Genomic DNA, 115,343 nt, shown 5'->3' with positions numbered 1-115,343 from the left:
CCGATCCGGTTGGGATCGGTGCTGTTGCGCTGCACTTCCACGTCCTCGCAAACGACGCGGCTGCCGTCGGCGAAGCTGCGGCCTTCGTCCTCCGGACCGTAGACTTCCGCCGGCGGTGCAGTTTGCGCCGGCTGCACGGTGGTCTGCGCCTGTATGGCGCCCGTGGCGGCGAACGAGACGACGCCCAGGCAGACGAGTGTTCGGATCACTTTCATGGCACTGTCCTCCACGCTGGCAAGGCATGCGAATGCTCGCACCGGGCATGCGAATGCTCGCACCGGGCATGCAAATGCGCGGTGAAACGACGCTTTCCTGGCAACCGCGCACTGCTCACCTACGGAACCACGGGTCAGGATCGCGCATCACCACCGAGGCGACGGGTAACATGCCGGCTCCAACCACGACGACGAGCTTGCGATGGCCGACTGGCGACGCCTGGTCCGCGACATCCCCGATTTCCCGCGCCCGGGCATCGTGTTCAAGGACATCACCCCGGCGCTGGCCGATGCCGGAGCGTTCGCCGCCGCGGTGGCCGAGATGGTCGCGCCATGGCGCGATGCGGGGCTGGATGCGGTGGCCGGCATCGAATCGCGGGGCTTCATCCTCGGCGCGGCGATGGCGCAGGCACTCGGGACCGGGTTCGTACCGGTACGCAAGCCGGGCAAGCTGCCGGCAGCGACGCTGGCGCAGGACTATGCGCTCGAATACGGCAGCGACCGCCTGGAGATGCACGCCGATGCGCTCGCGCCCGGAGCGCGCGTGCTGATCGTCGACGATGTCCTCGCCACCGGCGGCACGCTGCAGGCCGCGCTGTCACTGCTGCGGCGCCAGGGCGCGACGGTCGCCGGCGCGGCGGTCCTGGTCGAACTGCGCGCGCTGCAGGCGCGTACGCGCTGGCAGGAGACGACACCGCTGCTGGCGGCGGCCGGTTTTTGAGCGGGCTGCCGGCCGGCGCGGCTCACGCATCTGCCCGAACCACGACGGCCAACTCCGGCACCACGCCCGCAGGTCCTGCCTGGGGGAACCCTCTCAACTCTCTCCCCAGCGGCTCTGCCACCGGGGAGAGGAATGAATCAGGGCATCCCTAGGCGATCCAACCGCGCGCCACCGCCTTGCGCGAGTACCACACCAGGAATCCGGCGATCGCCAGCAGCAGCACCGGCATCGCCAGCACCGCAGGACCGTGGACGCGCCAGGCCGGCGTCAACGCCAGGCTGCCGCAGATCTGCACCAGCAGTGCGAGCATCGACACCACGAACAACACCCTCGCCCATCGCTTGCGCAGCAGCAGGCCGAGCGCGCCGAGCACGCCGCCGAACACGGCGACGGCGAAGGCGGCATCGATCCAGGCAGGCGTGCCCTCGATCAGCTGCCGCTGCTCGGGCGGCAGCGCGGCGAGCATCTCCGGTGTCATGTTCGCCTGCACCACGAACATCACCACGCCCAGCAGGTTCCACAGCAGGGCGATGACGGCGATCGCCCAATAGCCTTTCGTCGGCGCCGTCGCAACGGTCGTCCCCATGTTTGCCTCCCACGGCAGAGCGGTCGAACGACAAGCCTACGCCGATGCGCGCACGCCGGCGATGCTGGCCCTGGGGAGCGGTCGCATCTTCACAACCGGCAATCCGGGCCGGCGGGTAGCGGCGCCGTACCGCGCCGTCAGCGCGGCCAAATCCATGCCCCGGATACCGTATCGCCGCCACGGCACGGCTCCGGGGCTTCGATTATCCTGCCCGGATGAAGCCTGCACAGACCCTTCTTCTGGTCGAGGACACCAGGGGCGACGCGCTGCTGTATGCCGCATTGCTCGAGCGGGCGACGAATACACCCCGGCGGGTCGACCTCGCCTCCACCCTGGCGGGTGCCTCGCACATGCTCGCCGGCAGCCACTACGATGCGGTGCTGCTCGATCTCGGACTGCCGGACTGCCACGGCCTGCAGGGCGTGGAGAATATCGTGGCGCGTCACCCGGACCTGCCGGTGATCGTACTGACCGGACGCGACGACCTGGCGATCGGCGAGCGTGCCATCGCCGCCGGCGCCCAGGACTACCTGCACAAGAGCGAGGTGAAGGCGGACACGCTCGAGCGCGCGCTGCGCTACGCCTGCGCCCGGCAGCGCCTCGATAACGACGCGCGCCAGGCCCGGCAGGAACTGCAGGCGCTGTTCGACCGCAACCCGTTGCCGGTCCTCGTCTACGACGAGGAGAGCCTTGCCTTCGTCGCCGTGAACGATGCCGCACTGGTGTTCTACGGCTACGACCGGCCCGCATTCCTGGCGCGGACCGCGCTCGATATCCGCCCTGCACAGGAGCGCGCCGATTTCATCGCGATACTGGAGTCACAGCGGCACGACGGCTTCAATGGCCGCGACTGGCGGCATGTGCTCGCCGACGGCCGTACCGTGCCGGTGCGCGTGCATTCCGAGCCCATCCTCTTTCATGGCCGTCGATGCCGGATCGCGATCGTGCACGACGTGACCGAGCAGCGCCAGGCGCAGCAGCGGCTGGAGGAAAGCGAGCGCCGCTATCGCGACGTGTTCGAGCAGAGCCTCGGCTGCATCTGCACGCACGACCTGGACGGCGTGCTGCTGGCGCTCAATCCCGCCGCCGCCGAAGCGCTGGGCCGCGATGCGAGCCGCATGATCGGGCACCCGTTGTCGGACTTCCTGCCGCCGGCCGCGCATGACGATTTCCGCGGGTATCTGGCCCGCATCCGCGAACGAGGCGAGGACCGTGGCCTGATCACGCCCCTGCACCACAGCGGCCAGGTACGCACCTGGATGTATCACAACCGGCTGTATCGGCGCGCGGGCCAGGCGACGATCGTGCTGGGCTATGCCCAGGACGTGACCGACCAGCGGCGGACCGAGAAGCAGCTGCGCACCAAGAGCGCGGAACTGGAGGCGGTGAACGATTCGGCGCCGATGGGCTTGTTCCGCACCGACGCGGCCGGTCGCTGCACCTACGTCAACCGCACCTACGAGCAGATCTCCAGCCTGCCGCAGGCGCAGGCGCTCGGCGACGGCTGGACGCAGGCGCTCCACCCCGGCGACCGCGAACGCACGATGGCCGAGTGGGCGCACGCCGTTGCCCGCAGGGAGGAACGGTTCATCGGCGAACAGCGCTTCCTGCACGCGGACGGCCGCGTCGTCTTGTGCAGGATGCACGCCGCGCCGATGATGGTCGACGGCGAGCTCACCGGCTTCGTCGGCACCGTCCAGGACGTCACCAGCGAGCGCAACGCACAGGCGGCGCGCAGGCGCGGCGACCGGCGCCTGGCGACGCTGGCCGACGCGCTGCCGCTGCTGCTGATGTTCCTCGACCGCCAGGGCCGGGTGGAGTTCGTCAACCGCGGCTGGTCGCAGGAACTCGGGCGCCCGCAGGAACAGATGATCGGCAAGCCGATCGTCGATCTCGTCCAGCAGCCGGCGACGCCGTACTTCGTCGAGGGCGTCGCCCGCGCCATGGCCGGCAAGGAGCACAACATCGAGTTCGAGGATCCGCACGGTGCGATCCTGCGCACCTGGCACGCGATCTTCATTCCCCAGCACGACCACGGCGGCCGGGTCGACGGCATCCACGTAATGCTGCGCGACGTGACCCTGGACCGCACGCGGCAGCGCGAACTCGCCGACCGCGCCGAGCGCGACGCCCTGACCGGGCTGCTCAACCGCTCGGGTTTCGAGGCTCACGGCCAATACCACTGGCAGCTGGCGGCGGACCTGCACCACGCGATCGGCGTGTTCTTCATCGACCTCGACGGCTTCAAGACGATCAACGACGAACTCGGCCACGCCGCCGGCGACGACCTGCTGCGCGACATTTCCGTCGGACTCTCCGAGACGTTGCGCGCCGACGACGTCGTCGGACGCATGGGCGGCGACGAATTCGCGGTGATCGCGCTTCATGTCACCGACGACGATGGTGCACGAAGCGTGGCCAACAAGATCATAGAAGCGATCGAGGCGGCCTCTGCACGGCATTTTCCCGGCGCGCGGGAACCGGTGTCCTGCAGCGTCGGCTATCACGTCGTCGACACCGCTGCGGTCTCGCTCGGGGAAGCGTTGAAGCGGGCCGACGAGGCGCTCTACGTCGCCAAGCGCGGCGGCAAGCGCCGTGCCACCGGCTGGCCGGGCGGGCGTCACCTCGCCTGATCCGCACCGAGCCGGGGCGCTCACCTCCCGCAACGCTCGGCACGCGACCTTCCCGGCGCATCGCTGCGCATCGCGGGCTGATACCGCCGTCACGCCGCCGATGCTGCAATGTCGCCGTATCCGCACAGGCAGGAGGTCGCGATGCAGCGCGCACGGTTCTCCACCGTCCTCGCCGGTCTGCTGCTCGCGGGCTGCGGCAGCGGCGGTCCACCACCGGGCGACTCCACCCAGGCTGCGCAGCAGCCGCCGACGCCGGGCACCTACGCGCCCGGCACCGGTCCGGCTCCGGCCTTGCCGGAACCGCGGACGTCGCTCATTCCCACTATCAACATCGCACCCGCGGTCGGCTGGGCGGACGATGCACGGCCGACGGCCGCCGAGGGCTTCGTGGTGACCGCGTTCGCGCGCAACCTGGACCATCCGCGCACCGTATACGTGCTGCCAAACGGCGACACGTTGGTCGCGGAAAGCAACGCGCCCGAGGACCAGACGAAGCAGGGCCTGAAGGGCAAGGCGATGAACGCAGTGATGAAGCGCGCTGGCGCCGGCGTACCCAGCGCCGACCGCATCACCCTGCTGCGCGATGAGGACGGCGACGGTGTCGCCGAGATGCGTACCGCGTTCCTGGAGAACCAGAAGTCGCCGTTCGGCATGGCGCTGGTTGGCGATACGCTGTACGTCGCCAACGCAGATGCGCTGGTGAAGTTCCCCTACGTCGAGGGCGCGACCGAAATCACCACCGCGCCGGTCGAGGTCGCGGCACTGCCAGGCGGCCCGATCAACCATCACTGGACCAAGGCGCTGCTCGCCAGCCGCGACGGCGGCACGCTGTACGTCGGCGTCGGCTCCAACAGCAATATCGGCGAGAACGGCATGGAGGCCGAGGTCGATCGCGCCGCGATCCTCGAGGTCGACGCCGCCAGCGGCGAGACCCGGGTGTTCGCCTCCGGCCTGCGCAATCCAACAGCGCTGGACTGGGACCCTGGGACCGGCGAACTGTGGGCGGTGGTCAACGAGCGCGACGGACTCGGCAACGACCTGGTGCCGGACTATCTCACCTCGATCCGTGAAGGCGGCTTCTACGGCTGGCCGTACAGCTATTTCGGCCAGCACCCGGATCCGAATTTCGACGCGGACGAACAGCGGCCGGACCTGGTGGCGAAGGCGATCGTGCCGGACTACGCGCTGGGATCGCACGTCGCGCCGCTCGGCCTGGCGTTCTACACGGCCGACGCGGATGCGCGGGACGCGCTACCGGGACGCTACCGCAACGGCGCCTTCATCGGCCTGCACGGCTCCTGGAACCGCGATCCCAAGAGCGGGTACACGGTGGTGTTCGTGCCCTTCGCGAACGGGCGGCCGGCGGGGCCGATGGAGGACATCCTCGGCGGTTTCGTCAACGCCGACGGCGAGGCGCAGGGGCGCCCGGTCGGGGTCGCCGTCGATGCGCATGGCGCGGTGCTGGTGGCCGACGACGTCGGCAACGCGGTCTGGCGGATAAGGCCAGAAACGAGAAACGAGGAGTGAGAGACACCGGCGACGATGCGGCCATGGGGTCCGCGATGAGGGCATTGCCGATGCACCGGCTGCTGCCGATGCTGCTCGCCGCCGCCGTCCTGGCGGGGTGCCGCTCCGAGGAGGCGCCCGAGCGCGGCGGCGTCGAAACGCCCGCCGGCGCGCCCGCGCCGCCGTGGGCGGAGCCACTGGATGCCGCCGCCGCCCGCATCGACGACGACATGCCGGGCGATTTCGGCCTGTACGTGCGCCGGCTCGGCGACGGTGCCGGCACGCTCGACCGCGGCGGCGACCGCCGCTGGTACCTGTCATCGACCATCAAGGTGCCGGTGGCGATCGCCGTGCTCGAGCAGGTCGATGCCGGCGAGCTCGCGCTCGACCAGGAACTGGTGCTGGCCGAGACCGACTACGTCGACGGCGACGGCGACCTGCTCATGCAGGATCCCGGTACGCGCTACAGCATCGCGACGCTGCTGCTCCGCGTTGCCGACGGCCCGTCCACCCTGGGGGCGGAAGGCCTGCCGTTCGCGCTCGACCGTTTCCGGCTGCTCGGCCGCTATGCCGACATCGCCGAGCTCGGCGCAGCCCGCTGGCATCCGCTCTCCGCGGGAGCGGCGGCGCTGCGTCGCGACGAGCTGCCGCCATCGAATCACGTGCTCACCTTCGGCCCCGGCGAGAACTGACGCCCCGCGGCTGCCGGAGTCACCCGGGCAGCGGCCGGGCGAAGCCGGCGGCCCGCCCAAGCCCTTGGGCGGGCCTGCGCGTGGGATGGCCATCCAGACGGGTCGCCAGGGGAATGGGGCCCGCCTGTCCACGCGCGTGACCGGCCCGGAAAGCTTGCCTGCCGGTGCCGGCGGCGTCGTTGGGAAGATTCCGAAAATGGCGTCGCCGCGGCCGCCCGGCTGCGCGGCATTCCATGTACGCACACATCGGCATGCACGCGTGGCCGACCCCGTGCTTGCTAAGGTGGTGTCATCGATCACCGCCGTGCCTACATGCCGAACGCTTCCGCCCCCAGGCCGCGCGCGCCGCAGGAACCCGAGCCGGATCCGCAGCCGGTCGCACCGGAAAAACCGCTGCCTTCCGACTGCTGCGAAAGCGGCTGCGAGACCTGCATCTACGATCTCTACGCCGACGAACTGGCGCAATACCGCGCCGCGCTGGCTGCCTGGCGGGCACGGCATCCGGAGATCGACGTGGAGGGCTGAAGCGTCCCCGGCGCGTGAGCCGGGCCACCGCGATCCAGACGCGACCGACACGGACCGGCGGATAGCATGATCCATCCACCGTTGCGATCGGACATGAGCGATTCGAACGAGCGTCCAACCCCCGCGACCACCGTCGCCGGCCTGGAAGGCGTGCTCGAACGCCTTGCCGAGGCGGCGCGGCGTGAGGGACAGGTCTCGGTCGCGGAGATGCTGGCGGCCGCCGGGCAGCGTTCGTTCGGCCCGTTGCTGCTGGTGCCCGGACTGATCGTGCTCTCGCCGCTGAGCGGCGTACCCGGCCTGCCGAGCGCGGTGGCGGTGCTGGTCCTGCTGGTGGCGGCGCAGCTGCTGTGCCGGCGCCACCATGTCTGGCTGCCGAAATGGGCGCTGCGGCGCTCGGTGTCCGCCGGGCTGCTGCAGCGCGCGGTGCGCGTCCTGCGGCCGGTGGCGCGCGTGGCCGACCGCCTGACGCGCCCGCGGCTGCGTGTGCTGGCGGATGCCGAGGGCCTGGCGCTGTATCCGATCGCGCTGCTCTGCATCCTGATCGCGCTGACGATGCCGCCGCTTGAACTCGTCCCGTTCGCCAACTCCATCGCCGGCGCCGCGCTCACCGCATTCGGGCTGGCGCTGATCACCCACGACGGGCTGCTCGCGCTGGTCGCCGGCGTCATCTGCGCCACCGGTTTCTGGCTGGCCGCGTCGAGGATGCTGTCCCTCGCCTGAGCGACCGCCCGCCCCTGCGTCGCGGCGCAGCGGCATCACGGCGCGGCCACGGTTGCCGCGGTTCAATGCGCCTTCCGCATTGCAACCGGAGTTCCCCCCATGAGCCGCTATCGGATCGCCGTGGTGGTCGGCAGCCTGCGCCGCAATTCCTTCAACCGCAGGTTCGCGCATGCCCTGGCGCGACTGGCACCACCGGAGTTCTCGTTCGAGCAGATTAAGATCGGCGACCTGCCGCTGTACAACCAGGACGACGACGACGACCCCGCGGACCAGGTGAAGCGCCTGAAGGCGGACATCACGGCCGCGGACGGACTGCTGTTCGTCACCCCCGAATACAATCGCTCGGTCCCGGGCGTGCTCAAGAACGCGCTCGACCACGCCTCGCGTCCGTACGGCGAAAGCGTGTGGAAGGACAAGCCGGCGGGCGTGGTCGGCGTGTCGGTCGGCGCCATCGGCACCGCGGTGGCGCAACAGCACCTGCGCAACAGCCTGGCGTACCTGGATGTGCCGACGCTCGGCCAACCCGAGGTCTTCCTGAAGGCCGACGGGCTGTTCGACGACGACGGCAACATCGGCGAGGGCCGCCGCGCGTTCCTGCAGGACTGGATGGACCGTTTCGTCGCCTGGGTCGAGCGGCACGCGGGCGGTGCGAAGCGGGAATCGCGATAGGCCACAGCTTGATCCGATAGGAGCGACCCAGCGGACGCCCGCTCCCGTCCTCCACCTTGAGATGGCGCACGTCGTCGCGCGCCGCCAGCGCCGGCTCGAGCAGCCGCTGCGCGGCGATGCAGTACCCGCACCAGGGCGCGCCGAACTCCAGCACGGTGCGGCCGGGCAGCGCGTCGACCGCGTCGCGGGTCGGCTCCTGGTCGGCGTAGGCGGATTCGAACGGCATGTCCCTCCTCAATGGATGCGACGTGACGTCGCTCAACCGCCGCCGTTGCCGTCGTCGCCGGCGTCCGGCGGCACCCTGCGGGTCCGGGTCGGGCCGTGCACCAGGCTGGGATCGTTGCTCTCCCCCGGCAGGTTGCCGCCGCGCGCGAACTCGCTGCCCTTGGACGCCTTGGGGTCGTTCACCGCGGTATGCGCGGGCCCCTTCCGATCCCGGTGGCGCGGGGTCTCCTCCGGCGCAGGCCGCGTCCGGTCGCCGTCGTCGCGCTTCTTGTCGCTGCTCATGGCAATCACCCGTTGCGAAGGCCTTCACCTTGGCAGAACGGCGGTGAAGCGGCCGGCAAAGCGGTCGTCCGCCGGCAGACTGTCTCGGCGCTCGCCGGGTTAGACGATCTCGCCGTGCCGATGCAGCGCATCGAGAATGATCTGGACGATTTGCGAGCAGCGATCGCGATCGCCGTGCCTCAACCACGCGAACTCGGCGATCTCGGCATCGGCCTGCAGCTCGCCGTCGTAGCCGGCCGCGTAGCAGGCCATGCGCACCTGCGTGCCCTCGGGCTTGCCGTGCGCCTGCGCCTCGAAGGTGCCGACCGCGCGCAAAGTGGCCGGACGCAGTGATACGCCGAGCTCCTCCCGGATCTCCCGCCGCACGCAGGCTTCGTCTGATTCGCCCGGCTCGCGCTTGCCGCCGGGCAGGTAGAACGCGTCCTTGCCGTGCGAACGCACGCACAGCACGCGACCGGCGTCGATGTGGATCCAGGCGACCTTGTCGATGGCTGGCATGCGTCATCCAATGCAGTGGACAGGAGCGATGACGACCGCAACCGCGCGGTCGATCGCGCGCCCATTATGGCGCGCACCGCCGGTTGCCCACGGTGCGCATCCGCGTTCTCCGGATCGTGGCGAACGTCTATCCTGTACTGCCTGCGCAGCCGAGAAGACGCCCATGAACCGACCGCGACACCTGCCGATTCGACCATCCACCGGCACCCAGGTCGCGCGACCGCGGATCCGCCGGTGACCGGCGTCGTCCGCTGCGCCTGGGCCGAGGGCGACCCGTTGATGCAGGACTACCACGACCGGGAATGGGGCGTGCCGGTACACGACAGCCGGATGCTGTGGGAGATGCTGATGCTCGAAGGCTTCCAGGCCGGGCTGTCGTGGCGCACCATCCTGCACAAGCGCGAGGCGTTCCGGCGCGCCTTCGCGGGGTTCGAGCCCGAGCGCGTCGCCCGCTTCACCGCGGCCGACGTCGACCGGTTGATGCAGGACGCCGGCATCGTCCGCGCCCGCGCCAAGATCGAGGCCACCATCGGCGGCGCGCGCGCGTACCTGGCGATGCGCGAGGACGGCGAGGACTTCGCCGGGTGGGCCTGGTCGATGGCCGGCGACCATGCCCGCCGCACGCGCGGACCGGTACCGGCCAGCACCCCGGAATCGGAGCGACTGTCGAAAGCGCTGAAGCGGAGGGGCTTCAAGTTCGTCGGCCCGACCATCACCTACGCCTGGATGCAGGCGGTGGGGATGGTGGACGACCACCAGGACGACTGCTTCCGGCGCGGTGGGTGAATCCATCGCACCGGAGGACTCTTGGGGCCCCGTGCCGCCCGATCGGTACGCCAGGGAACGGCGCCACCGGCGCTACCCGTTCCCCAGCTGAAGGATGGGTAAATTCCCGCTTCGGCGGCAATCCATTTTCACATCGGCCGCGATCTTCGCGAGCGTAGCGTGCGCGTGCAGACAGGTGTCTGCGCCGCAACAGCACTCGGAGAAGTGGCAATGAACCGCAACGACAACAAGCGTCCGCAGAAAACGACGCAGGGCAATCCCGGAACGCCGGCCGGAAAGAAAACCGCGCCGAAGACCGGGCAGCAGAGCGGACAGCAGCCGGACCGTAAGCAGCAGAAGACCGCACGCTGATCCGGATCCGGCGTCGAGCCGAATGCGCGCCCGGCGCGACCGGGCGCGCTCGCGACGTGCCCACTGAACCACGCATCGTGAATACGCCGCGCCGCGTCGGGCGCGGCGCCGTTTCACGTGCCTGACGCATCGCCGCATGCACGGTAGGGCCGAGACAAGCGCCACGCGTCCGCCACGGAGAACGCCATGATGCAGAATCCGAATCCGCGACCACCGGTTCCCGGAGAGGTCCCCAACCCGGGACGCGACCCGACGCCCGACCGGCCGATCGATCCGATCCCGGACCGACCCACCGACCCCACCATTCCGCCGATCCGCGATCCCGACAGCGAACCGGACCAGCCGGGCCGGGGTCTCGAGGATTCGACGCCGGACCCGCCGATATCGGAAAGATGAAGCGTAAGCGGGCCGTGCCCCCGACCGGGACCGCCGGGCAGGACCGCGTCGCCCTTGGGGGCGGCTTCCCGGTGCGTCCTGGAGGATGAAGGCTTCGGCTGCGCGTCTCTACTGGTCCGTGGCCGCCTGCCTGCCGCGCAGTCGCTGAAACAGCGTCACGGCGCCGAGCACCAGCGCGCCGGCGACGACGCCTACCGCCGCGTTGGCCAGGGCCGCGATCAGCGTGCCGGCGAAGCCGTGCGGCAGCAGGCCCTCGATGGCGTGGTGCACCACCGGGATGTTGTGCACCAGGATGCCGCCGCCGACCAGGAACATCGCCGCGGTTCCCGCGATCGACAGTCCGCGCATCAGCCAGGGCGCGCCCGCCACGATGCCCTGGCCGAGCTTCGCCCGCACGCCGCCGCGGCCGGCCAGGTACAGGCCCAGGTCGTCGAGCTTCACGATCGCCGCCACCAGCCCGTACACCCCTACGGTCATCGCCGCGGCGATCGCCGTCAGCACCAGCAGCCGTTGCATGAAGGGCTCGCCGGCGACCACCCCCAGCGACAGCACGATGATCTCGGCGGAAAGAATGAGGTCGGTGCGCACCGCTCCTCGGATCTTGTCCTTCTCGCGCGCCACCAGGTCCACCTCGTCGTCGGCGAGCGCCTGCAGGTGTTCGGCGTGGCGCTTCGCGTCCTCGTGTTCCGAGTGCAGGAAACGGTGTGCCAGCTTCTCCACGCCCTCGAAGCACAGGTACGCACCGCCCAGCATCATCAACGGCATGACCGCCCAGGGCAGCCAGGCGCTGATCGCAAGCGCCGCGGGGACCAGGATCACCTTGTTGCGCGCCGATCCCTTGGCGACCGCCCATACCACGGGCAGTTCACGATCGGGCTTGACCCCCGAGACCTGCTGCGCATTGAGCGCCAGGTCGTCGCCGAGCACGCCGGCGGTCTTCTTGGCCGCGACCTTGGTGAGGAGCGAGACGTCGTCGAGGATGCTGGCGATGTCGTCGAGCAGGGTAAGCAGGCTGGCGCCGGCCATGCGGTGCCTCCAGAATCAAAGAGCACCGATTCTCGTCGATTCCGCCTGGGCGTGACACAGGCAGCACCCGCCGGCATGCCGGCCGACGGCAGGCGATGGCCGGCGCCGGCCCTCCGCCGGGCCAGCCGCCATACTCGTGCTACTCGGCAGTGACCGGATCGATCATCGACGCCACTTCGGAAACCCGCTCCGCGGGAAACCCGCCCTGGGCGGCATGTTCGCGGATGGCCTCTGCATCCGGCGCGATATAGACGCAGTAGACCTTGTCCGCGGTCACGTAGCTATGCAGCCATTGGATCTGTGGCCCCATGGCGGAAAGGACGCCGCAGGATTTCTGCGAAATGGCTTTCAGCGCCTCAGGCGACAGCTTGCCTGCGTCGGGAATGTCCCGTTCGATTACATACTTCGGCACGATGTTCTCTCCTCGGCAAAACGCGGCGCACAGGCGACCCGCGCGACGGCCATGACTGCTGTAACGTCGGTCCGCGGCCGGGGCGGACATGGACGACGCGACCTGCCGCAGCGGGCGCCCGGTCCTGATGCAACCGCGCAGGCCGTCCCGTGAATCGTGACCTCCGCCACTGGGCGGGCGGATACCGCTGATCGCATATTGTCGGTCCCGGCCACGGTGCCGGAACCGCACGACCTCGATCCACCGTCTCGAGGCTGTCGACCCGGGATGCGTTCCGGCCGACATCGAAGGAGGATCGCGGGTATAGGAAGAATAAACGCCCTTTTGTAGAAATCATCGAGTCATTGCCCGTCCGCTTACCCCACGCTTGACGCCGATTGCAGCTCGAATTCCCACCTGGGTTGCCCCTTTGCAACCCCTTTGGCCACCTTGCGGCCGGTTCCGGCCCTGTGGCCGAGCCTCAGCCCGCGCGGCAGCGCTCTTGGCCGAACGCGACGCGCCGCGGTCCAAACCAGGGCGGCGATGTCTTGAGGGCCGCGGGCGGCAGGTGTCAGTCAAACAGCCGCGCTGGCGGCGGTGCCCGGGGCTCGGGGAACAGGGCCCTGGCCGCTGCGGGAGCCTGGTTGCTCAGGTGAGTGAGGATCTTGGCGATCACCGCAGGGGCTTCGATGCAGGCGATCAGCTTGACGGCCCCGCCACAGGTCGGGCAGGTGTTCAGGTCGATCTTGAACACGCGCTTGAGGCGTTGCGCCCAGCGCATGGCGGCGTGCTGCTCTGCCGGAGTGCGGTCGTGGGCTTCCTCGGGCACAGCCGCCAGCTGGCCGCTCCGGCCCCGCCGGGCGGGGTGACGAGCGCACGGTCCCGGCTGTCGGCCCCCTCCGCGAACGCGGTGACGGTCGGGAAGCGGTCGAAACCGGCGCCGCGCAGCAGCGCATTGGCGCGGTCGTAGCTGGCCAGGGCGATGCGCAGGTCGTGGTTGGCGTCGAGCGCGGCGGCGACCAGCGCGTCGAGCTGCGGATCGGCGAACGCCTCCCAGAATGCCTCATCCGGCGCCGGCAGTGCCGACGGATCCGACACCTGGGCCTGCACGAAAGCATCGGCGAGCGGCAGCTCGGGACGGACGTGGTCCGGGCCGACCGCGCAGGCGGCCAGGGCGACGGCGAGCAGCGACGGCAGCACCGCGCGCGCGCTCATGGGGAATCGCTCGAGAAGTCGGTCATGCATGGGAAGGCTCCAGGTTGTCCGGCTGCGCGTCCACGGGCTTGCCGCGCTCCACCAGCTTGCGCAGCGCCACGTAGAAGACCGGCGTCAGGAACAGGCCGAACCCGGTCACGCCGATCATGCCGGCGAACACCGCGGTGCCCAGCGCCTGGCGCACTTCGGCGCCGGCGCCGGTGGCCAGCACCAGCGGCACCACCGCCGTGGTGAAGGTGATCGAGGTCATGATGATCGGGCGCAGGCGCAGCCGGCAGGCCTCCAGCGCGGCCTCCACGATGCCCATGCCCTGTATCTCCAGCTCGCGCGCGAACTCCACGATCAGGATCGCGTTCTTGCACGCCAGCGCGATCAGCACCACCAGCCCGACCTGGACGAAGATGTTGTTGTCGCCGCCGGTCATCCACACGCCGAGCATCGCCAACAGCATGCACATCGGCAATAAGCTGGAAACCGGTGACCACCTCGCATCCGGATCTGGGCCGGGCGGGACCGCTGAATGTGGAGAAATACCAGGTGTTCGCCGAATTGCAAGACGGGTCCGACTCGAAGTTCAGCCTGGATCTGCCGCCGAGCCAGACGCACTTCAGGATACCTTGGGAGATTCTTCGCCATGGCCAGGTGGTCAAGTACGAGATTCAGGTGCGTGACGAAAACGGCAACCAGACGGCAATCGAGTCCTGCTTCACACGCCGCTGACAACACTTGGGGCGAGGTTCGCGGATAATGCGTAACGCATGCGCCTGCCTCTGGCTCACCTATGCGCTCTCGCCTTCGCCTGGCCCGGCATAGCCAATGCTGCGACGATCACGGTGGACGGTCGTCTCGACGAACCGGAGTGGGCGACAGCGCAGCGCTTCACCGACTTCCGCGTCACCCAGCCTTACACACGAGGCACGCCGCGCCTGCGCACCGAGGCGCGGCTGCTGTCCACGCCTGAGGGCATCGCGGTCGCTTTTATCAACCAACAGCCGCCGGGGGTGCCGCGCGTCAAACCGCGCATCGAGCGCGATCAGCGCCGTGCCTCGGACCGGGTCAACTTCATCATCGATTTCGATGCCGATGGCAAGATCGCCTACGACTTCGCGGTGCTGCTGTCGGGCTCGATCCAGGACGACATCGTGACCGATGAGACCGAATTCAATCCGGACTGGAATCCGGACTGGAGCTGGGCCGTGGATGAAGACGAGCACGGCTGGTGCGTCGAGCTGTTGATTCCCTGGACGGTCACGGCGATGCGCGACAGCCAGGCCCCGACGCGCACCGTGGCGGTGTATTTCGATCGCGTGCTGGGGTCAAACGCGGAACGCCAGGCCTTTCCGGTGGCTTCTTCCGAACGTGCCCGCTTCGTGTCGAAGTTCCATCACATCGAGATCCCGCAATATCGCCGCTCGTTGTTCCACGTCTTTCCCTACATTACCGCGCAGCACGATTTCATCCGCGACAGGCGCGACTACAAGGCCGGCGCCGATCTGTTCTGGAAGCCTTCCGCCGGCTTCCAGCTTAGCGCCACGTTCAATCCAGACTTCGGTCAGGTCGAAGCCGATGAGTTGGTGGTCAACTTTGATGCGATTGAGGAGTTCCAGTCGGACAAACGGCCGTTCTTCACCGAGAATCAGGGCTTCTTCGACCTGCGCACACCCGAAGACGGTTTTCTGATTTACACCCGCCGAATCGGCGGCGAGTCGGACGACGATTCCGGCCTGGCTGCGGACATCGACGCCGCACTCAAGCTCAACGGATCGATCGGTTCCCTGGGCTATGGTCTGCTAGTTGCGGAGGAGGCCGGCGACGCCGGCCGCAGCTTCTACGCAACGCGATTGTTTCGCCCTTTAAGTGAAACGCTGTCGCTGGGCTGGTTGGGGACGCGGGTCGAGCGACCCGCACTTGATCGTCAAGCCGACGTGCAGGCGATCGATCTTTTCTGGCAGCTGCATGAAGACCTATCGATCAACGCGCAAATATTGGCCAGCTTCATCAAGGAACATGTCATCGAAGAACAGGGAGGCCGCAGCAACGGGGATGGCGCCTGGCTGACCGCGTCATGGTCGCCCTCCGACCGCTGGGAGTACGAGCTGGAAGCCCTCCATTTCGGACGCAACTTCGACTTCAACGATTTCGGCTTTCAGGAACGCAACAGCCTCAATCACCTGCAGTTGTCGGGCGAGTACGAGCATGAGGTCAACAACGAGGATTCGATGTTGCGCAGCACCAGTTGGGGGGCCGAGGTGGAGGTGCGCACGAACGATTCCGGCCGCCGCCTGCCCGGCGCGCTGGCCTTGACCCAGAGCAATTCGTTTCGCAGCGGCGCCGAGCTTGAATTCGAGATCGAATGGGAATCCGCGGGGGTGGACGACCTGATCTCGCGCGGTAATGGCGACTGGAATCAACCGGCGCGGCGCAATCTGTTTGTGTCCTACCGCAGGCCTGTACGCGGCGCCTGGCAGATCGGCGGCGAGGTGGAGATATTTCAGGAAGGCCTGAGCGGTTACACCTTCGAAGGCGAATTGGTCGTCAACTGGTTCCCCCGTGACGACTTCAACCTGGAACTCAGCGCCGGCCCGGTCTACGGCCGTGACTGGCTGGTGTGGGGCGGAGAGATCGACGAGGACGGCGACGAGCTTGGTTTCAGGCGCTATCGGCAGCGCACGTATTCGGTCGATCTCGACGCCAACTGGTTCCCCGGCCGCCGTCACGAGTTGCGGCTGAAAGCACAGTGGTTGGCGATCGCCACGCGCGATGGCCAGGCGTATGTACTCGACGATGGCGAACTGCAGGCGACGGGCGAGCCGGTCCCCGACTTCAGCGCGAACGGTTTCGGGGTGCAGCTGCGCTACCGCTATCAGCTTGGCGTGCAGTCGGACTTCTACCTGGTGTATTCGCGTGGTGGCGAGTTGGAACTGGAACGCGCGTCGCTGCGCAGTTCCGATTTGCTTGAAGAGGCCCTCGAATTACGCGATGCCGATCAGCTGTTGGCGAAGATTCGCTATCGCTTTTGATGCGGAAATTTAACGCATCTTTCGCTTGTCCCTGAGCGACACCAGCGCAACGCCCACGAGGATCAGCAACGTGCCGGTCGTGCGTGTAGCGGTCGCAGACTCCATGAGAAGCGCCCAATGCGTCGCGCCCGCGTATACCAGCACGTAGCTCAAGCCCAGTAGCGGGTACGCGTAGTGCAACGGATAGCGAACGAGCACGGCGAGCCACGCGAGCAGCGACAGGCCGTATGCCGCGAGCCCACCTGCGGTCCACAGCAGTGCCGGCCAGAACGCGGTCAGTGCTGCGTTCGTCAGTGCGAACTCGTGGATGGCCGTGAGCCGATGCAGCTCTTGCATGCCGGCCTTCATGCCCAGCTGCCCCGCGGCCGACAGCACGATCGCACAAAGCAGGCAGGCGACACTCACCCAGCGAGTCGACCGCGCGCTCATGTGCGTGCCACCAGCGCGATGCCGAGCGCGATGAGAGCGACGCCCGCCCAGCGGTGTACCGCAATGTGCTCCTTCAGAATGACCCGGGACGCGACGACGACAAGCACCGAGCTCAAGCTCAGGAAAGGGAAGGCCCGGCTCACGTCCATGCGATACAGGATCCACAGCCACACGGCGGTGCCCGCGAGGACGCAGATGCCGGCCGCGAGCAGCTCGGGCGACAGCAACGCGGCGGCCCATTCGGCGGGTCGGCGCGTGGACGCGAGCCGGCGCGTAGCGCCGATCTTCTGCAGCACTTGACTCAAGCTGAGCAGAAAAACGGCCAGAAGCAGCAGCAAGTCGTTCATTGGATGCGCCAGAAAACGACCAGGCCATGCTGCGAACGTCGGGCCGTTGGTGGCAGCCACGTTTTTTCGACGTGACTTGCGCACTTGTGTTTGCACACGATCAGGATGCCACCGCGGCCGTGGTGCGTTTCGATCAGGTGCTCGAGCCCCGCGCGATCGAGCCAGCGATGCCGGCTCTCGGGCCAGGACAGGCCGTATTTGATCTCGCCCGGATCCAGCACATGGATGTCGTCGCGTTTCAGCTGCCAGGCCAGCGTACCGAACAAGGATCCGTCGGACACCAGAGCCGTGTGCGGACCGATGGCCGCATCTGGTCCAGCCGCATGGCGCGCCACCGCCGTAGCAAGAGTGCTGTGTTCCAGAAGCCGTTGGGGCAGGGCGACGTGCAGCGGCAACAGTAACGTGGCACCTGTGCCGGCGATGGCGGCGAGCTTTGCAACCGGGGCTCGCGCAAAACCAGCGGAGATCGCACACGCGGCGCCGGCCGCCATGCAGGCTGCAAATGCCGCGAGCTTGCCCGTTTCATCCGGCGCGTAGGGCGCGTCGCCAAAAGCCCCGGCCTGCGCTGCAGCGACAGCGGCCACAATGGCGATGAACACCCCCGCAACCGCGCTGGCTCCGAGGCGGAAGGCCCGCCCTCCTCCTGCGCAGGTGTGAGAAATGTGGCCCAGATATGTCTGGAGACCGGTTGCGAGCAGGATGGCCAGCGGCGCGAAGCAGGGCAGGAGATAGGGCGGCAGCTTGCCTCTGGACAGCGACAGAAAGACCAACGGCGCGATGGCCCATGTCGCCAGGTACCACAAGAAGTCGCGGTCGTGGCGACCGGGCAGCCGCAAGCCCGATAACGCGGCCGGCAGCAGCAGCAACCATGGCCATGCACCGAGCGGCAGCCAGGCGAAGTAGAACCAGAATGGCTGCGCGTGCTGCGCATCTTCGCCCATGAAACGCTGGATATGCTCGACCCAGAAGAAGTAACGCCAGAAGTCAGACTCGCGCAGGTGAATCATCACGGCCCAGGGCAGCACCAGCACAACAGCCACGGCCAAGGGCACCCACGGGGAGCCGAACAACGTGCACCAGCGCCGCCGGGCCACGAGGAATGTTGCTGCGACGATGACTGCAATTGCGAACGCAAGAAAACCCTTGACCAAAAAGGCTGCGGCGCAGGCCGCGCCGCACAGGGCCAGGTAGCCGTAGCGTCGGCGCGAGTGCGGCTCTCGCAGCGCACAGTAATAGCTCGCCAGGGTGCCGGTCAGGAACAGCGCAAAGAACGCATCGAGCGAGGCGTAGGTGCCGGCGCCCGCGACGCTGAACGTCGTCAGGTAGATTGCGGTTGCTAACCCCGCAATCGAAGGTGACGCGAAGCGATGCGCAAAAGCGAAGACAATCAGGGCGGTCAGGGCTGTCGCCAACGCGGCCGGTAGCCGCAGCGCGAAAGCGTTCTCGCCGAATACAGCCAGAGACGCCGAATAGAGCCAGTAGCCGAGCACGGGTTTCTCGAAGTAGCGCACACCGTTGAACCGTGGCGAAACCCAGTCGCCAGATTCGATCATCTCGTGCGAGATTGCCCCGTACCTGACTTCATCGGGGCTGTGCAGTGGTCGCATGCCCAGCGGCAGCACATACAGCAGCGCAAAGAGCAGCAGCAACGCCGCGATCGCGCACCGCGTGCGCTGCGTATCGTACATGCTTCCGCGTGTACTTCCGCGTGCGGGGCCGAGCTTGTCCACGACCGCGTTCATGGCCTGCGGATCAGTGCGCGAGCGCCGAGCGCTGCCAGCAGACGTCGCCGTCACGGCCTGCGACGGGCGCCTGCACGATCGCGTCGTCGCTTTGACGCGCAGTCTGGTCCAGGAGCCGCGCGAGAGGCGCGGGTTGGAAGCAGTAGTTCTTGCACGTCGTGAGAAACTTGTCGAAGCGCGCGGCGCAAACAATGCCTTCGACCTCGGCATGCCCCGTCAGCACATTGAGCTCGCCAGGCCGCATCAGGTCGAGGAGCCGGTCATAGTAGCTCTCGTTGGTGACGCCGTTGCGGCCCACAAGTTCATCGTAGGTCGGCAGTGTCGTTGGGACCTGTGGCGCGAAGCGGCGGCGGTTCAGCCTCGGCGCGAAGACGCTGCGGCCGCGGCAGTCGCTGTTGTAACGAAAGCCGAAGGCCTCCTTGGCTTCGAGCACGCGCTCATTGCAGATCCACCCGGCCGCGGCCGAGCAGTCGGGCCGTTTGCCGAGTGCATCGCTGAAAGCGTCGACGCCGCGGCCGATCTCGCGCTGCAGTGCTTCGACCGTCATGTGACCCGCGGCGGCCTGCCAGCGGTGATGGTCGAAGGCGTGCAGCCCGACTTCGTGACCCGCGCTGGCCGCGGCGCGCAAGGTAGGGCCGAGCCTGGCGCCGATGTGCCGGCCGGGCCATAGCGTGCCCGCCAGCAGGATGTCCCAGCCGTACAGACTTGCGGCCCGCGAGCGGATCATCTTCGCGGCAAAACGCGGCTTGATGAGCCGCCACAGGTGCCGGCCCATATTGTCGGGACCCAGCGTGAAGAAAAATGTGGCCTTCACGTCGTGTGCGGCCAGGACGTCGAGCAGCCGCGGCACGCCCTCGCGTGTGCCGCGGAAGGTGTCGACGTCGATGCGCAGCCCGAGCGGCGTCACTACGCGACCCTCACTGACGTTGGCGTGCTTGTCGTAGGCGTGCTGGTTGTAAACGTCTGCAGGCCCGGCGAGCCGAGCGTCGCGGGGTGATCAGCCAGGAAAAAGTCGAGCGTCGACTCGATCGCTTGCTCCAGCGGTATCGCCGGCTGCCAGTCCAGGACGCGTTTCGCGTTGCGGATGCTGGGTCGACGATGGGTCACGTCTTGATACCCCTCACCGTAGTAGGCGCCGCTTTCGATTTCCTTGATGCCCGCAAACGGGGGAAAGTAGTGGCGTAACGGGTGGCGCTCGAACTTTGCGACGAGCAACTCGGCCAGTTCGCGGATGCTCGCTTCGTTTTTCGGATTGCCGATGTTGAAGATCTTGCCGTCGCAGCGCCCGTCCTTGTTCTCGATGATCTGGAACAGGCATTCGACGCCCTCGGCAACGTCGGTAAAGCAGCGCTTCTGGCGGCCGCCATCGATGAGCAGCAGCGGCGTGCCTTCGACAAGATTGAGAATCAATTGGGTAATGGCCCGCGAGCTGCCGATGCGCGCCGCCTCAAGCGAGTCGAGCCGCGGGCCGATCCAGTTGAACGGCCGGAACAGCGTGAACTTGAGCCCCTGCCGGCCATAGGCCCAGATCACGCGGTCGAGCAGCTGCTTCGACGCGGAGTAGATCCAGCGCTGCTTGTTGATCGGCCCGAGAATCAGCCGCGAGCGGTCTTCGTTGAATTCCGTGTCGTCGCACATGCCGTACACCTCGGAGGTCGACGGAAACACGACCCGCTTGTTGTGCTTGGCGCAGTGCCTGACGACTCTCAAGTTCTCCTCGAAGTCGAGTTCGAAGACCCGCAAGGGGTTGCGCGTGTACTCGATGGGCGTTGCGATCGCCACCAGCGGCAGGACGACGTCGCACTTCTTGATGTGGTACTCGATCCACTCCCGATGGATCGAGATGTCGCCTTCGCGAAAGTGGAAGTCCTGGTGCGACTTGAAACGCCCGATGGCATCATCGTTCAAGTCCATGCCGTAAACCTCGTAGCGGCCATCGTTCAGCAACCGCTCGCTCAGGCAGTTGCCGATAAAGCCGTTGACCCCGAGGATCAGTACGCGCGTCTTGTGCGTGCGCGTCCTGTGTTGTTGCTGCATGGGGTCGGAGCGCGCTGCGTCGAAGCGCAGCCCACCGACCAGGTTGAGATCGACCGCAAGTTGCGCGCCGCCGCAGTAGACGCCGCCGGGCTGCTGTGCGTAGTGAATGCGCAACACGCCTTGGCCGCATGCGACATCGAGCGGATCTGTCGACACGATCGTGCCGGCAGGCTTGTGGCTCCCAGTCTCGTTTCTAGCCTCGGCTTTCCAGACCAGGACCTTGGCTCCATGCGCGTGCGTGAACGCGCCGGGATAAGGCCTCGTCACAGCGCGCACGAGATTCGCGGTCTCGGTCGCGCTCTTGCTCCAGTCGATCTCGCCATCTGCGGGCTTGCGCCGGCCGAAGTAGCTGGCCGCCGATTCGTCCTGCCGAATGCGTGGCGCTTTTCCTGCCAGGATCAACGGCAGGCATACGTCGAGCAGGGGGCGGGCCGCGCGCGCAAGTTTGCGGTTCAGCGAACGCGCATCGTCCGTAGGTGCTATCTCGACGCGATGCTGGCCGACGATGTCGCCCGCGTCGGGCCGTACCGTCATCCGATGCAGGGTGACGCCGATCTCCGTCTCGCCGTTCAGGATCGCCCAGTTGGCGGGCGCGCAGCCCCGGTACTTGGGCAGCATGGAGCCGTGCAGATTGAAGCCGCCGGCCGACGGGATGGCCAGCAAGTCCCGGCAGACGAGGTTCCGATAATAGAACGAAAACAGGACATCCGGCTCGAGCGCGCGAATTTTGGCGAGCCAAAGCGGGTGACTCACGTCGTCTGGCGCGAATACCGGCAAATTGCAATGCGCTGCGAGTTCGGCAACGTTGCGCGACCAGATGTTTTCACTGTCCGCATCCGCATGCGTGATGACGGCCGCGATGTCGAAGCCGTGGGCCAACAAGGCCTCGATACCGACACACCCCATATCGTTATTGGCAAGAACAATTGCACGCATTGGTCTGTCACCGTCGTTGGGAAACGTCTGTTGGCCGACGCCGCCACAGGGCCATGTAGCGTCCCGGCCCGAAATGTCGGTCTTCGAGCAGCGCGTAGGCAGCGCCCGGTTGCGGCGCTGTGCGGCCGCCTTTCTTGTCCTGCACGAGGACGTAGCGAGGCCGGATCTTGTCGATGTCGGACGCCGTCATGGAAACAACAACACGCCCGGTCACGAACGGCACGATGCCATCGAGCGTCTCGTCGATATCGCCCGTCGCGTAGACCGGCGACCCGTGCGGAAGTTGCTCGCCAACCCGGGCCACGAACGGCGTCATGTCCTTGACCGGTGCCAGCAGACGCGTATCGACGACCAACAGGCCCACGACAGCCGCGACCACGCAGGCGCCGAGCGCGCCCAATGCCTTCGTGCCCCGGCCGCGCCAGGCAAGCACCACAACTGCGGCCGTAAGCGCGGCGACGAGTGTCAGGAAGACGGCAGCAGTCCTGTCGACCGGCTGCAGGGAAGTGCGCTGCAGGTGAGCGAGCACGAGGATCGTCGGCACAGTTGCGAACAACACCACGCAGGTCACCTGAAACCACCAGGCAGCGCCCCGGAGCTCGCCTTGCGGACGCCGTGCCCACCACGCTTCGGCCTGGGCTGCAAGCAGCACAGACAGTGGCGGCAGCATGGGCAGCAGATACAGCTCGCGCTTCGTGGCTGAGGCGCCGAGCAGCAGCAGCATGCCCAGACAGATAGCGCCGAGAACGACTTTCGCGTCCAGGTGTGGGCTGGGCTCGCCGCGCCAGGTGCTCGGCCTGAACAGGGCCACGAACGGCGCCCACCACGGAAAGACCGCAATGGGCAGCGCCGCGAGGTAGTAGTAGAAGGGCTGATCGTGAGCCGTACGACCCGGGTCGATAAAGCGTTGCACGTGATTGACCCAGAGCCATTCACGCACCTGGGCCGCGTCCGAATCCACGTAGATCAATACGGCGATGCTGGCGGCCACGAGCACCATGACGGCCGTTCCCGTGAACGGACGAAGCGACCACAACGGTGTCAGGCTGCGCCGCAGGGCCGCGTAGGTCGCAAGCCCGCAGGCCACGAGCAGGGGGCCGATCAGACCCTTGGTCCACATTGCCAGCGCGAGCGCCCCATAGAACGTGACGAACCGTGGGATCGAGCTACGTCCGCGGACGAGTTCCGAGCCCACCCACAAGGCCACCGTCGTGAACAACATGAGCAGCGGGTCGATGACGATCCAGTGCGAGGAGACCGCGAACTGCAGGCTTGTCGCGAGCCCGAACGCGGCGATGAGGCCCACGCGGGTCGAGAACTCGCGTTGGCCCCAGAGGAAGACCAGCACCAGCGTCAGGAAGCTCGCGCCCGCGCTGACGCCGCGCGCTGCGGCTGCGGACGGCTTGAGCACGGCGAACACGCCTGCGACGGTCCAGTAGTAGAGCGGCGGCTTCTCGATGAAGTCGCGGCCATTCAGCGAGGGCACGACGCTGGGTGCGAGCAGCATTTCGCGGCTGATCTCGGCCTCGCGTGGTTCGTCGGGCGTCCACAGGTCGCGTCCGAGGCCGAGGAAGCAGAGCACGAAGAGCATGCTCCAGAAGAGCATGCTCACGTAAGACAGGCCTACGAAGGGCAGGCCCTGCGCGACGCCGCTGCCGCGCGCGTTCACCGGCCGGCTCCTATCGCGTCCGCTCCCATCGCGTCCGCTTCCGTGGCGTCCGCCCGGTCCGCGATCGGCGTCTCTGGGCGATGCGCCTCGCTGACCCTTGCGACGGGCCTGGCCTGCGCGCCGACCACCTTTCTCACGATGAATCGCGGCCGGCCTTGCACGTCTCTGGAGATGCGGCCGATGTATTCGCCGAGCAGCCCCATGCCGATGAGTTGCACGCCGAGGAACCAGAACACCAGCGCGAAGATCGTGAACATGCCCTGCGCGGCCCACTCGGGTCCGTAGACCAGGCGCAACACGATCAGCAGCACGCCAAGTCCCACCCCGGCGAGGGCCGATAGCGTGCCCAACATGCTCAACATGCGCAGCGGCGCCGTCGTAGTGCTGACGAGCAGGTCGAAGTACAGGTTCAACAGCGACCAAAGTCTGTACTTCGACTTGCCCGCGCGTCTTTCGGCATGCTCGACCGTGACCTCGCCGATATTGCCTGCGAAGCTGTTCCCGAGCGCGGGGATATAGACGCTGCGTTCGTTGCAGGCGAGAATCGCGTCGACGATATCGCGCCGGTAGGCGCGCTGCATACAGCCATAATCGCCGACGCCGACGCCCGTCATGCGACGCATGAGCCTGTTCATGATCCGCGATGCAACGACGCGCACGCGAGAGTCCTGACGTCGCTGGCGCACACCTGCAACGACATCGCAGCCGCGCTCGATGCCTGCGAGCAGCTTCGGGATCTCCTCGGGCGGGTTTTGCAGATCCGCGTCCAGGGTGACGATGATGTCACCGCGTGCCTGTGCGAGGCCGGCCGTCACGGCCGCGTGCTGTCCGTAGTTCCGGTTCAGCAATACGCCGACGACGTGCCCAGGCTTGCGCTCAGCCGCCGCCGCGATGATGCGCGCGGAGTCGTCGGTGCTACCGTCGTCGACGAGCACGAGCTCGAAGTCGCCCGGCAGTGCATGGCCGACCTTGAGGCAGCGCTGAATCAGCTCGGGCAGGTTCGCCTGCTCGTTGAAGACCGGGACGACGAAGGACGCGCATTCAAGAGGCACGCATGGAGGCTTCATCGTTTCGCCTCATCAAGAACGATGCCCATCGTGTCGACGATCCTGTCGACATCGGCGAGCGCCATGTCCGGGAACAGCGGCAGCGAGCACACGCGTTCGGAGTTCCACACCGTGTTCGGCAGCATTTGCCGTGGCGTGTACCGCGTTCGGTAGTATTCGTGCAGGTGTGCCGCCCGGAAATGCAGCCCCGTGCCGATGCCACGCGCCTTCAGGCGCGCCATGAACGCATCGCGGCCAATGCCCGCGCGCCGCTCGTCGATGCGCACGATGAACAGATGCCAGGCGTGGCGCATGGGGTAGGCCGGCACGGCCAGCGGCAGGATGCCTTCGACATTCTCGAGCCGCTCGAGGTAGCGTGCGGCCAGGGCCGCGCGCCTGGCGTTGAGCGCCTCCAGCCGGGCCAGTTGGCTCAGGCCAAGCGCGGCGTTCATGTCGGGCAGGTTGTACTTGAAGCCCGGCTCGAGCACTTCGGCCTGCGGCGCCCGGCCCCGCGACTCGCGCTCGAACGCGTCCGCGCCGAGCCCATGAAAGCGCAGTCTGCGGATGCGCGCGGCCAGATCCTCGTTGTCGGTGCAGACGATACCGCCCTCGCCTGTCGTGAGGTTCTTGATCGGGTGAAACGAGAACACGGCGGTGCCTTCAGTGCCGACCGGATGGCCCTCGTATTCCGTTCCCGCGGCGTGGGCAGCGTCTTCCACCAGCGTGAGATTCCGGTTGGACGCCAGTGCGCGCAACGGGCCAAGATCGAGCGCGGCGCCCGCAAAGTGCACGGGCACGATAAGCTTCGTTCGCTGGGTGAGCGCTTGTTTGACGTGCTCGGCCGTCGTCATGAGCGTGTCGGGGTCGACGTCGACGAACACCGGCGTCGCGCCATGCAACACGATGAGGTTGATGGTCGAGACCCAGGTCATCGACGGTGTCACCACTTCGTCGCCGGGGCCGATGCCGAGTGCGCGCAGCAGCAAATGCATGCCGGCCGTTGCCGAAGTCAGCGCGACCGCACACAGGGCGCCCGTCGCCTGCGCAAAGCGCTGCTCGAATTCGGCGCACTTGCTGCCTGTCGTGATCCAGCCAGACTCGAGTACCTGCGTCACCGCGGCGATGTCCGCGGCAGTGATCGACGGACGCGAGAACGGCAGGAACGTACCAGGCAGGAACGGACCCGGCAGGAGCGGATGCTGCGCAGCGTGCGGGGCGCGGGGCGACTGAGCCAACGTGAGCTCCTTCCGGCGAGAAGTGCCACCGGAAACTAGCTCAAGAACGTCGCCGAGACGTCGTCCGAACAACGTAGGTAAATGATGATTCCTGTGTTGAGGGCGCCACCTTGGTTGGTGGAATTACCTAGGTATTGCCGACTATGGACAAGCCATCTCTTGGCGGCGTAACCCAGGGGCTCCAGCGGTTATGTGTGTCGCGCCTTTGTATCGCGCTTTGTCGCGCTGTTGCCACTCAACCGTTGGCCTCGCCCACGCTAACAGGACAATAACGATGGCTATACGAAACGCACACAAATCACTCCGAGCCACCAAGGTACTCGCGGTCGCGATTGCGATCGCCCTTGTGCCCAGCACCATGATTGCCGCAGGCGTGTCGAACGGCGATGTAGCCGCAAGTAAGGCGGCTGCAATAAACCACGCCAAACACGGCAAATATTGCAGCGCCACGGCGCTCAACCAGTATGCGGCCTGTTTGAGCGAGGTCGGCGACGACCATTTCACGGCGAATGCGGTGTGTACCAACGTCTCGGACCCGCAAGCGCGAAGCGAATGTTTTGCCGATGCGCGACAGGAAAGCGGCGAAGCCTTGCAGCTTTGCGGCGAGCAGCGCAGCGCCCGCGGCAATCTTTGCTCAGTGCTCGGAGAGGATCGCTATGACCCGGATATCAATCCGGCAGACTTCGACGACGACTTCACAAACCTCACCAACCCGAATCCCTGGTACCCCCTGGACATCGGCAATCAGTGGGTATACGAGAGCGGGGACGGCAAAGAAATCGTTGCGGTCGAAGTGCTTGACAAGACCAAGCAGATCCAGGGCGTGACCTGCATCGTGGTCAACGATCGCAGCTTCGACGATGGCAGGCTCGTCGAGAACACCGATGATTGGTTTGGCCATCGGCGCGACGGCACCGTTGACTATTGCGGCGAGATCTCTCAGGACTTCGGCTACTTCGACGGTGATGATCCGCAGGAGAGCGAACTCGTTGAGATCGAAGGTTCCTGGAAGGCCGGACGTGACGGTGCCAAGTCCGGCACGCTGTTCCCAAGCATGCCGGTGGTCGGCCGGATCTATCGCACGGAGTACGCAGCCGGCGACGCCGAAGACATAGTCGAAGTTGTCTCGACCAACTACGGTTATGGCGTCGATCCGGATCTCGATCGGTTTGTGCCGCAGGCGCTTGCCGAGTTGATGTGTCCCAACCACGATTGCGTGGTCATGCGTGACACTACGCCGCTGGAACCGGGGGAATTCGAGCACAAGTACTACGCAGTCGGAATCGGGCAGTTCCTCGAGGTCAAACCGGAGGAGGGCGAGTTCGCGCAGTTGGTCGATTGCAATTTCGATGCCAAGTGCGAGCAACTGCCGTAGTCGCAAGACTGATCGGAGCGTACTCTGTGTGTGAGGTGCGCTCCGGTCATCCAACCATGGACCCCGCATGAGTGAATTTATCGATACACGCACGCGAGTCTGGGCAATCGTGGCCATCATCGTGGGCGTCGCGCTGTTGCTCGGCCTCGAACTGATCGAAGAACCGGACACTACGCCACTCGAACTGCTGCTCGAGTTGGTTGATATCTTGCCAATCGTGTTGGCAAGTGTGGGCGTCGTGCTGCTGTTTCGCGTGACCCGGCGCCAACGCGACGATCATCTGCAGGTGATCCGCGATCTCGAAGTCGCCCGACTTCAGGGCCAGCGATGGCGTGCCGATTCACGCGCCCTGCTCGACGGTCTGGGCCAGGCGATAGAAACGCAGTTCTCGCGCTGGAACTTCACCGAGGCCGAACGCGAGGTCGCCCTGCTCCTGCTCAAGGGGTTGAGCAGCAAGGAGATCGCTGCCGTACGTGCAGTAAGTGTGCGCACGATCCACGAACAGGCGCGTTCGATCTATTCCAAGGCCGGGTTGACCGGACGCGCCGCGCTGTCTGCGTTCTTCCTTGAGGATCTGCTTGCACCGATCGAAGGGTTGGGGGGCAGTGCTGATTGACGTCCGCCAGTGGAGTTGTCTTCTACACCGCAACCACCTTGCCCCGCAACGATGCCACGCGCATTGCACCGGCACTGTAGGCGATCACGCGTCCGGGTTCGGCGCGGCCGATCAGAAAGCCGCTGGCGAGTCCGGCAGCCACGATACGCATCGGCGCCCATGTCGATTGCCAGTCAAGTGCGAACCGTTGCAAACGGGTGTCGACACGGCGCTCATGGCGTTGCAGCGCGCGTTCGGCGCGGGTCACGCGGGCAAGGCTCTTGCTGAAGCTCATGATGGCGATCCCTTTGGCCACCTTGCGGCCGGTTCCGGCCCTGTGGCCGAGCCTCAGCCCGCGCGGCAGCGCTCTTGGCCGAACGCGACCGCGCCGCGGTCCAAACCAGGGCGGCGATGTCTTGAGGGCCGCGGGCGGCAGGTGTCAGTCAAACAGCCGCGCTGGCGGCGGTGCCCGGGGCTCGGGGAACAAGGCCCTGGCCGCTGCGGGAGCCTGGTTGCTCAGGTGAGTGAGGATCTTGGCGATCACCGCAGGGGCTTCGATGCAGGCGATCAGCTTGACGGCCCCGCCACAAGTGGGGCAGGTGTCCAGGTCGATCTTGAACACGCGCTTGAGGCGTTGCGCCCAACGCATGGCGGCGTGCTGCTCTGCCGGAGTGCGGTCGTGGGCTTCATCGGGCACAGCCGCCAGCTGGCCGCCCCGGCCCCGCCGGGCGGGAGTGATGAGCGCACGGTCCCGGCTGTTGGGGGCAAACACGCCGTGGAAACGGGTGAGGTGGACGCGGGGCGGGGGCACCAGCGCGGCCAGCTTGGCGATGAAATCCAGCGGCTCGAAGATCACGTGGGTGGTGCCATCGCGGTAGGGGGTTTTCAGGCGATAGCGCAAGTGGCCGTTGGGCAGCAGACTGAGGCGTTTTTCCGAGACGGCCGGGCGGCTGATGTAGCCAGGGTTTGCAGGGTCAAGACCTTGCGGCCCTGGTGGGGGCCGATGGCAATGCGGTAGGTGATGGCATGGCCGAGCAAGGGGGGCATCGGATCGTCATCGCAGGCCTGGTCCGCCAGATGGGCGTGCTCGGCCTCGGGTTCGAGCAGCCCCTGGCGGTGCAGGCACCGGGCCACGCGCCGGACCGGCCGCCCGGGCGTAGGCCGGCGGCCAGCCCGCATCGATCATCACCACGTGCGCGAAGTTCTTCTTGCGGATGGTCCAGCGCGTTCCCGTCCACGCCGGCTCCTCACGGACCTCGGGCAATCCAAGGCAGATCGATCCGAGCCTGGCGACGATTTCGGGCGGAACGCCCGCGTGGCCGGTCATCTGCGACTCCGGCTGGAGAAGTTCGCGCAGTCTACGAAAAGCGTGCTGTGGCGGCACGCGAGCGGCAGGCGAGCCTCATCTTCCCTCTCCGGCGACGGTCACGCGAACGCCGCGACCACCTCGAACTCGCCGTCGTCGTTCTGCGCTTCGACCGCCGTGGGCAGGCCGTGGTAGAGGTTCCGGGCATCGGCCATGATCGTGGCGATCTCCAGCCCCTTGTCGCGCTCTGGGAACCACAGGACCGGCTTGCCGCCGTCGAGCAGTTGCCAACCGCCGCAGGACTTCACCAGTTGCAACGAGGACGTGGCCATCTGTGCGAGCTCCAACCGAAAAAAGCGCCCCGGCCCAGCGGAAGACTTGCTCAAGGTCGCGGCCTGGATTCCGTTGCGGAGCGGCATCCTTTGCCTGTGCATGGGCCGTGCTGCCGGGGCCCACACAGAATGGCCAACCGGCGGCGGCGGCACAGTCGGCGTGTGCCGCGAAGCGGTGTAGGAAAAATCCTACGCCGCATGGAACGGACCTGCGTGGGCTGCCGAGCGGCTTTCCCGATGCAATCGCGAACGAGCCAGACGCGTACAAGCAACCCGACATGACGTGCGCAATCAATCGGCAACAGCGCAACAGGCAGACGCCAGCAATCTACAACTCGATCGCTTCCGCCCTTGTCCGATTGCATCCGACGGTTTGAAGCACATGTATTTGCAGGAGTACGCTGACGTCACGAAACATACCGGGAGGGGGCAGCGATGGCATCCGGCGATGCGACCCGGCTCGGCGCCCTCGGTCGCGGCGCGTTGGGCGCCTTGGTCGCGGCGCTCGCGATCGGCGCGGCAACCGCGATCGGCACCCTGGCGGAAGCGCGCTTCGGCATCGGCGGCATGGCCTGGCACGCGTTGCGTGCGCTGGCGTGCAGCGCGGTGGCCGTACCGCTGATCGTTCTGCTGCGGCGCCGCCTCGACCGCCGAACCATGGCGGGTCTGGGCCTGCCGGACCTGCGCACCGGCATGCGCGACTTCGGGCTCGGAGCGCTCGTCACCTTCGGAGCCGCCGCTGCGATGCTCGGTCTCGGGCACGCGCTGGGCTGGCTCCGGTTCGGCGCGGTTTCCTGGCCGGTGCTGCTGGCCTTCGTCGCCGGCAACGCCGCGGTCGCCCTGTTCTACGAGGCGCTGCCGGAGGAGCTCACGTTGCGCGGCTACGCCTACCGGAATCTGAGCGCAGGGCTGCGCCGCTGGACCGCCGCGCTGTGCACGACCCTGCTGTTCCTGGCCGTGCCGGGGCTGGCCAGCGTGTTCGCGGCAGGATTGGCGACGCTGGTCGGGGCGCCGGCGCCGGCGATCTCGGCGACGCCGGCCGGCCAGGATCCGGTGGCCTACCTGATACTGCTTACGGTGTTCGGCTTCGCCCTGATCGTCGCCCGGGTCGCGACCGGTTCGCTATGGACCTGCATCGCCCTGCACCTGAGCTTCCTGACGATCAACCGCATCTCATTCTTCGGCGACCCGGACCGCACCGGATGGTCCGCGCAGATGACCACGCCCGATGCACTGCTGCTGGTTCCCGGCTACCTGCTGCTGACGGCGGCGATCTTCCTGTTGCTGCCGCGCCTGCAACGCCGCAGAGTCGGAGTCGGATGGCGGTCCCGCGATCCGGAACCCGCGCAGACCTGATCGCGGACGCCGCAACCCCGCACCATGCGGCTCCAGGCCGCTGTCTGCCGAGCGATCCGGCAGGCATGCGGCAGGACAGCCCCCGGACCGCTACCGCACGTCCGCACCCCGCCGCAGCAATCGGCCGGCCTTGCCCACGCGCTCGCGGTTCTCGAACGCCGGCCTGCCGTTCGCCACCACCAGGTCGAAACCCTCCGCCCGCGCGAACGGATCGACGTAGTCCGAACGCGCGCGCACCCGCGCCGGATCGAACAGCACCAGATCCGCACTGGCGCCCGGGCGGATCACGCCGCGATCGGCGAAACCCATCACCGACGCCGGCAGGCCGGTCGCCTTGCGCACCGCCTCCTCCAGCGGCAATTTCCCGGCGACGGCGTACTCGCCGATCCACCTGGCGTAGGTGCCGGTGGCGCGCGGATGGCGCATGCCGGGCGAGCCGTCGGTACAGATGCCGACGATCGGATCGAGCAGCAGCCGTGACTGCAGCGCCTCGTCCATGGTGAAGTGCGCACCGGAGCCGCCGCCCGGGCCCAGTGCGATCAGGAAGTCGACGAAACCGCCGTCCGCCTCCGCGGCCGCCTGCGCCAGGGTCTTGCCGGCATGCGGCGCGCTGCCGAACAGCAACGCTTCGGGACCGCCGCGCCGCGCCACCCGCGCCTCCAGGTAGGCGGCCAGTTCGTCGCGTCGCGCGGCACGCACCGCGGCGTAGTCGGCGGGCGGCAGCGTCCATTCGGGGAACAGGATCGCGATGCCGGTGTAGCCGGCGATATAGGGATAGGCGTCGGCGGTGAGCGGAACGCCGGCGCGGCGCTTGTCGTGCAGGAAGGCGAGCAGCGACTCCGCCGGCGCCTCGCCCTTGGCGTACATCATCTTCAGGTGAGAGATGTGGGTGCGCGCGGGCCGGCTGGCGGCGATGTGTTCCTCGATCGACTGCCGCACCTTGTCGTCGTCCTCCGAGCGCATGTGGCTCATCGCCACGCCGCCGTGGCGGGCGACGGTGGGACCCAGCGCCGCCAGTTCGCGCAATTCGGCGTAGATGCCGGGGACGTATTCCAGTCCGGTGGACAGCCCATGCGATCCGGCGCGCAGGTCGGCCTCCAGCAGCGCGCGCATCCGCTCCAGTCCGGCGTCGGACGGCCGCCGGGTCTCGTCGTCGATGCGCGCCTGCCGGCGCAGCGCGCCGTGGCCGGACAGCGTGGCCACGTTGACGTCGATCGCGGCGGCGTCGACTGCATCCAGCCACGCCGGCAGTCCGGTGGCTTCGCCGTCGGGCAGCGCGGGGCTGCCGCCGTCCTGGCCGAGCACGATCGTGGTCACGCCCATCGCCAGGAAGCCTGCGTAGTCGTCGCGCAGCGGATCGCCGTGGGTGTGGATGTCGATGAAGCCCGGCGCCAGCACCCGGCCGCCGCCTTCGACGATCCGCGCGCCGCGTGCCGACCCGGCGGAGATGCGTCCGATGCGCTCGACCCTGTCGCCTTGCACCAGCACGTCGGTCCGGCGTCCGGGCGCGCCGGTGCCGTCCACCAGCAGCACGTCCCGCAGCAGCAGGCCGGCGGATCCGGAGCGGCCGATGGCCGGCGCCAGCCCGCAGACGGCGCCGGCCGCCATCGCGGTGAGGACCTCGCGTCTGGACCACGTCGAATGCGTCATGGCGGCGAATCCCGTCGGAAGGCGCTCCAGTATGCGAGCGTGGGCGGCCTTGCTCCAAGGACGGTCGCGGCGGGCGGCGTGGGCCGGGCGCCCTGCGTTCCTCACGGCGGTGGGATGCGACCTCTCGGCGCGTGCATTCGGGACCTCATGCAGGCATCGGGTTCCAGCCGCCGGCGCTGTTCCGGTAGCGGGTGATCCAGGCATAGGGAATGGCGTTGAGGAACGCGATTTCCGAACACGTGGGACTGTAGCTGGAAAGGGCGAGGATGCTGGCGAGATTGACCGACTCGCGCGCATCCCACGCCCGTGGATTGTTGACGGCGTTGACCGCGGTGTTGGTGAGCAGGCAGCGGTTGACCTGGCTCGTGGACAGGTCCTGGTCGCCATTGACCACCGTGGGCACCGGCGCATTCCCGAACCCTTGCGAGCTCCACTGGTAGAGCGGCGTGGGGCAGTCGATCCGGTACACATTGCCACCGCCACCCTGCCCGCCGCCGCCCTCGCCACGTTCGGTCGACACCTGGAAGGCGTCGATATCCTTTCCGAAGGACTGCACTTTCACGTACAGGTCGTTGATGCTGATGAGGTTGGGCCCCAGCGAGCCCAGCCAGTTCCGGATCGACTGGCCGCGGCCGACCGGCAGGTGGACCGCGGCGTTGGCGTCGAGCGTCGCGCGGACGACCAGCTCCCGCGCGACGGCCAGGTCCAGGTACAGGCCCTTCGGCTGGAATCCCCCCGCGTCCCTGATCTCCTCGGGACTGCGCCCATCCACGCGATACACGGTGATCGTCACGATGCTCTCCTCATGCTGGCCGGAATCGAGGGCGCGCGGACGACGCGTGCCCGTCCTTCCTTGAACGCTCTCCGGCGCATCGCGTGAATCGCGGTGCAGTACCCCCGCACCGGACGTGCCGCCAACGCGGGACCGCGGGCTCTGCCATGGAATTCCGCGTGCGTGCTTCACGTTTTGTCCTCGCCGGCGTTCGAACAGGTGCAGGCGCGAACGCGCCCACTGCGGGCGCGGATGGTCAGCTCGAAGAGCCTGCACAGTCCGGCGCCACCGGCGGCGCGTCGTGGTCGACGCATTGCCGCAACCCGCGTGGCAGCTGCTCCAGGTGCTGGCGCTCGCCGGCGGACAGGGTGAATGCGTGCACCACCCGCGCGCCGCAGCCGTCGTCCGGATTGCCGGCCGCGTCGGCGGCGCAATCGTCGACGAACAGCACATAGTGGCAACTGCCGCTGACGCTGCGCAGGCATTCGAACTCGCCCTCGCCGCCCATCACCGTCGAACGCGTGGCGTTCACCGCCCGGCCTTCGATCGAGAGCTGGTTGACCGTGGTGAGGCCGGCCTCGAACTTGCAGCCGGCCAGCAGCAGGCAGGCAATCGGAACGATGGGACGCAGCATGGTGGTTCCTCCCGGTACGTAACGCATGTCACATGTTGCGGAACAGCGGCATGAACGGCTGGCTGACCGGCAGCGTCTCGTCGCGGCCGCGCAGGCGCAGCAGGCCGCGGCCGCCGTCCTCGCGCACCACCGCCGCGATCGCCTTGATGTTGACGATGGTGGCCCGGTGCACCTGCTTGAACACCGCCGGATCGAGCACCGCCAGCAGTTCGCGCACCGGAGTGCGCAACAGCGCCTCGCCTTCGGCGGTGACTGCGACGGTGTACTTGTTGTCGGCGCGGAAATACAGCACGTCCTCGACCAGGATCAGGCGCGTCTCGCGGCCATGGCTGGCGGTGATCCACGACAGCGGCTCGGGTGCGTCCGGACGCGGCTGCGCCTGCAGCTGTCGCAGCAGCACTTCCAGCGTCGCGGCGTCGGGATGGGCGTCGGCGCTGCGCGCCTGCAGCCGGCGGATGCTGGCGTCCAGGCGTTCGCGCGTCACCGGCTTGAGCAGGTAGTCGACCGCGCCGCGCTCGAACGCGTCCAGCGCGTATTGGTCGTAGGCGGTCACGAACACCACGCGCGTGGCCGGGTTGGACTCGGCCGCCGCGGCCGCGACCTCCAGTCCGGTCAGTCCCGGCATGCGGATGTCGAGGAAGGCGTAGTCCGGCGCGTGCGTGCCGATGGCCTCGAGCGCGCTGCCGCCGTCCTCGCACTGGGCGACGATCTCGAGCCCGGGCCAGGCATCGGCCAGCAGCGATGCGAGCGCGGCGCGCAGCAGGTCCTCGTCTTCGGCGATCACGCAGCTAGGCATGGGCCGGCTCCCGATGGCCGTGCTCCGGCTGTGCCGGCACGGTGACCGTCGCGGCGACGCCGGACGGGAAGTTGGCGGCGATGCGCAGGCCGGCCGCGTCGCCGTAGGTCAGGCGCAGGCGCTCGCGCACGTTGCGCAGGCCGATGCCGGTGCCGGCGCTTTCGCTGGAGAAGCCGCGGCCGTCGTCGGCCACCGTCACCGCCACCCGGCCGTCGCTGTCACGGGCACGGATCCATACCGTGCCGCCGCCCGGCTTGGGCTCGAGCCCGTGCTTGATCGCGTTCTCCACCAGGGTCTGCAGCATCATCGCCGGGAACGGCACCGCCAGCAGCGCCTCGGGCACGTCGATCTGCGTGGCCAGGCGCCCGCCCATGCGGAACTTCATGATCTCCAGCCAGGCATTGGCGCGCTCGAGCTCCTCGCCCAGCGTGGACTGCCCCTGCAGCGTGCGCGGCAGCGAACGACGCAGGTACTCGATGAGGTGGCCGAGCATCTGGTCGGCGCGCACCGGATCGCTGCGGGTGAGCAGCTGCGCGCTGGCGAGCGTGTTGTAGAGGAAATGCGGTTCGACCTGCGCATGCAGCAGGCTCAGCCTGGCCTCGCTCAGCTCCTTGGCGCTGGCGGTACGGTGCGCGGCGGCCTGCTCGCCGCGGCGCTGGGCGCCGACCCGTCGGGTGATCGCACGGGTGATCGCTTCGGCGGTCTCCAGGTTGCTGCCGTGGTCGACGCGCAGCCAGTCGGTCCAGGCCGCGCTCTCCGGCTCGCAGGCCAGGGTGATGGTGGAGGTGTCGCCGTTCGGGTGCACCGTCGCGGTGACCACGTCGCGCCGGCCGCCGAGCCGGCGATCGATCCAGCCCATCGGATCGAAGCGGCCCTGCTCGCCGTACGGGCCGGTGCGCTGCACGCCGGCGTGCACGCGCAGGCTGTCGCGCGCCGCTTCGATGTCTCCGACGTTGGGCAGCTCGCGCAGCGCGGCGTCGATCAGGTCGAAGGCCTCGCCCGCGGCGAACGGCACCTCCACCTGCCGCCGCTGGCGGTTGCGCAGATGCTCCGGCGCGGGCTGGCCGATGATCATCCGCACGCGGTACACGTGCGAGATCGCATCCGGGATCACGAATGCCAGGGTCACGACCGCCAGCAGCAGCACGATGAACTCCGGCAGGCCCAGGTTCGCCCAGACGATCAGCACCGCCAGGTAGAACACGCACCAACCCAGAACATGGCGGAACACGAAGGAGAAAGTGGACATCGCGGCGGCGGACGGTATGTGGATGGGACGAGCATAGCGAGGCGCGCCCGCGCCGTGGCGCCTGTTGCGACGAAACCGGTCGCCGCGCCGATGGAAGCCCGGAATCGTGGCCCGGAAGCCGCGCGATCATCCTCATCGGCATCGGCTACGCTGCCGGAGACGGCGTTGACCCTGAGGTTTCCACATTTTTGGCGCTTGGCTTCCCCCTTTGAAAAAGGGGGATTGAGGGGGGCGAAAGCCGCCGCTTGCAAGCCGCAGGCTTGCGGCGGCTTGAGCCCCCCCCCCGCGCGCTGCACGGGGGCCGGGAGTCGCGCAGCGATTTGCTTTGACCCCGTTCGCGCCGCTGCCCCGTCTATCCCTGTACCACCCGCCGCCCGGCGCCGCCGCCGGGCCTCGAACAAGGAGCATGTCATGGGGTTGCGACCACTATTGCCGTTGATGCTTTGCCTGGGCGCCGCGTCCGGCGTCGCCGCGGCCGCGCCGGAGGCGGCGCGTCACGACGGCGCGGACACCGCGTCCGCGGCCGGCGGCACGCTGCAGGCCTTCCAGAGCGAACGCGAACTCGAGCGGCTGCTGGCGCGCTGGATGCAGCGGGCGAAAGCCGAGCGCAGACAGCAGAAGAGAATGCTCGCCAAGGCGCCGGCACCCCCCGCCCCGGCATCCGTTGCCCAGGAGGCGGCCGCACCTGCGCTCGATTCGGCCGTCGTGGCCGGAGCATCCATCGCCGAGGCCGATGAGTCGATCACCAACGTGCAGACCGCGGGCGTCGACGAAGGCGGCATCGTCAAGCGCCACGGCGAGCACCTGGTGGTGCTGCGCCGCGGCCGGCTGTTCACGGTCAGGATCGGCGGCGACCGGCTGCAACCGGTGTCCAGCGTGGACGCCTTCGGTCCCGGCACCGATCCCGGCGGCGCCTGGTACGACGAGATGCTGGTCGGCGGCGACACCGTCGTCGTGGTCGGCTACAGCTACGCGCGCGGCGGCACCGAACTGGTGCTGTTCGACATCGCCGGCAGCGGCGCGCTGCGCTATCGCGATACCTATCACCTGCGCAGCAACGACTACTACTCCGCGCGCAACTACGCCAGCCGGCTGATCGGCCAGACGCTGGTGTTCTACACGCCGATGCCGCTGAACGCCTGGAGCCTGACGCAGCAGGATTTCGGGCCGGCGCTGCGGCGCTGGCGCCCGGATGCGCCTCCCGCCGAGTTCCGGCGCATCCTGCCGGCCACGCGCATCTACCGGGCCGACGACGAGCTCGATCCGTTCGACACCAGCCTCGCGCTGCACACCGTGACCCGCTGCGACCTGTCCACGCCGACGCTCGACTGCAGCTCCAGCGCGGTCCTGGGGCCGAGCGGACGCGTGTTCTACGTCTCCGCCGACTCCGTGTTCGTCTGGACCACGGCGCACGGCGCCGGGAAGACCAACACTTCGTCGGTGTTCCGCATCCCGCTGGACGATGCCGCCCCCACCGCGCTCAAGACCCGCGGCGCGCCGATCGACCAGCTGTCGTTCCTGCACGATGCCGACGACCACCTCAACGTGCTGCTGTCCGCCGCGGGCGCCGGCGAAGGCATGTGGGGCGACGAATCGAGCGCCGGCGGCCTGGCGCTGCTGCGGGTGCCGCTGGCGAGTTTCGGCGACGGCCGCAGCGCCGCGCCCGCCAGCGCCTACCGCAGCCTGCCGGGCACCGCCGCCGGCGCCATGCAGAACCGTTTCGTCGGCGACTGGCTGCTGTACGGCGCCGCGCCGTACCGCTGGCGCTCGGCATCGGATACCGACGCCGATCCCGGCACCACCGCCTACGCCCTGCGCTATGGTGCCAACGACGCCATACAGTCGCTCCGGATCGGGCATGGCACCGAGCGCATCGAGGCGCTCGGCGGCAATGCGCTCCTGGTCGGCAGCGCAGGCGGCGACCTGCATTTCACCAGCGTGCGGCTGGATCGGCGGGCGGCAACCGGCACGGTCTACGTGCAGCCCGACGCGGCCCAGGGCGAAAGCCGCACGCACGGCTTCTTCTATCGCGCGCAGTCCGCGGATCAAGGCATTGCGGGGCTACCGATCATCGCGCAGCGCCGCGGCAACTCGATGCAGCGCTACCTCGACGAGTCGGCCTCGGTGCTCTACCTGCGCAACCGCGACCTGCGGCTCGCGCCGATGGGACAGCTCGTCGCCGACGCCGACCGCGCCGTCGACGACGGCTGCCGCGCCAGCTGCGTCGACTGGTACGGCAACGCGCGTCCGGTCTTCATCGGCGAGCGCGTATTCGCCCTGCTCGGCTACGAACTGGTCGAGGGGCGGGTCGTGCGCGAGCGCATCGTCGAACGCCGCCGCACCAGCTTCGCGCCGGCCGCTGCCGTGAGCGAATGACGTCGCGCCAGAGTTCAACGTCCGCAGGCGGCCCGCCTCCGTAGGAGCGCGCCATGCGCTATCCGGCCGGTCCCACCCGGGACGTCACGATCGCGCCTTCGGTCACCACCAGCAACACATGACTGTCCGCGTCCAGGCGGTGTCGGTCGCGGAGCACGGGATGCGGGGCGACATCCAGCAGCCCGGCGAGTCCCGCGGCCCCCGACGGCGTCGTCTCCACGCCACCCGTATCGCGCAGGACGTCCACGGCGTCGCGCAACCGTTCCTCGCCGACCAGCACGGACTCGGCCGCGTGCCGGAGCAGCACCTCCAGCGCCGGCGCGGACGCCAGCCCGCAGGACAGCATGTCGGCGCACGTGTGCAGGTCGCCGGCGATCCGCACCGGAGCGCCGGCCGAGAGCGCTCGCGAAACGCAGTCGGCCGACTCGGGCTCGACGACGAGCAACCTGTTCGGCGCCCGCATCACGCCGTGAAGCCCCTCGGCCATCGCGGCGGCCAGTCCGCCCACCCCGGCCTGGACGAACAGGTGGGTCGGCCGGGCGCCCGCATGCTCGCGCAACTGCGCGGCGATCTCGCCGGTCATCACCGCATAGCCCGCCATCACGTCGCCGACCACCTGGTCGTGCACATCGGCGGAGGTGTCTGGAACCAGCAGCCCGTCTCCACTGAAGGCCGCCGCCACGGCGGCGGACACCGCGTCGTCATAGGTACCCGACACGCGAATCACCTCACCGCCCAGCACCTCGATCCGGTCGGCACGGGTCCCGGCGACGGACTCGGGCAGATAGATGCGCGAACCCGCACCGGCGCGCGCCGCGGCGGCCGCGACCGCAAGGCCGTGATTGCCGTCGCTGGCGCAGACCAGCCGCGGTAGCCTTGCGCCGGAAGCGCCGGCGGCGAGCAGCGCCCGGATCGAGCGCGCGCCCGCGGCCCGCGCGAGCGCCCGCAGCCCGGCGAGCATCCCGCCGAGCGACTTGAAGTTGCCGAGGTTCCGTTCCCACTCCGCCTTCACGAATACGCGGCCAACGCCGGCCAGGCGCGCGAGGCCGGGAAGTTCGACCAGCCGGGTCCGCCGGTACTCGGTCCAGTCGGCGGGATCGGCGGAGGGCGGGGAATGCAGTGATCGGTGCATGCCGCCAGCTTGTCATGCGGCACCTGCCGTCTCGCCGCGAAAAAAAGCGTATGGCGCGGGAAATCGGCGCCTCGCGCGCTGCATCGGTCGAAAAGACGCATCAGCGCAACGCTGGCGTTAACAGGCCCTAGGTCTCCTGCCCGCCGGAATCCGGCGGCACGGGAATGGTCAGTCCGCGCTTGACCACGCTCATGGCGACGTTGGTGGTGAAGCGCTTGACGTTGGGATGCTCGCCGACGATGCGCGACATCAGCGCCTCGTAGGTTTCGGTGTCCGGCGCGCTGATGACGAGGACGAAGTCGGCCTCTCCGGTCACGTAGAAGACCTGCTGGATGTGCGCCTGCGCCGCCAGCCAGCTGCGCAGTTGCGCCAACAGCTCGGGCCGCTCGCGCTCGACCTGCAGCGAGACGATGAAAATCGTGGTCCGCCCCACCTTTCCGGGATCGACGACCGCGATGTCGCGTGCGATCACGCCTTGCTCGCGCAGGCGCCGCAGCCGGCGCTGGATGGCGGAAGGCGACAGCGCGACCTGTTCGGCCAGCTGTTCCGAGGTCCGGCCCGCGTCTTCCTGGACCAGATTGAGCAGCTGACGGTCGAAACGATCCAGTTCCATCGGTGAACGCTTCCGTCAGTGGGGAAACAACGCGGCGAAACGGCACGGAGACATCGATCTGCGCGGCCAAACGGATGACGACCGCCCCTAGGATTCTAGGCCCCTGCACGAAGCCGAGTCCATGGACACCGACAAGCTGCTCGACACGATCGCCCGCACCTGGGATGCCGGCGTCACGCCGGCCCTGCTCGACTACATCGCCATTCCCTGCGAATCGCCCGCCTTCGATCCGCAGTGGCAGGCCAACGGCCACATGGACCGCGCGGTCGAGCTGATGATGGACTGGGCGCGGGACAAGCTCGGCGGTCTGCCGGATGCATCGGTGGAGGCGATCCGGCTGCCCGGACGCACGCCGGTGATCTTCATCGACATCCCCGGCGACGATGCGTCGGCGCCCGTGCTCGTCTACGGTCATCTCGACAAGCAGCCGCCCATGGAGGGCTGGGCGCCCGGCCGCGGCGCGTGGACGCCGACGCTGGAGGGCGAACGGCTGTACGGCCGCGGCGGCGCCGACGACGGCTACGCGATCTTCAGCGCGATCACCGCCGTGCTGGCGCTGCGCGAGCAGGGCGTGGCGCATGCACGCTGCACGATCCTGATCGAGGCCTGCGAGGAATCCGGCAGCGCCGACCTGCCCCACTACATCGACCATCTCGCGCCGCGGCTCGGCGCGCCGGCGGTCGTCGTGGTGCTGGACGCGAACTGCGGCAACTACGACCAGCTGTGGATGACCACCTCCCTGCGCGGCCAGGTCGCCGGCACCCTGACCGTGCGGGTGCTCGACGAGGGCATGCATTCCGGCGATGCGTCCGGCGTAGTGCCCTCGAGCTTCCGGATCGCGCGGCTGTTGCTGTCGCGGATCGAGGATCCGGCCAGCGGCGAGATCGTGCCGTCGTTCCACGTCTCCATTCCCGAAGCGCGCACGGCGCAGGCCGCGCGGGCCGGCGCCGCCCTCGGCGCCGACGTCCACCGGCAGCTGCCGCTGCATGGCGCGACGAAGCCGGTGGCCGACGACGCCGAGACGCTGCTCCTCAACCGCGCCTGGCGTCCGCAGCTGGCCGTGATCGGCATCGACGGACTGCCCGGCGTGGCGAGCGCGGCCGCGGTCATGCAGCCGGCGACCTCGCTGAAACTCAGCCTGCGGCTGCCTCCCACGCTGGATCCACGGGCCGCCGCGCGACAGCTCAAGGCGCTGTTGGAGTCCGACCCGCCCTACGGCTGCGAAGCGAGCTTCCGCGTCGACATGGTGTCGGAAGGCTGGCATGCGCCGCCGGTCGCCCCCTGGCTCCAGGCGACCCTGGACCGGGCCTCGACCATCGCGTTCGGCCGGCCCAGCGCGCTCATCGGCGGCGGCGGCGGCATTCCGTTCCTGGCGATGCTGGGCGAACGCTTTCCCGAAGCGCAATTCGTGGTCACCGGCGTATTGGGACCGCAGTCCAACGCCCACGGGCCGAACGAGTTTCTGCACATCCCCGCCGCCAAGCGCGTCACCGCGGCGGTGGCGCAGGTCCTGCACGACGCAAGCACCTCCGTCGCCAGGCCGCACGCATCGATCCAGCGTCACCAGCCGGCGCCGCACCTGGCTTCCCGCACGTCCATCTGAATCACGTCCATGTGAACCCGGAAACCACCATGAAGCTTCTCTACCAGACCCATTCCCCCTACGCGCGCAAGGCCCTGGTGTTCGCCCACGAGGCCGGGCTCGCGGACCGGATCGAGGTAGTGCACCACGAGACCAGCCCGACGCAGCGCAACGCGCAGGTGTTCGCCGAGAATCCGCTCGGCAAGGTGCCGGTGCTGATCCGTCCCGGGCGTTCGCCGCTCTTCGACTCCGACATCATCTGCGCCTACCTCGACACCCTGCACGACGGCCGCAGGCTGGTGCCCGCGGACGGCGAAGCCCGCTGGCAGGCGCTGCGGGTGCAGGCGATCGCGCAGGGGCTTTGCGATGCCGGCATCGCCGTGCGCTGGGAGACCGTGCGCCGTCCCGAGGCGCTGCGCTACCCGCCCCTGCGCGACGGCTACATCGGAAAGCTGATCGCCAGCTACGACTGGCTCGAGCGCGAGCTCGACGTCGACTCGCCCATGCACGTGGGCCACGTCGCCCTGGCGACGGCGCTGGGCTGGCTCGAATTTCGCGAGCTGCCCGACTTCCGCGGCAATCGGCCGCGACTGGCGGCGTGGTTCGACGCCTTCCAGACCCGTCCTTCGATGCTGGCCACGCCCCTGTCCGGCGATACCCACGACTAGCGACTCCGCTGATATCGCAGTCGGCGCCGGATCATGCGGCTTCGACCGCGGTGGACCGTCCGTGCGACGCATGTGCCGGTGCAGTTCCAGCGACGCCGGTGTCGCGCGCATGGCGCGCTTCTACGGGGGGACATCGTCGCGACGTGATGCGCGTCCGTCACCTCGCATTGACGGTGCGTTACCGCCTCGCGGCGCATGATCCGCGGCGCATCGCCGCCGGAGCGCGCCGCGCGGCCACTCGAGCGGCGGTGTGCCGTCGCTTCCCGGCATCCGCGTTTTCCAGCCCGAACGGAGAATCCGCATGAAACCCAGCATCACCGTCCTCACGCTCGGCGTCTCCAGCCTGGAGCGTTCCCTTGCCTTCTACCGCGATGGCCTCGGGTTCGAGACCGAAGGCATCATCGGCCAGGAGTTCGAGTACGGTGCGGTCGTGTTCTTCAATCTGCAGGAGGGCCTGAGACTGGCGCTGTGGCCGCACGCGAGCATCGCCCGTGACACCGGACTGCCGCTGCACCAGCACCGGCCCGGCAACTTCACCATCGGCCACAACGTGGCATCGGACGCGGAAGTGGACGCGGCGATGGCGCAGGCGGCGCGCGCGGGCGCCGTGATCGTCAAACCGGCCGGCAAAACGTTCTACGGCGGCTACGCCGGCTACTTCCAGGATCCGGACGGCCATCTGTGGGAGGTCGTCCACCTGCCGGAAGCAGGCTGACAGGTCGCGCCCGGCCGCAAGGGTGCAATGACGGCCGTCATCGACCGGTCCACGCCAACGCCCGGCGGGTTGCTCCGGCCTGCCCGCGACGTTGCGGCGGAAACGAAGATCAAGCGCCGTAGGGATGGATGGTCACGATCCTGCCTTCGTCGTCGTAGTGCAGTTCCGTGACCTTGACCGAGCGCAGGTGGGTCACCCCGCCGGAGAGCAGGGCGTCGTGGTAGAAAAGGTACGACCTGCCCTCGAACTCGCAGATGGAGTGGTGGGTGGTCCAGCCGACCACCGGGGTCATGACCTTCCCGCGGTAGGTGAAGGGGCCATAGGGGTTGTCGCCCATGGCATAGCACAGGAAATGGGTGTCGCCCGTCGAGTACGACAGGTAATACCTGCCCTTGTGCTTGTGCACCCACGGCCCCTCGAAGTAGCGGCGCTCATGGTCGCCCGCCAGCAGCGGCCGGCCGGCTTCGTCGAGGATCAGGATTTCGCGCGACGCCTCGCCGAATCGCTTCATGCCGTCGTCCAGGCGTGCCACCCGCGGTCCCAGGGCGGGTTCGTCGTCGGCCGGCTCGTCGAAGGCCGCGTCGTAGACGTTGTCGCGGTAGTTCTGCAGCTGCCCGCCCCAGATGCCGCCAAAATACATGTAGCGGGCGCCGTCGTCGTCGGCGAACACGGCCGGGTCGATGGAGTAGCCGCCTTCGATGGGTTCGGGCTCGGCCGTGAACGGGCCGTCGGGGCGCTCGCCCACGGCCACGCCGATGCGGAAGACGCCGTCGGCGTCCTTGGCGGGAAAGTAGAGGTAGTACCGGCCGTCCCTGCATGCCGCATCCGGCGCCCACATCTGCCGCTCGGCCCAGGGGACGTCCTTCACGTGCAGCGCGACGCCGCAGTCCACGGCTGCGCCCTCGGGCGAATCCATGCGCAGCACGTGGTAATCCTCCATGTCGAAGTGACTGCCGTCGTCGTTGAAGGCGTTACCCGCGTCGACGTCGTGGGAGGCATACACGTAGAGCCTGCCCTCGAACACGTGCGCCGACGGATCGGCGACGTAGATATGGCTCACCAGGGGTTGTGAAATGGCCTTGTCGGCCAGCGCCTGCAGATCGACGGACGCCGATTCATCGGACATGGGGATCCTTGTTCAACGTGGGTTTCGATGGATCAGGTGGCCGCCCCGCCCTGCGGCCTGCGCGCGCCCAGTTCGCGCTCGATGCGCGACTCCATGGACTTGTCGATCTCGTACAGGAACAGCAGCGCGACGCACAGCAGGAAGGGGATCGAGCAGTAGACGCTGACCGCGAGCCGGATGCCGCGGACGACCTCCGCCGGCTGCGCCGGCAAGGCGGCGTCGTAGCCGTAGACGGCGAGGATCCCCGCCACCAGCGCGCCGCCGACGCTCAGGCCGATCTTCAGCCCGCACAGCATCGCCGAGAAGACGATCGCGGTGGCCCGGCGATGGTTCTTCCACTCCGAGTAGTCCGCCACGTCGGCGATCATGGCCCAAAGCAGGGGAATGGTGATCCCGTAGAAGAAGCCGTGCAGGATCTGGGAGACGAACACCAGGGCAATCGCCCGCGGCGAATAGAGCCAGAACGCCAGCAGGAACAGGGTGGAGAGGAACAGCGCGCCGCCGAAGACATCGCGCTTGCCGAACCGGTCGGCCAGCGGCCTGGAAAACCCGATGCCCACGATCATGCAGATGATGCCGCCGGCGTTGAACAGGCTGAACGCCGAGGTGGGCGCATCGTCCGGCCAGCGGAATTCGGTCAGTCCCGCACCGGTCAGCATCGCGTTGAGCCCGCCGATGAAGGCGTCGAAGCCGATGCCCTGCAGGAACTGCGCCAGGTGCGGCTCGCTGAGGTAGTACTGGAAGTAGTAGACGTAGGTGCCGCCCTTGAGCGCCAGCGTGGTGAACACCAGGATGGTCAGCGCCAGCACGACCAGCCAGGGCCTGTTCTTCGCCAGGTCCGCGAGATCCTGGGCGATGCTGGATTTCTGTTCCGGCGACGGCACGATGCGCTCGCGGGTGGTGAAGAAGGTGATCAGGAAGAACACCGTGCCGACCGCGGCGAACAGCGCCATGGCGCTCTGGAAGCCCTGCACCTTGTCGCCGCCGCCCAGGATCAGCACCAGCGGCAGCAGCAGCACCTGGATGATGAACTGCGCCACCATCACCGCGACGAAACGGTAGGCCGACAGGCTGTTGCGCTGGGTCATGTTGCCGGTCAGCACGCCGCTCAGGGCCGAGTAAGGCAGGTTGTTGGCCGAGTACACCAGCACCAGCAGCGTATAGGTCGCCAGCGCGTAGACGACCTTGCCCGTCTCCCCCAGTTCCGGCGTGCTGAACGCCAGCAGTGAAAGCACCCCGAACGGGATCGAGGTCCACAGGATCCACGGGCGGAACTTGCCCCAGCGCGTGTCGGTGCGGTCGGCGATGATCCCCATGGCCGGCGTGAACACGAATGCGCTCAGCAGGCCGACGGCAAAGATGATCGTCGCGGCGGTGCCGGCCGGGATCCGGTACACGTCCGTATAGAAGAACGCCAGGAAGGTGACCAGCGTCTGGAAGATCAGGTTCGCCGCCAGGTCGCCCAGGCTGTAGCCGACCTTTTCGACGACCGAGAGTTTTTCCGCGCTGCTGCTCATGGATTCTGGATGCCTGTTGTACGAACGTTCCCGGCTGCGCGCCGCCGGCCCGGGTGCGGCGAGACCCGCCCCCTGCGCCGGCCGGCATGGCCGGCCACGGGCGGAATGCGAGAGCCTATGTTCCCCGATCGGCTGCAGTGCCGCCGATCTCCCCGAAAAAGACGGCCCGCCCGGAAGTCAAGCGGATGCAGGAGCGGGCCGCGGGGAGTCGATCACGGGCGATGGCGTCAGAACGTGCCCCGGATACCGAGCAGGATCGTACGGCCCGGCTCGTAGGTATCGTACGGCACGTTGTCGAATTCCAGCACGCTGCGCTGCTCCTTGTTGGTAAGGTTGATGACGTTCAACGTGATCTGCGGGCTGGTCGGCAGCGACGAGAACGTGTAGCCGGCGGACAGGTCCAGCTGGCCGCGTTCCAGGACCCGATGCTGCGCATAGTTGAGGCCGCCCTCGTTGTTGCCGCGGGCGCGCACGGCGAAGCCGTCGCTCCAGCTGTAGGACAGGCGCACCATGGCGGCGGCGTTCTCCCAGTAGGCGGTCGCGTTCCACATCGTGGGGGCGATGCCGAACAGGTTGCCGGACAGCTCTTCGGCTTCCTGGCCGGTGGCCTCGAGATCGATGTCGGTGTAGTTGGCCATGAAGCCCAGGCCCTCGAACACGAAGTCGAGCGGCTGTACCCAGATCGCTTCCCATCCCCGGATGTCGAGCGTGGCGTCGGCATTGACCTGCTGGCGCACGTTGATCGGCGCGTCGAGGCCGCCGTTCGCGTCCAGCGCCGCCCGCTGTTGATCGCCCAGGGAATCGATCGGAATGCCCAGCTCCCGGAACGGGATGAGGTTGATGCCCTGGTAGGTGTAGCCGGTGACGCGCTTGTTGAACAGGCTCAGGGCGACCAGCCCCTCGCCGCCGGTGTACCACTCGGCGCCGAGGTCGAAGTTCGTGGACAGGTAGGGCGACAGGTTCGGATTGCCCTGGTCCGCGATCTCCGCCGACGGATCGGAGAAGGTGGTGGCCGGCAGCATCGACCTGGGGTTCGGACGGGTCATCGTGCGCGAACTGGACAGGCGCAGCACCACGCTGTCGGCCACGTCCCACGCGGCGCTGAACGACGGCAGCCATTCGTCGTAGTCGCCCGTCAGCGACTGCCACTCGCGCACGTCGCCGATGGTGACCGGACTGCTGATCTCCTGGTCGGTGGAGGCCCAGCGCACGCCGGCGTTGAAGCGCAGGTTGCGGTTCCAGATCTCGCTCTCGCCGTTGACCTCGATGTAGGCCGCCAGGTTCTTCTCGTCGACCGCGCCGGAAGCCGCACCGACGGACTGGGACGTGTTCACTTCCGGCGCGTTGTCGAAGAACTCGCGGTAGTTCGTCGCCGCGAAGAACGAATCGAAGTCCACCGTGATGAACCCGTGCGGGCCGGGCCGCAGGAAGCTGGCCAGATCGGAATCGGAGATCGTGTCGAAGACATGCTCCCCCCACGCACCGCTGTTGTCGAAAGCGGTGATGGTGCGGCTGAACCGGTCGTAGGCGACGCCGACCTTGACGTTGCGCCGCTCCTCGCCGAACTGCAGGTCGGCGCGCAGGCGGCCGGCCTCGGTCACGCGCTTCTCGTTGTTGAGGTTGACGCGGCCGCCCTCCCAGGTCCATCCGGCGTTGGGGTCGTTGAGGTCGAGGCCGCCGGTCGTGAAGGTCGGCTCCCCGCCGCCGTCGTTGCGGTACTCGACCGTCGTGACCGGTGAGACCGGCAGGATCGTCGGCGACTCGCGGAAGAACCAGCTGCGGCTCCAGTTGCCCGACACGTCCAGCTTGATCAGGTCGTCCTCGCCGAGCCAGAAGGTGGCGCCCGGGTTGACGTTCCAATATTGCACCTCGTCCCGGTACGGCCGCGCCTCGAGGAAGAACCGCGCGTTGGCCAGGGTGGCGCTGGTGACCACGTTGTTCTCGTCGAGCTGCATGTCGGTCGGAAGGAAGCCGACCGGGCCGAAGGTGCGGCCCACCAGGTTCATGTCGATGCGGTCGTTCTCGTACTGCGCCTTGGAGTACAGCGCATCCAGGTAGAAGTGCATGTCCTCGTTGGGCCGCCATTCCAGCGAACTCATGACCGCGTCGCGCTCGCGGTCGCCGGACATGTCCACCGGACGCGCGAGGCGCGGAAGCAGCGCCTCGGTGATCTGGTCGATGCTCAGCCCGGGATTGTTGGCCCGCAGCCAGGCCGCGTCGACGGTCTCGCCGGGCGTCAGGCCGGCGCCGATCGTGGACGCGTTGTCGGGCACGATGTTCGGCATCTGCAGGCTGCCGCCGCCGCCGGGGTTGCATTCTTCGGGGCGGGTGCTGAAATTCGCATTGTTCGGGTCCTCCGGGTCGCCCGCATCAGCTGGATCGACCAAGCCGCACTGCACAGGGTTCAGCGAAGGATTCATCCAGGCGACCGACTCCCAGCCGCGCACGGCGATCCTGCTGCGTACCGAGGCCACGCCGACCAGGGCGCCGAAGGTGCCTTCGTCGTTGGTCCAGCTGTAGATCGCCGAACCGCGCGGACTGATCTTGTCGCCGATGCTGTTGTGATCGAGCTGGAACGAGTAGTTGAGGCGCCGGCCGGGGTTGTCGAACGGGCGCGAGCTGCGCATGTCGACCACGCCGGAGATGCCGCCTTCCGGCAGGCTGGCCTGCGGCGACTTGTAGACCGTCAGCTGGTTGAAGAACTCGGTCGGGAACAGGTTCAGGTCGACTTCGCGGTTCTGGTTGCCGCGGTTGAGGCCGATCGAGGCGGTGGCGGCCTCGCCGCCGTTGATGAGGGTCTTGGTGAAGCTCTGCGGCAGGCCGCGGATGCCGATGTTCAGGCCTTCGCCGTTGACGTCGCGGTCCATCTGGATGCCGGGAATGCGGTTCAACGACTCGGCGATGTTGAGGTCGGGGAACTTGCCGATGTCCTCGGCGAAGATCGAGTCGGTGAAGCCGGTGGCCTCGCGCTTCGCATCGGTCGAGAACTGCAGGCTGCGGCGGAAGCCGGTCACCACCACCGAATCGAATTCGGTGACCTGGTCGGCGTCGGCGCTCGTCGCCGGCGGCTGCGCCTGTGCCGGCTCCTGGTCTGCGGTCTGCGCCTCCTGTGGCTGCGCCTGCGCGTCCTGCGGTGCTTGCGCCTGCGCGAGAAGCGGACCGCTGACCATGCCCAGCAGCGCCAGACTCAACGCACGCGACAACTTCGTTTTCTTGGTTTTGGTTTGCACCGTACTCCCCTCCCGTTTCTGGTGGCTTGGCGACCCCGCGATCTACGTCGCGGCGCTCGCCGATTGGCTGGTTCCCGACGGCCCCGACGCGAGTGGCGTACACGGCTCGTGGACGAACGCGGCCGATGGTAGCGCTACCATTTATGCCCCGCACGCTGCGCAGCAACATGACGGTCTCCGCTCTTCACGAGCCGCTCGCGCTGCACCGCAGCATCGTTTTTCAGCGTATTCCGCGACGTTTCAACTTCGCGATGCGGCGGTAGCCTGCCCGGTTTCGCCTGTGCTACTGATAGCGCTACCATCACGGCGAAACACACACCGCCCTGTGCGAGGGAAACAACGGCGATGAAGCGAACCGGTCGACACCCGCGCGGCGCGTTGCACCGCAACAATCCGCATCGCGTCCGGCACGCTGCCGCGGCCATGCCCACGCGTGCAGGCCGGACATGAGCAGCGCACAGGCCACGGGAGCGTCGGCCCCGGACGCCAAGATCGGCATGTACCGCTGGCGCATCTGCGCGCTGCTGCTGGCGGCGACGACGATCAACTACATCGACCGCCAGGTGCTGGGCGTGCTTGCGCCGTTCCTGCAGGACGAGATCGGCTGGAACGAGATCCAGTACGGCTACATCGTCACCGCGTTCCAGGCGGCCTATGCGATCGGCCTGCTCTGTGCCGGCGCGATCATCGACAGGCTCGGCACCAAGGTCGGCTACGCCATCGCGATCTGCGTGTGGAGCCTGGCGGCGATCAGCCACTCGTTCGCCGCCAGCGTCGCCGGCTTCATGCTGGCGCGCTTCGTGCTGGGACTGGGCGAGGCCGGCAACTTCCCCGCGGCGATCAAGACCGTCGCCGAATGGTTCCCGCGGCGCGAACGCGCCTTCGCCACCGGCATCTTCAACTCCGGCTCCAACATCGGCGCGATCGTCGCGCCGCTGATGGTGCCGCTGATCGCGGTCGCCTGGGGCTGGCGGGCGGCGTTCCTGTTCACCGGCGCGCTCAGCGCGGCCTGGCTGGTGACCTGGCTGCTGACCTACCGCACGCCCGAGCAGCACCCGAAGCTGACGGCGGCGGAGCTGGCGCACATCCGCAGCGATCCGCCGGAACCGTCGGTCAAGGTGCCGTGGGCGCGGATCCTGCGCCACCGCCAGGCCTGGGCGTTCGTGGCGGCCAAGTTCATGACCGATCCGGTCTGGTGGTTCTTCCTGTTCTGGCTGCCGAAGTTCCTGCACGCCGAGTACGGGCTGACCCTGCTCGGCCTGGGCCTGCCGCTGGTGGCGATCTTCGTGATGGCCGACGTCGGCAGCATCCTCGGCGGCTGGTTGGCGGGGCGCTTCATCCGGCTCGGCTGGAGCGTCAACCGCGCGCGCAAGGGCGCGATGCTGGCCTGCGCGCTGTGCGTGGTGCCGATCGTGTTCGCGGCGCAGGCGGACAACCTGTGGCTGGCGGTGGCGCTGATCGGGCTGGCGACGGCCGGCCACCAGGGCTGGTCAGCCAACGTGTTCACGCTCACCTCCGACATGTTCCCGCGCCATGCGGTGGCCTCGGTGGTCGGGATCGGCGGATTCGCCGGCGCCGTGGGCGGGATGATGATCGCCACCTTCACCGGCTGGCTGCTGCACACCTCCGGCAGCTACCTGCCGCTGTTCCTGATGGCCGGCTCGGCCTACCTGCTGGCGCTGCTGGTGGTGCACCTGCTGGTGCCGCGGCTGGAGCCGGCGCGCCTGGAGGCGCCGACGACAGGCACGTGATCGCAATTCCGCGCCAGGCAACCTTCTCCGTGGCGACGAGACAAGCCCCGTCGCCACGGGCGGTGCCAATCAATAGCCAAGCCCATCACGATGGACCAACATCTTTTGGCTTGAGGTGCCGGCTATTCACTGATACCGCCCGTGGCGACGGGGCTGGCTTCGTCGCAGCGGAAAGGACTGCCTGGCGCGGCATCGCGCGCATGGCGCGCTCCTACGAACGACAGAGGTCCACAGCCCCAGGTTCCCGAGGTATGCAACGATGAAGAAGAAGCCGGCCCGCCTGCTCGCGGCGATGCTCGTACTGCCGCTCGCGCTGGCCGCCTGCGGCCCACACGAGGCGCCCGACGCGAACACCGTTGCCGCCCCCGACGACGCTTCCGCTCCGTCAGTGCAGGCATCCGGGCGCGGCGGCAGCGGCCTCGCCGCGGGCCAGCCGAAGTTCCTCGGCAGCGCGCACAGCCCGCCACAGGCCGAGGATTTCGTCCGCTACTGGAACAAGGTGACGCCGGAGAACGGCGGCAAGTGGGGCGAGGTCGAGGCAGAGCGCGACGTGATGGCCTGGGCCGAGCTCGACGCCGCCTATCGCATCGCCAGGGACAACGGATTGCCTTTCCAGATGCATGTGCTGGTCTGGGGCAACCAGCAACCGGAGTGGATCGAGGCACTGCCGCCCGACGAGCAGCGCGCCGAGATCGAGGCATGGTTCGCCGCGGTGGCGGCACGCTATCCGGACATCGATTTCGTCGAGGTGGTCAACGAACCCCTGAACGATCCTCCTTCGAAGGACGACGAGGGTGGCGGCAACTACGTCGAAGCGCTCGGCGGCGCCGGCGAGAGCGGCTGGGGCTGGATCCTCGAGGCGTTCCGCATGGCGCGCGCGCATTTCCCCGACGCCCGCCTGATGATCAACGAATACAGCGTGACCAACGATCCCGAGGCCACCCGGCGCTACCTGGAGATCATCGAGCTGCTGCGGCGCGAGCAGCTGATCGACGCCATCGGCGTGCAGGGCCACGCCTTCGCCACCACCACCGAGACGCCGATGTCGGTGCACCGCGAGAACCTCGACGCCCTGGGCGCGACCGGCCTGCCGGTCTACGTCACCGAGCTCGACATCGACGGCCCCGATGACGACACCCAGCTGCGCGATTACCAGCGCGTGTTCCCGGTGTTCTGGGAGCACCCGGCGGTGCAGGGCATCACTTTGTGGGGCTTCCGGCCGGGGCTGTGGCGCGACGAGGAGGGCGCCTACCTGGTGCGCGAGGACGGCAGCGAGCGGCCGGCGCAGGAATGGCTGCGCCGCTACGTGCGCGGCGAGGCCGCGGCACCGACAGCATCCGGAGGCGAGCTTCAGGCCGACGCGGAACCGGAGGCCAGCGCGGAATGAGCGCGTCGGCGCCCGGGCCCAGCCGTGCAGTCGCGTTGCGTCCACCGCACGATGCCGCCGTGCCGGTCCTGCGCGCCGCCGCGGCCGTCGCGCTCGCCTTGGTGTTGGTCGCGGGCGCGTCGCGGGCCCAGGCCACGGACTGCACCCGGCCGGCCGCCGTCTGCGAACGCGCCGTGGATGGCGCCCTGCCCCTGATCGCCGATGGTGTGCCGGCGACGGTGCTCGCGGGCGCGGACGATTTCCCCGGCGTACTGCGCGCCGCCCGCGACCTGCGCGCCGACCTGTCCGCCGTGGCGGGCGCCGAGGCGGACTTCTCGACCGGCGCAGGCGCTGCCGGGCGCACCGCGATCATCGTCGGCACGCTGGGCCACAGCGCGCGCGTGGACCGCATCGTGCGCGAGCGCGGCATCGACACGCACCACGTCGCCGGCCGCTGGGAAGCGCATCTGATCGAGGTCGTCGATGCGCCCGAGCCCGGCATCGACCGCGCCCTGCTGATCGCCGGCGCCGACAAGCGCGGCACCGTCTTCGGCATCTACGAGCTGTCGCGGCGCCTCGGCGTTTCGCCGTGGACGTGGTGGGCGGACGTGCCGGTGCCGCGGCGCGAGGCGCTCCACGTCGCCCCTGGGCGCTTCGTCGACGCGCCGGCCGTGCACTACCGCGGCATCTTCATCAACGACGAGGATCCCGCGCTCGGCGGCTGGATGAAGGCCACCTACGGCGGCCCCAACCACCGCTTCTACGAACGCGTGTTCCAGCTGATCCTGCGCCACAAGGGCAACTACCTGTGGCCGGCGATGTGGGGCCGCGCCTTCCACGACGACGATCCGCGCAACGCGGAGTTGGCCGACGAGATGGGCGTCGTCATCGGCACCTCCCACCACGAGCCGATGATGCGCGCGCACGTGGAATGGGAGCGCCATGGCGACGGCCCCTGGGACTACACGCGCAACCGCGACCGGCTGCAGGCCTTCTGGCGCGAGGGCATCGGCCGCATGGGCGAGCACGAGAGCGTGGTCACCCTGGGCATGCGCGGCGACGGCGACGAGCCGATGAGCGAGGACACCGCCATCGACCTGCTCGAGCGCATCGTCGCCGACCAGCGGCGGATCATCGCAGAGGTCACCGGCAGGCCGGCCGAGGAAACGCCGCAGGTCTGGGCGCTGTACAAGGAGGTGCAGGATTACTTCGACACCGGCATGGACGTGCCCGACGACGTCACCCTGCTGTTCGCCGACGACAACTGGGGCAACATCCGCCGCCTGCCGCAGCCGGACGAACGCCGCGGCGGCGGCTACGGCGTCTACTACCACTTCGACTACGTCGGCGGCCCACGCAACTACAAGTGGATCAACACCGTCCAGATCGAGCGCACCTGGGAGCAGATGCGGCTGGCGTACGCCCACGGCGTGGACCGGCTGTGGATCGTCAACGTCGGCGACATCAAGCCGATGGAATTCCCGATCAGCTTCTTCCTCGACTACGCCTGGAATCCCGACGGTTTGCCGGTGGAGGCGGTGACCGCCTATCCCGCCGCCTGGGCGGCCGAGCAGTTCGGGCCGGAGCATGCGGATGAGATCGGCGGGATCCTGACCCGCTATACGCAGTACAACGCGCGGCGCAAGCCGGAGCTGCTGTCGCCGGACACGTACAGCCTGGTGAATTTCGGCGAAGCCGATCGGGTGCTGGCCGACTGGGACGCGCTGGCCGAACGCACCCGGCACATCGGCGCCGCGCTGCCGGCCGAGTACCGCGATGCCTACTACCAGCTGGTCGAGTACCCGGTGCTGGCCAGCGCCAACCTCAACCATCTCTACATCGCCGTGGCGCGCAACCGTTTGCATGCGCAGCAGGGCCGCGCCTCGGCCAATGCATGGGCCGACGAGGCCGAACGCCTGTTCGCCCGCGACGCGGAACTGGCGCGCGTCTACGAAGAGGACATCGCCGGCGGCAAGTGGACCCACATGATGTCGCAGCCGCGCATCGGCTACACCCACTGGCAGCAGCCCGACCGCAACGCGCTGCCGGCGCTGGCCGCCGTGACCGCGCGCGAGCGCGGCACCATGGGCGTGGCGGTGGAGGGCGACGCGCGCGGCTGGCCGGTTCCGGCGGAGACCGCAAAGCTACCGCCGCTGGACCCGTTCGGCGCGCGCACCCGTGCGGTCGAGGTGTTCAACCGCGGCGTTGCGCCGTTCACCTTCACCGCACGCAGCAATCAGCCCTGGCTGCGGGTGGTGCCGGCGGAGGCCGAGGTCGACGATGCGCTGCCGCTGCGCATCGAGGTGGACTGGGACGCGGTGCCCGAGGGCAAGCATGTCGCCCGCCTGCACCTGCGCGGCAGCGATCGCACCGAAGTGCATATCGCCGTGCCGGTGTCGGTGCCGCCGCGGGGCGGACGCATCGACGGTTTCGTCGAGAGCGACGGCGTCGTGGCGATCGAGGCGCAGCACCACGCCCGCGCCGCGGCGCCCGACGGGCTGGCCTGGGAGGTGATCCCGAATCTCGGCCGCACCCTGTCGGGCGTGACCAGCGTGCCGACGACAGCGACGGCCACCGCGCCCGGTGCCGGCGGCGCCTGGCTGGAGTATCCGGTGCACCTGCATGCGGGCGGCGAGGTGGAGGTGCGCATGGTGCTCTCGCCCACGCTCGACTACCAGCATCGCGGCGGGCTGCGCTATGCGGTGTCGATCGGCGACGAGGCGCCGCAGACCGTCACCATGCAACTCGATCCGACGCCCGGGCACCCCGCCTTCCAGGCCTGGCAGCGCGCGGTCGCCGACAGCGTGTACACCGGCACGTCACGGCACCGCGTCGAGGCCGGCGCGCAGACGATCAGGCTATGGCGCGTCGATCCGGGCGTAGTCTTCCAGCGGGTGGAACTGGTGCGCGGCGAGCCGCGTCCGTCCTACCTCGGCCCGCCCGAGAGCGTGCGGCGGTGAGTGGAGCGATGCGGATGATGATCGCGGCCAAGAGCCGCCCTCACCCCAACCCCTCTCCCGCAAGCGGGAGAGGAGCTTTGAAGACGCAGCGCTCGAAATCCCTTCTCCCGCTTGCGGGAGAAGGTGCCCCGAAGGGGCGGATGAGGGCGCTTTTGACAACAAACGCCTGGGTTCTCCAATCCCATGGCGCAACCATGAATCCCGGCTACACCGCAGCCCACACCAGACCACCACGGCCATGAATACCGACACCCGTCCCCTGACCCTCAACGAAGACCGGCTGTTCCCGCCCGAGCCGACCCAGCGCGCGATCGCGCGGCGCCTGTACGCGCAGGTCGCGCATCTGCCGATCATCAGCCCGCACGGCCACACCGACCCGTCGTGGTTCGCCGGTAACGCGCCGTTCCCGAACGCCACCGAGCTGCTGCTGGTCCCCGACCATTACGTGTTCCGCATGCTCTACAGCCAGGGCATCGATCTCGACGCGCTGGGCATCCCGCGCGCGGACGGCTCACGCACCGACGTCGATCCGCGCGAGGCCTGGCGGCTGTTCGCGTCCAACTTCCACCTGTTCCGCGGTACACCGTCGTCGCTGTGGCTGAACCACGTCTTCCATGACGTGTTCGGCCTGCGCGTGCGGCTGGATGCGGCCACCGCCGACCAGTACTACGACACGATCACCATCGCGCTGCAGACGCCCGAGTTCCGCCCGCGTGCGCTGTTCGAGCGCTTCAACATCGAGGTGATCGCCACCACCGAATCACCGCTCGACCCACTGCAGCACCACGCCGCGATCCGCGACAGCGGCTGGAGCGGCCGCGTCATCACCGCCTACCGGCCCGATTCGGTGATCGATCCCGAGCACGAGCAGTTCGCCGACGCGCTGCACCACTTCGGCGAACTCACCGGCGAGGATGTGCACGACTGGGACGGCTACCTGCGCGCGCACCGCCAGCGCCGCGCCTTCTTCGCCTCGATGGGCGCGACCTCGAGCGACCATGGCCATCCCAGCTGCGCCACCGCCGACCTGCCACCGGCCGAGGCGCGAGCGCTGTTCGAACGTATCGTGCGCGGCCGCTTCAGCGCCGCCGACGCCGAGGCCTTCCGCGGCCAGATGCTGACCGAGATGGCGGCGATGAGCCTGGACGACGGCCTGGTGATGCAGATCCATCCCGGCTGCTTCCGCAACCACAACCACGGCCTGTTCGAGCGCTTCGGCCGCGACAAGGGCGCCGACATCCCGCTGCATACCGACTACGTGCATGCGCTCAAGCCGCTGCTGGACCGCTTCGGCAACGCGCCGGGCTTCAGGCTGATCCTGTTCACCCTGGACGAAAGCACCTACGCACGCGAGCTCGCGCCGCTGGCCGGCCACTATCCGTGCCTGTTCCTGGGCCCGGCGTGGTGGTTCCACGACGCACCGGAAGGCATGTGGCGCTTCCGCGAACAGACGCTCAGCAGCGCCGGCTTCTACAACACCGTCGGCTTCAACGACGACACCCGCGCCTTCCTGTCGATCCCGGCGCGCCACGATGTCGCGCGCCGCGTCGACTGCGCTTTCCTGGCGAAGCTGGTCGCCGAGCACCGGCTCGACGAGGACGCCGCCGTCGAAGTGGCGGTGGACCTCGCCTATCGCCTGCCGAAGGAGGCCTACAACCTGTGAGCAGCGACACCGCCCCCCGTAGGAGCGGCCCATGGCCGCGAAGCCCGCGCACCTGCGGGAACGACGCATGGCCGCGATGGCATGACCCGGGATCGGCCACGGCGCGCCTTCAGGGACGCGTGTTTCGCGGCCATGGGCCGCTCCTACGGGGGGTGGCGCGCTTCGTGTTGGCGGCGTGCGTTATCGTCGCGGGGCCGGCGTTCGCGAGCGACGCAGGCGTGTCCCCGCGCGAGCGCATCCTGCTCGACACCGGCTGGCGCTTCCACGCCGGTGATCCCGAGGGCGTCGACGCTGCGCTCGACTACGACGTGCGGCCCGAGATCGACCGCAGCACCGACGGCCAGGACGCCGACACGCGGCCCGAAGCGGCTGCGACGATCGACGCGGACGCGCGCCGGGTACTCAAGCCGTGGATCCTGCCCACCGGCAACGCCTTCATCCGCGACCCGGCGCAACGCCACACGCGCCCGCCCGGACATCCAGGCGGCGACCATCCGTTCGTGCAGGCCGGCTTCGACGACAGCGGCTGGCAGGCGGTCACGGTGCCGCACGACTGGGCCGTCGCCGGACCGTTCATCGAAGAGGGCCCCTACGGCGGCATGGGCCGGCTGCCGAGCTGGGGCGTCGGCTGGTACCGCCGCACCCTCGACATCCCGGCCGCCGACGCCGGCCGCTCGATCTTCCTCGACCTCGACGGCGCGATGTCCTACGCCACGGTCTGGCTCAACGGCAAGCTGGTCGGCGGCTGGCCCTACGGCTACAACGCCTGGCGCGTCGACCTGACGCCGCATGTCGAATTCGGCGGCAGCAACCAGCTCGCCATCCGCCTCGACAACCCGCCCGATTCCGCGCGCTGGTATCCCGGCGGCGGGCTGTACCGCAACGTCTGGCTGACCACCACCGTCCCGGTGCACGTCGCGCACTGGGGCAGCTTCGTGACCACGCCGGAGGTGTCGGAGGACGCCGCGACGATCCGCCTGCAGGTCGTCGTCGACAACGACGGCGACCGCGATGCGCGGGTCACGGTGGCGTCCGCGATCCACGCGCTCGAAGCGGACGGAAAACCCGCCGGCCAGGCGGTCGCGCAGATCGCCCCGGCCGAACTGCAGGTGGCGGCCGGCGCCAGCGCCACCGCCGACGGCAGCGTCGTGCTCGCCGAACCGCGGCTGTGGGGACCGCCGCCCACGCAGGCCCCGCACCGCTACGCCGCGGTCACCACCGTCCGCCGCGACGGCCGCATCGTCGACCGCTACGAGACCCGCTTCGGCATCCGCGCATTGCGCTTCGACCCGGACGAAGGCGTGATCGTCAACGGCGAGCGCATCCCGCTCAAGGGCGTCAACAACCACCACGACCTCGGCGCCCTGGGCGCCGCGTTCAACCGCCGCGCGGCCGAGCGCCAGCTGGAGATCCTGCGCGAGATGGGCGCCAACGCCATCCGCATGGCCCACAACCCGCCGGACCCGCAGCTGCTGGAGCTCACCGACCGCATGGGCTTCCTGGTCGTCGACGAGATCTTCGACGTCTGGGAGCGGAAGAAGACGCCGCTCGACTTCCACCTGGTCTTCCCCGACTGGCACGAGCCCGACCTGCGCGCGATGCTGCGGCGCGATCGCAATCATCCTTCCGTGATCCTGTGGAGCGTCGGCAACGAGGTCGGCGAGCAGTACACCAACGAGGAAGGCGCGGCCATCGGCCGGCGCCTGCACCGGATCGTGCGCGAGGAGGATCCGACCCGGCCCACCACCGCCTCGATGAACTGGGCCAAGCCGGACATGCCCTTCCCCGCCGCCTTCGACGTGATCAACCTCAACTACCAGGGCGAGGGCATCCGCCAGGATCCGGAGTTCGAAGGCACCGACCGCATCCGCACGCCGCCGCAGTACGACGCCTTCCACGCCGCGTTCCCCGACAAGGCAACCATGGGCAGCGAGACCGCCTCCGCGCTCAGCAGCCGCGGGGTCTACCTGTTCCCGGTCTCGAAGCAGGTCAGCGCGCCGGTGCGCGACGGCCGCGGCGGCGACTCGCGCATCCGTCAGGTCAGCGCCTACGAACTGCACGCCGTCGATTTCGGATCGACCGCGGACAAGGTGTTCGCCTCGCTCGACCGGCACCCGTACGTGGCCGGCGAGTTCGTCTGGACCGGCTTCGACTACCTCGGCGAACCGACGCCCTACTACGACTCGCGCAGTTCCTACTCCGGCATCATCGACCTGGCCGGCTTCCCCAAGGACCGGTTCTACCTGTACCAGTCGCGCTGGCGCCCGGACCTGCCGATGGCGCACGTCCTGCCGCACTGGACCTGGCCGGGCCGCGAAGGCGAGGTGACGCCGGTACACGTGTTCACCTCCGGCGACGAGGCCGAGCTGTTCGTCAACGGCGTCTCGCAGGGACGCAAGAAGAAAGCGCCGTTCGAGTACCGGCTGCGCTGGGACGACGTGGTCTACCAGCCCGGCGAGCTGCGCGTGCAGGTCTACCGGGACGGCCGACCCTGGGCCGAGGCGACGGTGCATACCGCGGGCGATGCCGAAGCCCTGGAGGCAATGCCGGACCGCGCCGCCATTCGCAACGACGGCCGCGACCTGTCCTTCGTCACCGTGCGCGTGCTGGACGCCGAAGGCCGCCCCGCTCCCACCGCGGACGACCGCATCCGCTTCCGCGTCGAAGGTCCGGGCGAACTGGTCGCCACCGACAACGGCGATCCGACCGACATGACGCCATTCCCGTCGCACGAACGCGCGGCATTCAGCGGCAAGGCGCTGGCTATCGTGCGCGCCGTGCCGGGGCGCACCGGCACGGTCGTGGTCCACGCCGAGGCGGACGGCCTGCAAAGCGCGAGCGCGCGGATCGGACTGGACGCGGAAGGAGACGAGCGATGACGGCACCCCTGGCAACGGCACACGCGACGGCCGCCAACCCGGAAGCGGCGGGTCCGACGATGACGCGATCGACCGCAACAGGCCCGGTGATCGCATACCCGACCAAGGCCGGTGCGCTGCATCACGCCTGCGCGACGGCGCTGCTCGTCCTTTCTGCGGCGCTGCCACTGCGCGCCGGTGCCGCCGACGCCCTGAAGGACGCCTACCGCGATGCCTTTCTCGTCGGCACCGCGGTCAACGACGACATCGTCGCCGGCCGCGACGCCAGGTCGCAGGCGCTGGTGCCGCGACATTTCAACGCGATCACCGCCGAGAACGTGATGAAAGCGGAAGTGCTGCATCCGAAACCGGAGGTCTGGGACTTCGACGCCGCCGATGCCTTCGTCGCCTTCGGCGAGCAGCACGACATGTTCGTCGTCGGACATACCCTGGTCTGGCACAACCAGACCCCGGAATGGTTCTTCCGGGACGACGCCGGCCGTCCCAACACCCCGGAGGCGCAGCTCGCGCGCATGCGCGCCTATATCGAAACCGTCGCTGGGCGCTATGCCGGCCGCGTGGACGCCTGGGACGTGGTGAACGAGATCATCGGCGAGGACGGCGAATACCGCGACACGATCTGGACGCGCGCCGTCGGCGACGGCGACGCCGTGGTGCGCGCCGCGTTCGAAGCCGCCGCGCGCCATGCCCCGGACGCCGAGCTCTACTACAACGACTTCAATGCCTGGCGCCCGGCCAAGCGCGACGGCATCGTGCGCATGGTGCGCATGCTGCAGGACGCCGGCATCCGCATCGACGGCATCGGCATCCAGGGCCACTGGGGCCTCGACTACCCGAGCGCCGAACACATCGAGGCCGCCGTCGACGCCTACGCCGCGCTCGGCCTGAAGGTGATGATCACCGAGCTCGACGTCGACGTGCTGCCGCTGACCAAGGAAGGCCAGATCATCGGCACCGGCCTGCTGCACCCGCAGTTCCAGCTGCCCGAGTTCAAGCGCTTCCTCGACCCCTACGCCGACGGCCTGCCGGCCGACGTGCAGCAGCGGCTGGCCGACCGCTACGCCGAACTGTTCCGCATCTTCCACGACAGGCGCGACGCGATCCACCGCGTCACCCTGTGGGGCGTGCACGACGGCATGAGCTGGAAGAACGACTACCCGATCGAGCACCGCACCAACCATCCGCTCCTCTTCGACCGCGAGCGCCAACCTAAGCGCGCGCTCGATGCCGTCCTCGCCGTGCCCGCCGAGCGCTAGCTCGCGAGACACACAAGGCGGAAGTCGAGGGAGGCGAGAAGGAAGAAGGAGTCGAGGGAAATGCTCTTGATTTTCCCTTCCTCCGCCTGCGGGGGAAGGTGCCGAAGGCGGATGGGGGACGCGCCGCAGGCGCGTGCTCTACTCCCACACACTACGTCCACCCGCACCCCAAGGAAGTCCGAGATGCGTCCCTTTTTCAAACCTCGCCTCATCCTCCCCTTGACCGCCCTGCTCGCCTCCTGCACGGTCCCCACCGATCCGGCGCCGGCCTACTCCTCCATCGGCCGCCTCACCGCATTCGATCCGTCATTCCACGACATCGTCGCCCCCGACGCCCGCATCGAACGCCTGGCAGAAGGCTTCACCTGGGCCGAAGGCCCCGCCTGGATTCCCGATGGCGATCGCGACAGCGGCTACCTGCTCTTCACCGACGTCCCCGAGAACAAGCTGTACCGCTGGTCGGAAGCCGACGGCCTCTCGGTCTTCCTCGACCCCTCCGGCTACGGCGGCCCGCCCGACGACACGTTGCGCGAGGCTGGCGCCAACGGCCTTCACCCCGAACCCGCCGGCACCGTGCTGCTGGCGGACTCAGGCAGCCGTCTCGTCGCCCGCCTCGACCCGGCGACAAAGCAGAAGACCCCGCTCGCCACGCACTTCGAAGACAAACGCTTCAACAGCCCCAACGACCTCGTCCGCCGCAGCGACGGCACCGTCTTCTTCACCGACCCGCCCTACGGCCTGAAGGACCTGGACGACTCCCCGGCCAAGGAACTGGACTTCAACGGCGTCTACCGCCTCGACCCCGACGGCACCGTCCACCTGCTGGACGACGGCCTCACCTTCCCCAACGGCATCGCCCTCTCGCCCGACGAGCGCACCCTGTACGTGTCCAACTCGGACCCGGACCGCCCGCTCTGGATGGCCTACACCCTCGACGCCGAGGGCACGGTGCAGGACGGGCGCGTGTTCGCCGACGCCTCGGACCTCGTCGGCGACGACAGCCCGGGCCTGCCGGACGGCATGGCCGTGGCCGCCGACGGCACATTGTTCGCCACCGGCCCCGGCGGCGTGCTCGTCCTCGCGCCCGATGGCAGGCGCCTGGGCCGCATCGAGACCGGGACGGCCGTGGCCAACTGCGCGTTCGGGGACGATGGCCGGACGCTCTATATGACGTCGAACGACTTCATTGCGCGGGTGCGCGTACAGGCGGGCGGCTTGAACTTCCCGCGATAGCCAGCCCCCCCGTAGGAAGAGGCGTCCGCGCGAACGGGCCCGGAGGAATTCAACGTTCCGGCTGCGCGCCAGGCGCCGCATCCGTGAGGCGGAAGATCGGCGTCATCGGCGTCCACTTCCGCCCGGCGGGCGTCCATGGCGTCGGCTTCTGGAAGCGCCACATCAGCGCCTCCCATTCCCGCAGGCGCGGGTGCCCGCGCTCGGCATCGGCCATCGCTTCGGCGTCGAACACGGCATCGTCGGTGTCCATCACCATCACCAGGCGGGTGCCGAGACGGAAGATCTCCAGCTCGCGCACGCCGTGCGCGCGCAGGTGCGCCAGCACTTCCGGCCAGACGTCGCGGTGATGGGCCTCGTACTGCGCGATGAGATCGGGATCGTCGTGCAGGTCGAGCACAAGGCAATGGCGCATGTCGTGCCTGCGAAGTGGTCCAGCGATTGGGCCGATGCTAGCGTAGAGCTCGCACCAGGGAAACCCGGACCGCCCATGGCCCACTGCCGTCCCGCCTCATGACTCGTCATCCCGAGCGCAGCGAGGGATCTGCTGCGCGTACTCCGCCTGAAAGCGGATCCTCGCTGCGCTCGGGCGACACCACCGAACCGACACACGATCGCCTTGTCGAGGATCTCGCCCTTGGGACCGACCCTTGGCCAGTCTGCGCGCTTCGCGCTTGTCCACCCCCGCGGGAATGACGAGCAAAAGCGGTATCGTGGGATGACTTGAGCAAGCCCATCGTTCGCGATTGCAGGTGCACCCGCCAGTTTGCATGTCCACGGAGATCCGCATGACCACGCGCCGTCGTTTTCTGCATTCGACCCTGCTCGCCGGCGGCGCCCTGGTACTGCCGCATGGTGCCGGCGCCGCGACCGCGTCGCCGCGCATGCGCGTGGTCTCGACCTGGGACTTCGGCGTCGGCGCCAACCAGGCGGCGTGGCCGGTGCTGGCGCGCGGCGGCGGCGCGCTGGATGCGGTGGAAGCCGGCGCGCGCTGGGCCGAGGGAACGCTGTGCAACAGCACCGTCGGCCGCTGCGGCTATCCCGACCGCGACGGCGTGCTGACGCTCGACGCCAGCATCATGGACGGCGACGGCCGCTGCGGCGCGGTGGCAGCGCTGGAGGACATCGCGCATCCGGTTTCGGTCGCGCGGGCGGTGATGGAGAAGACGCCGCACGTGCTGCTGGTCGGCGAGGGCGCGCAGCAGTTCGCGGTGGAGCAGGGGTTCGAGAAAGAAACCCTGCTGACGCCCGAAGCGGAACAGGCCTGGCGCGAATGGCTGAAGACCGCGGAATATCAGCCGCAGATCAACGCCGAGCGCGCGAAGCCGCCCGGCAACCGCGACAACCACGACACGCTGGGCATTCTGGCGCTCGACGGCGACGGCCGTCTCGCCGGCGCCTGCACCACCAGCGGCATGGCCTGGAAGCTGCACGGCCGGGTCGGCGACAGCCCGATCGTCGGCGCCGGGCTGTACGTCGACAACGATGTCGGCGCCGCGACCGCCTCCGGCGTGGGCGAGGAAATGATCCGCAATGCGGCCAGCTTCCTGGTGGTCGAGCTGATGCGCCAGGGTCGCTCGCCGATGGATGCGTGCCGCGAGGCGATCGAGCGCATGGTGCGCAGGCGCCCGGAAGCGAGCAAGACCCTGCAGGTGTGCTTCCTGGCGATGAACAAGGCGGGCGAGGTCGGCGCGTTCGCGCTGCACCCGGGCTTCGTCTACGCAGTGTGCGATGCCGGGAAACAAGACGCGCTGCTGGATGCGCGGTCGGTCTATGCCTCCAAGCAGGCGTGATCCCGTATACCGTTCCGCACCTGCTTCGCATCCGTCGTTGTTCCCCCGGCTCGTCCGGGAGGGACGAGCTTGTCAACGGCAGATCCGTCATTCCGTTCGGAATGACGAGCGTCGAGATCTGCAGGATCTTCTGGAAATCGACGCCGGCTTTCTTCGCATCGTTATATCCCGGCGACAGCCGGAGCCGTCGTCCCGGCGGAAGCTGGAATCCATTGGCGTTTCGGCATCGTTGAAGAAAAAGATCAAGATGGACCCTCGGCATTCGCCGGATGAGGGCCTTGAAACTCCCCGCGCGGCGAAGCGGTGCGGCCGATCGACGGTCCGCACGACGCCATGATCGGTACAGCGGCCGATACCTGGCGCAACCGGGCCGCGCCGAATGCGACGCGGGACTGGAAACGATTACAGCGACTCTCGAAGGCTTGCCCCTTGCATTTACATTTGGATCGTTCTAAAAGAGTGATGTACATCACATGGTTGGGCCAATTTTGTCGCGTATGGTCGCGTTGAGGCAACGATGTCATTACGGCGTCACATCCTCGGCAAACCAAGCGAGCGCGATGGTTTCGGGATCGGAGCCTGTCCATCGCGGTTGGACTATCAGGCAATTCAACGTCCGGAGGGGGCTCCCGATGCAGTATTCAACCTTCCACCGCAACGCCCTGGCGAGTGCGCTCGCACTGGCGCTGTTCCCGCCGTTCGCGGCACTCGCCCAGGCGCAGGATCAGGATGCGCAACAGCCACCACCCACGGAACAGGCGGGCGCGCCCGCCGAAACCGGGCCCGACGAAAACGCGAGGACGCTGGATACGGTCACCGTCACCGGCTCGCGCATCAAGCGCGCGGAGATCGAGGGCCCGGCGCCGGTGACGATCATCACCGGCGAACAGATCAGGAAGGAAGGCTTCACCACGATCTACGAGGCGCTCAGCTCGCTGACCGAGGTCACCGGCAACGTGCAGAACGACTACGACTGGGGCCAGAGCTCGGTCAACGCCAGTCCGCTCAACCTGCGCAACCTCGGCCCCGGCCGCAGCCTGCTGCTGATCAACGGCCACCGCGTGTCCGACTACCCGCTGCCCTATACCGGCAAGAGCAACTTCGCCAACTACAACAACATCCCCACCGGCATCGTCGAGCGCATCGAGGTGCTCTCCAGCGGCGCCTCGGCGATCTACGGCTCCGACGCGGTGGCCGGCGTGGTCAACGTCATCCTGAAGAAGGACATCGAGGGCGACACCCTGCGTGCGCGCTACGGCACCACCACCGAGGGCGGGCGCTCGGTGCGCGACGTCTCCTGGTCCGGCGGCAGGCACGGCGAGGACTGGAGCGTGGCCTACACCCTGCAGTACTTCGACCGCAAGCCGCTGTGGGCGCACGACCGGCCGTGGATGGATTCGGAATTCGATTCGCCGCGCCGCAACTGGGGCTATGGCGGCGTGCAGCAAGGCGTCGCGACGAACCTGCCCAGCACCGGCATTCGTCTGTACGACGTCCAGAGCAATCTCCGCATCCGGCCGCCGGACGGCGCCTGCGAGCAGTTCGACGGCGCCTTCTTTACCCAACATCGCATCGAGTACAACGATTTCAACGGCGCGCAGACCGATACCGGCTGGCAGTGCGGCCAGAATGCCGTGTTCGAGCACTGGACCCTGCGCAACGGCAGCGAGGACCTCTCGGCCTACCTGTACGGCACCAAGCAGTTCGGCAACGTCGAAGCCTGGGCGACCGTCGGCTATTGGGACTCGACCGGCGAGAGCAACACCTTCATGCCGGCCTGGGGCAGCCCCAATTACATCGATGCCGACAGCGGCCGGGAGATGAGCCTGTTGCGCTACTTCGTGCCGAGCGAGATCGGCGGCGTCGAGCGCGCGCTGACCGTGTCCAAGGAAACGAACTGGGATTTCAACGCCGGCCTGCGCGGCACCGTCTTCAACGACCGCTTCGACTGGGATGTCGCCGTCGGCCGCGCCGAGTACGAGTTGCAGGAGCGTTTCCCGACCATCCACGAGGCGCGTGCGGTCGATTTCTTCCTCGGGCCGTCGCTGGGCATCGATCCGGCGACCGGCCTGGACATCCATGCCCCCGACCTCAACCGGCTCTGGAATCCGGTCTCCCGGGGCGACTACGACAGCGTCCGCGCGGTCGGCGACAAGAAGGCGCGCACCTGGCTCACCCAGGCCAGCTTCGTGCTCAGCGGCGACCTGTTCGAGGGCTGGGCCGGCCCGATCGGCTTCGCCGGCGTCCTGGAGGCCGCGCGGCAAGGCTACGAGCTGACGCCCGATCCGAACACCCTCGGCACCGATCCCGTATACGAAACGCCATTCGGCAACATCGAGACCGGCGGCGGCGATCGCAACCGCTACGCGGTGGGCGTGGAGTTCAAGGTCCCGCTGCTCGAGAGCCTGACCCTGTCGGCCGCCGGCCGCTACGACCGCTACGACGCGGTCGCCGACGATGCCAAGAACACCTACAACCTCGGCCTGGAGTGGCGGCCGTTCTCGAACCTGCTGCTGCGCAGCAGCTACGCCACCAGCTTCCGCGCGCCGGACATGCACTTCGTCTACGCCGGCGCCAGCGAAAGCGTGGCCGACCAGGTCGATTACCTGGCCTGCCTGCAGGATCCCGACCGGCAGACCAGCAATTGTCCCGGCGGCGTCGGCGACCCCTACCACATCGACAATCCCCTGATCGCCCGCCAGGGCACCCAGGACCTGCTGTACGAAACCGGCGACTCGCTCACCTACGGCTTCGTCTGGGATGCGTTCGAGCGCTTCTCGCTCAGCGCCGACTACTGGCGCATCAACATCGAGAATGCGATCGACGACGTCGGCCCCGACCAGGTACTGCTGGACGAGGCCTACTGCCTGACCGGACAGGCGCCCGCCGACAAGCCGCGCCGGACCCCGCCCAGCCAGGCCCTGTGCGACCTGCAGATCAGCCGCGTCACCCGTGACGCCAACGGCGTCGTCACCCGCGTCGAGATCGGTCCGATCAACCGCGCCCAGCAGAGCGTGAGCGGCGTCGACGTGGCCTCGCGCTACCAGCTGCCGACCGCGAACTGGGGGACCTTCGACTTCGCGCTGAACTGGACCAAGCAGCTGACCTACAAGATCGCCCAGTTCCCGGGCGACCTGTTCGAAAACACCCGCGACCAGGAACGCCAGATGCGCTACCGCGGCCGCGCCAGCGCCAGCTGGACCATGGATCCCTGGACCGCGGTGCTGTACGTGGACTGGATCGCCGGCACCCGCAGCGACCGCTTCGGCGCCTGCGCCGCGCTGCCGAGCGGCTTCCGCCCGGACGTGGCCACCGACTGCACGGACCTGCGCGAGAACCCGGACACCGGCGAGCGCAGCATCACCTACGGCCAGCAGAGCGAACTGGTGGACTTCTACAACCAGGACAAGATCTACTGGAACGGCAGCGTCGGCTACCAGGCCACCGACGCGCTGCGCCTGAACTTCTACGTCAACAACATCTTCGACAAGCACTACCAGGACAAGTGGTGCGGCGGCTTCGCCTACTGCGTGTCCAATCCGATCGGCCGCGAAGTGGCCGCGGAGGTCGTGTACAGGTTCGACTGATGCAGATGTACGCGAGGTCGTCGCGAGACCGGAGCCCGGTGCGAACCGGGCTCTCTTGCGGCGGGCTTCGGTCATTCCTTTCAGCCAGGCCAACAGCCGGCACCGGGTGAGCCGACGGCCGCCGCCCGAGCGGGCCTACCGCTTCCATACCGATGCGAGCGCCGCCCGGATCGGCGGCTTCAGCGGCAGGGCCAGTTTCCGGTAGAAGAACGACAGCACGCGCCTGGCACGCGGGACACGCCAGGCCAGCCCTTCCTCGATGGCGTATGCGCACGGCGCGCAGGTGCCGCATGGCTTGCCCTGCAGCGGACGGTGGCAGAACCAGGTCATGTCCATGATCCGGCTCCAGCCCTCGCTTTCGGCCTCCCGGGCCATCGCCCGCTTGTCGATCCGGAACAACGGAAAACTGAAATAGCGAAATAGCGCGTACTCGGCCGTGCCCGCATGGCGCGGGTCCACCCGGAAGCTGCGGTACTTGCCGGCCTGATCGAATTCGCAGACGAATGAGGCCAGCAGCGCCTGCACCTTGTCGTCCACGTGCACGCTCAGCTCCATCCCGGCCATGCCGTGGCGCTTGCAGAACAGCGGCAGCCATTCGTACTGGCTGCCGATGAAAATGCGCGTGCGGATCGTTCGCAAGGCGTCCGCGATGTCCGGATCGGGCTCCAGTTCTCCGACCGGAAAGGTGCGCAGCGGCTGCAGCAGGTCGCGCGTTTCGGGAAAGGTGTCGCGCAGCGCGTCGCCGATGCGCCGCATGGTGCGCAGCTCCGTGGTGGTGGAAGCGCGCGTCGGGTCCTCAAGGTAATAGGGCACGACCGGCAGGCGGTGCTTCAACAGCAGCCGCAGCAACTGGAACGTCGAATCCCAGCCGCTGGTCCACAGCAGGTTCACGCCCGCGCCGGCGAATGCTGGCGCGGGCGTCCCGGAACGGTCCTGCCTCTGGGCTGCATCGCACATGCGGTGACCTCTACGTCGGTATCGCCGGCAAACGATCTGGGCGCAGCCGCACCGGCGTCCGGGGACGGCGCGGCACGATGCTAACCCGTGTTCGCAGGCACGGCGTGCCGCGATGAAGATTAATACGAACGCGCCGGTCCGGAAACGGCACCAGACCAACCCGCTGTGCAGCGCGGGCAACACCTCTTCAGCGTTTGGTCACGTTCGTCACGCCCATGCGAAGGACATGCGCAGCACCTGCGGATTGCCTGCAATCCACGCAAATTCGTGCCGTCGGGTGAGGAGCGCATTTGCGCGGCGCGCCGGAAAACGTCCGCCTGCGCCGCGCCTTGCCTGAATGAATGTGACGCCATTCCGCGATCGATACGAAGGCGATCCCTAAGATGCGAAACGTCTTCGCGTTCGCGGCCTGCCTGCACGTCCCACTCGCGTCCGACAACCATCATCTGCGCACGAAAGCATGTGTGCAGATATCCGCGGGCTTGCACCTCCCGCCCATCAGGAGTGATGTGAATGCAAGATCAAGCGATGACCCGGGAACAGTTCTGGCGTTTCGCCGACGAGGCCAAGGAGGCGACTGAGGCCCTGGCGATGCAGAGGATGCAGGTGCTCGAAGAGCTCGACGCCGAGGCCATGCGCCAGGTCTGCATCCAATACCGGTTCTTCACCATCGACTACATCGGCGATCTCGCCCTACTTGTGGCACGCCTGCCTTTCGGCGGGCTGCGCAGCCTGCTGGGTCAGATTCTCGCCGAGGAGTTGGGCGAAAGCGATCCACGCAAGGCCCACCCGGCGGTGTACGACCGCTTCCTGGCCAGCATCGGCGTGACCGGCGAGGCGCTGCAGGCGCCGCTGCCCGCGAACGAACGGATCCTGAAGGGATTGACGCGCGACATGGCCGGCAATCCGGTCGCCTACGGCGTGGGCCTGCGCGGAATGGGCGGCGAATGCCTGTGCCAGACCTACCTGACGGTCCTGTACGAGCACATGCGCAAGAACCCGTCCATCCGCGCGAACGCCGAGCGCATCGACTGGGAATTCTGGACGATCCACACCGGTGAGGAGGACATCGTGCACGGCGAACTCACCCGCCGGGCCATCGATGAATACCTTCGCCACGATCCCAGCGTGCTGCCGGAACTGGCCAAGGGCTACGAACGCAGCATCACCGCGTGGAACCTGTTCTGGCAGAACATCCTCGATGCCTGCGTGCCGCGGCTGGAGGCGGCCTCGTGAGCGGGGTCATGGGCACGATCACGCAGTTCCACCTGGCGTTCCCGGTGCGCGACCTGGACGAGGCACGACACTTCTACGGCGAGGTGATCGGCTGTCCGCAGGGACGCAGCGACACGTCCTACCAGGACTTCGATTTCTTCGGCCATCACCTGGTCGCGCACATCTCCGGAGAAGGCCGGCCGCTGCAGAGCGGCCGCTTCGACGGCGAAGCCGTTCCGATCCCGCATTTCGGCATGAACCTGGACCGCGCGTCGTGGGAAGCGCTGGCGACGCGGCTGAAGGCGGCCATGGTGGCGTTCCACGAGGAGCCGCACCTGCGCCTGAAGGGCAAGCCGGGGCAGCACGTGACCATGTTCCTGTTCGACCCTTCCGGCAATGCCCTGGAATTCAAGTCGTTCGACGATCCCGAGCAGACCTTCATCCCCTGAGCGTGCGGCGATGACGACGCGCGACGAGATGGCCATCGCTGCCGACACGGCCGGGCGCGACCCGGCGGGCGGCATCGATCCCGTCGCAGCCCGTTCGGCCGCCCGGCGGCACGATCGCGCGCACGTCCTGCACCCGTGGACGGCCCACGCGGCCTTCGATCCGGTGGTCGTCGCCGGCGCGCAGGGTGCGCATTTCTGGAGCGAGGACGGCAGGCGCTGGCTGGATTTCTCCAGCCAGCTGGTGAACGTCAACGTGGGGCACCAACACCCCAGGCTGATCGCAGCGATCAGGGCCCAGGCCGAGACGCTGTGCACGGTGGCGCCCTACCACGCCAACGCGGCCACCAGCGAGGCGGCCCGGCTGATCGCCGAGGTGGCGCCGGGCGATCTGGACAAGGTGTTCTTCACCAATGGCGGCGCCGAGGCGATCGAGAACGCCATCCGCATGGCCCGCCTGCATACCGGCCGCCACAAGGTGCTCAGCACCTACCGCAGCTACCACGGCGCGACCGCCGCGGCGATCGCCGCGACCGGTGATCCGCGGCGCTGGCCGTCCGAACCCCATGCCGCGCCGGGCTTCGTCCATTTCTGGGGGCCGTATCCGTACCGCTCCGCGTTCCACTCGGACAGTGAGGGACAGGAATGCGAACGCGCGCTGGCGCATCTGGCCGACACGATCGCATTCGAGGGCCCGCACACCATCGCCGCGGTGCTGCTGGAGACCGTGGTCGGCGCCAACGGCATCCTGGCGCCGCCGGACGGTTACCTGCGCGGCGTGCGCAGGCTGTGCGACGACCATGGCATCGCGATGATCGCCGACGAGGTGATGACCGGTTTCGGGCGCTGCGGCGAATGGTTCGCCATCGACCGCTGGCGCGTCGCGCCTGATCTGATCGCCTTCGCCAAGGGCGTCAACTCGGGTTACGTGCCGCTGGGCGGCGTGATCGTCAGCGAGCGCATCGCCGAAGGCTTCGCGGCGCGGCCGTATCCGGGCGGACTGACCTATTCGGGTCACCCACTGGCCTGCGCGGCGGCGGTCGCCTGCATCGGCATCTACCGCGAGGAAGGCATCCTCGAACGTGTCCGCCATCTGGGCGAAGCGGTCATCGGACCGGCGCTGCGCGAGATCCAGGCGCGCCACCGGTCGGTCGGCGACGTGCGCGGGCTTGGCATGTTCTGGGCGATCGAACTGGTCCGCGACCGCGCCAGCCGCGAACCGCTGGTGCCATTCAACGCCGCCGGCGCCGCCAACCTGCCGATGGCCGAGTTGGCGGCCGAGTGCAAGCGCCGCGGCCTATGGCCGTTCACGTTTTCCAATCGCCTGCATGTCGTGCCGCCGCTGACCATCGGGGAGCAGGACCTGCGCGAGGGTCTGGCGATCATCGACGAGGCGCTGGCGGTCGCCGATCGACACGCCGGCGGATAGGCGAAGGAACCCATGCAGATCGCCTGCTAGGCTTTGCCGCGGACCGAACACCGCGGAGAAGACGCATGCGCGCACTTCCGTTCCTGCTCGCCGGGCTGGCGGGCCTGTCGTCGATGTCACACGCCGCGGAACCTCCGCGTCCCACCAGCAGCGCCGATGGCAGCATGGCGCTTCCGCCCTTCACCGTGCCGTACTCGACGTTCGCGTCGCCGGAATCGCTGCAGCGGTTCCGCCAGGTGCTGGTCGAGAGCAGGCAATCGCCGGGCCTCGACGGCGGCATCGAGGCGGCGCGCAGCTTCTACGCCAGGATCAACACCGATCGCGTCGAGCGGATGAAGAAGCTCTACCCGGTCGAGCTGTCCACGCAGACGATCGCGGGCGTGGGGGCGGACGTCGCCGAACCCGCCGGCGGCATCGCGCCGGAGAACCGCAACCGGGTGCTGATCAACCTGCACGGCGGCGCGTTCCTCTGGGGCGCGCGCAGCGGTGCGCTGGTCGAGGCGATCCCGGTGGCCGCGGTCGGCAGGATCAAGGTGATCGGCGTCGACTACCGGCAGGGTCCGGAGCACGTCTTCCCGGCGGCCAGCGACGACGTCGCGACCGTGTACAGGGAACTGCTCAAGACCTACCCCGCCGCGAACATCGGCATCTACGGATGTTCCGCCGGCGGCCTCCTGACCGGCGAAGTCGTGGCGCGCCTGATCGAGGACGACGTCGAGCTGCCCGGTGCCATCGGCACCTTCTGCGGTTCCATCGCGCCGCTCGGCGGTGATTCCTCGTACGTCTCGCCGGCGCTCAGCGGCGATCCGGTCGGCAGCGGCCCGATATCGATCACCGAGCACCTGCCCTATTTCAAGGGCGCCGACGCCGGCGATCCGCTGGTGCTCCCGGCCAATTCGCCCGACATGCTGAAACAATTCCCCCCGACCCTGCTGATCAGCGGCACGCGCGATTTCGCCATGAGCTCCGTGCTGCAGAGCCAGCGGCTGCTCACCAACGCCGGCGTCGAAACCGACCTGCACGTCTGGGACGGCATGTGGCACTCGTTCTTCTCCGACCCGGAACTCCCCGAGTCGAAGGAGGCCTACGCGGTCATCGCGGCGTTCTTCGACAGGCATCTGGGCAAGTAAGCGGCACGCTGTCGCCCCGCACAACGGCCTTCGCCATCGTGATCGCCGCAAGCGCGGCAAACTGATTGCGCTCAGATTGCACTGTCGATTTCGATGCGGCTCGTTCGTCATAGACAGAAGGCAATCTGCAGGTGACGGCGGCGCATCATGAGCACTCGAAGCCCAGAAGTCCCAAAAGCGAGCAGTCGTGAGTGGCTCGGGCTTGCCGTGCTGGCGCTGCCCTGCCTGCTCTACTCGATGGACCTGACCGTACTGAATCTTGCAGTACCGAAGCTCAGCGCGGCCCTGCAACCGACCGGTTCCGAGCTGTTGTGGATCGTCGACATCTACGGATTCGTGCTAGCCGGCGCGCTGATACCGATGGGTGTCCTCGGTGATCGCGTCGGTCGACGTCGGCTCCTGATGATCGGCGCAGCGGCGTTCGGTTGTGCGTCGGTCCTGGCCGCGTTCGCCCCGAGCGTCGAAACACTCATCGCGGCACGCGCGCTTCTCGGCCTGGCGGCGGCGACTCTCGCTCCTTCGACCTTGTCCCTGCTTCGCAGCATGTTCCTCGATCCGAAGCAACGCACGTTTGCGATCGGCGTCTGGATTGCCAGTTTTTCCGCGGGAGGCACGATTGGACCGTTGGTCGGCGGCGTGCTGCTCCAGTTCTTCTGGTGGGGCTCGGTGTTCCTGATCAATGTCCCGGTCATGATGTTGCTGCTCGTCGTTGGCCCCAGGCTGCTCCCGGAATTCCGGAATCCGCAGGCCGGTCGGCCGGATATCTCCAGCGCCGCATTCTGCATCGTCGCGATTCTGACCGTCGTCTACGGGATCAAGCGCATCGCCGAGCACGGTGCAGACTGGGCGGCGGCGGCATCGATCGTCGCGGGCCTCCTGATCGGGGTCGTTTTCCTGCGTCGACAGCGCCATCTGGCCGAGCCTTTCGTCGATCTCGACCTGTTCCGAAGGCCGGCGTTCAGCGCAGCCCTGATGATCAACATCGTCGGCTTCTTCGTCGCGTTTGGCAGCTTCCTGCTGATCGCCCAGTATTTTCAGCTCGTGATCGGACTCTCGCCGCTCGCAGCGGGGTTATGGTCGGCTCCGTCTGGCGTGGCGTTCGTCACCGGCGCGATGCTCACGCCACGCATCGTGAATCACGTGAGGCCGTCTCGTTTGATCGCAATCTGCTTCGTGATCGCGGCGGTCGGTTTCGGCCTGCTGACGCAAACCGGGACGGAACACGATCTGGCGGTGGTGGCGACGGCGTATGTCATATTCTCAATCGGGCTGGCCCCGGTATTTACGCTCGCATCCGACCTGATCGTGAGCACCGCTCCGCCTGAACGGGCGGGTGCGGCGGCCGGCATCTCGGAGATGAGCAGCGAACTCGGGGGCGCCCTCGGCATTGCGTTGCTCGGCAGCGTCGTCACCTTGATGTATCGCGGAACGATGGCCGGCGCTGTTGTCGGCAATCTGTCAGGGGGTGCCGCTGAAGCCGCACGCGGCACGTTGGCAGGCGCGCTCTCGGTGGCAGAGGTTCTGCACGAACCGCTCGGAGCGGTCTTGATCCACGTCTCGCGCAGCGCATTCGTCGAAGCCTTTCAGGCAGCCGCCCTGGCTTCCACAGCGATTGCCCTGATCGCAGCGGCTGCGACCGCGCTGTTCCTGGACCGCAGGCCGCAGCGTAGCCCTGATATCCCGGCCATATCGAAGGAGACGGAGTCATGAACGACCATCAGATCCGCGCACTGATCGAAGGATGGGCAAAATCCGTCCGGGCAAAGGACATGGATGGCGTGCTTGCGAACCACGCCGACGACATCGTGATGTTCGATGTGCCCATGCCTCTGCAATCCAGGGGAATGGAGGAATACAGGAAGACCTGGGAACTGTTTTTCGATCACAGCCCGGGAGGTGCGGGGTCATTCGACGTGACGGAGCTGCGAATCGTCGCCGACCAATCTGTGGCGTACTGCCATGCCATCGTGAAGATCTTCGATTCCCAGGTCCGTATCACCCTTGGACTGCGGAAGGAAAAGGAGCAATGGCTGATCGCGCACGAGCATCATTCCTACCCGATTGAACTCGAGTCTGGGGAGTAGCGAAAGAGCCCCGCGATGATTCCTTCCAGGACCGTTCCCACTTTGGCACGTCCTCGCTTCATTCGAGCCAGAAGCTGAAGTACCAATAGATGCCCAGCACGAGCGCGAGGATGAGACCGGCCATGATCTTGTTGCCCAAATCCCAGCTCTTGCCGATTTCTTCGCCGGCGATCGCCTTGATCGACCCATAGGTGAGCCCGGCGATCTTCTCCGCAGCGGGTGCCGGGCTGGTAAGCGAGCCGACGACCAGCAGCGCGACGCTTGCCACGAACAGGATGCCGGTGGCGTACAGGAAATTGAAGTCGCCGATCGCTGCCAGGAAGGCAGGGTTCTCGATCTTGCCGGAACCGAAGAACGCCTGGCAGGTGAGCTTGAACATGCCCAGGATGAAGCCGCCCGCAAGCGCCCAAACGGCGCCTTGCGAGTTGATGCGCTTCCAGAACAGGCCCAACAGGAAGACCGCGGTAATCGGCGGTGCGAGATACCCCTGAACGCTCTGCAGGTACTGGTAGATCCCGCCACCGGAGATCACTTTCATGACCGGGATCCACAGCAGCCCCAACACGACGACGACACCTGTCGCGATGCGGCCTACCGTCAACAGGTGCCGCTCGGATTTTCCGGGGCGGAGCTTCTCGTAGATATCGACCGTGAACAACGAGGCGCTCGAGTTGAAGAGCGAGGCGAGCGAGCTCATCAACGCGGCGAGCAGGCACGCCACGATCAAGCCGCGGATTCCCGATGGCAGCAGCGCGGTTACCAGCGTCGGAAATACCGTATCGCCATCGATGACAGACTCGCCGCCCACCATCTTCATCGGCATCTGGATGAGGCCCTTCTGGTGGAGGGCCCAGCCGATCATGCCGGGGACGAGGAAGATCATCACCGGCCAGACTTTCAGCAGGCCGCCGAACAGCGCGCCACGACGCGCGGTCGCGAGATCCTTTGCGGACAGCACGCGCTGCACGATGTACTGGTCGGTGCACCAGTACCAGATGCCGATGATGGGCGAGGCAATCAGGACGCCGAGCCAGGGAAAGTCCGGATCGCTGAGCGGTCGCCAAAGCGCGAAATCGAGCGCGTTACCCTTCGATGCGGAGACCAGTTCACCCCAACCGGCCACGACACCCGCGCCTTCGCCGAGCCTTGTCAGGCCGATGAAGGTGATGACGAAGGAGCCGAACAGAATGATGACCGCCTGCGGTGTCGCCGTCGCCATGATGGCCCGCATGCCGCCGAACACCGTGTAGATGCCCGTCAGGATCACCGTGGTAAATGCGCCGACCCAGAACGCGTTGTCGGGCGAACCGAAGGTATCGGGAAGCAGCGCCTGGAACACGATCGCGCCCGCGTATACGGTAACGCTCACCTTGGTGAAGATGTAGGCCACCAGCGACACGACGGACAGGATGGTGCGTGCGCGCGCATTGAACCGGCGTTCCAGGAACTCCGGAATCGTCTTGACGCCCGACTTGTAGTAGAACGGGACGAAGAACCCTGCCAACAGGATCAGGACCCAGGCGTGCAGTTCCCAGTGCGCCATGGCCATGCCTGTGGATGCGCCCTGCCCGGCCAGGCCGACGATGTGCTCGGAGCCGATGTTGGAGGTGAAGATCGATGCGCCGACCGCGATGAAACCCGCGTTGCGTCCTGCAAGGAAATAATCGACGCTGTCTTTCTGCTTCCTTCCGTACCACCAGGCGACGACGCCGATCAGGGTGAAGTACAGAAGGATCACGATCCAATCGAGGCTGGACATGGTCGGGTTGATAGGCATGTGCGTGTCTACCTGTTGAGGGCCCAAGCGTCGGCGCCGAACGCGAAGACGGGTCCGGCGGTCATCCCGGCTCCAAAGGCGCTACACATCCGCCGTCCCGCCCGCTGCCGCAAGTGCGCGCGACACCGCACCAGGCGTCGCGTCACCAAGCGCCATGTAGGCGTCGCGTAACGCCGCGACGAATCGTTCATCGCCGGACATCGGGGCGAACATGGCGTCGAGCGCCAGGAAGGCGGCGACGGCGGCGCTCGCATCGCCGGCAGTGGTACGGTCGAGCGCGGACAGGGTATCGGCGAGCGGGTCGACCAGCGCCACGCCGTTACGCGCCTGCCGGCGCACGAAACGCATCCACGCCGCGACCGGCAGGCACAGGCGATCGATCGGGCGGCCGGCGACGAGTGCGTCGGCGATGGTGCCGAGGATGCGCACGGGCAGTTTCTGCGAGCCGTCCCAGGCGATCTGCGAGAGCAGGTGGCGGATGTCGGGGTTACGGAAGCGGGCGAGGATGGCGTCGGTGTAGGCATCTGGATCGAAGCCGCGCGGGGCGTCGAGGGTGGGTGCGATGTCCGCGCGCATCAGGCGTTCGACGAACCCGGCCAGAGCCGGCTGGCGCATGGCGTCGGCGACGGTCTCGATGCCCATCAGCGAACCGAGATAGGCCAGCGCCGAGTGCGGAGCGTTGAGCAGGCGCAGCTTGGCGTGGTCGTAGCCGGCGATGTCGTCGCTGATGGTGGCGCCGGCGCGCTCGAAGGCCGGGCGGGCGTTGCAGAAATGGTCCTCGATCACCCACTGGGTGTAGGGCTCGCGCTGCACCGGCCAGGCGTCGGCGCAGCCGAGTTGCGCGGCGACGCGCTCGCGCAGGGCGTCGTCGGTGGCGGGGGTGATGCTGTCGACCATCGAGCGCGGGAAGGCGACTTCGGTTTCGATCCAGCGTGCGAGGTCCGGGTCGAACGCCTGCGCGTACTGCAGCGCGGCGCGGCGCAGGCGGCCGCCGTTGTCGGCGAGGTTGTCGCAGCTGAGCACGGTGTACGGGGCGATGTCGGCGGCGCGGCGCAGGGCAAGGCCGGCGACGACGTAGCCGATCGCGCTTGCCGGCGCCTGCGGGGAAGCGACGTCGTGGGCGATGTCGGGATGGGCGAGGTCGAGGGCGTCGCCGGACAGGCAGTAGCCCTTCTCTGTGATCGTCAGGGTGACCAGACGTACGGCGGGGTCGGCCAGGCGTGCGAGCACGGCTTGGGGTTCTTCGCGTGCGCACAGCAGTTCGCGGATCGCGCCGATCACGCGCAGGCTCAGGTTACCGCCGAGCAGGGCGAGTGTGTACAGGCCGTCCTGCGGGCCCAGTGCGTCGCGGACGTCGGCGCTGCGGAGGGAGACGCCGCAGATGGCCCAGTCCGGGTCGTCGGCGAGCAGGTCGTCGATGTGGACGGCCTGGTGCGCGCGGTGGAAGGCACCGGCGCCGATGTGGACGATGCCGATGCGGGTTTTGGTTCGGTCGTAGGCTGGCCGGACGATGGCCGGCGGTAGCGCGGCCAGTGTGGCTTCGTTCAAACGTGACATGACAGGGGCGAGATCGGTCATCGGTACTGCGTCTCCAAGATCGTATTTCAGTTACTGCCTGTCGAAGTCGTCCCAGCGGAGGGCCGCTCTTCCTTCTCCCTCCGGGAGAAGAGCCTGCCCCCGAAGTGCTGTTGGTCGGGGGTGGCGTGAAGCGCCGGATGAGGATACGGCGAAGCGGCAGGCGTCCGGATCAATCGCGACTTCTCCCTACCCTCGCCCCAACCCCTCTCCCAGAGGGAGAGGGGTTGGGGCGCTATTCCGCGCCAACCGTAAAGCGCTTGTTCAAACGGATGTCCGCGCTCGATGCGCCGATCTGCACTTCGTAATCGCCCGCATCGACTGTGTAGCCCTCCGCTTCATCGTCGTAGTGCTTCAGATCGGTTTCGGGAGTGAACGTGAACTCCACGGTGCGCGCCTCACCGGGTTGCAGGTGGATGCGCTGCACGCCGCGCAGCTCCTTCAACGCGCGCTCGCGCTGCGGCCCCAGCGGACGCAGGTACAACTGCACGACCTCATCGCCGGCGCGCTCGCCGGCGTTGCGCACGTCGACCTGCACGGTCAGCGCGTCGTCGGAAGCGACAGGATCGCCATCGCGGTCGACACGCAGGTTGGCGTAGTCGAAGCGGGTGTACGACAGCCCGTGCCCGAACGGATACAGCGGTTCACCGTCGAAGTAGCGGTAGGTGCGGCCGGCCATGGCGTAGTCGTCGAAGGCGGGCAGTTGCTCGTCCGCCTTGTAGAAGGTCACCGGCAGCCGACCGGCGGGGTTGACGTCGCCGAACAGCACGTCGGCGACGGCGCTACCGCCGCGCTGGCCGGGGTACCAGGCCACCAGGATCGCGGGCAGGTTGTCCTGCGCCCAGTCGATCGCCAACGCCGAGCCGGTGGTGAGCACCAGCACGACGGGCTTGCCGCTGGCGTGCAGCGCCTCCAGCAGCTTGCGCTGGGGGGCGGGCAGGCGCAGGTCGGTGCGGTCGCCGCCGGCGAAGCCGGGATAGCTGACGTCCATCTCCTCGCCCTCGACGTCGCCGGTGAGGCCGCCGACGAAGACCACCGCGTCGGCGTTGCGCGCAGCCTCCAGCGCCTCCTCGAACGGCGGCTTTGCGCCGGGCATGCGCCAGGCGAGGCGCACGCCGGCGTCGCGCTCGGTCTCGTAGTACTCCAGCCGCAGGTCGTAGGCGCGGTCCGCCTCCAGGTCGAGCGCGACGCTGTCGCCGGCCAGGCGCTCGGTGTCGGTCCAGCGCTCCAGCACCGCTTCGCCGTCGAGGAACAGGCGGAAGCCGTCGTTGGCGGCCACGTCCAGCTCATAGCGGCCGCTCACCGGCGGCAGCAGCTGCCCGGTCCAGCGCACGCTGAAGTCGTCGCCGGCCAGCGCCTGCACGGGGGTGATCTCGCCGCGCGCGGCCAGGTCGTCGGTGGGCGCGCCGCGGTCCCAGCGAAAACCGACCTGCGGGTCGACGCGGGTGAGCACGGGTTCGCCGGCCAGCTCGCGGCCGCGGAAGTACTCGCCGTGCAAACCGCGCTCGGTCGAATCCGGCGCCGGGCGCAGGTAGCGCGGCTCGATCAGGGGCGCGGCGGCCGGGTCTTCGCGGCCCTCCACCAGGTCGGCGCCGCGCGCGTGGATCACCTCCGCGTCCGGCAACGCCTCGCGGATACCCTGCAGCACGGTGACCGGCGCCGCCGGCGTGCCGTAGTAGTTGCCCAGCAGCGCCATGGTGTCGTCGGCGGTCGGGCCGATCACGGCCACCCGGCGCAGGTCCTTCGACAGGGGCAGCAGGCCCTCGTTCTTCAGCAGCACGATGGACTGCTGCGCGGCACGGCGCGCCAGGGCGTCGTGTTCGGGCGACTGGTTCACCGCATACGGGATCTGCGCCCAAGGCACCTGCTCGGGCGGATCGAACATGCCGAGGCGGAAGCGCGATGCCATCAGCCTTGTCAGTGCATCGTCGAGCTCGGCTTCGGTGATCAGGCCCTTGCGCACCGCGACCGGCAGCGCCTTGGCATAGCTGTGGCCGCAGTTGAGTTCGGTGCCGTTCTTCACCGCGAGCGCGGAGGCCTCCTCGACGGTGGCGACGATCTTGTGGTTCTTCCAGATGTCCTCGACCGCCCAGCAGTCGGACATCACGTAGCCCTCGAAGCCCCAGTCGCGGCGCAGGATGTCCTGCAGCAGGAACCGGCTGGCGCTGGCCGACTCGCCGTAGACGCGGTTGTAGGCGCCCATCACCGCGGCCACCTGCCCTTCCTGCACCAGCGCCTGGAAGGCGGGCAGGTAGGTTTCGTACAGGTCGCGCTTCGACGGGTGCACGTCGAAGTGGTGGCGGTCGGCCTCCGGACCGCTGTGCACGGCGAGGTGCTTGGCGGTGGCGTCGAGCTTGCGGTAGGGAGTGTCCTGGTCTGCATCGCCGGGGCCGTCGCCCTGCAGGCCGCGCACGAAGGTCACGCCCATGCGCGCGGTGAGGAAGGGATCCTCGCCGTAGGTTTCCTGGCCGCGGCCCCAGCGCGGGTCGCGGAAGATGTTGATGTTCGGCGACCAGAAGGTCAGGCCCTGGTAGCGGCCGCGCTGGCCGCGGGCGGCGAACTCGTGGTGCTTGGCGCGAGCCTCGTCGCTGATGGCATGGGCGACGTCTGCCATCAGCGCGGTGTCGAAGGTCGCGGCCAGGCCGATGGCCTGCGGGAACACCGTGGCGCCGCCGGCGCGGGCGACGCCGTGCAGGGCCTCGTTCCACCAGTCGTAGGCGGGCACGCCCAGGCGCTCGATGGCCGGGGTGTCGTGCTGCATCTGCGCGGCCTTCTCCTCGAGCGTCATCTGCGACACGAGTTCGGCAGCGCGTTCCTCGAAGCTGCGATCGGGATCGAGCCAGGCGGGGGCGTTCTGCGTGTCCTTTGCACGTTCCGGCTCGCCGGCCCAGGCCGCGGCGCAGCCGAGCGCAAACAGCAGCGTCAGCGCGGGCAGAATGCGCCCTTTCAGAAGGCGCGTGACGGGCCTTGCTCCGAACGAAGGGGGCATGATGTCGATCGACATTGGGCGCATGGGTTGTTCCCTCATTTGTCGGGCACGAAGCGTGCGTGCGGGCCCAGGGTGGCGCCGATGAAACCACCGGCCACGTCGGTGCTGAGCAGGGTGCCGTCCTGCCCTTGGGCGAACCATTGCCAGCCCTGGCCGGCATCGAAGCCGAAGGCGTAGTCGCCGCCGTCGCCCTCGATTTTCAGCTGCAACGCGTCCACCGCGGGCAAAGTACGGGTGGCGACGACCTGCCTGCCTTCATGGCTGCTCTTTTCCAGGAACAGCTCGATGTGTCCGCCCTCGCCCTCGGCATTGCTTTCGCCACCGGTCTCGCCAATAGGCGCGGCCACACGGCGCACGCCGAGGAAGTACCAGTGCGTCTCGTTCTGGAATGCGGCGATGCCGGCGTCCGTGCCCGCTTCTACCGGCACCTGCAGCGCGGTGCTGGCCTCGAAGGCGATGTGCTGCTGCCGGCGCGCGAGGAATGCCGGGTTGCGCAACGTATCCAGGCCTTCGGCCAATGGTTCGATCGCCAGCCGGCCGGGGTGGCTGGCCGGGTCCGCCCATGCCTGCTTCGGCACGCGCACGAACATCCAGGCGCGGCCCAGCTCGGGCGCATCGAACTCGTCGCGCCAGGTGAAGTTTCCCGTCGACGGCGCCTGCGAGGCGGTGCGCGACAGGAACGTCGGGCCAGGGGCGACGTAGGGAATCTCGAGGCCGTGTTCGAGGATCGTCGGCCAGCCGTCCTTCCACGCCACCGGCAGCAGGAAGGTCTCGCGGCCGGTGTTGTAGTGCACCCCGCCGTAGTTGCGGCTGGCGAGGAACGTCGCCCACCAGCTGCCGTCGGGCGCCTCCACCAGGTCCGCATGCCCGGCGTTGGTGATCGGGTGCGCGCGGTCGGCGGGCAGGTCGCGCTGGGTGAGGATGGGATTGCCGTCGTAGGGCGTGTACGGGCCCCATGCCTCGCGGCTGCGCAGGATCACCTGCGAATGCTGCGGCCCGGTGCCGCCCTCGGCGCAGTTGAGGTAGTACCAGCCGTCGCGCTTGTAGATGTGCGGCCCTTCGATCCAGATCGGATTCGTGGACGGGTCGACGCCGCCGTCGACCAGCACCCTGCGCGGCCCGACCGGCTGCAGCTTCGCGATGTCGAAGGCCTGCATCCAGATCGCGCGATGTCCTTCGTAGCGCGGCTCGCCCTCGGGCGGACCGTTGTTGAGCAGGTAGACCTTGCCGTCGTCGTCGAAGAACAGCGACGGGTCGATGCCGTCGACGGTCGGCAGCCAGGCAGGATCCGACCACGGCCCGGCCGGATCGGTGGCGGTGACGATGAAGTTGCCGCCGCTGTCCACCGCGGTGTTGACCACGTAGAACGTGCCGTCGTGGTACTCGATGGCCGGTGCGAACACCCCGCGCGACATGCCCAGCCCGTCGAAGTCGAGTTGCGACGGGCGGTCGATGACGTTGCCGATCTGCCGCCAGTGCACCAGGTCCGTGCTCTCGAACACCGGGATGCCGGGGAAGAACGCGAAGCTGGAATTCACCAGGTAGAAGCGGTCGCCCGCGCGCGTGATGCTGGGGTCCGGGTGGAAGCCGGCCAGCACCGGATTGCGGTAGTGGCCTTCGGGCACCGGCTGCTCGAAGACGGCGTCCTTGCCCCGGTACTCGAACCAGTCGAACAGCACCGGCTCCCGCGCCAGCACGGGCGTGGCGAACAGGACGAGGAGCCATGCAAGGCAGCCGCGAAGGATCGCCCGCCGTCGCTCCCTTTGAAGGGGGCCGCCATCGGCTTCGCCGATGGCGGGGGGATTTGCTCTTGGCCGGGGGAAGAGCAAATCCCCCCGCGCGATCCTTCGGATCGCACGGCCCCCTTTTTCAAAGGGGGTAAACACTTGGCGGAATGGAGTCATGGCGCTCACCAGTCCCACATCGTGCCGTCTTCCAGCCGCGCGACCGGCAGCTGCTTCGGTGCATAGGGGAATTTCGCCGCGAGCGCCTCGTCGATGTCGACGCCGTGGCCGGGGGATTCGCCGCAGTACAGGCGGCCGTCGCGGAGGACGTAGTCGTGCGGGAACACCGCGTCGGTCTCGTCCGAGTGGAACATGTACTCCTGGATGCCGAAGTTCGGCACCCAGGTGTCGAAGTGCAGCGCCGCGCCCATGCACACCGGCGACAGGTCGGTTGCGCCGTGGAAGCCGGTGCGCACCTGGTGCAGCGCGGCGAAGTCCGCCAGGCGGCGCACGTGGGTGATGCCGCCGCCGTGGACGATTGTGGTACGGATGTAGTCGATCAGCTGCTGCTCGATCAGGTGCTTGCAGTCCCAGATCGAGTTGAACACCTCGCCCACCGCCAGCGGGGTGACCGAGTGCTTGCGGATCAGCTCGAAGGACTTCTGGTTCTCCGCCGGCGTGGCGTCCTCCAGCCAGAACAGGCGGTGGGGTTCGAGGTCGCGCGCCAGCCGCGCCGCCTCGATCGGCGTCAGGCGGTGATGCACGTCGTGCAGCAGCTCGACGTCGTTGCCGTGGTCGGCGCGCAGGCGTTCGAACAGCTTCGGCGCGGTCTCCAGGTACTTCGGCGTGGACCAGACCGTCTCGACCGGCAGTTCGCTCTCGGCCGGCTCGTAGGCCCTGCCGCTGGAAATGCCGTAGGCCTTCTTGACGCCGGGCACGCCGCACTGCGCGCGCACCGCGCGGAAGCCCTGTTCGATGAAGCGGCCCACCGCCTCGCTGGCCTCGCCGATGTCGCTGCCGTTGGCATGGCCGTAGACCAGCGCGCCCTCGCGCGAGCGCCCGCCGAGCAGCCGGTACAGCGGCAACCCGGCCATCTTGCCCAGGATGTCCCACAGCGCGACGTCCACCGCGGCGATCGCGGTCATCGTCACCGGGCCGCGGCGCCAGTACGCGCCGCGGTACAGGAATTGCCAGGTGTCCTCGATGCGGCCGGCGTCGCGACCGATCAGGTTCGGCACCACGTGCTCCTGCAGGTAGGCGGCGACCGCGAGCTCGCGCCCGTTGAGCGTGGCGTCTCCGAGGCCGTACACGCCCGAGCGCGTCTCGATCTTCAGCGTGACGAAATTGCGGCCCGGACAGGTCACGATGACCCTGGCATCGACGATCTCGCGGTCGCGCGAAGCGCCCTGCTCCGGGTGTCCGGATTCCGGCTTCTGGTTCATGGGGTATCGCTCATGGTCGGTATCTCCTTCTTTGCTCCCGCGGGGGCGGACGCCCGGAATGCACGCCTGAAAGCCATTCGCCACGGATCAACGCGGATGAACGCGCATGAACGCGGATGAGCGGTTGCGTGCAACCCGAAGGCAGTTCCTCGCATGGCTTTATCCGCGTCGATTCGCGGCCAACATGATCTCGTGGATGGGAGTGGCGATTTCATGGAGCGGCGGAAACCTCCATCTCGAACGGGCCGGCGGGCAGGCCCGTGCCGTCGTAAAGGGTGCAGATCGGGCTGTCCGCCCAGCAGTAGCGCACGCGCGTCGCGGCAGGCGTCGGGGATGCGCGCAGCGTCACCCGGTCGCCCTCGATCCGCGCGCTCGCGTAGCGGCACGTCTCCGCCCCGGCGGCGCACAGCTCGAAGCCGATGGGACCGTCCGCACCGTAGGCCACCAGGCCATCGTCTATATCACCGAAGCGCACCACGACCGCCTCGCCCTCGCGCGTCGCTGATCGCGGCACCGGGCCGGACGGCGGCAACTGCTCACCGTAGACCACGTGACGCGCCACGCGCGCGAGGCGACGGCCGAGTTCCTGCTTGTTCGGCGGGTGTACGTCGTAGCGGTCGCCGATATCGATCGTGACCGCCAGTCCGGTCAGGGGGTCCTCGGCGGCGGTCAGCCGCTGCGCCTCGCGCAGCCCGGCCCAACCGCTCTCGGTGGGCTGCGTCGCAGGCATGCCGTAGCCGGGCAGCTGCACGACCAGCAGCGGCAGGTCGGCGCCGAAGCGTGCGCGCCAGTCGCTCCTGAGCGCCTGCAGCAGTCCGCGGTAGCGGTCGGCCTCGAAGGTGTTGGCTTCGCCCTGGTACCAGACGATGCCGCGCAGGTCGTAGCGGCCGATCGGCGCGATCATGCCGTTGTACAGCGTCGACAGGCCGGCGGCCGACTGCCAGGGCGCCCGCGGCGGCCAGTCGACGCCCGCCACGACGCGGTACGTCCACGCATCGTCGAGCGGCGCGCTGGAACCGTCGTCGAACCGCAGCGCATGGCGGGACGCGGGCCCGGCGAGCCCGCCGTCGCGATAGGTGTCGAGCACGTTGACGACGACGACGTTGTCGCCCTCGCGCAGCAGGCCACGCGGCAGCCGGTATTCGCGTGCGTCGCCTGCACCGTAGGTGCTGCCGACGGCACGGCCGTTGACCCAGGTCATGTCCATCTCGTCGGCCGGGCCCAGCGCCAGCACCGCGTCCTGCGCCGCCTGCCGCGCGGTCAGCTTCACCGTCGTGCGGTACCACACCATGCCGTCGAACTCGGCCAGCTCCGGCACGCCCCAGCGTTCCCACGCGCCGAGTTCGCGCGGCGCTTCGCGCCAGCCGGCACTCGGGGCGGCATCGGGATTCCACGGCTCGTCGCCCGCGGCCACGTCGGAACGTCCGCGCCACCATTCGGTCCAGATCCCGCCCCAGTCCGCGACGGCGGCCACGGGATCGTCGGCATACAGCGCCAGCACGTCGAGTTCGTCGTCGTACCCGCCGGTCGTGCGCAATGCGTCATCGCGGATCCACGCCTGGATCCGCGATCCGCCCCAAGCCGCGCTGATCAGGCCCATCGGCACGTCGACCCGCTTCTGCAGTTCGCGCGCGAAGTAGTAACAGGTGGCGGAAAAGTCGCGCACGGTCTCCGGATTCGTCGTTAGCCAGCGCACCGGCTCGGCGAAGGTCTCCAGCGGCACCACGCTGCCGGTCTCGCCGACCGTCAGCATGCGGATCGTGTCGTTGTCGGCGCCCGCGATCTCCGCACGCGAGTCCAGCGTGCGGTGCACCTGCAGCACGATGTTGGACTGGCCCGAGCACAGCCACACGTCGCCGACCAGCACGTCGTCCACGGTCTGCGTTGCACCGCCCGACGCGGTGGCGACCAGGGTGTAGGGACCGCCGACCGCCAGCGCCGGCAACCGGACTTCCCAGCGCCCGGCTTGGTCGGCGCGATCGCGTGCGCGTTTTCCGGCGATGGCGATACGCACCTCCTCGCCGGGCTGCGCGCGACCCCAGATCCGGATCGGCCGGTCGCGCTGCAGCACCGCGTGCTCCTGGAACATGGGGTGCAGCAGCGGCGCAACACCGTCGTCGGCCGCGCGCGCGGCAGTCGCAAATGAGAACGCCAGCAGCGCGAGGACAGCGGCGCGCGACAGCGAAGCCATCGGCATGCGGGCAGTAACGTTCATCGTCCGCTTCCCGGCGCATACGGGAATTCCAGCGACTCGTAGTACTCCAGCGAATGTGGCGGCGGTGCGTAACCCTCCGGCAGCGGAAGGCCGGAAATGCCCTGGAAATAGGCGATGCTGGCGTCGCGCCACCGCTGCGCCTCCTTCTCCTGGATGGCCAGGAACGCCGCCACCTGTGCATGGCGCTCGGGATCGACGTCGCCGGCGAGCCCGCGCCAGGTCTCGCGCATGCCGCGCACGTAGTCGACGCCGCGCGTGTACCGGTGCACCAGTTCGTCCCACAACGGGCGGCCCGACTGCGTGCGGTAGTCCCAGGGCACATGGTGGAACCAGAGCAGGAACTCCTCGGGCACGGTTTCGAGATCGCCGAACTCGCGGGCGACCGGCGGCGCGTACTGCGCGACCGCGTTGCTGCCGCTGGCGGTACGGTCGAAGCCGATACCCGCGCGCGTGGCGCGGTGGTAGTACACCGATGTCCAGTCCGTACGCGGCCCACCGCCCAGCCATGGACCGGGGCCGTAATGGTGGTTGCTCCCCATCAGGTGGTGCAGGCCGAGCGGCGTCATGTAGTCCACCGCCGCCTCGCGCGACCCCATCATCATGTCCACGACGGTGGCGACGAACGAATCGTCGCCGGAGAACGTCATCCGCACCCATTGCTCCGCAATCGAGCGCGACGACAGCTCCGGATCCCACGCCAGGCGGCCATAGGCATACCAGTTGGCCTGGTCGAAATGCGAGCCGCTCCAGTTGCGGTCGCTGCCGATGTTGGCGACGCCGGCCATGCCGGTCAACCGGTGATCGTGCAGCGAACCGTCGATCACCTTCGCCACTGTCGAGCCTTCGCCGCGCGCGTGCGTGTCGGCGCGCAGCACCTCCTCCCACATCGGCCCCAGGTAGACCAGGTGCGTGGCGAAGCCCAGGTACTCCTTGGTGATCTGGAACTCCATCATCAGCGGAGTATCCGGCATCGCCCCGAACAGCGGATGGAACGGCTCGCGCGGCTGGAAGTCGATCGCGCCGTTCTTGACCTGCACCATGACGTTGTCGCGGAATTCACCGTCCAGCGGCACGAACTCGCTGTAGGCCTGCTTGGCGCGGTCGTCCGGTTCCTCGTCCGAGTAAACGAACGCGCGCCACATGACCGTGCCGCCGTGCGGCGCGAGCGCGTCGGCCAGCAGGTTGGCGCCGTCGGCATGCGAGCGGCCGTAGTCCTGCGGGCCTGGCTGCCCTTCCGAGTTGGCCTTGACCAGGAAGCCGCCGAAGTCGGGAATGGTGCGGTAGATCTCCTCGGCCTTGTCCCGCCACCAGCGCTGCACCTGCGGATCCAGCGGATCGGCCGTCTCCAGCCCGCCGATCTCGATGGGCGCGCTGAAGCGTGCGCTGAGATACACGCGGATGCCGTAGGGCCGGAACACGTCCGCGAGCGCCGCCGCCTTCTCCAGGTACATCGGCGTCAGCACCAGGGCGTCGGCGTTGACGTTGTTGAGCACGGTGCCGTTGATGCCGATCGAGGCGTTGGCGCGCGCATAGTCGGCATAGCGCGGAGCGCGCCAGTCGGGCAGCTTGTGCCAGTCCCAGATCGAGGCGCCGGCGTAGCCGCGCTCGACGTGGCCGTCCAGGTTGTCCCAGTGATTCAACACGCGAAGCTTCACCCGCGGCGCTTCACGCACGTCCAGCCGCTCGATCGATTGCCCGGTCTGCAGCAGGCGCAGGAAATGGAACGCGCCGTACAGGGCGCCGATGTCCTCGTTGGCTGCGATCACGGTGGCCGCATGGCCGTCCAGCGTCACGCTGCGGATCAGATAACCGTCACGTCCGAGGTCGCCGAGCTCCAGCCCCAGCCGCGCGATCGACGGCGACGACATCGGCGTGCCGACGACGACGGCGCCATCGGCGGCGGCCTCGGACAGCGGCGGCGCGGCACCGAGCAACCCGCCCAGGCCGCGCAACAGTTCCGCACGGGTGACGGCCTGTGTCGGCATGGCATCGCCCGCCACCAGCCGTGAAACCCGCATCCGGTACGCATCCGCGCGCACGCCCTCGACGGGCCGATAGCGCAGCCACAGGTCGTAGCCATCCTCGGCGCTTGCAGCGGGCGTATACAGCGCACCGGCCAACCAGGCAATGGCAAGCGCCATGACGCCCAGCATGGTCGATGTACGTCGGCGGAAAGCCGGATGTTCCGCGATATGCTCTTCCGATGCAGTGTTTCCGGCCGGCCCATCGCCCACCCGGCCCGTTAGCGGTAACATCTGCGGCGTTTTCATGCCCAGTCCTGGATCGGGTTTCATGATGGTCTCGATGGCAAGCGCGGCGTGGTATTCCTGTCGCGACGCCCGGGGCCGGCCGACTGAAGGAACGAACGTTGGAGAAGACTAGGAAATCCGCCCGCCGCAGGGGCCGCGCCGTCACCATCGACGAAGTGGCGGCGCTCGCCGGCGTTTCGCCGATGACGGTCTCGCGCGTGGTCAACGGCCACGGCAAGGTGCGCGACTCCACCCGCGAACGGGTGATGCGCGCCGTACGCGAACTGGACTACACGCCCAACCTGGCGGCCAGCTCCCTCGCCGCGGCCCAGCACACGCGCATCGCGCTGATCTACACCAATCCGAGCGGCGCCTATCTGCGCGAGCTGCTGGTCGGCCTGCTGCGCGCCGCCTCGCGCACCGCGATACAGCTGGTCATCGACTACTGGGACGACCTCGACGTCGAAGCCGAACGCAAGGCCGCGCGCACGCTGGCCAGGAAAGTGGCCGGGGTGATCCTGCCGCCGCCGCTGTGCGATTCGAAGACCGCGGTGATGGAGCTGGTGCGCGCCAACGTCCCCGTCGTCGCGATCGCGTCGGGGCGCTTCAGCGAGGAGATCTCCTGCGTGCGCATCGACGATTTCCGCGCCAGCAAGGAGATCACCGAACACCTGATCGCGAAGGGCCATACCCGCATCGGCTACATCAACGGCCGTCCGGACCTGAGCGCCAGCGTGCGTCGTTTCGAAGGGTTCCAGGCCGCCCTGGACGAAGCCGGCATCGCGCTGGAGCGCGGCCTGGTGCAACAGGGCGACTACACCTACCGCTCCGGCCTGAAGGCCGCCGAGAGGCTGCTGTCGCAACGCCGGCCGCAGACCGCGATCTTCGCCGGCAACGACGACATGGCCGCGGCCGCGATCTCGGTGGCGCATCGCCGCGGGCTGGACGTGCCGCGCGACCTGTCGGTGGTGGGCTTCGACGACACCTCGGCGGCGACCACGGTGTGGCCCGAACTGACCACGATCCACCAACCCATCGCCTCGATGGCAGACGCGGCCATCGACATCCTGTTGCGCAGCATCCGCCGCAAGGACCGCAGCACGCGCGTGCTGGTCGATCACGTGGTCCCGTACCGGCTCGTCTCCCGCGGTTCCGTGGCGCCGCCCCTGCCCGCGGGGCGCCAGCCGAAAGGCGGCTGACGCCGGAGCACGCACCGGGATCCGCCGCCGGCGGCAAGCCCTGGACCCGTGCGGCGGACGGCGCCCATCCTCCACGATGCCGTGCCGCCGCCAGCGCGGCGACACGGCGCTCCAGGCGACCGGCTCGACGCTTCGGGTGCCATCACCGGAACCGACGGGCAGGCTCATGCGCCGCTTCCCGCCAGGAAAAAGTTAGCGCTACCACTCGATCGGCACAAACATGCCTCGGCGGAAGGAATGACCAGCCGTTTCATCGTCGCGATCTGTCCCGGGAACCTCTCCTCACTCTAACAGCGGCTCCGGAAATGCCTTGCTGCAACGCAAAATGCGCACGTCCTCGGCAGGCACACGTGAAGCGGCGACCGCGGGCAGCCTCGTGTTCGCCAGTGCACGCGGCGGCGGCGGAAGAACCGTTTCGAGGCCCACGGCTGCGATCCCTGGGATCCGGCACACCGTGGTCACGAGGCGATACACCCCGGCCGGATAAGCCGGTGCCGGAAACGTTGCGGGCATCGCGCGCGTGGCGCGCTCCTACGAAGCTCCCGGCTCAGGCCGGGCGCCAACCTTCGAACGCGGTGTACAGCGCGGTGAGCAGCAGCAACGCGCCGACGGTCCGCGCAAGCCAGGCGTTCGCCGCGGGACGCGAGGCGAGCCATGCGCGCGCGCGATCGCCGGCAAGCGCCATGCCGCCGTAGATCGCGGCCTGGGTGAAGGCGATGATCGCCCACAGCACCACCGCCTGCACCGCGACATCGCCGTACTCCGGCCGGAGGAACTGCGGGAAGATCGCCAGCATGAACAGATACGCCTTGGGATTGAGCAGGCTGGTGACCAGCCCGCGGCGGAAGGTCTCGGCCTGCGTGCGCAGGCGCGCCTGCGGCAGGTGCCCCAGCGCCGCGCGGCTGCGCAGGAGGGTGATGCCGATCCAGGCGATGTAGGCCGCGCCCGCCAGCAGCACCGCGTTGAACGCCGCCGGCACCAGCTGCAGCACCGCGACGATGCCCAGCGCGCCCATCGTCACGTGGCAGACACCGCCGGCGACGATCCCGGCCGTGGCGGCGAGCCCGGCGCGGCGGCCGCCGACCAGCGCGCTGGCGAGTACGAAGGCCATGTCGAGCCCGGGCAGCAGCACGATGCCGGCCACCATCGCGAAGAACAGCCACAGGTGCGCGGTCTGGGTCATGTCGGGGATCGTCATTGGCAAGGTCAGAGAGGCGAACGCGAGCGCGCGGTCGGGGCCAGGCGCAGCAGGTCGGGGCCGCGTGGCGCGACGCGCAGCAGCACACCTTCGGCACGGCGCCACGCCGGCCAGGCCGCGAGCGCGGCCAGCCAGCGCGCGTGGCTGCCGCGATCGCGGAACGTGGTGAAGCGGACGAGCACATGCTCGCCCTCGCGCACCGGCAGGCGGGGGAAGGTGTTCTCCGTCGGCTCGGTCACCAGGGTGGCCAGCATCGCGGCGCCCACTCCGCCGTCCGGCAGCGCACCCGGCCCGATCGCCGCGGCCGCGGCCGCGGCCAGCATCCACTTGTCGAAGGTCATGCTCGTCTCCCGGCGGCGGCGCCGCCCGGGAGCAACCATAGCGCTTAATTAGGGCGTTTTCCGTCCTGTATCGGCGCTAGACTGGCGTCGCCATGGAGCGCCCCACCACCCGCGTGCTGGCCGTACTGGAACTGTTGCAGGCGCATTCCCGCCTGAGCGGGGCGGCGCTTGCGCGACGGATCGGGGTCGACGGCCGCACGCTCCGCCGCTACATCGCGATGCTGGAGGAAATCGGCATTCCCATCGTCGCCGAGCGTGGCCGCTACGGCGGCTATGCGCTGGTGGCCGGCTACAAGCTGCCGCCGATGGTCTTCACCAACGACGAGGCCCTGGCGCTGTCGCTGGGGCTGCTGGCCGCGCGCAACCTGGGCCTCGCCGACGCCGCGCCCGCGGTCGCCAGTGCCCAGGCCAAGCTGGAACGGGTGATGCCGACGCAGCTGAAGCAGCGCGTGCGCGCGGTCGACGAGACTGTGGCGCTCGACCTGCGCCACGGCGCCCCCGGCGACGGCGACCCGGCCGTGCTGGCGGTGCTGGCCGCCGCCGCGCAGGCACGCCAGCGTGTCCACCTGCGCTACTGCGCCGCGCAGCGCCAGGCGAGCGAGCGCGACTTCGACACCTACGGGCTTGCCTGGCGCGGCGGGCGCTGGTATGCGGTCGGCCACTGCCACCTGCGCGACGCGGTGCGCTCGTTCCGTCTCGACCGGATCGAACACGTGCAACCGCTGCCGGCGAGCTTCGGCCGTCCGGACGGTTTCGACGCCTTGGCCTATCTGACGTTCTCGGTGGCCACGCTGCCGCGCGTGCACGCGATCGAAGTCCGGCTGGATGCGGACCTGGCCACTGCTCGGCGGGAGCTGTTCGACGCGATCGGCGTGCTCGAGCCCGACGGCGCCGGCACGCGTCTGTTCGCGCAGGCCGACGACCTGGACTGGTTCGCGCGCGAACTGGCGCGGCTGCCGTTCGACTTCACCGTGCGGCACCCCGCCGTGCTGCGCGATGCGCTGCACCGGCTGGCCGAGCGCCTGCTGGACAGGGCGCACGCCCTGCCGTAGCCGGTCCCGCCGGCGATTCAAGGGCGATCACCCACCCCTGGCGCATCGTCATGCGCACGGTTGCGCTCCGGCGCGATCCACTCGCGCTTCGCCGCCGGGCCGGAGCACCGGTGGAACAGGCTGCGGTAGACGGGCGTGCACCGGTTGCCACGGATGCGTGTGGTCTAATCGCCGGCGAGCCCCCACTGCGGAGATTCCGATGCTTCGTCCGCCCCGCCGCAAGGCCAGCGATTTCGACCCGGAAGTGCTGCGCCTGTTCGACCAGTACGTGCATGGCCAGATCGACCGCCGCGGATTTCTCGCCGGCGCGGCGCGGTTCGCGGTCGGCGCCGCCGGCGCGGCCGGCCTGCTCGCCGCCCTGAGCCCGCAATTCGCCGCCGCGCAGCAGATCGAGCCCGACGATGCGCGGCTGTCGACGGACTATCTAGAGTTCCCTTCGCCGCAGGGCTACGGCACCGCCCGCGGCTACCTGGCCAAGCCGGCAAAGGCCGACGGTCCCCTGCCGACCGTGCTCGTCGTGCACGAGAACCGCGGCCTCAATCCGCACATCGAGGACGTCACGCGCCGGCTGGCGCTGGAAGGCTTCATCGCCTTCGCGCCGGACGCGCTGTTCCCGCTGGGCGGCTACCCGGGCGACGAGGACGCCGCACGCACCCTGTTCGGCAAACTGGACCAGGCGAAGACGCGCGAGGACTTCCTGGCCGCGGCGCGCATGCTGCGCGGGATCGACGGCGGCAACGGCCGGCTCGGCGTGGTCGGCTTCTGCTACGGCGGCGGCATGGCGAACTTCCTCGCCACCCGCCTGCCCGACCTCGAGGCCGCCGCGCCGTTCTACGGCAACGCCGCCCCGCTGGAGGACGTACCGGACATCGAGGCCGAACTGCTGGTGGTACTCGCCGAGCACGACGAGCGCATCAATGCCGCCTGGCCCGAATACGAAGCCGCGCTGAAGGAAGCGGGTGTGCGCTACACGCTGTTCCAGCCGCCCGGCACGCAGCACGGCTTCAACAACGACACCACCCCGCGCTACGACGAGGACGCAGCGGGCGAGGCCTGGCGCCGCGTGCTCGCGCTGTTCGAGCGCACGTTGCGCGATGGCACCCGCGCCGCGGAGCCTGCCGCCTAGCGAGCGGCATGACGCCCTGCCGATGCCGTGCCCGCGGCCCCGCATCGCGATCCCGGGGCCGATTGATCAGGCCGGAATGCGGCGATCGTACTCCTCGCGGAGTCGGCTCCAGTCGTCCCAGAACGGCTCCGGCTCTTCGCCTTTCGCACGCGCGGCCCGTCGGCAAGATCGCGCAGCATCGCCCTCCGGGTCGGGTCGGCAGGGGCGCGGAAGACGGCATCGAGGCGTTCTTGTTTATCAACCCGTGCTTGCGTGCGGCTGCCGCCCGCTGGTCAGCCTAACCCGGCATCGCCCCGCACTTGCTCCGGTTGAACCAGGCGGCACGGGCAATCGGCAGATAGGCATCCCAGTCGCCGGGCGGCAAGGCCATGCCCTGCTCCCGCAGCGCCGCCACCAGGGACGCCTCGTCGTAGCTGCCTGCCGCAAGCGTGGAGTCCAGTACCGCAATGCATTCGTCAAGCCGTCCGAGATGCCACAACGTGACGGCGCGGTCGTTCGCGAAACGATCGCGCTGCAGCCAGTCGAAGAAGTCGCCGCACTCCGCACCCAGGACATTCAGGCGACCCAGCGCTGCGGCGTAGCGCCCGCTGCGATACTGGCTGAGGAAATCGGCCTGCGCACGCTCCCGAGCCGCGGGCGTGCAGCCCGCCGGCAGCCGGACGTATTCGCCCTCGAAACCCGCCCGCATGCCGCAGTACCGCCTGCATGCTTCGGTTTCCGCCTTCACTGCGATACCAGGTCCGTCGACGGTAAACGTCATCCGGCAGGCTTCGCCGAGCTCGTCGGCAGTGACGGCGGACGAGCCATCTACGGCGCCCTCCAGATCGCACATGTGGCCGTTGGCGCCCACCGTGGACATTTCGAAGCGGCGGCGACCATCCGGGGCGTCGCGGATGACGAGACTGCCCCAGCCGCGCCTGGTTCCGTATTCGCCTGGTCCAGGCCCGGCGGCATGGGCGGAAATCGCCATGAGCAGAAAAACCGGTATGGCCAGCATGATCCGTTTCAACAGCGGAACTCCCGGTTCGACGCTTCTTTCCGCGAGAACGGCTTCGCCCTTCCCGTTGCGTCGACCATCGTAGCGCTTCGTCGATCCGGCATGCACGCACAGTTCCGACAGCGCCATCCACGATGGTCACGCCGGTCCGGCTGTTCCTGCTGCTGTTTTCCATCGGTATCGTGCTGGCCGCGTTCTCGACACTCCTGCTGTTGTTCGGCGCGCTGGATTGAAGCCCGGGAACCGGAGGCCGATGCGGATGCGCGGCGAAGACCGCGCGGAGAGCTAAAGGACACCTAAAGGAACCCCTGAGCTTGTTCAGAGGTTTCCCAAGCGTCCCTGACGGACCCGAGGCACGAGTGGCCTCGGTTACCATGGCCGCCCCCCTCGATGCCAGCCGCCGTGCCCGGTTACTCGTCCGAACTGGTGTTCTTCGGCCTTGGCCTGCTGCTGGTGCTCACCGTGCTGGCGGGCAGCCTCTCCAGCCGCTTCGGGCTGCCGGCGCTGATCGGCTTCATGCTGCTGGGCATGCTCGCCGGTTCCGAGGGGCTCGGCGGGATCTCGTTCGAGAACGTCGGCCTGGCGCAGGGTATCGGCGTGCTGAGCCTGGTGTTCATCCTGTTCTCCGGCGGCATGGACACCATCTGGCGCCAGGTGCGTCGCTCCGCCGCACCGGCGCTGATGCTGGCCACCGCCGGGGTGATGATCAGCGCCGCGGTGGTGGCGGTGGCGGCGATGTGGCTGCTCGGCTTCACTCCGCTACAGGGCTTCCTGCTCGGCTCGGTCATCGCCTCCACCGATGCCGCCGCGGTGTTCGCGGCGCTGCGTTCGCGCGGAATGCCGCTGCGCGAAGAGCTCAAGGGCCTGATCGAGCTGGAGTCCGGCTCCAACGACCCGATGGCGATCTTCCTGGTGGGCGCGGCGCTGCTGTTGATCACCGCACCGCAGACCTCCCCGCTCGCGCTGATCCCGGCGTTCGGCCTGCAGATGGTGGTGGGGGCGCTGGTCGGCTATGCGATCGGCACCGGCTTTCCGGCACTGCTGCGGCGGGCGCGGCTGCGCGTGGGCGGACTGGCGCTGGTGGTGTCGATCGCCGCGGCGCTGCTGGCCTATGGCCTGGCGGGGCTGCTGCAGGGGAACGGATTCCTGGCCGCGTACATGGCGGGCATCGTGGCCGGCGCCCGCGAGTTCCCGTCCAGGCGCACCATTTCGATGTTCCAGGACGGCCTGGCCTGGCTGGCGCAGGTGATGATGTTCCTGACCCTGGGGTTGCTGGTGTTTCCCAGCGAGCTGGTGGAGGTACTCGGCCCGGGCCTCGCGGTGACCGCGGTGCTGATGTTCGTGGCGCGGCCGCTGAGCGTCTTCCTGTGCCTGGCGCCGTTCCGCAGCTATGGCTGGCGCGCCAAGCTGTTCGTGTCCTGGGCCGGGTTGCGTGGCGCAGTACCGATCGTCCTGGCCACGTTCCCGGTCGTCGCCGGCGTGGCGGGTGCGCAGGACATCTTCAACATCGTGTTCTTCGTGGTGCTGCTCTCCAGCGTGATCCAGGGCCCCACCCTCGGCTGGCTGGCGCGCAGGCTGGAGCTGGATACCCCTCGGCACAAGGCACCCGCCGGCCGCTGATCCAGCAAGACATCGGCGGCACGAAGCAGAGATACCACCGGATTCCGATTCCGGGCGGTGCGCCGAGCGCCATTCCGGCGCAGGCGGCGCTTCTAGAATCGCATGCTCAGCCCGAGGTTGAAGGACCGGCCGTAGCGATAGTATCCCTGCGACAGCAATGGATTGCCGTTGATGCTGTATGTCTGCTCGTCGTCCAGCAGGTTCCTTCCTTCGAGCGAGACGCTGAACATGTCGCTGATGCGGTAGGAGAGATGGGCGGTGAGCCAGGTGATCGCGTCGGCCTGCTCGTTGTAGCCCTCCCCCAGCACGTTGATCGCGGTGACGAAGCCATCGGTATGGTCGGCGGTGGCGCCGAGCGACCACGGCCCCTTCTCGTACATCAGGCCCAGCGAGTACGTCGCGGGCGCGATGCCCTCCAGCGGGCGCTCCTCGTCGCCCACCCAGCTACGCGACCAGTTGCGGGTGTACTGGGCGCGGACGCCGAAGCCGTTGTCCCAGAAATGCTGCAGGCCGGCTTCGATGCCGCGCACCTTGGCGTAGTCGCCGTTGATCGGGCGGGTGACGTTGAACAGGTAGCCCGGCACGCCGATGTCCTGCCCGGGCTCCCAGCTGGTGGTGATCTGGTTCTCGATGCGCTTGTAGAACACGGCGACGTTGAGGATCGAGTCCTCGTCGAAGTACCACTCCAGCGAGGCGTCGCCCTGCCGCGCGCTGTAGGGCTGCAGGTCGACGTTGCCGCCGTAGATCTGGGTGAACTCGCCCCACGACACGCTGGCCGTGGTGTTGGTCGGCGCCAGTTTGTCCACCGGCGGCCGCGCCATGGTCTTGGCCGCGCCCAGGCGCAGCTGCAGTTCGTCGGTGAAATGCCAGATGAAGTTCGCCGACGGCAGCACGAAGGTGTAGTCGCCCTCCTGCTGGATCGGCGTCGGCTCGGCGTACCGGGCGGTGTAGTTGAACGGCCCGTTCTCGGTGATGCTGATGATCCTCGCGTCCCAGGCTTCTGCGGTGGTGCGCGTCTTCACCAGGCGCACGCCGATGTCGCCGTTCCAGCGCTCGCCGGACAGGTTCGCCTGCAGGTAGGCGGCCGTCGTCTTCTCGCTGACGCGGTAGCTTTCCAGCGGGTTCCAGGCCGGCGCCGCCTGGGAGAAGTCGTAGACGCCGCCGCCCGGGCGCGGGTTCTGGTCGTACGCGCGCAACTGCGCAAGATAGTTGGGGACGTCGAACGCCAGGAAGGTCCGCGGGAAGTTCGCGCCCACGCCGCTCATGAAATTGGGCAGCGCGAGGGTATGGGAGAGCACGTCGCCGCCGAGCGCTCCCACGTTGATGGCGTAGTCGCCGGAATAGTAGTCCGCGCCGCCGTTGAGCGTGTTGTTGACCAGGTCGCGCGACTTCTTCCGGTCGGTACCGGCCAGGCCGAAGCGCAGATGGTCGATGGCGAATTTCCCGACGAACAAGTCGCCGTCCAGCGATCCGCCGGTGATCTCGTCCTCGATGTCGTCGCCGAGCAGTTCCATGTAGTGCGTGTTGAAATCGGACGCGGTGAACTGCCCGTTCGCCAATCCTTCCGACAGGTCGCGGCCGTCGCCGAACTCCGCCGAGACGTTCGGGACCGCGGCGTCGCCGAGGTCGATGCGCGCGACGTTGGGCTGGTTCATGCGCAGGACCACGTAGGTGTCCTGGCCGCCCGAGTACCGCCTCGAGGTGGACCGGTAGAGATCGCCCACGAGGGTGAGGTCGGGGGTCACCTTCCACTCGCCGTTGACGCCGTACAGGTCGGTGTCCACCACGCGGTGCGTGGTCGTGTTGAGCAGTTCCGGGTTGAGCCGCAGTTCCGGATCCGGGTTGTCCATCGTGAAACCGGTGACGATGCCGTCCTGGACGGCGATGTCCGACCAGCGTCCCGGCGCGAACAGCGGATAGAAGGACTGCTGATAGCCCACCTGTGGTGAGTCCAGGCGCGTCTTCAGCCCGTCGACCACGATGCGCACGTTGTCGCTGGGCCGCCACTCGATCTTTCCGGACAGCGCCCGGCGCTTCTTTTCCTCCAGGATCGAGCCGACGCGGAACTGGCCCGGCGCGATCAGGCCGTACTCGTCGGGATCGAGCTCGCCGTTGCCGTTGGGATCGATGTTCCCGCCCCAGGCGTTTCCCCACAGCCAGCTGGGATCGTTCGGGTCCGGGTTGCGTGTCCAGCCGCCGTCGTTGCCGGCGATGTCGGTCCTGTCCTCGCGCTTGCCGTACACCGCGCCGAGCAGCACGCCGAGCGTATCGCCGGCGAAGGTGTTGCTGTAGGCGGCCGAGAACTTCTTGCCGTCGAGCTCGGACATCGTGTTGCGGTCGCCCTCCAGCCGCACGATGCCGTGCTGGCCGGGCTGGTCGAAGGGACTGGCCGAACGCAGGTTGATCAGGCCGCCGACCGCGCCCTCGGTCAGGGCAGCCTGTGCGCCCTTGATGACGTCGGCGCCGCTGATGACGTCGGCCGGCAGCACGTCGTAGGCGAAATCGCGACCGGCGCCGTCGGTGGCCAGGATGCGGCCGTTGAAGGTGGTCAGCGTGTACTCCGGCCCCAGGCCGCGCACGCTGACCTTCTGGCCTTCGCCGCCCGCCGTGCGCGAGATGGCCACGCCGGTGATGTGGCTCAGGGAATCGGCCACGTTGTCGTCGGGAAACTTGCCCAGCTCCAGCGCGCTGATCGAATCCTGCACCGTGCCGGCATCGCGCTTGAGGTCGACCGAGCGCGCCAGGCTGCCGCGCACGCCGGTCACCACCACCGCGTCCAGCGTCTCGAGCGCGTCCTGGTCCTCCGCCTGCCTGCCCTGGCCCTGCTCGCCCGCCTCGCTTCCCGCCGACTGTCCCTGGGCGTGACCCGTGTGCGGCCCCAGCAGCGCCAGGGCGATACCAAAAAAGAGCGTGTTCCTATGCAGGCAAGCTGTCTTCACGGGCCTCTCCCTCCAGAGCGATCGTCGACAAGTTTCGGATGCAGCGAAACCGAGCCTATCCGATGTTTCGTTTTGTATCAATAGCGAAATTTAACGAAATATCGCATACTTCGCCGGGTACAAGGAGTTCCCATGGCCGCCAGCCGCGACACCAGCCAACGACGCCTGCAGATCAGCGAACTGGTGCGCCAGCACGGCAGCGTGCAGGTGGCTGCCCTGGCGCGGCGCTTCGGGGTCAGCATGCAGACGGTACGCAAGGACCTGCGCTATCTCGCCGAGCGCGGCGTCATGGCCCGCGCCTACGGCGGCGCCATCGACAGCAGCGTGGTCGGCAGCTCCGCGGCGGAACCGCCCTACGAGGCCAAGCGGACCGTCCACCTGGCCGAAAAGCGCCGCATCGGCCAGCGCGCCGCGGCCATGGTGAAGGCCGGCGACACCATCGCCATCGACTCGGGCACCACCGCCATCCAGCTGGCCGAAGCGCTGCCCAACATCGAAGTCACCGTGGTCACCAACGACTACGGCGTGCTGACCGCGCTCACGCCGAAGAGCAACATCCGCATCGTCATGCTGGGCGGCGAGCTGCGCCGCAAGAACATGGCCTTCTACGGCGGGCTGACCGTGGAGGCGCTGGGTGCGCTGCACGTGGACATGCTGTTCCTCGGCGTCGACGGCTTCGACCTGGAGCGCGGCATCACCACCCACCACGAGCCGGAGGCCATGTTGAACCGCAAGATGGTCGAGGCCGCGCGCGGCGTCGTCGCCATCACCGACAGCTCCAAGTTCGGCAAGGTCTGCCTGCACCGGATCATCCCCATCGGCCAGCTGGACGCGCTGATCACCGACACCGGTGCGCCCGAGGAAATCCGCCACGCAAGCCAGCAGCTCGACTTCGACCTGGTGCTGGCCTAGGGGGCGAATACGCGCACCGCGTTGCGGTAGTAGACCTTGTCGATGACATCGCGTGGTAGCGCCAGGCCGGGCACGTCGGCCTCGATCGTCTTCACGTATTGCGACCCGTCCGTGGCCAGGTAGCGCCAGTCGGACGTCCACACCGCATGGGCGGCCTGCTTGAATTCCTGCGGATCGGAGGCGGGATCCATCGCCAGGTCGGTGCCGTAGAGCAGTCGGTCCTGGTAGCGGATGAAGAAGTCCCGGACCTTCCCGCGATCCCGCACCGACTGGTACTGGACCTGGCTCATGCGCGCCGCCAGGTCGACGGTCGCGTTCGGGAAACGGTCCAGGAAGGCGGCCAGGCGATCCACGTCGTATTCCAGGCTGGCCATGTGCGCGCCCACGAAGCGCAGGCCGGGATGCGCCGCCACGAAACGGTCGCGCGCCGCCATCTGGTCCTCGTAGCCCGGCTGCTCCGGATGCAGGTACATGTGGTACTGCGGGTGGTTGCGGAAGTACTCGCGGTCGTTCTCCGTGGTCATCTGCTCGAGGGGCAGCCAGCAGTTGTGCGGCTCGCCCTGGTGTCCGATCAGGGCGACATCCAGGCCGCGGATCGTTTCGGCGACCGGCGACAGCGCGGGATCGTCCAGCATGATCAGGCGCCCGTCGGCATCCTTCTCGACCATGCCCACGTTCTTCCAGATCTTGACCGCCCGCGCGCCCTGCGCCGCGGCGGCGGCCAGGTCGGCCTCGACCCGGTCGCCCCAGCCGGGCTCGCCGAAACCGCGCATCGAGAACGTCGCCGCCCAATGGAACCGGGACGGCTCGGCGCGCGCCAGCGCCAGGGCGACGCGATGCTGCGTAACGATCGTCGGGAAGTCCGGATAGTCGACGTTGATCGACATCAACTCGAAGCCGTCGGCCCGCGCCTGCTCGAGGAAGGCGGGGTGGTCGGCATTGGCATGCACGTGGGCGTCGAACTTGCGTACGCGCTGGAAGTCCGCCGCCGTGTACGGGATCGACGACGCACCCGCTTCGGAGGCCGCCGGGACCGGGGGAGCCGAGCAGGCCGTCATGCACATGGCGCCGACCGCCAGCAACTGCAAAACCACTTTCATGGCCCACCTCCGGTAACGTAACGCAACTTGCAGACAACATATCGCAACAAATCGGTTGCATCAACCGGAACGCTGACTCAGAATGCGCCCTACCTCAACCGGACTGTCGCCCATGCCTCCGATTGGACGCCGCACCGTCTTGAAGCTCGCGCTCGGCAGCGCCGCATGGGCAGCATTGCCCCGCGCGCAGGCGGCATCGCCCCGCAGCGCAAAGGGAGCCCGCGCCGTGGCCGGGGACCAGGCGCTGTCGATCGCCTTCGACCGGTCGCTGCACACGCGCATCTCGGCCCGGGACAAGGTTCTGACGCCCTACCAGGCCAGCGAATGCCTGCTGCTGGAGGACGGAACCATCGACGCCTTCGCCTTCACCGGGCAACGGAGCGAGGCGGTGAACGATCCCCGGCACGGGAACGGCCGGCGGCATACCGTGACCGGGCTGTCCGCCGAGGGCGTGGAGAAACAGGTCGCCGTGACCTTTTTCGAACAGCTACCCGGCATGGCGCTGCTACAGACGCGCTACCGCAACCAGGGCGCGGGCCCGCTGCAAGTCGTCGGCTGGCGAAACGCGGCGCACGAGCTGGCCGATGCGCCCGGCGGCTTCTGGAGCTTCTCGGGCGCCACGCACGAGGACCGCCGAGATTGGGTGCTGCCCCTCGGCGCCGGATTCGAACAGCGCAACACCCTGTCCATGGCGGCCTCCGACTACGGCGGCGGCACGCCGGTCGCCAACATCTGGCGCAGGGACGTCGGACTGGCCGTGGGCCACGTCGAACCCGTGCCGCGACTGCTGGACCTGCCGGTGCGCAGGACGGCCAAGGGCGCGAGCATCGCGGTCGAGTGCCTGCAGCCGGTCACGCTGGCGCCCGGCCAGTCCCTGGCGACCGACCGCACCTTCCTGTGCGTGCACGCCGGCGACCACTTCGCGCCGCTGGCGCATTACCGGCGCTTCATGCAAGACGAAGGCATCGTGGCGCCGCAGGCGCCCGAATCCGCCTTCGCCCCGATCTGGTGCGCCTGGGGCTACGAGCGCGACTTCACCGTCGCGCAGATCCTGGCCACCCTGCCCAAGGTGCGCGAGCTGGGCTTCGAATGGGCCGTCCTGGACGATGGCTGGCAGACCAACGAAGGCGACTGGCGGATCGACGCGAAGAAGTTCCCGCGCGGCGACGACGACATGCGCGCGTTCGTGCAGGCCGTGCGGGTGGAGGGCCTGCGCCCGCGCCTGTGGCTGGCGCCGTTGGCGGCCGATCCGGGCAGCGACGTGCTCCACCGGCATGCCGACATGCTGCTCCTGGACGAGGACGGCGCCTTCCAGAAGGTCAGCTGGTGGAACGCCCTCACCCAGTGTCCGGCCTACCAGCCGACGGTCGACTACTACGTCGCGCTGGTGAAGAAGGCGATCGGCGATTGGGGCTTCGAGGGCATCAAGCTCGATGGCCAGCACCTCAACGCCGTGGCGCCCTGCCACAACCCGGCGCATGGGCATGCACATCCCAACGAGTCGTGCGAGAAGCTCGCCGATTTCTGGAACGCGATCCACGCAGCCGCGCGCGAGGCCAACCCCGAGGCGGTGGTCGAGCTGTGCCCGTGCGGCACCGCCTTCGCGTTCCACAACCTCCCGGCCACCGATCAGTACCCTTCGTCCGATCCGCTCTCCTCCTGGCAGGTGCGCAGCAAGGGCAAGACCATGAAGGCGCTGATCGGCGGCGGCAGCAGCTACGCCGGCGACCACGTGGAACTGTCCGACGGCGGCGACGACTTCGCCTCCAGCGTCGGCATCGGCGCGGTGATCTCCTCGAAGTTCACCTGGCCGAAAGACACCGATCGCCCTACAGCGCCGCTGCCGCCCGGCGGCTACGTACTCACGCCGGAGAAGGAAGCGTTGTGGCGCAAGTGGGTCGATCTCTACAGGCAGCACATGCTGCCCAAGGGCGACTACCTGGGCACGCTGTACGACATCGGCTTCGACAAGCCCGAGGCGCACGCGATCGCCAGGGACGGCGCGCTGTACTACGCGTTCTATGCCGACGAGTGGACCGGCCCGGTGCAGCTGCGCGGCCTGGGCGAAGGCCGCTACCGCGTGCGCGATCTGTTCAATGAAACCGACCTGGGCACGGTGGATGCGCAGGCCAACACCCTGGACGCCACGTTCAGCCGCTTCCTGCTGCTGCAGGCCACGCCGGCCGGGGAGCGCGCATGAGCGCGCCGGCCACGTCGCCGCGCCGCGCCTGGCTGGCCTACGCGCTGGCCACCGTCGCACTCTGGGGCACGTGGGGCGCGCTCGCAGGACTTTCGGCGGAGCACGGGTTTCCCGACACGCTGGTGTACTGCGTGTGGGCGCTGACCATGATCCCCCCCGCGCTCTTCATCCTGTGGCGCAGCGGCTGGGCGCTGGACAGGTCGCCGCGCGCGATCGGGTACGGGATGACGATCGGCCTGCTGGGCGCCGGCGGGCAGATGGTGCTGTTCCACGCACTGACCGTCGGACCGGCGTACTTCGTGTTCCCGGTCATCTCGCTGTCGCCGGTGATCACCATCGCGCTCTCGTTCCTGCTCCTGCACGAGCGCACGGGATGGCAGGGCGCCCTGGGCATCGTGCTGGCGCTGGTGGCGCTGCCCCTGCTCGACCTGTCCTTCGGCCGTGCACCGTCGCAGGGCATGGGCTGGTTCGCGCTTTCCCTGCTGATCATGGCGGCATGGGGCGTGCAGGCCTTCTTCATGAAGCTGGCGAACCACACGGTGCGCGCGGAGAGCATCTTCTTCTACATGGCGCTCGGCGCCCTGCTGCTGATGCCGGTGGCCTGGGCGATGACCGACTGGAACCAGCCCATCAACCTGGGGCTGGACGGGCCCTGGATGACGGCCGCCATCCAGATCCTCAACGCCGTCGGCGCCCTGACGCTGGTGTACGCCTTCCGCTACGGGAAGGCCATCGTCGTCTCGCCGCTGACCAATGCCGGCGCGCCGCTCGTCACCGCCGTGCTGGCGCTGGTGTTCGCCAGCGTCGTACCCGGCCCGCTGAAGATGATCGGCCTGGCGCTGGCGCTGGTGGCCGCGCTGCTGCTGGTGCTCGAGCCGGAACGCGAAGACGCCTCCGCTCCCGTGACGGGGTCCGCCTGATGCACGCACTGATCGACCTCGTCGCGCGCCACCGGCAGGAGCACGCCGGCGGCGTGACCTCGATCTGCTCGGCGCACCCCATCGTCATCGAGGCGGCGCTGCGGCATGCGCAGCGCGCGGGCGATGCGATGGTGCTGTTCGAGGCGACCTGCAACCAGGTCAACCAGGACGGCGGCTACACCGGCATGACCCCTGCCGGCTTCGTGGATTTCGTCCAGGGCATCGCCACGCGGATCGGCGTCGACCGCGCGCGCATCGTGCTGGGCGGCGACCATCTCGGCCCGAACCCCTGGACGGCGCTGGACGCCGCCGCCGCCATGGCGAAGGCCGAGGCGATGGTGGCCGATTACGTTGCAGCCGGCTTCCGCAAGATCCATCTCGACTGCTCGATGGCCTGCGCCGACGATCCCTCGCCCTTGCCGGAAAGCGAGATCGTCAGGCGCGCCGTGCACCTGTGCCGGGCGGCGGAAGCCGCGCACGCGCAGGCCGGCGGCGAACCGCCGGTGTACGTGATCGGCACCGAGGTGCCGGTGCCGGGCGGCGCGACCGAGGCCATCGAAGGCCTGGCCGTGACCACCCCGCAGGCCGCCCTGGACACCATCCAGGCGCACCGCGAGGCCTTCGCCGCCGCCGGCCTGGAAGACGCCTGGGGGCGCGTGATCGCGTCGGTGGTGCAGCCGGGCGTCGAGTTCGATCATCACGATGTCGTCGACTACCGACGCGACCAGGCCCGCGACCTGAGCCGGGCGATCGCCACCGTGCCCGGGATGGTCTTCGAGGCCCACTCCACGGACTACCAGACGCGCGATGCCTTGCGCGCGCTGGTCGAAGACCATTTCGCCATCCTCAAGGTGGGACCGGGCCTGACCTTCGCGCTGCGCGAGGCGCTGTGGGCCCTGGATGCCATCGAACGGGAATGGGTCGATGCCGACGCGCAGGCGCGCATGCGCGAGGTGGTCGTCGCCCGCATGCGCGAACAGCCCGGGCACTGGCAGCGCTACTACCATGCCGAGGGCCGGTCCCTCGCCGTCGACCTGCAGTACAGCCTCAGCGACCGCATGCGCTACTACTGGCCCGATCCGGCCATCGAAGCGGCGCGCCGGCGCCTGTTCGAGAACCTGCGTGCAGACCCGCCGCCGCTTTCACTGATCAGCCAACACCTCCCCCATGCACTGTATGCCGTGCGCAACGGAAGCGCGACCCGCGACCCGCTTTCGCTCGCCATGGCGCATGTCAGTGCCGTCCTGGACGACTATCATCATGCCTGCCGTCACCATGAAAGCCAGTGAACACCTCGGCGTTCCCGAAGCCGAGCTCGTCGCCTCCGGCGCGGTCTGGACCGCGCGGGAGATCGAGCAGCAACCGCGCACGCTGCAGCGCACGCACGAACTGGTGTCGGCGCTGCACGACCGGATCCAGGCGTTCGTCGCCCCGATCGCGGGCGACGCCCGCGCGCGCGTCCTCCTGACCGGCGCCGGCACCTCCGCCTACATCGGCCTGTGCCTCGCCCCGTTGCTCGATCGCCGGCTGGCGGCGCGCATCGATGCCGTTCCCACGACCGATATCGTGAGCGCGCCGCAGCTGTACCTGGAGCCCGGCCAACCGCTGCTGCTGGTGTCGTTCGGGCGCTCTGGCAACAGCCCCGAGAGCCTGGCCGCCGTGGAGCTGGCGGAATCGATGGTCAGGGACGTGCGGCACCTCGTGGTGACCTGCAACGCTGAGGGCGCGCTCTGCCGGATCCCCGTCGGCAGCGCCATGACGCTGTTGCTGCCGGAAGAGACCCACGACGCCAGCTTCGCCATGACGTCGAGTTTCAGCTGCATGATGTACGCCACGCTGGTTGCACTCATGCCAAGGGGCGCCATGGACACCCGGATAGGCGCCATCGCGCGGGCGACCGAACGCGTGATCCACGAGGCGCTCCCCGCGGTCCAGGAACTGGCACTGCACGGGTACGACCGGGTGGCCTACCTGGGCAGCGGACTGCTGCAGGGACTGGCGCGCGAAGCGGCGTTGAAGCTCGGCGAGCTCACCAACGGCGCGGTGGCCACGTGCTTCGACTCGCCGCTGGGATTCCGCCATGGGCCCAAGACCTTCGTCACCGACAGGACACTGGTGGTCGTCTTCGTCTCGAACGATCCCCTCACCCGCCGCTACGATCACGACCTGCTGGACGAGCTGCGGCGCGACCGCTGCGCGGCTCGCATCGTCGAGGTGACGGCGCAGCCCCGCCAGGAAACCGCCCGGGACGCCATTGCGGTGCCCGACATGGCCGAAGCCGACGACGTCGACCTGCTTTGGCCCTATGTCGCGGTCGCCCAGACCTATGCCTTCCACGCTTCGCGCGCCATGGGGCTCTCACCGGACAACCCGAACAGCCAGGGCACGGTGAACCGCGTGGTGCAGGGCGTCCGGCTCTACCCGCCGACGCCATGACGGGCGATCTGTTCCTGGGCGCGGACGGGGGCGGCACGAAGACGCGCTTCGCCCTGATCGATGGCGAGGGCCGGCTCCTTGCCCAGGCGCGGCTGGGGACCACCTATCACCCGCATGTCGGGCTCGACGGCGTGCGCGAGATCCTGGCAGGCGGCGTCGAACAGGTGCTGCGGGAGGCCGATGTGCAGGCGGCGAACCTCGGCTTTGCTTTCTTCGGCCTGCCTGCCCATGGCGAAGACAGCCGCGTCACGCCGCTGCTGGACGCGATCCCGGCCGCGATCCTGGGCCACGACCGGTATGCCTGCGACAACGACATGGTGTGCGGCTGGGCCGGATCGCTGGGATGCGCGGACGGCATCAACATCGTGGCCGGGACCGGATCGATCGGCTACGGGCAGCGCCAGGGCCTGGCCGCGCGCGCCGGAGGCTGGGGCGAGGCGTTCTCCGACGAGGGGTCCGCCTACTGGATCGCCATGCAGGGCTTGAACGCGTACTCGCGGATGAGCGACGGCCGCCGTCCGAAAGGACCGCTGCATGACATCCTCAAGCGCGCGCTCGGGATCGAGCACGACCTCGACCTTTGCGCACGCGTCTATGGATCACAGGCGTTTACGCGCGCGGGCATCGCCGAGCTGTCGCTGACGGTCGCCGAGGCTGCGCGATCCGGAGATACCACGGCAACGGCCATCTTCCAGATGGCCGGACAGGAGCTGGCCCGGATCGCCGAGGCGTTGAGGACGGCCCTGCATTTCGATGCCGAAGAAACCGTGCCGCTCTCCTGGTCCGGCGGCGCCTTCAGTGCCGGCGACCTGCTGCTGGGTCCATTCCGGGACGCGCTTCGCATGGCGAGCCCCACGTTCGACCTGCGATCGCCCTTGTACGACCCGCATCACGGCGCGGCCCTCTACGCCGCCCGGCTGGCGCGTCTTCCCATCGCTCGTCACAGGTAGCGCTGACTAGCCCGGCATCGGCCATGGCCGGGCCGTGACTTCCGGAGGATGACGCACGTCGGCAGCGACGGGATGATCGGGATTCCATCGACGAACGGGAGACTGCAATGCCGTAAGCGGCACGCCGAAGGCCGATAGTCGGCGGCCTCCGGTCACCGCTCCTGGAAAGCCAGGCGTGCACCCAGCGCGCAGTACACGCCGCCGACGAACTTGCCCTGCCACTTCAGAACGGTCGGGTTCCGACGCAGGAAGTTGCCGAGGCTGCCGGCGCCAAGCGCGAATACGACGGTGCTGAGCAGGCCGAGCAGGACGAACACGACGCCCAGCACGGCCAGTTGGCCTGCGACCGAACCATTGCCGGGCCGCACGAACTGCGGCAGGAACGCGAGGAAGAACAGCGCGGTCTTCGGGTTGAGCACTTCGGCCAGCACGGCCTGGCGGAACGCCTTGGCCGCCGTGACCGGGAGCGCACCGGAGGTCGGGTCCAACGGCGCTTTCTCGAGGATCGCACGCACTCCGAGATACACCAGGTAGGCCGCTCCCAGATACTTGACGATGCTGAAGAGCACCGCCGAAGCGGCGATGATCGCCGAGATGCCGATGATCGCCAGGATCGTATGAATCAGGTCGCCCGCGGCGATCCCCGCGCCTGTGGCGATTCCCACGCGGGTTCCGGAACTGCTGGCACGCGCGACCGTCAGCAGGGTGGCAGGGCCCGGAATGAACACGAAGCCGAGAACGATCGCAACGTAGGTGATCAGGGTCATCGGATCGATCATGCGTGCGTCTCCCGAGCGGTGTGTCGCCTCGCTAGCCGCGTTATATACCAGACGCAGGCATGCCGTGCCCCGTCCTTCCCGATGGGCAGCGCTTGCCGGCGCCGCGAGTGCCGGGTGTGCGCGACGCCATGCAGCTCAGTCCACGCAGAGAGTGACGGCTGCCCCGTCGGTCATCCGCTGCTGGCACCCGAACCGATTGGTGTCGGCGCTGCAGGTGCCGCTCACCGTGGCGCCGTCCTCGCTGCCCTCCGACGCCAGGCACAGGCCTTCGCACTGGGCGCCGTCGGTGCAGGCCTTGCCGGCGTCGGTGGTCCGCAACAGGCACTGCTTGACCGGCGCGCGACCCAGCTGCGTCCACTGGCCGCCGCGCTGCAGGCACTCGGCCTCGCTGGCGACGGGTTGCATGGACAGCGTGGAAGACTGCTCCGCCGGCGTGCTGCAGGCGGCGAGCAGGACGAGCAGCAGGGCGGTTGCGAGCGACTTGAGCATGGATGGGATCCGTGAGTGGGGAAAGGGAGTTCAACCGATGGATTGCGCGCCTCCGGCGTGATTCTTCGAAGCAAGCCTCAGGCTCTTGCCGGGGGATATTTTCTTTCCAGCCGGAAAAGCCGGCTCTGGCTCGAATGCAACTTGCTTAAGCATCGTCATTCCCGCGAAGGCGGAAATCCATGGACGTCAAGTGATTGAAAATCAACGTTCTTGGACGACCAGCCCTTCGGGCTGTTGTAAAGCGCTTCCCGTCTTCGCGGGAATGACGAGCAAAAGCCGGACGCTTCCGGTTAAGTAAACGCCATTCGACTCTGGCTCCAGATACGTCCTGCCTCATGTTGCCGGAGCGGCGGACGCCGGTGCGGGCTCTTCTGCAAGTACGGACGCGTAGACCGGCTCCTGTGCGACCTCCTCCAGCAGCCATGTGCGGAACGCCTGGATCTTGGAGCTATGGCGGCGGCCGGCGGGATACACCAGCCAGTAGTCGCGCTCGTCGCGCAGGATCAGATCGAACGGCTGCACGAGCTCACCGGACGACAGTTCCTTCCGGAAGAACAGCGGCGAGGTGATCGCCACGCCGTGCCCGGCAACGGCCGAGGTGATCTCGAACTGCTCGACGCTCAGGTCGATGCTCGGCCTGGCCCCGAGATCGGCGTCCATCACGCCGGCGGCATCGAACCATTGCCGCCACCAGCGCTCGCGGCCCATGCGCTGGAGCCCAAGCAGGTCCGCAGGCGTACGCAACCGTTCGCGCACCTGCGGACTGCACAGGGGCGTGAACAGGCTCGGCAGCAGCCGATCCGCCACCAGCCCCGGCCAATCGCCACGGCCGCTGCGCAGGCCGACGTCGAATTCGCCCGCGCTGAAATCCACGGTCGGCACCGACGTATCCAGCCGCACCGCGAGCCTGGGATGCGCCAGTTGGAACGCGCCCAGGCGCGGCACCAGCCAGGTGGCGGCGATGGTCGGCAGCGAGGTGATGGCCAGCTCGTGCTCGGCGCGCTCGTGCACCTGCCCGAAGGCCGTGCGCAGGGTGCGGAAGGCGTCCAGCACCGCCGGCGCCAACCGTTGTCCGGCCGCCGTCAGCACGACCTGGCGCGGCAGACGCTGGAACAGGGTCAAGCCCAGGCGTCGCTCCAACTGCTTGATCTGGTAACTCACCGCGGCCTGCGTCATGTGCAGCTCGTCGGCGGCGCGGGTGAAGCTCGACAACCGTGCGGCGGCCTCGAACGCGCGGACCATGCTCAGTGGCGGCAACGGCTCTGTGGCGACGACCTTATTCATAACCCCACCTTATCTATCGAGGTTCATATTCTCGTTGTGCGTTGCGCTGCTCGGACCTAGATTCCTTGACATGAATCGATCAACGGCCCGATTGACGTACTCGAACCGCTTCGGCGGCGACTATCTGACAAAAGTCACCCTAGGGCAAGAAACCCGTCCCGGGGAGGCGCCATCAGTGAGTCCGGCCGCTGCTCTTGCCGTCGTTCCCGCGCTGGCCGCCACCGGCGCAACGCCCGGCACGACGGTCCCGGCGATCGCCGGGCGTTGAACCAATACCCACCGGAGGACTGCCATGCGAACCCTGCCCATCCTGTTGGCCGCGCTACTGCTGGCGGCGCCCACGCGACCCATTGCATCGCCGGCGGCGATCAGCCCCGAAGCGGTGGTGCGAGCGGACTTCGAGGCCCTCGGCGCGGGCGACCTGGATCGGCTGGCCGGCCTGTTCGCCGAGGACATCCGGATGTACGGCCTGCCGAGCGAAGCGCACACGCTGGTGGGCCGGCGTACGAATCAGATCCGCGACCGCGCCGGGCTGCGCCGGCATCTCGAAGTCCCGTTCGCCAACGGGAATGTCGCCCGGCATGAAGTCATCGACATGCTCTCGCTGGGCGAACTGGTCGCAGTGCGCGTGGCGATCCACGCGCACGACGACGCACCTGCGGATCACGCCCTCACCGTGTTCCGGGTACGCGACGGCCTGATCCAGGCCATCTGGCACGTGGCGAAGGAAGCCGCCGCGCAGCCGCAATCCGGCGCCGCGGCGAAGGCGGTGATCCAGCAGCTGGTGGAGGCCAACAACCGCGGCGATGTCGATGCGTTCCTCGCGCTGTTCGCGGCGGACGCGCGCAACTTCCACTTCCGTCGCGACCCGGAGCGGCTGGGCGGCGGTCCGTCGGGAAGCGTCACCGATCAGGCCAGCCGCGAGCGCGTGTTCCGCGAGATGTTCGCCCAGGGAGCGCCGGTGCAGGTCAGCACCGTGGCGAGCGTGGCGCTGGGCGAATGGGTGGTGGCGCGCGACGAGGCCGTCAAGCCCGACGGCAGCATCCTCGACGGGCTGTCGATCTATCGCGTGCGCGACGGCCGGATCATCGACGACTGGTACGTCGCCGAACAGCCGCGGCAGTAGTCACTCGGGCTCCCGTCATGCCGATGACCTGACGCCTTGCCGCAAGCACCCCTGCAATCACGTCGCCCGCGTCCCGCGCGGGTATCGATCCTCTATTGCCCGTCTCCCATGCCCAACCTGTCGATCGTCGCCATCGCCTGCCTGTTCGCCTGCCCGGCCCTGGCCAACGCCGCGCTCGTCATCGACGGTCGCCCGGACGAAGCGGAATGGGAGAACGCCCACCGCTACGCCGATTTCAGGGTCGTCGTTCCCTACACCCTGGGCGAGCCGACGCTGCCGACCGAGGCGCTGTTGCTGTCGACGCCGGATGGCATCGCCGTGGCGTTCATCAATACGCATCCGCCGGAGGTTCCCCGCCTGAAGCCGCGCCTGGAGCGCGACCAGAGCCGGGCATCCGACCACGTCAACTTCATCATCGACTTCGATGGCGACGGCAGGGTCGGGTACGGCTACTCGGTGCTGCTGTCCGGATCGATCGCGGACTACGTCGTCACCAACGAGACCAGCTTCAACTACGACTGGAACGGGGATTGGCGCAGCGCCGTGCACGAAACCGACGAGGGCTGGACGGTCGAAATGCTGATTCCCTGGTCGGCCGTCGCCATGCGCGGAAGCGACACGCCGTCCCGCCTGGTCAAGGTGCATTTCGACCGCGTCCTCGGCACCACCCGGGAGCGGTCCGGGGCGCCACCCGCGGCGGCCTCGCGTGGACGGTTCGTGTCGGACTTCGCGCCGCTGGAAATCCCGCAGTACCGTCGCGCGTCGTTCCACGTGTTCCCGTACCTGACCGCCCAGCAGGATTTCGTCGACGACGACCGCGACTACAAGCTGGGCGCCGACCTGTTCTGGAAACCGTCGGCCGGCTTCCAGCTCAGCGCCGCGCTCAATCCGGACTTCGGGCAGGTCGAGGCCGACGAGCTGGTCGTCAATTTCGACGCGATCGAGACGCTGTTCACCGATCGCCGGCCCTTCTTCACCGAGAACCAGGGGTTCTTCGACCTGCACACGCCGGACGACGGGCAGCTGATCTACACGCGCCGCATCGGCGGCGCTTCGGACGACGGCTCCGGCCGTGCGGCCGATATCGATGCCGCCCTCAAGGTGAACGGCTCGTTCGGTTCGCTCGGCTACGGTGCGCTCGCCGCGCAGGAAGCCGACGACGCCGGGCGTTCGTTCTACGCCGCGCGCCTGCTGCGATCGCTGGGGCCGGCCCTGAGCGTGGGCTGGCTGGGCACGTACGCCGAACGCCCGGCGCTGGATCGCGACGCGAACGTCCAGACGTTCGACCTGAGCCTGCGGCCGGGTCCGCAGTGGCGGGTCGATGCGCAGCTGCTGGCCAGCGCGGTAAAGACCGGAGAAGTCTCCACCCGCGGCGATGGCGCCTGGGCGCGGGTGAAGTGGACGCCGACCGACGGCTGGCAACACGAGGTGGAGGCCCTGCACTTCGGCCGGGACCTCGATTTCAACGACATGGGATACCAGCGCCGCCCCGGCCTCAACCAGCTCCAGGCCACCACCGAGTACGTGCATCGCGCCGCGGCCGGAAATGCGCGGCTGCGCGCCACGCGCTGGCGCGCGAAGGCGCAGGCGCGCAGCAACGATGACGGCGAGGCCTTGCCGGGAGTGCTGCGCCTGACCCAGACAAGCGACTTCCGCAGCGGCGCCTCGCTCCAGTTCGACCTCACCCTGGAAAGCGCCGGCATCGATGACCTGATCTCGCGCGGGAACGGCGACTGGGAACGGCCGGCGCGCCAGCGGCTGATCGTCACCCATCGCACGCCGGTGCAGCGGCACTGGCAACTGCGCAGCGAACTGCACGTGTTCGAGGCGGGGCTCGGCGGCACCGCGGTCGGCGAGAAGTTCATGCTCGACTGGTTTCCGCGCGACGATTTCAACCTGCAGCTGCGGGTCGAACCGCTGCATCCGGGCGACTGGTTGGTGTGGGAGCGCGGCCGCGAGTTCGGGCGCTATCGCCGGCGCATGCATATCTATGGCGTCGACGCCAACTGGTTCCCGGGCCGGAAGCACGAGTTCCGCCTCAAGGCGCAATGGCTCGCCGTCGATGCGCGCGAGGGGCGAGGTTATCGTCTCGAGGGCGGCACCCTTGCAGCCACCGGCGAGCGCCTGCCGGACTTCGCCGTGAATTCATTCGGTCTGCAACTGCGCTACCGCTACGAGTTCGCGCCCCGGTCGGACCTGTACCTGGTCTACTCGCGCGGCGGCACGCTGACCACCGAGGGCGATCCGCAGTCGAGCTTCGATCTGCTCGAAGAGGCGCTGCAGCTACGCGATGCCGACCAGTTCCTGGCCAAGCTGCGTTTCAGGTTCTAGTTGGGAATGACTAGTTGGAATGACCTGGCTGGGAACGACATATGAATGATCCAATCCGGTCCCGCCACGATCCACAAACATGGCTTATGCATGAGGCCGATTTTCGCGTTGTCCGGCATCATTCCCGGGCCTAGGCTTCACGTCATGACACTGACTTCGGCAAGCTCCAGATTCACCTATGCGATGCTCGCGCTCGTGCTGATGCCGATCAACAGCGGCGCGGCGTTCGCTCAGGCGGCGCCGACGCCCGAACAAGTGGTGCTGGCCCATGCCGAAGCCTGGAGCAACGGCGACCTGCCGGGCCTGCTCGCCCTGTTCTCCGACGACGCCCGCAGCTACCAGCGGCCCACCGATCCGCACAAGCTCACCGGCGAGCTGTCGGACACGATCGGCAGCAAGGACCAGCTGGCGGCCTACTTCAAGGCGATATCCGCCAAGCCGCTGGCGCGCGAGAAGGTCCTCGAGATGGCGACCGTGGGCGACGTGGTGATCGCGGCGGGGGAGTCCGCCGATCCACCGGACTACGCGCCCGGCATGCGGTTCCTGACCGGATACCGCGTCCGCGACGGCCGGATCCACGATCTGTGGCATATCGCCTGGATTCCCGCCCGGGCGCCGGTCGGGCCCGACCCCGCCGAGACGATCCGGCAGTTGATCGCCGCCAACAACGCGGGCGACGCGGACCGCTTCCTCGCGTTGTTCGGTCCGGACGCGAAGCACTTCCGCTATTCCGACGACCCGCGCAAGCTCGCGGACATGCAGTCCGGAACGTTGGTCGATGCCGCCAGCCGCGAAAGATTCTTTCGCGATTATTTCGCCGGCGCGCCGGCACGGGTCGAAGCCGTCAAGCTGTTTTCGGTTGGCGATCTGGTAGTCGAGCAGTCGCACGTCGCCGGTTTCGCCGACGCGCCGGGAAAGATCGTCAACGAGATTTCGATCTATCGTGTCCGCAACGGACGTATCGCGTACCGCTGGCTGTTGGGCGAAGAAACGCTCGAGACACCTGCGCGCAGAGCAACACGTTGATCGTTTCACGCGCCAAGCTCGCGGGCCGCACGCCGCAGCATGGCACATTTTGATACGCCCGCCACCAACCCAGGAGTGCCATGATGCGAATCTCGGTCCTGCCGCTGATCGCCCTGCTGCTGGTCACGCTGCTGCCGTCGCCTGCGGCCGCCGGTGCGGCGATCGCGACCAACGATACAGAAGCCGTGGTGTTGAAGGATTTCGAAGCCTTGAGCGCCGGCGACGCGGAAGGCCTGGCCGCCCTGTTCGCGCCCCGGATCGAGATGTATCGCCTGCCCACCGAAGCGCACACGCTGGTCGGCCCGCGTTCGGACAGGATGCGCACGCGAGAGGAGCTACGGGCCTACTTCGAGGAGGCGTTCGTCGCGAAGCCACCGGTGCGCCATGAGGTGCTCGAGATGGTCTCGCTCGATGATCTTGCGGTCGTGCGCGTCGCCATCCACGCGCCGGACGGTACGCCTGCCGAACATGCATTCACCGCCTTCCGCGTGCGCGACGGCCTGATCGAGAGCATCTGGCACATCGCCCGCGAGCCAGCGGCCGCACCGCAATCCGGCGCGGCCGCCAGGGCCACGATCCGGCAGCTCGGGGAGGCCAACAATCGCGGCGATGCCGACGCGGTAGTCGCCCTCTATCACCCGGATGCGAAGCACTCCCACGCCCGCCGCGATCCTGCGAG

Annotated in this window: 93 protein-coding genes and 3 pseudogenes (2 of these 96 running past the window's edge); 48 read left to right on the top strand and 48 right to left on the bottom strand. The window is 68.3% G+C overall.

Going from position 1 to position 115,343, the window contains the following annotated elements; genetic code table 11:
• Window positions 1-215, bottom strand: partial view of a glycine zipper 2TM domain-containing protein gene (locus AB5T46_RS09065; RefSeq protein ID WP_370563576.1) — the 5' portion only. 190 nt of this gene lie to the left of the window's left edge; only the first 215 of its 405 coding nucleotides appear in the window; the start codon lies at window positions 213-215; its stop codon lies off the left edge, out of view.
• A 202-nt stretch (window positions 216-417) separates the two neighbouring features.
• Here AB5T46_RS09065 and AB5T46_RS09060 point away from each other — a divergent pair, with 202 nt between their 5' ends.
• Entirely contained in the window at window positions 418-936 is a 519-nt protein-coding gene (locus AB5T46_RS09060) for an adenine phosphoribosyltransferase (protein WP_370563574.1), read from the top strand.
• 148 nt (window positions 937-1,084) lie between these two features.
• On the opposite strand, the gene AB5T46_RS09055 is transcribed toward AB5T46_RS09060, so the two are convergent.
• Window positions 1,085-1,522: a hypothetical protein gene (locus tag AB5T46_RS09055; RefSeq protein ID WP_370563573.1), complete on the bottom strand. Its 438-nt coding sequence runs from the start codon at window positions 1,520-1,522 to the stop codon at window positions 1,085-1,087.
• 215 nt (window positions 1,523-1,737) lie between these two features.
• Here AB5T46_RS09055 and AB5T46_RS09050 point away from each other — a divergent pair, with 215 nt between their 5' ends.
• From AB5T46_RS09050 to AB5T46_RS09025, 6 genes are all read left to right on the top strand, one after another.
• Entirely contained in the window at window positions 1,738-4,155 is a 2,418-nt protein-coding gene (locus AB5T46_RS09050; RefSeq protein ID WP_370563572.1) for a PAS domain S-box protein, read from the top strand.
• A gap of 141 nt (window positions 4,156-4,296) precedes the next feature.
• Window positions 4,297-5,682 (top strand): PQQ-dependent sugar dehydrogenase, encoded by a 1,386-nt coding sequence (locus AB5T46_RS09045; RefSeq protein WP_370563571.1) that lies wholly within the window; start codon window positions 4,297-4,299, stop codon window positions 5,680-5,682.
• Window positions 5,679-6,353, top strand: a complete 675-nt coding sequence (locus AB5T46_RS09040; RefSeq protein WP_370563570.1) for a serine hydrolase — start codon at window positions 5,679-5,681, stop codon at window positions 6,351-6,353. Before AB5T46_RS09045 ends, AB5T46_RS09040 begins: the two co-directional genes overlap by 4 nt.
• A gap of 312 nt (window positions 6,354-6,665) precedes the next feature.
• Complete coding sequence (locus AB5T46_RS09035) at window positions 6,666-6,878, top strand: oxidoreductase-like domain-containing protein (protein WP_370563569.1); 213 nt, start codon at window positions 6,666-6,668, stop codon at window positions 6,876-6,878.
• 93 nt (window positions 6,879-6,971) lie between these two features.
• Window positions 6,972-7,598, top strand: coding sequence for an exopolysaccharide biosynthesis protein (locus AB5T46_RS09030; protein WP_370563568.1), 627 nt, complete (start codon window positions 6,972-6,974; stop codon window positions 7,596-7,598).
• Window positions 7,599-7,697: 99 nt separating this feature from the next.
• Window positions 7,698-8,267 (top strand): NADPH-dependent FMN reductase, encoded by a 570-nt coding sequence (locus AB5T46_RS09025; RefSeq protein ID WP_370563567.1) that lies wholly within the window; start codon window positions 7,698-7,700, stop codon window positions 8,265-8,267.
• Here AB5T46_RS09025 and AB5T46_RS09020 read toward each other — a convergent pair.
• The 3 genes and pseudogenes from AB5T46_RS09020 to AB5T46_RS09010 all read right to left on the bottom strand — a co-directional run.
• Window positions 8,215-8,493 (bottom strand): annotated as a pseudogene (locus AB5T46_RS09020) (thioredoxin family protein); the annotation flags it as partial. The gene AB5T46_RS09025 and the pseudogene AB5T46_RS09020 overlap by 53 nt on opposite strands.
• A 32-nt stretch (window positions 8,494-8,525) precedes the next feature.
• Window positions 8,526-8,774, bottom strand: coding sequence for a hypothetical protein (locus AB5T46_RS09015; protein ID WP_370563565.1), 249 nt, complete (start codon window positions 8,772-8,774; stop codon window positions 8,526-8,528).
• A 99-nt stretch (window positions 8,775-8,873) separates the two neighbouring features.
• The gene (locus AB5T46_RS09010; protein ID WP_370563564.1) at window positions 8,874-9,272 is read right to left on the bottom strand and encodes an NUDIX hydrolase; all 399 of its coding nucleotides are present in this window, start codon (window positions 9,270-9,272) and stop codon (window positions 8,874-8,876) included.
• Window positions 9,273-9,506: 234 nt separating this feature from the next.
• On the opposite strand from AB5T46_RS09010, the gene AB5T46_RS09005 reads away from it, so the two are divergent.
• The 3 genes from AB5T46_RS09005 (at window position 9,507) to AB5T46_RS08995 (ending at window position 10,805) form a co-directional block, all read left to right on the top strand.
• Window positions 9,507-10,058, top strand: coding sequence for a DNA-3-methyladenine glycosylase I (locus tag AB5T46_RS09005; RefSeq protein ID WP_370563563.1), 552 nt, complete (start codon window positions 9,507-9,509; stop codon window positions 10,056-10,058).
• Window positions 10,059-10,268: 210 nt separating this feature from the next.
• Window positions 10,269-10,409 carry a hypothetical protein gene (locus AB5T46_RS09000; protein ID WP_370563562.1) on the top strand — a complete coding sequence of 47 codons (141 nt, stop codon included), beginning with the start codon at window positions 10,269-10,271 and terminating at the stop codon, window positions 10,407-10,409.
• Between the two features lie 186 nt (window positions 10,410-10,595).
• A complete protein-coding gene (locus tag AB5T46_RS08995) occupies window positions 10,596-10,805 on the top strand; it encodes a hypothetical protein (RefSeq protein WP_370563561.1) in 210 nt (69 codons plus the stop codon).
• Between the two features lie 108 nt (window positions 10,806-10,913).
• Here the strand turns inward: AB5T46_RS08995 and AB5T46_RS08990 are convergent, their stop codons facing one another.
• From AB5T46_RS08990 to AB5T46_RS08970, 5 genes and pseudogenes are all read right to left on the bottom strand, one after another.
• A complete protein-coding gene (locus AB5T46_RS08990; RefSeq protein WP_370563560.1) occupies window positions 10,914-11,831 on the bottom strand; it encodes a DUF808 domain-containing protein in 918 nt (305 codons plus the stop codon).
• Window positions 11,832-11,970: 139 nt separating this feature from the next.
• Window positions 11,971-12,243 (bottom strand): DUF4242 domain-containing protein, encoded by a 273-nt coding sequence (locus AB5T46_RS08985; RefSeq protein ID WP_370563559.1) that lies wholly within the window; start codon window positions 12,241-12,243, stop codon window positions 11,971-11,973.
• Between the two features lie 550 nt (window positions 12,244-12,793).
• Complete coding sequence (locus AB5T46_RS08980; protein ID WP_370563558.1) at window positions 12,794-12,976, bottom strand: hypothetical protein; 183 nt, start codon at window positions 12,974-12,976, stop codon at window positions 12,794-12,796.
• Window positions 12,958-13,467, bottom strand: a complete 510-nt coding sequence (locus AB5T46_RS08975; RefSeq protein ID WP_370563557.1) for a TolC family protein — start codon at window positions 13,465-13,467, stop codon at window positions 12,958-12,960. The genes AB5T46_RS08980 and AB5T46_RS08975 overlap by 19 nt, the downstream gene beginning before the upstream one ends.
• A pseudogene (locus AB5T46_RS08970) lies at window positions 13,460-13,903 on the bottom strand (efflux RND transporter permease subunit); the annotation flags it as partial. The gene AB5T46_RS08975 and the pseudogene AB5T46_RS08970, both read right to left, overlap by 8 nt.
• 11 nt (window positions 13,904-13,914) lie before the next feature.
• Here AB5T46_RS08970 and AB5T46_RS08965 point away from each other — a divergent pair.
• Both AB5T46_RS08965 and AB5T46_RS08960 read left to right on the top strand, forming a co-directional pair.
• Window positions 13,915-14,157 carry a hypothetical protein gene (locus tag AB5T46_RS08965; RefSeq protein WP_370563556.1) on the top strand — a complete coding sequence of 81 codons (243 nt, stop codon included), beginning with the start codon at window positions 13,915-13,917 and terminating at the stop codon, window positions 14,155-14,157.
• Window positions 14,158-14,195: 38 nt separating this feature from the next.
• Window positions 14,196-16,457: a DUF5916 domain-containing protein gene (locus AB5T46_RS08960; protein WP_370563555.1), complete on the top strand. Its 2,262-nt coding sequence runs from the start codon at window positions 14,196-14,198 to the stop codon at window positions 16,455-16,457.
• 9 nt (window positions 16,458-16,466) lie between these two features.
• Here AB5T46_RS08960 and AB5T46_RS08955 read toward each other — a convergent pair whose 3' ends face one another.
• From AB5T46_RS08955 to AB5T46_RS08920, 8 genes are read right to left on the bottom strand one after another with little or no spacing between them, the layout of a single operon-like run.
• Window positions 16,467-16,886, bottom strand: coding sequence for a DMT family transporter (locus AB5T46_RS08955; RefSeq protein ID WP_370563554.1), 420 nt, complete (start codon window positions 16,884-16,886; stop codon window positions 16,467-16,469).
• The gene (locus tag AB5T46_RS08950) at window positions 16,883-17,233 is read right to left on the bottom strand and encodes an EamA family transporter (protein WP_370563553.1); all 351 of its coding nucleotides are present in this window, start codon (window positions 17,231-17,233) and stop codon (window positions 16,883-16,885) included. Before AB5T46_RS08950 ends, AB5T46_RS08955 begins: the two co-directional genes overlap by 4 nt.
• Window positions 17,230-18,975 carry a phospholipid carrier-dependent glycosyltransferase gene (locus AB5T46_RS08945; RefSeq protein ID WP_370563552.1) on the bottom strand — a complete coding sequence of 582 codons (1,746 nt, stop codon included), beginning with the start codon at window positions 18,973-18,975 and terminating at the stop codon, window positions 17,230-17,232. The genes AB5T46_RS08950 and AB5T46_RS08945 overlap by 4 nt, the downstream gene beginning before the upstream one ends.
• Window positions 18,976-18,985: 10 nt before the next feature.
• Complete coding sequence (arnD, locus tag AB5T46_RS08940) at window positions 18,986-19,882, bottom strand: 4-deoxy-4-formamido-L-arabinose-phosphoundecaprenol deformylase (RefSeq protein ID WP_370563551.1); 897 nt, start codon at window positions 19,880-19,882, stop codon at window positions 18,986-18,988.
• Window positions 19,882-21,948: a bifunctional UDP-4-amino-4-deoxy-L-arabinose formyltransferase/UDP-glucuronic acid oxidase ArnA gene (gene arnA / locus AB5T46_RS08935; protein WP_370563550.1), complete on the bottom strand. Its 2,067-nt coding sequence runs from the start codon at window positions 21,946-21,948 to the stop codon at window positions 19,882-19,884. The genes arnD and arnA overlap by 1 nt, the downstream gene beginning before the upstream one ends.
• 7 nt (window positions 21,949-21,955) lie before the next feature.
• The gene (locus AB5T46_RS08930) at window positions 21,956-23,617 is read right to left on the bottom strand and encodes an ArnT family glycosyltransferase (RefSeq protein ID WP_370563549.1); all 1,662 of its coding nucleotides are present in this window, start codon (window positions 23,615-23,617) and stop codon (window positions 21,956-21,958) included.
• Window positions 23,614-24,684 (bottom strand): glycosyltransferase, encoded by a 1,071-nt coding sequence (locus tag AB5T46_RS08925; protein WP_370563548.1) that lies wholly within the window; start codon window positions 24,682-24,684, stop codon window positions 23,614-23,616. The genes AB5T46_RS08930 and AB5T46_RS08925 overlap by 4 nt, the downstream gene beginning before the upstream one ends.
• Complete coding sequence (locus AB5T46_RS08920) at window positions 24,681-25,898, bottom strand: aminotransferase class I/II-fold pyridoxal phosphate-dependent enzyme (protein ID WP_370563547.1); 1,218 nt, start codon at window positions 25,896-25,898, stop codon at window positions 24,681-24,683. The genes AB5T46_RS08925 and AB5T46_RS08920 overlap by 4 nt, the downstream gene beginning before the upstream one ends.
• 274 nt (window positions 25,899-26,172) lie before the next feature.
• Here AB5T46_RS08920 and AB5T46_RS08915 point away from each other — a divergent pair, with 274 nt between their 5' ends.
• Entirely contained in the window at window positions 26,173-27,273 is a 1,101-nt protein-coding gene (locus AB5T46_RS08915) for a hypothetical protein (protein WP_370563546.1), read from the top strand.
• A gap of 67 nt (window positions 27,274-27,340) precedes the next feature.
• Window positions 27,341-27,889, top strand: coding sequence for a helix-turn-helix transcriptional regulator (locus AB5T46_RS08910; protein ID WP_370563545.1), 549 nt, complete (start codon window positions 27,341-27,343; stop codon window positions 27,887-27,889).
• A 22-nt stretch (window positions 27,890-27,911) separates the two neighbouring features.
• Here the strand turns inward: AB5T46_RS08910 and AB5T46_RS08905 are convergent, their stop codons facing one another.
• The 3 genes and pseudogenes from AB5T46_RS08905 to AB5T46_RS08895 all read right to left on the bottom strand — a co-directional run bounded on the left by AB5T46_RS08905 (window position 27,912) and on the right by AB5T46_RS08895 (window position 29,506).
• Window positions 27,912-28,163, bottom strand: a complete 252-nt coding sequence (locus AB5T46_RS08905; RefSeq protein WP_370563544.1) for a hypothetical protein — start codon at window positions 28,161-28,163, stop codon at window positions 27,912-27,914.
• Between the two features lie 144 nt (window positions 28,164-28,307).
• Window positions 28,308-29,005 (bottom strand): annotated as a pseudogene (locus AB5T46_RS08900) (transposase); the annotation flags it as partial.
• 288 nt (window positions 29,006-29,293) lie between these two features.
• Complete coding sequence (locus AB5T46_RS08895) at window positions 29,294-29,506, bottom strand: hypothetical protein (RefSeq protein WP_370563543.1); 213 nt, start codon at window positions 29,504-29,506, stop codon at window positions 29,294-29,296.
• Between the two features lie 435 nt (window positions 29,507-29,941).
• Here AB5T46_RS08895 and AB5T46_RS08890 point away from each other — a divergent pair, with 435 nt between their 5' ends.
• Window positions 29,942-30,862 (top strand): CPBP family glutamic-type intramembrane protease, encoded by a 921-nt coding sequence (locus AB5T46_RS08890; RefSeq protein WP_370563542.1) that lies wholly within the window; start codon window positions 29,942-29,944, stop codon window positions 30,860-30,862.
• 90 nt (window positions 30,863-30,952) lie between these two features.
• Here the strand turns inward: AB5T46_RS08890 and AB5T46_RS08885 are convergent, their stop codons facing one another.
• From AB5T46_RS08885 to AB5T46_RS08865, 5 genes are all read right to left on the bottom strand, one after another.
• Entirely contained in the window at window positions 30,953-32,512 is a 1,560-nt protein-coding gene (locus AB5T46_RS08885; RefSeq protein WP_370563541.1) for an N-acyl-D-amino-acid deacylase family protein, read from the bottom strand.
• A 145-nt stretch (window positions 32,513-32,657) separates the two neighbouring features.
• Complete coding sequence (locus AB5T46_RS08880) at window positions 32,658-33,305, bottom strand: hypothetical protein (protein ID WP_370563540.1); 648 nt, start codon at window positions 33,303-33,305, stop codon at window positions 32,658-32,660.
• Between the two features lie 235 nt (window positions 33,306-33,540).
• A complete protein-coding gene (locus AB5T46_RS08875; protein ID WP_370563539.1) occupies window positions 33,541-33,918 on the bottom strand; it encodes a hypothetical protein in 378 nt (125 codons plus the stop codon).
• 28 nt (window positions 33,919-33,946) lie between these two features.
• A complete protein-coding gene (locus tag AB5T46_RS08870) occupies window positions 33,947-34,714 on the bottom strand; it encodes a LytR/AlgR family response regulator transcription factor (RefSeq protein ID WP_370563538.1) in 768 nt (255 codons plus the stop codon).
• Window positions 34,707-35,963, bottom strand: coding sequence for a sensor histidine kinase (locus tag AB5T46_RS08865; RefSeq protein WP_370563537.1), 1,257 nt, complete (start codon window positions 35,961-35,963; stop codon window positions 34,707-34,709). Before AB5T46_RS08865 ends, AB5T46_RS08870 begins: the two co-directional genes overlap by 8 nt.
• Before the next feature lie 411 nt (window positions 35,964-36,374).
• On the opposite strand from AB5T46_RS08865, the gene AB5T46_RS08860 reads away from it, so the two are divergent.
• Window positions 36,375-38,339 (top strand): beta-propeller domain-containing protein, encoded by a 1,965-nt coding sequence (locus AB5T46_RS08860; RefSeq protein WP_370563536.1) that lies wholly within the window; start codon window positions 36,375-36,377, stop codon window positions 38,337-38,339.
• A 58-nt stretch (window positions 38,340-38,397) separates the two neighbouring features.
• On the opposite strand, the gene AB5T46_RS08855 is transcribed toward AB5T46_RS08860, so the two are convergent.
• Together AB5T46_RS08855 and AB5T46_RS08850 are read right to left on the bottom strand one after the other, a co-directional pair.
• Window positions 38,398-39,471 carry a pyridoxal-phosphate dependent enzyme gene (locus AB5T46_RS08855; protein WP_370563535.1) on the bottom strand — a complete coding sequence of 358 codons (1,074 nt, stop codon included), beginning with the start codon at window positions 39,469-39,471 and terminating at the stop codon, window positions 38,398-38,400.
• Between the two features lie 127 nt (window positions 39,472-39,598).
• Window positions 39,599-40,084, bottom strand: a complete 486-nt coding sequence (locus AB5T46_RS08850) for an Lrp/AsnC family transcriptional regulator (RefSeq protein ID WP_370563534.1) — start codon at window positions 40,082-40,084, stop codon at window positions 39,599-39,601.
• 121 nt (window positions 40,085-40,205) lie between these two features.
• Here AB5T46_RS08850 and AB5T46_RS08845 point away from each other — a divergent pair, with 121 nt between their 5' ends.
• The 3 genes from AB5T46_RS08845 (at window position 40,206) to AB5T46_RS08835 (ending at window position 43,049) form a co-directional block, all read left to right on the top strand.
• A complete protein-coding gene (locus AB5T46_RS08845) occupies window positions 40,206-41,687 on the top strand; it encodes a M20/M25/M40 family metallo-hydrolase (protein ID WP_370563533.1) in 1,482 nt (493 codons plus the stop codon).
• Between the two features lie 29 nt (window positions 41,688-41,716).
• On the top strand, window positions 41,717-42,334 hold the full coding sequence (locus tag AB5T46_RS08840; protein WP_370563532.1) for a glutathione S-transferase family protein: 618 nt from the start codon (window positions 41,717-41,719) through the stop codon (window positions 42,332-42,334).
• Window positions 42,335-42,635: 301 nt separating this feature from the next.
• Window positions 42,636-43,049, top strand: coding sequence for a VOC family protein (locus tag AB5T46_RS08835; protein ID WP_370563531.1), 414 nt, complete (start codon window positions 42,636-42,638; stop codon window positions 43,047-43,049).
• Window positions 43,050-43,158: 109 nt separating this feature from the next.
• Here AB5T46_RS08835 and AB5T46_RS08830 read toward each other — a convergent pair whose 3' ends face one another.
• From AB5T46_RS08830 to AB5T46_RS08820, 3 genes are all read right to left on the bottom strand, one after another.
• Complete coding sequence (locus tag AB5T46_RS08830) at window positions 43,159-44,175, bottom strand: glycoside hydrolase family 43 protein (RefSeq protein WP_370563530.1); 1,017 nt, start codon at window positions 44,173-44,175, stop codon at window positions 43,159-43,161.
• Window positions 44,176-44,207: 32 nt separating this feature from the next.
• Entirely contained in the window at window positions 44,208-45,692 is a 1,485-nt protein-coding gene (locus AB5T46_RS08825) for an MFS transporter (protein ID WP_370563529.1), read from the bottom strand.
• Between the two features lie 227 nt (window positions 45,693-45,919).
• Complete coding sequence (locus tag AB5T46_RS08820; RefSeq protein ID WP_370563528.1) at window positions 45,920-48,922, bottom strand: TonB-dependent receptor; 3,003 nt, start codon at window positions 48,920-48,922, stop codon at window positions 45,920-45,922.
• Between the two features lie 446 nt (window positions 48,923-49,368).
• Here AB5T46_RS08820 and AB5T46_RS08815 point away from each other — a divergent pair, with 446 nt between their 5' ends.
• The 7 genes from AB5T46_RS08815 (at window position 49,369) to AB5T46_RS08785 (ending at window position 62,030) form a co-directional block, all read left to right on the top strand.
• Window positions 49,369-50,673, top strand: coding sequence for an MFS transporter (locus tag AB5T46_RS08815; protein ID WP_370563527.1), 1,305 nt, complete (start codon window positions 49,369-49,371; stop codon window positions 50,671-50,673).
• A 259-nt stretch (window positions 50,674-50,932) separates the two neighbouring features.
• Window positions 50,933-52,060: an endo-1,4-beta-xylanase gene (locus tag AB5T46_RS08810; RefSeq protein WP_370563526.1), complete on the top strand. Its 1,128-nt coding sequence runs from the start codon at window positions 50,933-50,935 to the stop codon at window positions 52,058-52,060.
• Window positions 52,061-52,119: 59 nt separating this feature from the next.
• Window positions 52,120-54,999: a glycosyl hydrolase 115 family protein gene (locus AB5T46_RS08805; RefSeq protein ID WP_370563525.1), complete on the top strand. Its 2,880-nt coding sequence runs from the start codon at window positions 52,120-52,122 to the stop codon at window positions 54,997-54,999.
• Between the two features lie 238 nt (window positions 55,000-55,237).
• Complete coding sequence (uxaC, locus tag AB5T46_RS08800; protein ID WP_370563524.1) at window positions 55,238-56,662, top strand: glucuronate isomerase; 1,425 nt, start codon at window positions 55,238-55,240, stop codon at window positions 56,660-56,662.
• A 152-nt stretch (window positions 56,663-56,814) separates the two neighbouring features.
• Window positions 56,815-59,541, top strand: a complete 2,727-nt coding sequence (gene galB / locus AB5T46_RS08795; protein WP_370563523.1) for a beta-galactosidase GalB — start codon at window positions 56,815-56,817, stop codon at window positions 59,539-59,541.
• Between the two features lie 59 nt (window positions 59,542-59,600).
• Window positions 59,601-60,797 (top strand): endo-1,4-beta-xylanase, encoded by a 1,197-nt coding sequence (locus AB5T46_RS08790; RefSeq protein WP_370563729.1) that lies wholly within the window; start codon window positions 59,601-59,603, stop codon window positions 60,795-60,797.
• Window positions 60,798-60,980: 183 nt separating this feature from the next.
• A complete protein-coding gene (locus AB5T46_RS08785; RefSeq protein ID WP_370563522.1) occupies window positions 60,981-62,030 on the top strand; it encodes an SMP-30/gluconolactonase/LRE family protein in 1,050 nt (349 codons plus the stop codon).
• Between the two features lie 49 nt (window positions 62,031-62,079).
• Here the strand turns inward: AB5T46_RS08785 and AB5T46_RS08780 are convergent, their stop codons facing one another.
• Window positions 62,080-62,442 (bottom strand): L-rhamnose mutarotase, encoded by a 363-nt coding sequence (locus AB5T46_RS08780; protein WP_370563521.1) that lies wholly within the window; start codon window positions 62,440-62,442, stop codon window positions 62,080-62,082.
• Between the two features lie 373 nt (window positions 62,443-62,815).
• On the opposite strand from AB5T46_RS08780, the gene AB5T46_RS08775 reads away from it, so the two are divergent.
• Window positions 62,816-63,820: a N(4)-(beta-N-acetylglucosaminyl)-L-asparaginase gene (locus AB5T46_RS08775; protein WP_370563520.1), complete on the top strand. Its 1,005-nt coding sequence runs from the start codon at window positions 62,816-62,818 to the stop codon at window positions 63,818-63,820.
• Between the two features lie 632 nt (window positions 63,821-64,452).
• Entirely contained in the window at window positions 64,453-67,407 is a 2,955-nt protein-coding gene (locus AB5T46_RS08770; RefSeq protein WP_370563519.1) for a TonB-dependent receptor plug domain-containing protein, read from the top strand.
• A gap of 135 nt (window positions 67,408-67,542) precedes the next feature.
• Here the strand turns inward: AB5T46_RS08770 and AB5T46_RS08765 are convergent, their stop codons facing one another.
• Window positions 67,543-68,298, bottom strand: coding sequence for a hypothetical protein (locus AB5T46_RS08765; RefSeq protein ID WP_370563518.1), 756 nt, complete (start codon window positions 68,296-68,298; stop codon window positions 67,543-67,545).
• 579 nt (window positions 68,299-68,877) lie between these two features.
• Here AB5T46_RS08765 and AB5T46_RS08760 point away from each other — a divergent pair.
• From AB5T46_RS08760 to AB5T46_RS08735, 6 genes are all read left to right on the top strand, one after another.
• Window positions 68,878-69,600: an iron-containing redox enzyme family protein gene (locus AB5T46_RS08760; RefSeq protein ID WP_370563517.1), complete on the top strand. Its 723-nt coding sequence runs from the start codon at window positions 68,878-68,880 to the stop codon at window positions 69,598-69,600.
• Window positions 69,601-69,608: 8 nt separating this feature from the next.
• On the top strand, window positions 69,609-70,028 hold the full coding sequence (locus AB5T46_RS08755; protein WP_370563516.1) for a VOC family protein: 420 nt from the start codon (window positions 69,609-69,611) through the stop codon (window positions 70,026-70,028).
• Between the two features lie 10 nt (window positions 70,029-70,038).
• Window positions 70,039-71,454 (top strand): aspartate aminotransferase family protein, encoded by a 1,416-nt coding sequence (locus tag AB5T46_RS08750; protein WP_370563515.1) that lies wholly within the window; start codon window positions 70,039-70,041, stop codon window positions 71,452-71,454.
• A gap of 65 nt (window positions 71,455-71,519) precedes the next feature.
• A complete protein-coding gene (locus AB5T46_RS08745; protein WP_370563514.1) occupies window positions 71,520-72,584 on the top strand; it encodes an alpha/beta hydrolase in 1,065 nt (354 codons plus the stop codon).
• A gap of 147 nt (window positions 72,585-72,731) precedes the next feature.
• Complete coding sequence (locus AB5T46_RS08740) at window positions 72,732-74,294, top strand: MFS transporter (protein ID WP_370563513.1); 1,563 nt, start codon at window positions 72,732-72,734, stop codon at window positions 74,292-74,294.
• Entirely contained in the window at window positions 74,291-74,668 is a 378-nt protein-coding gene (locus tag AB5T46_RS08735; RefSeq protein ID WP_370563512.1) for a YybH family protein, read from the top strand. The genes AB5T46_RS08740 and AB5T46_RS08735 overlap by 4 nt, the downstream gene beginning before the upstream one ends.
• A gap of 58 nt (window positions 74,669-74,726) precedes the next feature.
• Here the strand turns inward: AB5T46_RS08735 and AB5T46_RS08730 are convergent, their stop codons facing one another.
• From AB5T46_RS08730 to AB5T46_RS08700, 7 genes are all read right to left on the bottom strand, one after another.
• Window positions 74,727-76,445 carry a sodium:solute symporter gene (locus AB5T46_RS08730; protein ID WP_370563511.1) on the bottom strand — a complete coding sequence of 573 codons (1,719 nt, stop codon included), beginning with the start codon at window positions 76,443-76,445 and terminating at the stop codon, window positions 74,727-74,729.
• Between the two features lie 81 nt (window positions 76,446-76,526).
• Complete coding sequence (locus AB5T46_RS08725; RefSeq protein WP_370563510.1) at window positions 76,527-78,002, bottom strand: mannitol dehydrogenase family protein; 1,476 nt, start codon at window positions 78,000-78,002, stop codon at window positions 76,527-76,529.
• 253 nt (window positions 78,003-78,255) lie between these two features.
• Window positions 78,256-81,009: a glycoside hydrolase family 3 protein gene (locus AB5T46_RS08720; RefSeq protein ID WP_370563509.1), complete on the bottom strand. Its 2,754-nt coding sequence runs from the start codon at window positions 81,007-81,009 to the stop codon at window positions 78,256-78,258.
• Between the two features lie 35 nt (window positions 81,010-81,044).
• Window positions 81,045-82,754, bottom strand: coding sequence for a glycoside hydrolase family 43 protein (locus tag AB5T46_RS08715; protein WP_412753980.1), 1,710 nt, complete (start codon window positions 82,752-82,754; stop codon window positions 81,045-81,047).
• A gap of 164 nt (window positions 82,755-82,918) precedes the next feature.
• The gene (gene manD, locus AB5T46_RS08710) at window positions 82,919-84,175 is read right to left on the bottom strand and encodes a D-mannonate dehydratase ManD (RefSeq protein ID WP_370563507.1); all 1,257 of its coding nucleotides are present in this window, start codon (window positions 84,173-84,175) and stop codon (window positions 82,919-82,921) included.
• A gap of 211 nt (window positions 84,176-84,386) precedes the next feature.
• Window positions 84,387-86,366, bottom strand: coding sequence for a sialate O-acetylesterase (locus AB5T46_RS08705; RefSeq protein ID WP_370563728.1), 1,980 nt, complete (start codon window positions 86,364-86,366; stop codon window positions 84,387-84,389).
• A 20-nt stretch (window positions 86,367-86,386) separates the two neighbouring features.
• Entirely contained in the window at window positions 86,387-88,531 is a 2,145-nt protein-coding gene (locus AB5T46_RS08700) for an alpha-glucuronidase family glycosyl hydrolase (RefSeq protein WP_370563506.1), read from the bottom strand.
• Between the two features lie 227 nt (window positions 88,532-88,758).
• On the opposite strand from AB5T46_RS08700, the gene AB5T46_RS08695 reads away from it, so the two are divergent.
• On the top strand, window positions 88,759-89,838 hold the full coding sequence (locus AB5T46_RS08695; RefSeq protein ID WP_370563505.1) for a LacI family DNA-binding transcriptional regulator: 1,080 nt from the start codon (window positions 88,759-88,761) through the stop codon (window positions 89,836-89,838).
• A 547-nt stretch (window positions 89,839-90,385) separates the two neighbouring features.
• Here AB5T46_RS08695 and AB5T46_RS08690 read toward each other — a convergent pair.
• Both AB5T46_RS08690 and AB5T46_RS08685 read right to left on the bottom strand, forming a co-directional pair.
• Complete coding sequence (locus AB5T46_RS08690; RefSeq protein ID WP_370563504.1) at window positions 90,386-91,021, bottom strand: LysE family translocator; 636 nt, start codon at window positions 91,019-91,021, stop codon at window positions 90,386-90,388.
• A 23-nt stretch (window positions 91,022-91,044) separates the two neighbouring features.
• The gene (locus AB5T46_RS08685) at window positions 91,045-91,377 is read right to left on the bottom strand and encodes a hypothetical protein (protein ID WP_370563503.1); all 333 of its coding nucleotides are present in this window, start codon (window positions 91,375-91,377) and stop codon (window positions 91,045-91,047) included.
• A 92-nt stretch (window positions 91,378-91,469) separates the two neighbouring features.
• Between AB5T46_RS08685 and AB5T46_RS08680 the strand changes: the two genes are divergently transcribed.
• Window positions 91,470-92,429 (top strand): helix-turn-helix transcriptional regulator, encoded by a 960-nt coding sequence (locus AB5T46_RS08680; protein ID WP_370563502.1) that lies wholly within the window; start codon window positions 91,470-91,472, stop codon window positions 92,427-92,429.
• A gap of 199 nt (window positions 92,430-92,628) precedes the next feature.
• Window positions 92,629-93,555, top strand: coding sequence for a dienelactone hydrolase family protein (locus tag AB5T46_RS08675; protein ID WP_370563501.1), 927 nt, complete (start codon window positions 92,629-92,631; stop codon window positions 93,553-93,555).
• Between the two features lie 277 nt (window positions 93,556-93,832).
• Here AB5T46_RS08675 and AB5T46_RS08670 read toward each other — a convergent pair whose 3' ends face one another.
• The gene (locus AB5T46_RS08670; protein ID WP_370563727.1) at window positions 93,833-94,552 is read right to left on the bottom strand and encodes a hypothetical protein; all 720 of its coding nucleotides are present in this window, start codon (window positions 94,550-94,552) and stop codon (window positions 93,833-93,835) included.
• 390 nt (window positions 94,553-94,942) lie between these two features.
• Between AB5T46_RS08670 and AB5T46_RS08665 the strand changes: the two genes are divergently transcribed.
• Complete coding sequence (locus tag AB5T46_RS08665; RefSeq protein ID WP_370563500.1) at window positions 94,943-96,172, top strand: potassium/proton antiporter; 1,230 nt, start codon at window positions 94,943-94,945, stop codon at window positions 96,170-96,172.
• 92 nt (window positions 96,173-96,264) lie between these two features.
• Here AB5T46_RS08665 and AB5T46_RS08660 read toward each other — a convergent pair whose 3' ends face one another.
• Window positions 96,265-99,111, bottom strand: coding sequence for a TonB-dependent receptor (locus tag AB5T46_RS08660; protein WP_370563499.1), 2,847 nt, complete (start codon window positions 99,109-99,111; stop codon window positions 96,265-96,267).
• 132 nt (window positions 99,112-99,243) lie between these two features.
• Between AB5T46_RS08660 and agaR the strand changes: the two genes are divergently transcribed.
• A complete protein-coding gene (gene agaR, locus AB5T46_RS08655; RefSeq protein WP_370563498.1) occupies window positions 99,244-100,023 on the top strand; it encodes a transcriptional repressor AgaR in 780 nt (259 codons plus the stop codon).
• Here agaR and AB5T46_RS08650 read toward each other — a convergent pair.
• Window positions 100,020-101,123: an amidohydrolase family protein gene (locus tag AB5T46_RS08650; RefSeq protein WP_370563497.1), complete on the bottom strand. Its 1,104-nt coding sequence runs from the start codon at window positions 101,121-101,123 to the stop codon at window positions 100,020-100,022. The two genes, agaR and AB5T46_RS08650, sit on opposite strands and share 4 nt — an antisense overlap.
• A 226-nt stretch (window positions 101,124-101,349) precedes the next feature.
• Here AB5T46_RS08650 and AB5T46_RS08645 point away from each other — a divergent pair, with 226 nt between their 5' ends.
• The 5 genes from AB5T46_RS08645 to AB5T46_RS08625 are packed head-to-tail and all read left to right on the top strand — an operon-like array spanning window position 101,350 to window position 107,629.
• Entirely contained in the window at window positions 101,350-103,323 is a 1,974-nt protein-coding gene (locus tag AB5T46_RS08645) for a glycoside hydrolase family 36 protein (RefSeq protein ID WP_370563496.1), read from the top strand.
• Complete coding sequence (locus AB5T46_RS08640; RefSeq protein WP_370563495.1) at window positions 103,320-104,243, top strand: EamA family transporter; 924 nt, start codon at window positions 103,320-103,322, stop codon at window positions 104,241-104,243. The genes AB5T46_RS08645 and AB5T46_RS08640 overlap by 4 nt, the downstream gene beginning before the upstream one ends.
• Window positions 104,243-105,532: a D-tagatose-bisphosphate aldolase, class II, non-catalytic subunit gene (locus AB5T46_RS08635; RefSeq protein WP_370563494.1), complete on the top strand. Its 1,290-nt coding sequence runs from the start codon at window positions 104,243-104,245 to the stop codon at window positions 105,530-105,532. The genes AB5T46_RS08640 and AB5T46_RS08635 overlap by 1 nt, the downstream gene beginning before the upstream one ends.
• Window positions 105,504-106,679, top strand: coding sequence for an SIS domain-containing protein (locus tag AB5T46_RS08630; protein WP_370563493.1), 1,176 nt, complete (start codon window positions 105,504-105,506; stop codon window positions 106,677-106,679). Before AB5T46_RS08635 ends, AB5T46_RS08630 begins: the two co-directional genes overlap by 29 nt.
• Window positions 106,676-107,629 carry an N-acetylglucosamine kinase gene (locus AB5T46_RS08625; protein WP_370563492.1) on the top strand — a complete coding sequence of 318 codons (954 nt, stop codon included), beginning with the start codon at window positions 106,676-106,678 and terminating at the stop codon, window positions 107,627-107,629. The genes AB5T46_RS08630 and AB5T46_RS08625 overlap by 4 nt, the downstream gene beginning before the upstream one ends.
• A 152-nt stretch (window positions 107,630-107,781) precedes the next feature.
• Here the strand turns inward: AB5T46_RS08625 and AB5T46_RS08620 are convergent, their stop codons facing one another.
• The 3 genes from AB5T46_RS08620 to AB5T46_RS08610 all read right to left on the bottom strand — a co-directional run bounded on the left by AB5T46_RS08620 (window position 107,782) and on the right by AB5T46_RS08610 (window position 110,181).
• Complete coding sequence (locus tag AB5T46_RS08620; protein WP_370563491.1) at window positions 107,782-108,408, bottom strand: LysE family translocator; 627 nt, start codon at window positions 108,406-108,408, stop codon at window positions 107,782-107,784.
• Window positions 108,409-108,543: 135 nt separating this feature from the next.
• Window positions 108,544-108,897 carry a hypothetical protein gene (locus AB5T46_RS08615; protein ID WP_370563490.1) on the bottom strand — a complete coding sequence of 118 codons (354 nt, stop codon included), beginning with the start codon at window positions 108,895-108,897 and terminating at the stop codon, window positions 108,544-108,546.
• Window positions 108,898-109,230: 333 nt separating this feature from the next.
• A complete protein-coding gene (locus AB5T46_RS08610) occupies window positions 109,231-110,181 on the bottom strand; it encodes a LysR substrate-binding domain-containing protein (RefSeq protein ID WP_370563489.1) in 951 nt (316 codons plus the stop codon).
• Between the two features lie 292 nt (window positions 110,182-110,473).
• On the opposite strand from AB5T46_RS08610, the gene AB5T46_RS08605 reads away from it, so the two are divergent.
• The 4 genes from AB5T46_RS08605 to AB5T46_RS08590 form a co-directional block, all read left to right on the top strand.
• Window positions 110,474-111,307, top strand: a complete 834-nt coding sequence (locus AB5T46_RS08605) for a nuclear transport factor 2 family protein (protein ID WP_370563488.1) — start codon at window positions 110,474-110,476, stop codon at window positions 111,305-111,307.
• Window positions 111,308-111,415: 108 nt separating this feature from the next.
• Window positions 111,416-113,638, top strand: a complete 2,223-nt coding sequence (locus tag AB5T46_RS08600) for a DUF5916 domain-containing protein (protein ID WP_370563487.1) — start codon at window positions 111,416-111,418, stop codon at window positions 113,636-113,638.
• Window positions 113,639-113,782: 144 nt separating this feature from the next.
• Complete coding sequence (locus AB5T46_RS08595) at window positions 113,783-114,664, top strand: nuclear transport factor 2 family protein (RefSeq protein WP_370563486.1); 882 nt, start codon at window positions 113,783-113,785, stop codon at window positions 114,662-114,664.
• Between the two features lie 83 nt (window positions 114,665-114,747).
• On the top strand, window positions 114,748-115,343 hold the 5' portion of the coding sequence (locus AB5T46_RS08590; RefSeq protein ID WP_370563485.1) for a nuclear transport factor 2 family protein. 238 nt of this gene lie beyond the right edge of the window; the window shows 596 of its 834 coding nt (coding positions 1-596); it begins with the start codon at window positions 114,748-114,750; its stop codon lies beyond the right edge, outside the window.

Source organism: Luteimonas salinilitoris (assembly GCF_041300785.1).
Classification (GTDB): Bacteria; Pseudomonadota; Gammaproteobacteria; order Xanthomonadales; family Xanthomonadaceae; genus Luteimonas; species Luteimonas salinilitoris.
Note: the sequence above shows the minus strand (reverse complement) of the source record. Positions and strands in the feature narration are given on the sequence as shown.

What these genes read in the sequence shown, in the direction of transcription:
- AB5T46_RS09060 (WP_370563574.1), top strand. Translation starts at nt 418, where the DNA reads ATGGCCGACTGGCGACGCCTGGTCCGCGACATCCCCGATTTCCCGCGC.
- AB5T46_RS09055 (WP_370563573.1), bottom strand. Translation starts at nt 1,522, where the DNA reads ATGGGGACGACCGTTGCGACGGCGCCGACGAAAGGCTATTGGGCGATC.
- AB5T46_RS09050 (WP_370563572.1), top strand. Translation starts at nt 1,738, where the DNA reads ATGAAGCCTGCACAGACCCTTCTTCTGGTCGAGGACACCAGGGGCGAC.
- AB5T46_RS09045 (WP_370563571.1), top strand. Translation starts at nt 4,297, where the DNA reads ATGCAGCGCGCACGGTTCTCCACCGTCCTCGCCGGTCTGCTGCTCGCG.
- AB5T46_RS09035 (WP_370563569.1), top strand. Translation starts at nt 6,666, where the DNA reads ATGCCGAACGCTTCCGCCCCCAGGCCGCGCGCGCCGCAGGAACCCGAG.
- AB5T46_RS09030 (WP_370563568.1), top strand. Translation starts at nt 6,972, where the DNA reads ATGAGCGATTCGAACGAGCGTCCAACCCCCGCGACCACCGTCGCCGGC.
- AB5T46_RS09025 (WP_370563567.1), top strand. Translation starts at nt 7,698, where the DNA reads ATGAGCCGCTATCGGATCGCCGTGGTGGTCGGCAGCCTGCGCCGCAAT.
- AB5T46_RS09015 (WP_370563565.1), bottom strand. Translation starts at nt 8,774, where the DNA reads ATGAGCAGCGACAAGAAGCGCGACGACGGCGACCGGACGCGGCCTGCG.
- AB5T46_RS09010 (WP_370563564.1), bottom strand. Translation starts at nt 9,272, where the DNA reads ATGCCAGCCATCGACAAGGTCGCCTGGATCCACATCGACGCCGGTCGC.
- AB5T46_RS09000 (WP_370563562.1), top strand. Translation starts at nt 10,269, where the DNA reads ATGAACCGCAACGACAACAAGCGTCCGCAGAAAACGACGCAGGGCAAT.
- AB5T46_RS08995 (WP_370563561.1), top strand. Translation starts at nt 10,596, where the DNA reads ATGATGCAGAATCCGAATCCGCGACCACCGGTTCCCGGAGAGGTCCCC.
- AB5T46_RS08990 (WP_370563560.1), bottom strand. Translation starts at nt 11,831, where the DNA reads ATGGCCGGCGCCAGCCTGCTTACCCTGCTCGACGACATCGCCAGCATC.
- AB5T46_RS08975 (WP_370563557.1), bottom strand. Translation starts at nt 13,467, where the DNA reads ATGCATGACCGACTTCTCGAGCGATTCCCCATGAGCGCGCGCGCGGTG.
- AB5T46_RS08960 (WP_370563555.1), top strand. Translation starts at nt 14,196, where the DNA reads ATGCGCCTGCCTCTGGCTCACCTATGCGCTCTCGCCTTCGCCTGGCCC.
- AB5T46_RS08955 (WP_370563554.1), bottom strand. Translation starts at nt 16,886, where the DNA reads ATGAGCGCGCGGTCGACTCGCTGGGTGAGTGTCGCCTGCCTGCTTTGT.
- AB5T46_RS08950 (WP_370563553.1), bottom strand. Translation starts at nt 17,233, where the DNA reads ATGAACGACTTGCTGCTGCTTCTGGCCGTTTTTCTGCTCAGCTTGAGT.
- AB5T46_RS08945 (WP_370563552.1), bottom strand. Translation starts at nt 18,975, where the DNA reads ATGAACGCGGTCGTGGACAAGCTCGGCCCCGCACGCGGAAGTACACGC.
- arnA (WP_370563550.1), bottom strand. Translation starts at nt 21,948, where the DNA reads ATGCGTGCAATTGTTCTTGCCAATAACGATATGGGGTGTGTCGGTATC.
- AB5T46_RS08925 (WP_370563548.1), bottom strand. Translation starts at nt 24,684, where the DNA reads ATGAAGCCTCCATGCGTGCCTCTTGAATGCGCGTCCTTCGTCGTCCCG.
- AB5T46_RS08915 (WP_370563546.1), top strand. Translation starts at nt 26,173, where the DNA reads ATGGCTATACGAAACGCACACAAATCACTCCGAGCCACCAAGGTACTC.
- AB5T46_RS08910 (WP_370563545.1), top strand. Translation starts at nt 27,341, where the DNA reads ATGAGTGAATTTATCGATACACGCACGCGAGTCTGGGCAATCGTGGCC.
- AB5T46_RS08905 (WP_370563544.1), bottom strand. Translation starts at nt 28,163, where the DNA reads ATGAGCTTCAGCAAGAGCCTTGCCCGCGTGACCCGCGCCGAACGCGCG.
- AB5T46_RS08895 (WP_370563543.1), bottom strand. Translation starts at nt 29,506, where the DNA reads ATGGCCACGTCCTCGTTGCAACTGGTGAAGTCCTGCGGCGGTTGGCAA.
- AB5T46_RS08890 (WP_370563542.1), top strand. Translation starts at nt 29,942, where the DNA reads ATGGCATCCGGCGATGCGACCCGGCTCGGCGCCCTCGGTCGCGGCGCG.
- AB5T46_RS08885 (WP_370563541.1), bottom strand. Translation starts at nt 32,512, where the DNA reads ATGACGCATTCGACGTGGTCCAGACGCGAGGTCCTCACCGCGATGGCG.
- AB5T46_RS08875 (WP_370563539.1), bottom strand. Translation starts at nt 33,918, where the DNA reads ATGCTGCGTCCCATCGTTCCGATTGCCTGCCTGCTGCTGGCCGGCTGC.
- AB5T46_RS08870 (WP_370563538.1), bottom strand. Translation starts at nt 34,714, where the DNA reads ATGCCTAGCTGCGTGATCGCCGAAGACGAGGACCTGCTGCGCGCCGCG.
- AB5T46_RS08865 (WP_370563537.1), bottom strand. Translation starts at nt 35,963, where the DNA reads ATGTCCACTTTCTCCTTCGTGTTCCGCCATGTTCTGGGTTGGTGCGTG.
- AB5T46_RS08860 (WP_370563536.1), top strand. Translation starts at nt 36,375, where the DNA reads ATGGGGTTGCGACCACTATTGCCGTTGATGCTTTGCCTGGGCGCCGCG.
- AB5T46_RS08855 (WP_370563535.1), bottom strand. Translation starts at nt 39,471, where the DNA reads ATGCACCGATCACTGCATTCCCCGCCCTCCGCCGATCCCGCCGACTGG.
- AB5T46_RS08850 (WP_370563534.1), bottom strand. Translation starts at nt 40,084, where the DNA reads ATGGAACTGGATCGTTTCGACCGTCAGCTGCTCAATCTGGTCCAGGAA.
- AB5T46_RS08845 (WP_370563533.1), top strand. Translation starts at nt 40,206, where the DNA reads ATGGACACCGACAAGCTGCTCGACACGATCGCCCGCACCTGGGATGCC.
- AB5T46_RS08840 (WP_370563532.1), top strand. Translation starts at nt 41,717, where the DNA reads ATGAAGCTTCTCTACCAGACCCATTCCCCCTACGCGCGCAAGGCCCTG.
- AB5T46_RS08835 (WP_370563531.1), top strand. Translation starts at nt 42,636, where the DNA reads ATGAAACCCAGCATCACCGTCCTCACGCTCGGCGTCTCCAGCCTGGAG.
- AB5T46_RS08830 (WP_370563530.1), bottom strand. Translation starts at nt 44,175, where the DNA reads ATGTCCGATGAATCGGCGTCCGTCGATCTGCAGGCGCTGGCCGACAAG.
- AB5T46_RS08825 (WP_370563529.1), bottom strand. Translation starts at nt 45,692, where the DNA reads ATGAGCAGCAGCGCGGAAAAACTCTCGGTCGTCGAAAAGGTCGGCTAC.
- AB5T46_RS08815 (WP_370563527.1), top strand. Translation starts at nt 49,369, where the DNA reads ATGAGCAGCGCACAGGCCACGGGAGCGTCGGCCCCGGACGCCAAGATC.
- AB5T46_RS08810 (WP_370563526.1), top strand. Translation starts at nt 50,933, where the DNA reads ATGAAGAAGAAGCCGGCCCGCCTGCTCGCGGCGATGCTCGTACTGCCG.
- uxaC (WP_370563524.1), top strand. Translation starts at nt 55,238, where the DNA reads ATGAATACCGACACCCGTCCCCTGACCCTCAACGAAGACCGGCTGTTC.
- AB5T46_RS08790 (WP_370563729.1), top strand. Translation starts at nt 59,601, where the DNA reads ATGACGCGATCGACCGCAACAGGCCCGGTGATCGCATACCCGACCAAG.
- AB5T46_RS08785 (WP_370563522.1), top strand. Translation starts at nt 60,981, where the DNA reads ATGCGTCCCTTTTTCAAACCTCGCCTCATCCTCCCCTTGACCGCCCTG.
- AB5T46_RS08780 (WP_370563521.1), bottom strand. Translation starts at nt 62,442, where the DNA reads ATGCGCCATTGCCTTGTGCTCGACCTGCACGACGATCCCGATCTCATC.
- AB5T46_RS08775 (WP_370563520.1), top strand. Translation starts at nt 62,816, where the DNA reads ATGACCACGCGCCGTCGTTTTCTGCATTCGACCCTGCTCGCCGGCGGC.
- AB5T46_RS08770 (WP_370563519.1), top strand. Translation starts at nt 64,453, where the DNA reads ATGCAGTATTCAACCTTCCACCGCAACGCCCTGGCGAGTGCGCTCGCA.
- AB5T46_RS08760 (WP_370563517.1), top strand. Translation starts at nt 68,878, where the DNA reads ATGCAAGATCAAGCGATGACCCGGGAACAGTTCTGGCGTTTCGCCGAC.
- AB5T46_RS08755 (WP_370563516.1), top strand. Translation starts at nt 69,609, where the DNA reads ATGGGCACGATCACGCAGTTCCACCTGGCGTTCCCGGTGCGCGACCTG.
- AB5T46_RS08750 (WP_370563515.1), top strand. Translation starts at nt 70,039, where the DNA reads ATGACGACGCGCGACGAGATGGCCATCGCTGCCGACACGGCCGGGCGC.
- AB5T46_RS08745 (WP_370563514.1), top strand. Translation starts at nt 71,520, where the DNA reads ATGCGCGCACTTCCGTTCCTGCTCGCCGGGCTGGCGGGCCTGTCGTCG.
- AB5T46_RS08740 (WP_370563513.1), top strand. Translation starts at nt 72,732, where the DNA reads ATGAGCACTCGAAGCCCAGAAGTCCCAAAAGCGAGCAGTCGTGAGTGG.
- AB5T46_RS08735 (WP_370563512.1), top strand. Translation starts at nt 74,291, where the DNA reads ATGAACGACCATCAGATCCGCGCACTGATCGAAGGATGGGCAAAATCC.
- AB5T46_RS08730 (WP_370563511.1), bottom strand. Translation starts at nt 76,445, where the DNA reads ATGCCTATCAACCCGACCATGTCCAGCCTCGATTGGATCGTGATCCTT.
- AB5T46_RS08725 (WP_370563510.1), bottom strand. Translation starts at nt 78,002, where the DNA reads ATGTCACGTTTGAACGAAGCCACACTGGCCGCGCTACCGCCGGCCATC.
- AB5T46_RS08720 (WP_370563509.1), bottom strand. Translation starts at nt 81,009, where the DNA reads ATGCCCCCTTCGTTCGGAGCAAGGCCCGTCACGCGCCTTCTGAAAGGG.
- manD (WP_370563507.1), bottom strand. Translation starts at nt 84,175, where the DNA reads ATGAACCAGAAGCCGGAATCCGGACACCCGGAGCAGGGCGCTTCGCGC.
- AB5T46_RS08705 (WP_370563728.1), bottom strand. Translation starts at nt 86,366, where the DNA reads ATGGCTTCGCTGTCGCGCGCCGCTGTCCTCGCGCTGCTGGCGTTCTCA.
- AB5T46_RS08700 (WP_370563506.1), bottom strand. Translation starts at nt 88,531, where the DNA reads ATGGCGCTTGCCATTGCCTGGTTGGCCGGTGCGCTGTATACGCCCGCT.
- AB5T46_RS08690 (WP_370563504.1), bottom strand. Translation starts at nt 91,021, where the DNA reads ATGACCCAGACCGCGCACCTGTGGCTGTTCTTCGCGATGGTGGCCGGC.
- AB5T46_RS08685 (WP_370563503.1), bottom strand. Translation starts at nt 91,377, where the DNA reads ATGACCTTCGACAAGTGGATGCTGGCCGCGGCCGCGGCCGCGGCGATC.
- AB5T46_RS08680 (WP_370563502.1), top strand. Translation starts at nt 91,470, where the DNA reads ATGGAGCGCCCCACCACCCGCGTGCTGGCCGTACTGGAACTGTTGCAG.
- AB5T46_RS08675 (WP_370563501.1), top strand. Translation starts at nt 92,629, where the DNA reads ATGCTTCGTCCGCCCCGCCGCAAGGCCAGCGATTTCGACCCGGAAGTG.
- AB5T46_RS08670 (WP_370563727.1), bottom strand. Translation starts at nt 94,552, where the DNA reads ATGCTGGCCATACCGGTTTTTCTGCTCATGGCGATTTCCGCCCATGCC.
- AB5T46_RS08665 (WP_370563500.1), top strand. Translation starts at nt 94,943, where the DNA reads ATGCCAGCCGCCGTGCCCGGTTACTCGTCCGAACTGGTGTTCTTCGGC.
- agaR (WP_370563498.1), top strand. Translation starts at nt 99,244, where the DNA reads ATGGCCGCCAGCCGCGACACCAGCCAACGACGCCTGCAGATCAGCGAA.
- AB5T46_RS08650 (WP_370563497.1), bottom strand. Translation starts at nt 101,123, where the DNA reads ATGAAAGTGGTTTTGCAGTTGCTGGCGGTCGGCGCCATGTGCATGACG.
- AB5T46_RS08640 (WP_370563495.1), top strand. Translation starts at nt 103,320, where the DNA reads ATGAGCGCGCCGGCCACGTCGCCGCGCCGCGCCTGGCTGGCCTACGCG.
- AB5T46_RS08635 (WP_370563494.1), top strand. Translation starts at nt 104,243, where the DNA reads ATGCACGCACTGATCGACCTCGTCGCGCGCCACCGGCAGGAGCACGCC.
- AB5T46_RS08630 (WP_370563493.1), top strand. Translation starts at nt 105,504, where the DNA reads ATGCCTGCCGTCACCATGAAAGCCAGTGAACACCTCGGCGTTCCCGAA.
- AB5T46_RS08625 (WP_370563492.1), top strand. Translation starts at nt 106,676, where the DNA reads ATGACGGGCGATCTGTTCCTGGGCGCGGACGGGGGCGGCACGAAGACG.
- AB5T46_RS08620 (WP_370563491.1), bottom strand. Translation starts at nt 108,408, where the DNA reads ATGATCGATCCGATGACCCTGATCACCTACGTTGCGATCGTTCTCGGC.
- AB5T46_RS08615 (WP_370563490.1), bottom strand. Translation starts at nt 108,897, where the DNA reads ATGCTCAAGTCGCTCGCAACCGCCCTGCTGCTCGTCCTGCTCGCCGCC.
- AB5T46_RS08610 (WP_370563489.1), bottom strand. Translation starts at nt 110,181, where the DNA reads ATGAATAAGGTCGTCGCCACAGAGCCGTTGCCGCCACTGAGCATGGTC.
- AB5T46_RS08605 (WP_370563488.1), top strand. Translation starts at nt 110,474, where the DNA reads ATGCGAACCCTGCCCATCCTGTTGGCCGCGCTACTGCTGGCGGCGCCC.
- AB5T46_RS08600 (WP_370563487.1), top strand. Translation starts at nt 111,416, where the DNA reads ATGCCCAACCTGTCGATCGTCGCCATCGCCTGCCTGTTCGCCTGCCCG.
- AB5T46_RS08595 (WP_370563486.1), top strand. Translation starts at nt 113,783, where the DNA reads ATGACACTGACTTCGGCAAGCTCCAGATTCACCTATGCGATGCTCGCG.